Below are 115,343 nucleotides of genomic sequence, written 5' to 3'. Positions count from 1 at the left end.
GCAATAGAACTAAATCAATCAAAAAATCTTTTTGCAAACTCACAAAATGAAAATCTGCAAGTACGGTTACGATTAAAAGTAAATGAAAGCACATTAGATTTTTATAAAGGTTTACCTGTATTTAACATCGAAAGAACACAATAAAATGGATATAAAAATCGAAAAGAAAAAAGGATTACGGCCAAAACATTATGGGTATATTGTTATAGGCTTATTATTACTTTTTATGGGGTGGAAAATGGCATTCGGCAATTCTACTTCTACTTTTAGAACCGATAAAGAAAAATTATCAATTGCCGAAGTTTCCTTTGGGAAATTTGATGATTACATAACCATTAACGGAGTTGTAGCACCGATAAGTACAATCTATATGGATGCTTATGAAGGTGGTCGGGTAACCGAAAAACTGATCGAAGAAGGAGCCATGGTCAAAAAAGGAGATGTCATATTAAAGTTAGAAAACAGAGGACTATATGAGCAGATCCTGGCAAGCGAAAACAATCTTGCTTTAAAACAAAATGATTTACGCTCTACCAAACTTACGTTCGATTCAAGGCAGGTAGAAGGTAGAAAGGATTTAGTGAATTCGAAATATGAATTACAAAAGCTAAAAAGAAACTATGAGCAGAATAAAGAATTGTATGAAGAGGAGTTAATTTCTAAAGAAGAATATTTAACCTCTAAAGAAAACTATGAACTGGCACAAAATCAATACGAAATAATTAAAATACAGACCGATCAGGATAATGTGCTACGCAGTACATCGCTACGTGAATTAGATGCCGATTTAGCTAGAATGAAAAAAACACTGTCTATGGTATATGAGCGCATCGATCATTTAAATGTAAGAGCTCCGGCTGATGGTCAATTAGGGTTTTTAGATGCCGAAATAGGACAAAATTTACAACAAGGTCAACGAATTGGACAAATAAATGTATTGACAGATTATAAAATAGAAGCGGCTATAGATGAACATTATATCGATCGTGTAAAAAGGGATTTAAGTGCCGTTTTGGATCGCAACGGAAAAGAATACCAACTGCGATTGCGCAAAGTATATCCAGAGGTAAGAAATGGTAAGTTTAAAGTAGATTTGGTTTTTATAGACCAAAAACCAGAGACTATACGGTCGGGACAAAGTTATAATATCAAACTTCAGCTTGGGACATCTAATGATGCACTGTTGTTACCTCGTGGTAGCTTCTTTCAGAGTACAGGGGGGCAATGGATTTTTGTAGTAGATAGTTCTAATGAAGTTGCATGGAAAAGACCCATTAGAATCGGAAAACAAAATTCCAGATATTATGAATTATTAGAAGGGTTGCAAGATGGTGAGAAAGTAATTACTTCAAACTACGATAGCTTTGGAGATGCAGAGAAAATAGTATTGAAATAAAACAATCAAAAAATGATACAGATCAAAAACCTAAAAAAGAGTTTCAGAACCGAAGAGGTCGAAACCCTGGCATTAAATAGCGTAAACCTAAACGTCGAAAAAGGTGAGTTCGTTGCCATTATGGGGCCCTCTGGTTGTGGTAAATCTACTTTGCTAAATATCATCGGTATGCTTGATAACCCTAATGAAGGAAGTTATCACTTTAATGGAAAGGAAGTAGGAAGGTTAAAAGAAAATCAACGTACAAAAATCAGGAAAGGAAATCTTGGGTTTGTGTTTCAAAGTTTTAATCTCATCGATGAACTTACTGTTTTTGAAAATGTAGAACTTCCTTTGATTTATCTTAATATGAAAAAAAGTGAACGTGAGCAGAAGGTAAAACTGGTACTGGAGCGAATGAAAATTGCACATCGCGCAAAGCATTTTCCGCAACAGTTATCAGGAGGGCAACAACAAAGAGTGGCTATTGCCAGAGCAGTAGTAACCAATGCTAAGTTAATTCTGGCCGATGAGCCCACTGGGAATTTAGACTCCAAAAATGGCATCGAGGTGATGAATTTACTTACCGAATTAAATCAAGAAGGAACTACCATTGTCATGGTAACACATTCAGACAGAGATTCTCATTACGCACATAGAGTGATCAACCTATTTGATGGACAAATTGTAACCGAAAGTCAGAACAAACCTTTCGAAGTCAATGCATAATTAATTTTAACTCACACAAAACCCGTTAACTCATGATTAAAATAGTTGAATACCTGGTAGCATTTATACTTTTATTTATTTCAATCATAAATAGTTATGTTTAAAAATTATATCAAAATAGCCTGGAGGAGTTTATGGAAGAATAAGGCTTTTACCTTTCTTAACATTATTGGGTTATCTGTAGCTTTCGGAGTAGCAATATTATTAAGTATTGCTGCATTCTTCGAATTATCTTATGATGACTTTCATGAACATGCAGATTCTGTTTATAAGGTTTATCAACGTGAGCAGGGTCCCGACGGACCGCAGAGTACAGAAGTACATGTCATGCCATTTACTCCTGCTTTGAAAGAGGGTGTACCCGGGATTCATCGAATTTCAAGGTATCTGGATGATGAAACACTTTTATTTTATAAAGACAAAGAATTAGGAGTGGATATTAATTGGGTAGATCCCGATTTCTTTTCAATGTTTAGCTTTCCTATACTCAAAGGAAATAGCAAAACACCCCTTAAGGAGGTGAACGCTATTGTCATCACTCAAAAGATGGCCAGCGTGATTTTTGGGGATATTAATGCAATTGGAAAAACAGTGAATTTTTCTTTGAATGGAAAAAAACAACCATTTACGGTATCTGCGGTACTCAAAGATATTCCGGCCAACAGTAGTATTGAGTTTGATATTATAGGCAATTTTAAGGGTAATCCGCGTTATGAAACACTTAAAGATCGATGGGATCATTCAAACCACGAAGTCTATATTCAGCTGCAGGAAGGAATTTCGATAAGCTCATTTGAGAAAAGCACACGTGCTTTTACTAACCTTCGTTTCAAAGATAAAATCGATAGTGCAAAACGTGATGGTGCACTACCAGATAACAATGGACAATATGTTCAATTGCATCTGTTACCTTTTAAGGATGTTTACTTCAGCAGTTATCAAAACGGAAGAGCAATTGTTAGTAAAGGATTGCCTTATATCATATTAGGAATTGCTGCACTTCTCCTTTTTATTGCTTGTGTTAATTTCATTAACATGAGTATAGCCAAAAGTACTACAAGATTGCAAGAAATTGGAATGCGAAAGAGTCTTGGCGCAGCAAAAAAGCATGTGTTTTTACAGTTTTGGGGCGAAAGTATGTTGGTTTTTCTATGCACCTTATCCTGTGGTGTTGCATTAAGCATATTGCTTTTCGACTCCTTTACATCTTTGTTTAGTACAGATGCTTCTTTTAGCAATACCTTATCGACAGGTATCATTGTGGTATTCCTTTTACTATTTATTATTGTTACCCTGGTTGCAGGAGGATACCCGGCATTTTTGCTAAGCAAACTAGGAACATTGCAGGCACTAAAAGGTAAAGTCCAAGTTAACGGACGTAATAAGACAAGGGATATCCTTATGATTATACAATTTGCCATTGTAATCTTATTGGTAAGCGGCACTTTTGTATTACAAGGGCAATTGCAATACATGCAAAACAAAGACCTGGGTTTTAATAAAGAACAAGTGATTTCTTTACCATTGAATGGAAAAAGAGATAGCCGCCAGGTTGTACAATTACTTCGAGAAACACTAAAAAATGAATCCAATGTGATAAGCATTACTGCTTCTGATAACAATTTAGGCATAGGAAAAGATGGAAATCAATCCAGTAGTGGCCTTGGTTTTGATTATAAAGATCGAGAAGTAGGGACACATATGTTGGTAGTTGATTATGATTATTTAGAAACCCTGGACATAGAATTACTTTATGGCAGATCTTTTGGTCGAAATTTTGCCTCAGATAGTTCAGCGGTGGTAATTAATGAAGCTATGACAAGAGAACTTCAAGAAACAAATCCTTTAGGTAAACAAATGGAAATAATGGATGACTTGCCTAAGTATACTATTGTAGGTGTAATGAAGGACTATCATTTTAGAGATTTGGATGAAGAAATCGAGCCAATGACTTTATTTATGATAGATCAGAAGCGGTTCGACTACGCCTACATAAAAATAACACCTATGCATGTTGCTAGTACATTTAGTACTATACAAGAAACATGGCAAAAATTAGAACCAAATTCAGAATTTTTAGGCTCTTTTCTGGATGAAAATGTAGATAGGACATTTAGAAAGGAAAAAATCATGATGACTATCATTACCAGTGGAGCTATTATTGCAATTATACTAAGCTGTATTGGATTGTTAGCCATTTCACTTTTAGTAGTAAATCAACGAACTAAAGAAATCGGAGTTCGCAAAGTTGTTGGCGCAAGTGTAACATCTCTTACCGTATTATTAGCTAAGGATTTTGTAAAACTTGTGTTCATTGCATTTTTGATCATTGTACCTATTTCATGGTGGTTGGCCAGTAACTGGTTAGAGAACTACACCTATCGTATGGATCTTACCATATGGATTTTTGTTGCTGCGGGTGTCATGGCCATTTTTATAGCACTGGCAACGATAAGCATTGGTACCATTAAAGCTGCTACGGCCAATCCTGTAAAAAGCTTACGAACCGAATAGATCATCATTAAAAAACGTAGTTATGTTTAAAAATCATCTAAAAATAGCCTGGAGAAGCCTTAAAAAGCAGCCTTTTTTTATATTTTTAAATACGTTTGGACTTGCCATCGGTATGGCCGGAGGGTTACTCATTTCATTGTTTATTTATGATGAATTGAGTTTTGACACCATGTTCAATGATGCCGATCGTATATATCGCATTAACATAGACAATACTAATGGCGGCGAAACAAATAAGTACGCATCCGTAGCTGCTCCATTGGGCCCAACTTTAAAAAGGGATTATGAGCAAATAGAAATGGTTACCCGATTTAGAAATACTAGTAGTAAACTCATAAGAAAAACTAGTGCTGATCAAAATGTAAAAGAAGAGTATGTTACTGGAGTCGACGCTACTTTTTTTGAGATGTTTGGACTGAAGTTATTATCAGGAGATACCAAAACAGCGTTAAAAGAACCAAATACTTTGATTTTAACCAGAACAGCAGCAGAAAAACATTTTGGAGTACATGAAGCTTTAGGAAAAAGGCTGGTATTAGATAATAAAGAGGTCTATACAGTAACCGGGGTTATAGAGGATATGCCAAAGAATTCTTTTTTAAGAAATTATAGTGTTCTTATATCTATGTCAAGTTATGATGATGCAGATAGTTTAAAGTGGAGCAACTGGAATTTTAATACATTCATTAAGCTAATACCCTCAGCCAATATTCAAAGCCTGGAAGCTCCGTTGGGAACTATTTATGAAACCTATATGATCCCATGGATACAGACTTTTGATCCGAGTATGACATTAGAAAAGTTTAAAAAAGCTCGCAAGGCCTCTGGAGACAGTACGTTATGGAGTGCTATGGCCTTAACAGATATCCATCTACATGACTCTGAAAGGGAAGACGAATTTGGACCAAATGGTGATATTCAGAATATCTATATCTTATCTTTCATAGGTGTTTTCCTAATTCTGTTGGCATGTGTCAATTTCATGAATTTATCTACTGCTCACTCATTAAAAAGAGCCAAAGAAGTAGGAATTCGAAAAACACTGGGCTCTAACAGAGTTGGGCTTATTAAACAATTTCTAACAGAGTCCAGTTTTATTTCCTTTTCATCATTATTGCTAGCTATTGTGACAGCCTTTGTAGCATTACCCTTTTTTAATGAACTTTCGGGTAAAGCCATATCGATACCTTTTAACAATCCTATTTTCTGGCTTGTTTTGATTGTTTCTACTATAATATTGGGATTATTTTCTGGTTTCTATCCTGCTTTTTTCTTATCACGGTTTATACCGATTAAGGTTCTCAAAAGTGGAGCAGAAAGACAAGTCGGCGGCGCAAATATCAGAAATTCTTTGGTAGTGTTTCAGTTTACCATTTCGATATTCCTTATCATCGGTACTTCAGTAATTTTTAAACAATTAAAGTATATTCAAAATAAAGATCTAGGTTTTCAAAAAGATCAGGTTTTAGTGATAGACGATACAGATGCTGCCGGAAATCAAATAGCATCATTTAAACAAGATGTAGCGCAATTAGGACAAGTAAAAAGTACATCTTTGAGCAGCTTTTTACCTACTCCTTCAACTCGAAATACTGTGAACTTTTTTACAGAAGGAGAAATGAAATCACATGCAGGGGCCATATTTGGTAAATGGAGAGTTGACCATGATTATGTGTCTACTTTGGATTTAGAAATAATTGCAGGGAGAGACTTTGATAGACAATTCGCAACAGACTCTACGGGTATCATTTTAAATGAATCTGCTGTTGGAATGTTAGGAATAAAACCCGATGAAGCTATAGGTTTACGATTAAGCAATCACCCTAAACATGTGAATGTAACCAACAGAAAGTACTACACTATTATAGGTGTAGTTAAAAATTTTCATTTCGAATCATTAAGAAATGATATTGATGGGATGAGTCTTCTATTAGGAGATGATTCAAGAAGAATGCTAGTAAAACTTAATGCTGGAGATTTTACAAAAACGATAGCAGATATAGAAGGGATTTGGAAATCGATAGCACCAGGGCAACCTTTCAATTATTATTTTATGGACGATTCTTTTAATACTACGTATCAAGCAGAACAACGACTGAGCCGCATTTTTGTCACATTTACGTTACTCTCTATTTTTATTGCTTGTCTTGGATTGTTTGGTCTGGCAGCTTTTAATGCAGAAAGACGTTCGAAAGAAATAGGTATACGAAAAGTATTGGGTGCAAGTATTCCCGTGATTGCGTATAAGCTTACCATAGATTTCCTGAAATTAGTTGGGATTGCCATTCTTATTTCATTACCGATTGGTTGGTATGCAATGAGCAGATGGCTTGAAGATTTTTCTTATCGAATAGAAATAGGATGGGGAGTATTTGCTCTTGCAGTTATTTTGGCTGTAGCCATATCAATATTGACAGTAAGCTATCAAAGTATCAAAGCCGCCCTTGTAAACCCAGTCAAAAGTTTACGAACCGAATAGATCATCATTAAAAACGAACAGTTATGTTTATAAACCATTTAAAAATAGCTTGGAGAAGCCTCCTAAAAAATAAGGTATCCTCTGTAATAAATATAGGAGGTCTTGCTATAGGCTTGGTAGTAAGCATGTTGATAGGTCTATGGATTGCAGATGAGTTTAATTATAACTACTACTTTAAGAATAAGGATAAAATTGCCCAGGTCTATCAAAGCCAAACATTTAATGGTGCTATAGAAACAAATAAATTTGTACCAGTAGCCCTCGAATCCAAATTAAAGGATCAATATGGGGATAGTTTTGAGCATATAATTATGTCATCTGGGACCAATTCTCGGTACTTAAATTATGGAGATAAAAGTATTTCGCGTCTTGGTAATTTTATGCAGCCAGGAGCTCCTGAATTATTGAATTTAGAGATGATCAAAGGAAAGTATAGCGGATTAGAAGACATAAATTCAATCATGCTTTCTGAGTCAACCGCAAAAGCTCTTTTTGGAAATGAAGAACCATTAGGTAAGATTATAATAACAGATAAGATACATAATATGTTGATCACAGGAATTTACAAAGATATTCCCAAGAATAACACGTTTTATGACACAAAATTTATCATGCCCTTTGCACATTTAATGGCTACCCGATTGAGCTGGCTTAAAAATCCTAATGATAATTGGGCAGATAATTACTTTCAGCTTTTTGTAAAGTTGACCGATAATGTTAATGTGCAAGAGTTGAGTGAAAAGATAAGGAATATAAAAAAAGAGGTTTCGCAAGAAACAGCACAATACAATCCACAGTTAATGCTATTACCAATGAACGATTGGTATTTACATTCCTCTTTTGAAAACGGTGTACAGTCAGGTGGGCGTATCGAGAATATATGGATCTTTGGTAGTATCGGTTTGTTTGTATTATTTCTGGCCTGTATCAATTTTATGAACTTGAGTACAGCACGTTCCGAAAAACGTGCCCTTGAAGTGGGCGTGCGTAAGTCTATTGGGTCCACTAGAGGTCAGTTGATCCATCAATTTTTGATCGAGTCTTTTCTCGTAGTGCTTTTAGCTTTTTTGGTTGCGATTATAATGACATTGCTTTTTCTTGATGGCTTCAATACCCTGGCAGAAAAGGAAATACTCTTTCCCTGGGGTAACTTCCAATTTTGGATGATTACATTACCATTTATTGCTATCACCGCATTGCTTTCAGGTAGTTATCCTGCATTTTACTTATCATCGTTTAAGCCTATTAAAGTAATGAAAGGTACTTTTAAAGCAGGTAAGTTTACAGCGCTTCCGCGGAAGATACTTGTAGTTACCCAATTTACTGTTTCGATTACATTAATTATAGGAACAATGATTGTGATGCAGCAAATAGCTATTGGCAAGGATCGCCCTATTGGTTATGAAAAAGCCGGACTCATACAAATACCTACAGATGGTAACGATTTTTCAGGTAAATATGAGGTTATGCGTAAAGCCTTTCTAAACTCTAGTGCAGTTACTGAAATGTCATGGGCCTCTAGCCCTACCACACAAGTATGGACAAATGACCCGGGGTACACCTGGGAAGGTAAACCAGCCGGACTTAAAGTAAACTTTGCCATGACTGGTATTTCACTTGATTATATCAAATCATTAAAAATGAAAATCATTGCAGGAAGAGATTTTTCTAGAGAGTTTGCTACAGATTCCCATGCCATTATTTTGAATAAAACCGCGATGGCATATATGGGACTTAAAGACCCTATTGGTAAATTAATTGGATATGAAAATAATACATATAACAATCCACCATTAAAAATCATAGGAGTTGTTGACGATATGATAACAGAATCGCCTTATCAGAATGTCAAACCACATATGTATCAATTTGGATATGGGACTGGTGGTTTTTATCACTTGCGACTAAATCCGGATCAAAGTATACGTAAAAATCTTGCTGTCGTTAAACAAACATTTAAAGCACATTTTCCTCATTTACCATTTCAATACGACTTTGTAGATCAGAAATATGCTGAAAAATTTGAAGCAGAAGAACGTATTGCAAGTTTGGCAAGAATATTTGCAATCCTGGCAATCCTTATCAGTTGTCTAGGCCTATTTGGGTTGGTTTCTTTTGTAGCCGAACAACGCACCAAAGAAATCGGTGTTCGAAAGGTTCTTGGGGCAACGGTTACAAACATGTGGCTGTTACTTTCTAAAGATTTTTTAAAGCTCGTGATTATTGCCTTATTAATTGCCTCACCAATAGCTTATTACTTTATGCAAGGTTGGATAGAGAAATTTGCCTTTAGGGCAGAAATCACGATATGGATTTTTGTTACCGCAGGATTTTGTGCCTTGATACTCACATGTATTACTGTAAGTTTTCAAGCTATCAAAGCTGCTACAGTCAATCCGGTAAAAAGTTTACGAACAGAATAAATCATCATGAAAAACGAACAGTTATGTTTATAAATCATTTAAAAATAGCTTGGAGAAGCCTCAGAAAACAACCATTTTTTGCGTTCTTAAATACATTCGGACTTGCTATAGGCATGGCGGGAGTTTTACTTATTTCTTTATATATATATGATGAATTAAGTTTTGATAAGATGTTCGCAAATGCAGATCGTATTTATAGAATTAATGTAGATATAAAGTTTGGGGGTAATGAAGAACAATATGCAGAGGTGTCGGCTCCAATGGCCAAGGCCATGAAAAATGATTATCCGCAGATAGAATTAACTACACGATTTAGAAACCTGGGAAGTGCACTTATTAGAAGAAATGATGCCGAGCTTAATGTAAAACAAGCCGGTATTACCTACGTAGATGCTACTTTTTTTGAGATGTTTGGGTTGGATCTTTTGGCAGGGGATACTAAAACAGCTTTAAAAGAACCCAATACTCTCATTTTAACCAAAACTGCGGCAGAGAAACACTTTGGAATCCATGAAGCGGTAGGGCAACAAGTTTTATTAAACAATTCCGATACGTATACCGTCACAGGTGTTATCCAGGATATGCCAAAGAATTCCTTTATAAGAGATCATAACGTTTTTATTGCTATGGCAGGGCATGAAGATGCGCAATCTACAGAATGGGGCAATCATAATTATCCTACGTTTATCAAACTTCGTCCCAGAGCTAAGATTAATGATTTCAATGTGTTTTTAGAATCGGCCTTGGGAACTTATGTTATTCCGGGAGTACAAAGATATGCACCGGGTATAACAGAAGAGCAATTTCTGGCTTCTGGTAATTACCTTAATTTTAGTACTATCGCTTTAGAAGATATTCATTTACATTCTCATAGGAGCCCAGAGCTGAGTGTTAATGGCGATATTAAAAATGTATATATTCTTTCTTTTATTGCTTTGTTCCTGATCATTTTAGCGAGTGTTAATTTTATGAATTTATCTACGGCTCATTCTTTAAAAAGGGCCAAAGAAGTAGGAATACGTAAAACATTAGGGTCTAATAAATCAGAACTTATTAGGCAGTTTTTAATAGAATCTGGCCTAATTTCATTCCTTTCACTTGTACTTGCTATTGCAATAGCATCTATGGCAATGCCATTTTTTAATGACCTTGCAGGAAAGACTATTTCGATTCCATTTTCCAATCCTGTTTTTTGGATAATACTATTAGCAACAACAACTTTTTTGGGAATTTTCTCAGGGAGTTATCCTGCATTTTTTATGTCCAGATTTATGCCTATTAAAGCACTAAAAGGAATAAGTGAAAAAAGTAGTGGAGGAGGAAAAATCAGAAACTCATTGGTTGTTTTTCAATTTGCAATATCCGTTTTTTTGATCGTAAGCACTTTAGTCGTTTTTCAGCAATTGAAGTTTATTCAAAATAAGGATATTGGCTATACAAAAGATCAAGTCTTAATTATAAATGATGTGTATGCCGCGGCCAATCGAGTGGCATCTTTTAAGGAAGAAGTGCTACAACTAGGACAAGTAAAGAATGCCTCACTAAGTAGTTATTTGCCAACTCCTTCTGCCAGAAGTACCTGTTCCTTTTTTATAGAAGGATCAAAGGGATTACAGGAAAAAGCGATCAACATGAATGATTGGGATGTCGACCACGATTATATTTCAACCTTGGGTTTAGAGATTATAGCAGGACGTGATTTTGACCCTCGGTTCAGTACAGATTCAACTGCAATAATTTTAAATGAATCGGCGGTTGCTGTTTTAGGAATGAAACCTGAGGAAGCTCTAGGAGTACGTATATCATCTGATATTGGTGAAGAAGAAGTTACTTTTTTGAAAATCATAGGTGTGGTTAAGGATTTTCATTTTGAATCACTGAAAGAAAACATTGATGCATTGGGTCTTGCTCTGGCCAATAGCCATGGCACCATGGCCGTAAAATTAAATGCAGGAAACTTTTCAAATACAATAGCAAAGATCGAAGAGGTTTGGAATAAAGTAGCTCCCGCCCAACCTTTCAATTATTATTTTATGGAAGAATCTTTCAATACTACTTATCAGGCAGAGCAGCGACTTGGGCGTATTTTTGTAGCCTTCACTATTCTATCCATTTTAATTGCATGTCTTGGTCTTTTTGGTTTGGCTGCATTTAATGCAGAAAAACGCACTAAGGAAATTGGAGTGCGAAAAGTAATGGGGGCTAGCGTGAGTCAGATAACCTATAGACTTACTGTTGATTTTCTTAAACTAGTCGGAATATCAATTTTGGTTTCGTTACCGCTTGGTTGGTATGCTATGAATAAATGGCTAGAAGATTTTTCTTATCGAATAGAAATAGGATGGGGAGTATTTGCACTAGCAGCTCTATTAGCCATCATAATATCAATACTAACAGTGAGTTACCAAAGTATTAAAGCCGCAATAGTAAATCCAATAAAAAGCCTAAGAACAGAATAAATTAATAAATAGCATTTGACGAATCAAAAAACGAACAGTTATGTTAATATATCATCTTCTCTTATATACAAGAAATATTAAAAAGAATATAGGTGCTTTTTTAATAAATAGTGTCGGGTTAGGTCTTGGAATTGCTTCTTTTTTAGTGCTTGCCCTTTATGTCTATAATGATCTAACGTATAATCATTTTCACGAAAACCTGTCTAACATATATAGGGTAAGAGAAGGAGAAAGTGTACAAACCAAAGGGATTTTATTACCCAAAATGCTAGAAGAAATACCCGAAATTGAAAACGGGACACGTATTTTTAATTGGGAAGGTGCGGGGCTTACGCATAAAGATTTGTCATTTTATGAGAACATTCATTATGTAGATGATGGTTTTTTCTCAATGTTCTCATTTCCGTTTATTGAAGGATCTGCAGAGAATGTAATACAAGATAAATATGGGGTCGTTATCAGTACCGCATTTGCTAATAAATATTTTGGAGATGAAGCCGCATTGGGAAAACGTTTTCAGGTCAACTTTGGAGATATATTTCTTACTGTACATGGGGTAGTTGATATCCCAGAAAATTCGTCTATACAATTTGATATCGTTGCTTCGTATGAAACGGGTAAAGAAATCTTACCCTTTATGAAAGAAGTTCATGATTGGTACAATACCTTTTCAATCACTTATGTGCAATTGAATAAAGACATACAACCTGCAGACATACAAAATAAGCTTCAAAAAATTGTACATGAAAATTTTCTTCCGGTAGGAGAAAACAAAACCCAGTTAAATCTCTTAAGTTTTGCCGCATATCATGGTATCCAAGAATCCAATCAAACCTTGATTATTATTTTGGCAGGCATCGCCTTAGGGATCCTTGGTATAGCCATAGTTAATTTTGTAAACCTTACCATTATAAACTCTATTTCCAGGATCAAAGAGATCGGAATAAAGAAAGTACATGGGGCTAGCAAATACGATTTGTTTTATCAGATTACTACAGAATCACTGGCAATGGGATTAATTGCTTTACTACTGGGCGTTTTATTGACAGTTTTTATGTTACCCACCTTTAATGAGTTATTTGATATCAATCTTGTATTTGATCCGTTTCGAGATAGAATATTCATTAGTATTTTACTATCCATTTGGGGGGTAGTAGGACTATTAGGAGGGTTGATTCCTTTTCTTTTCTGGATACGGGTAAAATTAGTGCATAGTTTAAAAGGTTCTCTGTTTTCTAACACTAGGAATACTTTTTCTCGTTATTCGTTAATCATTTTTCAGTTTGTAATTGCAATCGTACTTATTTCGGGAACAGTTTTAATACGTAAACAAATTGATTATATGATGGCAAAAGATCCTAAATATGATAATGAAAATGTGGTTATTGTTCAGACAGATAGTTGGCAATATCAAAATTTAAAAATGGCATCTCAAAAATTACAAATAATCGCTAATGAATTAAAGTCTAATCCTTACGTAGAATCGGTTAGTTTCTCACAAAATATTCCAGGAACCTATAATGAAAACTATAATACCTTTTTTCCTGGTCAAGAAACAAAAATACCTTCGATTGGTCTTCGGAAGGTATATGTGGGGAGTAATTATTTTAAAACCTTCGGCATTGATATCCTTAGTGGTACCGGATTTAACCAAAATCCGAAAACACTAGATGAGGTTGTAGTACTTAATAAAACCGCTATGGATATGCTAGGTTTTTCTGAAGCCAAAGAACAAGTACTTCATGAGGGAAGCAAAACGGGCACTGCCAAACGATTAATAGGTGCGGTTGATGATTTTAGTTATCAGGGGTTACAACGAGAAATTCAACCCTTAGCACATTTTTTTGTCGAAAGGGAGAACGCTGCAGACTGGGATTATCTATCTATAAAGTCTAAGCCGGGGACAAGTCTGCAAGTGGTAGATTTACTTCAAGAAAAATGGAATGAAAACCTTTCTGGATATGGTCTTACCTATTTTTTTGCCGATGAAAAACTCAATGAACATTATAAAGGATATATTAAAATCAATAGGATCATAGAATGGTTTTCGGTTCTGGCTATTATATTATCATGCATTGGTCTTTTTGCATTATCGGCATACACTATGGCTAGAAAAACGAAAGAAATTGGTATTCGTAAAGTAAATGGAGCTTTAACGCTACAAATAGTGGCTATGCTTAACAAAGATTTTTTAAAATGGGTATTTATTTCATTTATTATAGCATGCCCAATAGCATATTATGCAATGACCAAATGGTTACAAAATTTTGCTTTTAAAACTTCTATAAGCTGGTGGATTTTTGCTTTTGCAGGAATCATTACCCTGGCAGTAGCATTGATTACAGTAAGCTATCAAAGTATCAAAGCCGCCCTTGTAAACCCGGTCAAAAGTTTACGAACCGAGTAAATGATCAACCTGTTCGCCTATGATGAATCAAAAAACAAACAATTATGTTTAAAAATCATTTAAAAATAGCCTGGAGAACCCTTTTAAAGCATAGAGGATTATTCGCAATTAATATTGTGGGGTTGGGTCTTGGTATAGCATCGTGCTTATTAATGATGTTGTATGTTGTAGATGAGCTAAGTTATGATAGATTTAATAAAAAGGCTGATGAAATTGTGAGAGTGGTTTTTAGAGCCAAGATAAACGGAGAAGAAATCAAAGAGGCGGTTGTAATGCCTCCTGTAGGTAAAACCTTAGCATCTGAATTTCCCGAGGTACTTCAAACAACGCGTATCAGAAATATTGGGAACCAAAAAGTGTCGTATCAAAATACCACGTATAGAAATAGCAGACTTGCGCATGTAGATCCCAATTTCTTTGAAATATTCACTTTACCAGTCATCAAGGGAAATGCGGTATCACCTTTAAAAGAACCTAACACTATCGTACTAACGAGAAAAGAGGCCGAGCGTTATTTCGGAAGCGTAGATGCCGCTATTGGTAAGGATATTATTGTTAATGATCAAGATCAATCATATAAAGTAACTGCTGTAATTAATGAAGTACCAAAAAATTCACATTTTCATTTTGACTTATTTGCCACGATGCCAAAAGATGGCATTGCCACCTCTAATTCTTGGACAAATTCTTACTTTCATACGTATTTGGTGTTACAAAAAGGATATGATTATAAACAACTAGAGTCAAAACTACCTCAAGTATTTCAAGAACATATGGGCTCTCAATTACAGGAAGAATTGGGAGTGTCGTATGCAGAGTTTACAAAAGAAAATCAGCTAGGACTTTTTTTACAACCGCTAACCGATATTCATTTAGAGTCAGACTTTGCCGCAGTGTCAGAACTCGAACCAGGAGGAGATATAAAATACATATATATATTTAGTATTGTTGCGATTTTTATGTTGCTCATTGCTTGTATTAATTTCATGAATTTATCTACCGCTGCAGCATCAAAAAGAGCAAAAGAAATAGGAGTTAAGAAGGTAATGGGTTCTGGCAAACGACACCTTATTTATCAGTTTTTGATAGAATCTTTTTTGGCTACAGTACTGGCAATGATATTTGCCTCAATGATTTTATGGGTGTCGCTTCCATTATTCAATGCATTATCAAGTAAAGAGTTGCAATTAGATTACTTATTTAAGCCATATATTTTAGTTGCTCTTATGGCAATAATCATAGTGATTTCTTTATTGGCAGGCAGTTATCCAGCTTTTTACCTCTCTTCATTTAAACCCATTACTGCCTTAAAAAGTAAATTTTCTGGACCGGTCAACACCAAAAATATAAGAAGTGGATTAGTTATTTTTCAGTTTGTAATATCGGCTGGACTTATTATAGCTACACTTGTAGTTGATCAGCAAATGAACTATATACAGAATAAAGATATTGGGTATAATAAGGATCAAATGTTAGTGCTTAGAAATACGTACCTTCTTAATCATAACGAAAATGCTTTTAAAGATCAGATTCTAAAAGATGCAAGAATTGCTAATGTAACACATTCTGCATTTGCGCCCGCTGGTCCTACAGATAATGAAATGTCTGGAATCTTTCTTGGAGATACTTTTCAGCGAAGAATGTTTGTATACAATATCGATGAAAGGTATATCGCTACTATGGGGATGGAGCTGGTATCGGGGCGAAATTTTTCTAAAGAATTCGGAAATGAAGCCAATAACGTAATTATTAATGAACGAGCTGCCAAAGTTTTGGGATTCGATGAAAATGCTATCGAAAAAACCTTTATAAGGGACACAAATCAAGGCAAACAAACATTGACGATAGTTGGAGTAATTAAGGATTTTCATTTTAAATCATTGCACAAGACTATAGAGCCTTTGATTATGCTATACAATCCTTATGGAGGGTTGATTGTTAGAGCCAAAACTTCGGATATGTCTGGTATTATTGCAACGGTAGAACACAACTGGAACCAATTAAGCACATCAGAACCACTTCATTATTCTTTGTTAGATGAAGCATATAATTTAACATATATAAAGGAACAAAAAATGGGAATCATCCTAAGGGTTTTTGCCCTGCTTACCATCTTTGTAGCATGTTTGGGATTGTTTGGCTTGGTTACATTTACTGCAGAACAACGATTTAAAGAAATTGGCATTAGAAAAGTATTAGGATCTAGCGTATCACAAATTATTGCAATGTTATCTACTGATTTTTTGAAACCAATAGGTGTTTCATTTTTGATAGCGTTTCCTTTAGGGTTTTATGTGATGAATAAATGGTTAGAAGATTTTGCATATCGAATTGAGATCTCATGGTGGATATTTATATTGGCTGGTACAATTACCATGATCATTGCATTTCTAACGATTGGTTGGAAAAGTTATAGGGCAGCATCTATGAACCCGGTTAACAGTTTAAGAACAGAATAAGTCATCAATCAGTCCCTTGAATTTGGGATTAATAAATAAGTAATCATGATTAGAAACTATTTCAAAATTATCTGGAGGAATATGATTCAGCAAAAGCAGTTTGCCTTTCTGAATATAGCAGGACTTACTATTGGTATCACAAGCTGTTTGATCATTGGATTGTATGTTTATAATGAAATGACTTACGATACTTTTCATGAACATGGGAGTCAAATTTATAGAATAAATCAAACTGATATCTGGGGGGATTGGAATGATCAATATGCATCTACGGGTCCTAATGTGGCTTTTGCACTGCGATCAGATGCCCCAGAATTTGAAAAAGTTACACGAATATTGAGTTTGGGTCCGCAGAATATACGTAGTAAAAGTAGTGAAGAGAATGCTAATATTTTTAAAGAAGAAGGCTTCTTTTTAGCAGAAGAAAACCTATTTGAGGTATTTACTTTTGAGTTTATAAAAGGCGACCCCAAAACAGCACTTAAGGAACCAATGAGTCTAGCCATAACGCAAGAAACAGCGTATCGTTATTTTGGTAATCTCGACCCCATGGGGAAATTATTAGAGGTTAGAAAATCAGATGGTAGTTGGCAAACTTATACAGTTAGTGCAATACTGGCAAATATTCCTGAAAATTCTCATCTACAATTTGATATGCTGGGATCGTTAAATACTATTCAGAATAAGATGAAGAATGACGGTTGGCTATGGGCATGGACAGGATTTGGAACCTATGGGTTGATAAAAGATGGAACAGATATAGATGTTCTGACACATAAAATCCAAGCCATACCACCAAAATGGGCAGCCCCTACTACAGAGCGATTATTTAGTCAACCATATGATGAATTCACCGATGGTAAAAAATGGAGATTATATCTACAACCGTTAAAAGAAATATATCTATCAGATGCACCAGGAGAGCATGCTTTTGGCCCTAATGGGAACCCACAATTTGTAAAACTGTTTAGTGCAATTGGTGTGCTGATTCTTTTTCTATGTAGCATTAATTTCATGAATCTTTCGACGGCCAGATCTTCTAAAAGATCAAAAGAAGTAGGTATCAGAAAAGTATTGGGTTCTCAAAGAAAAAAACTAGTTGCGCAATTCATTTTTGAATCTACATTATTTGTGGCTACCAGTACACTATTTGCAATAGTTTTGACACAATTATCATTAAGCGGTTTTAATACAATTGCAGACAAGCAATTATCGATTTTACCACTACTGGTAAATCCAATATTTCTATGTGGACTTATCGTATTTGTTTTGTTATTAGGGATTATCTCTGGTAGCTATCCCGCTTTTTATCTTTCAGGATTTATGCCTATAGAAACCCTAAAGGGCAATGCGACATCAGTATTTAAAGGGAAGAATTTAAGAAACGGACTTGTTGTTTTTCAATTTACAATATCTACTGCATTGATTATCTGTGCCTTTTTTGTGCAAAAACAATTACAATATACTTCCTCTTTAGATTTAGGACTTATAAAAGATAACATATTGCAAATTCATAATATAGAACAGCTAGGAGATAAGGCAGAAACGCTAAAAGCGAAATTAGAAGCAAATCCTGTCTTTACAGATGTTGGTGGATCCTATGGTATTCCTCCTAACATTTGGTCTGGAGATAAGTATCGAGCATTTGGGCCCGAAAATCCAGCAATACATTTTACAGATGTGAGAACCGAAGGTGATTTTTTGGAAGTGTTGGGATTAGAGTTTATTTCGGGTAGAAATTTTGACTCAGAACGTATTGCAGATAAGTATGGAGTAATCCTAAATGAAGAGGCAGTTAAAGTATTAGGTTGGGGGAAGAGAGATACCTATGCCACTAATTCTCCTATAGGTAAATATGTTGCTATGACTAATGAGAGTGCCGATAAAATGGAAGTACTCGGAGTTGTAAAGGATTTTAATTATAGCAGTACAAAAGAAAAAATAGGCCCCCTTGTTATACTACATAAAGATAATGATTGGGTATGGAACTTTGGACGCGGACGAACATTTTTGGCAGCTCGTATAGATGCTAAAAGGGTCGAGAATTCAAGAAACTTACAACTATTGATCGAAGAAATAGAAGAAGAAATGTTTCGAATTGACCCCTCTATTTTATTTGAGTACAGTTTTATGGACCAAGAATTCGAAAATACGTTTAGGTCAGAACTAAAAATGGCAAAAGTACTTAATATATTTACTTTATTGGCGCTTATAATAGCTTGTATAGGGCTTTTTGGCCTGGCTGCTTTCTCTGCAGAACGACGAATTAAAGAACTAGGCATCAGAAAAGTACTTGGAGCCAAGGCATCAGAGTTAGCTTTACTATTTTCGTCAGAGTTTACGAAGTTAGTATTGATTTCGATTGTATTGGCTTCACCAATTGCATATTTCTTAGTAGATGAATGGCTCAAAGATTTTGCATATAGGACATCTATAGATATGTGGGTATTTATTGTTGCTGCATTAAGCGCTTTTATAATTACCATGGTTACCGTTAGTTTTCAGGCGCTAAAAGCGGCTTCTGCAAATCCGGTTGATAATTTGAGAACAGAATGAGAATTAAGAACACTTGTTGTATGTTTTGGTATTCCAGACTTAAAAAGCGTCATTTCGAGTGTTTTGTCGTAATGAAATGGAGATAAAATGTATCGAGAATAGCTTTTAATCTAAAATCCTATTCCCGATAGCTCTGCTGAGCCAGTCGAAGTACACTTCTCCTAAAGTCGAACCACTCGAATTGACGAATTTTAGATTAAAAATAGCAAAATCACAACGCTTTTAATAAACAAAAATTAATTATGCTTTTACAATTAAATAACATATCAAAGTGGGTACAATCTGGTGGTCAAAAAATATTCTTATTAAAAGATATTAATTTTTGGGTTCACGAAGGAGATTTTATCTCAATTATGGGGCCATCAGGATCAGGAAAATCGACGTTACTTAATGTCATCGGCATGCTGGATGATTTTAATGAAGGGGAATATACTTTTCTAGATGAATCGGTGCACAAACTAAAAGAAAAATATCGCGCTAACCTGTATAAACAATACATAGGGTTTGTATTTCAGTCGTATCATTTGATCGATGAGCTAACCGTTAAAGAAAATTTAGAAATGCCGTTGTTGTATAAGAAAGTGGGTTCTTCTGAGCGAAAAGCCTTGGTAGCAGATATGTTAGACCGATTTAATATTGTAGGTAAAAAGGATCTTTTCCCGTCTCAATTAAGTGGAGGTCAACAACAATTGGTGGGGATTGCCAGAGCACTTATTGCCAACCCAAAATTGATACTGGCAGACGAACCTACAGGGAATCTAAATTCTAAACAAGGAGAAGAAATCATGGAAATGTTTAATAAACTTAATAAAGAAGGAGTCACCATTATTCAGGTAACACATTCTGAAAAGAACGCTGCCTATGGTTCAAGAATTATTAATCTATTGGATGGGGGTATAGTTTAGTCACTACGAAGTGGTTACGACGAAGTGGTCTTTTCACTTGTACTAGGTTTTTTTAGATAAACAGATTGCTTCATATGCTTTCCTTGGGGCAAGCCTATTCGCAATGACAGATTATTGCATTATTCCTTCGGGAGCGGCGATAAACTGTTTGATAGCAGCATTGGGTTCTATAATGTTATATCCTTTCCAGAATTGAGGATCGTATTTTGATAAATATTCGGGTGTAATTGATTTGTTTTCGGTACTGCTGGTGTAATCGGCTTCGGTTAATTGCTGAGAATCAAAAACCACAATTTCGTATTTACGTTGGTTGGTATTGATAGCATCAATACCAAGAGATAATTCATTTTGTTTACGCTTTCCTTTAACATGTTTGTTTTTTTCAATCACTTTTAAAGGACGGTCAAAACGAAAAAATTCGCCTCTATACATTTCCAAAAATTTAAGATCATATTTTTGGTTTCTTCCTTTAGCAAAGAGCATTTTGGCCCGATATAAATTGTCTTGGTAATGAATACCTAGTAACTTAAAATTCTTAATATTTTTTACATTCTCATAATCTACTCTAATCACAGCAAAATCCTCGGTGTTTACATATAAAGTGCCTTTAAAATCTTCATTTCTTTTAGGCGAAAAATTAATGATATAGATACTTTGGTCATCGATATAGGTATAATCTACTAGTTTAAAATCATATCTTCCAGATTTATTAAGAAAATTAGACATCACACCTTCATTAAAAAAGAGACTGGATAGTAAACTTTTTAAGGCTCTTCTTTGACTTTTCAGAAAATCACCTTTATCCTCCTTATCGATTTTATCTTTTATCTCATCCCCATTTTCGGTCTGCTCAAGTATAGAATCTACTTGCACTTTGGTACCAAACAATCCTGATTTTATCTTAAGATAAGAATCTGGTTTTACATTCTTTTTGAAGATGGTTTCCATACGGTCTGTCATAGCTTCTATAGAAACCTCATTATTTTTGTCATAGAGTTCTGCTGCTTTAATAATATGAATTTTTCTTTTTTCAAAATCACCATAAAGATCGCATAGGGTCTCTGTATAGTATTCTGACTTTCTGGGAATAATGGTAATTACGCTATCTATAAGTTTTTTATTAAGCTCTTTGATGGTGGATTTCTTAAACTCAATATCTAATTTTTTAATAGCGTTAAACTCAGATTCTCTAAAAAATAATCGTCTTTTGGATAGCTCAAAATTATAGTTTTCAGAAACCCGTTCTTTAACATTGTCAATAATCTCATCTACACTTAGGTTTTTGTTAGAAATGAATACACTTTTTAATTCGATTGCTTTGGGTTGAATGTGTATAATACTATCGATACCATTTTCTATAGAAACCCCTACTTTTTCATACCCCATAGAGGAAACATATATCGAATCGATGTTGGCGTGTTTTTGACCTAGAATTAAACTAAATCTACCTTCTTCATTGGTAATGATTCCTTGGTTTTCTGAGACCTGTATGGTGGCATAGGGGATGGGTTGATTTGTTTTTTTGTCTATCACCTTAGAAGTTATGGTTTGTGCATTTGTAACAAGACATACCATAGAAAAAGTAATGGAGAAAAATAATGAAGAAGTATAGGTCATAACCTGATATTTGATTTTATAAAGTTCTTACTATTATAGACGGTATCCAAATCCATAAGGTTGCCTGAAAGGTCTGTAAAAAGAAGACTGAGATGCGAGGTAATTGTTACATTATAAGGTAAAAAAAGAAAATCACGATCAAAACAGCGTTATTCGATCGTGATTTTCAGGATTTAACTAACTACAATTTATTCTTCTTCAACAGGTTTTAGGTTATCACCAGAAGTTCTGTCGATTAATTTATTATAAGGGTCAATACCGGCTTTTACCGGTTGTTGGTCGGTAATAATGGTAAAGGTATTCTCTCCGGGGTGTAACCATTTTCGCTCCAGATAAAACGGATTTTTTAGAGGGACCTCTTGATCATCTATGATGTCCTCACCAAATAAACCAACCTCGATATAATTGGTCTTATTATCGGTTCGCTCCTCTTTTCCTTTATCATCATAATAGATTTTCTTAGAGTCTACCGTAAAGGTAGTTTCGTATGTACCGTTATCCAGTTTTTTGGTTTTAGCCGAAACGACTCTGTTTTCATAGAGCACGATCTTCTTAAAACCATCTTCTACTGCGTATTTTAGCGAATCAGGAGCCACATTGTAAATGGCTTCGAATAAGTTTTCTGAAGTTGGATATACTCCTTTTTCAAAATTCTTATATTCATGTAAGAAACCATGAAGCGCATCATTGATTTTATCTTCTCCAATCAAATCCTGAAGCTCATACATCACCATAGACCCTTTTCGATACCAAATATGTTGCCCTGTTTCGACATTGATTAGAGATCGCTCGGGTTTAAAACTAAATGCCCTGGCTCTTAGATAGGCATCCAGAGAATATTTTAAAAAGTTCTTGATTCCATTTTCACCATATTCATGTTTCATGGTCATTAGCGAGGTATATTCTGCCAAGGTCTCAGAAATGATATTGGCACCCGATGTTTTACTAGGAGTAACAATATGTCCCCACCATTGGTGGGCAACCTCATGTGCCGTTACTCTAAAGGCGTAGTTAAAATCTTCGGCTTTATCAAAATTAGCAGTAAACCCAAAATCTTCAGAGTAGGGTATGGTGGTGGCAAAAGACTGTGCAAAAGTGGTATGTGCCGGAAATTCTACAATACGTATTACAGAATTTGGATATTCATAGAAGTTTTTAGAGCAATAGTCTAATGCTACTTTGGTTCCGGCTATAAAATACTCCAGGTTGCGCTTGTGTTTTGGAGAATGATAGATCTCGATATCTACTTTTTTACCACTCGGAGCCGTCCAACTTGATTTTTTTACATCATACCTAGCCGAGCCTACGTTAAAGAACAAGTCGGTTTGCGATTCTAATTTGTAATGGTAATACGCTCTGTCGTTTTCTTCCCAATTCTTGATCAATTTTCCCGGCATCAATGCGGTTTGGTCTTTTGATGTACTTACGACAGCTTCAAAATTGATATAATTGGCATCTTCATTAAATAGATTCTTCTTTAGTGCAGTAGAATCTGTTCTAGGAGGAAACAAATAGTCCATTTTTTCTAAACCATATTTTACACGTACTCCATTTTCTATAATACTGGGTTCATAATGAAACCTCGGAAAAATGGAACTATTAAAGAACGATCCGTTATAAAGTACCTGGGTTTCTTGCGAATTGGCAAAACCTTTGGTATCGGCAAATACCTCTATGGTGAGATCAGCCTTTTCATTAGGTTGCATGGCTTGAGGTAATTTATAGAAATACATTCTATATACAGAATCTGTGACTACAGGAGATAATTCTTTTCCATTATACACAATCTTTTCTAAGCTGGTATGTCCATTCGGAAACTGAACCTCAAGTAACAATGTATCAATCGGTGTACTGTTATTATTGATGATCTTAAATTCTCCTTTAGCCCTTACATTTCTTTGCTTAGGAAAAAGATCGATATACGCTTTCAGATCGGTTACTTGTGGATGTGCCTGACCAATATATTTTGCATATTTTTTTTCGGCATCAGCACCTACTTTTTCAGATTCGTCACCGCTTACAATTTCATTTAAAACGTTAAGGTTATAATAACTATATCCAGCAACAGATACAAAGGCAATTACTACCACAACTAATGTTATAATTGTTTTGGTGTTGAATCTTTGTTTTGCCAGGTTTAGTCTTTCTTTGGCAGTAGAGAAGAATCCTCTGGTCCAGAATACTTTACCAATCAACATTAATATCCCTGTTAATAAAATCCAGTATAGGTTTAACCAGGTAATTCCGGTAAGATAATGCCCGAAACCGTTAAGATCACTTATAAAAAATGGCGTGGTAGCACCATAAATTAACATGGGGTTACTACTCTTAAAAGCAAAAGTCACTAATAATGGCAATCCTACATAAATCAAGATGACAATAAAATGTCCTAAAAATTTATTGTTAACGAGTACATGAATAAAAAACGCCAGTAAGACTGTGGTTAGGAAACTTGGCAGTATCAACAAAAAATTATAGGTAAAGGCCATATCCAATTCATAGCCAAAATATCCATTAAAAGTTTGAAACAAAATACCAACAATGATATTGACCACAGTGAGCACAATTGAAATGCCTACCAATGAAATGATCTTAGAAAAATATAAGCTAGAATTTTGTATGGGTAAGGCATCATAAAACACAAAAGTTTTATTTTTTCTTGTCCTGTGTACGGCTTCTCCCGAATAAATTACTAAAATGATGATCGACAGTAAGGTAATTCCTCCAGAAATATAAGTAACTATGTATCGAGTTAATGGTAGATTAGGAGTACCATAGGTTTCGTTTGCCTGGAAAACAGTGATCAAGGATATTATAATTCCTATAATTAAAAGAATGATAAAAACAGGATCTTTTATAATAGATAAAAACTCGATTTTACTTAGCGATAGTAAATTTTGTCGCTCGGTTTTCTTCGTAAACACTTGCGTAACAGAAGTGATTAAAGATGGGCGATATTGATCATTGCTTGAGGCATTCTTTTGCTTGGCAGATAGTAAAAACTTCTTGTAATCAAATCTTACATATGTGATTAGAAAAAACAGAAGCCCAAGCCCTAACCAAAGGATACGATTCATCAAAAATTTACCATAAATAGGTAGTTGATTGATGTTTAACTCATTAATCGACCAATATTTCTTCACAAAACTAAAGGCTCTATTTCCAAAAGGGTCTAGATATACTGTTAACCACTGGTTATCTATGCTTCGCATCAAATCCCCGGTAATACTATATAATAAAAACAAGCAGATTCCTCCTAAGTAAATGATAGGCATTTTCTTAAAAAAGGCCATCAAACAAAAGAACAAGGACCCAATTAAAAGTGCATTGATTTGTAAGATAAATAGAAAGGGAAGGAGATATGAGAGGATATTAAAATCCATGTATTCTCCATAATCCGGGCGATCTAAAAATGCACCAATTCCGAATCCAATCATGGCGCCAAGCACAATAAAAATATTGAGTAATGTAGCGATAGAAAAACTACCCAAAAATCGGCCTAGTACATATGATTTTTCCCGTATTGGGAAGGTAAAATAGGTTTGCGCAGTTTTATGTTCTTTATCTCTAAATATCGGAACCCCCATAATGGCCGCATAAAAGAAAATAGAGATGATAGAAATAGGCCCCATCACTCCAACGATATTATTGGGGCTGTTTACAAATTGCGCGGTAACAGATTTTTCGAAAAAAGCCACTAACAAAGCAATCGCTAGTCCTAAAACGGCATATATCCAGGTAGCAGGCCTCTTGAGGCGATATTTTAATTCAAATAAGAATATTTCTATCATATCGTAACCTCCTGCTTTTCCTTTTTGTTAATACAATAGAAGTAGAAATCTTCAAGATCATTGTTTACGAGCTCAAAACCTTCTCCGGGATTAGCATCACTATATACATTTACATAGAATTCACCACCTCTTAGATAATTCGACAGTACCGTAAATTCATTTTCAACAGCTTCTAATTGGGATTTATCAATATGTTTTCTATACACTTTGCCATTTAACCGATCAGACAATTCTTGTGGATTTCCCTGCACTAAGATTTTACCTTCATTAAAAACGGCCATGTTCTGGCATAGATTGGTAACATCATCTACGATATGCGTTGATAAAATCACAACCGCATTTTCTCCTAACTCACTTAATAAATTATGAAAGCGATTACGTTCTAAGGGATCCAGACCTGCTGTAGGCTCATCAACTATAATTAATTTAGGGTTTCCAAGCAAAGCTTGTGCAATACCAAAACGTTGGCGCATTCCTCCAGAATAATCTCCAAGATTACGATTTCTGAATTTATACAGATTTACTTTATTCAATAAATCGGCTACATATCCTTTTCGTTCAACTTTATTTGTAATTCCTTTTACTTTGGCAATATGATCTAACATCATCTCTGCAGAGACCTTTGGATATACTCCAAAATCTTGTGGTAGGTATCCTAATACTTTTCGAAGTTCTTCGGGTTGTTTAAAAACATCAATGCCATCAAATTCAATGGTCCCAGAATCTGCTAATTGTAAAGTAGATATGGTTCTCATCAAAGAAGATTTCCCGGCTCCGTTAGGCCCTAGTAGGCCAAACATTCCTTTTTCTAAAGTTAAGGTTACATCGTTCAATGCCTGGGTGCCATTGGGATACGTCTTATTGAGATTTTTTATAGTTAGCATACGATCAAAATTTGCAATTTATGTATTGTAACCATTAGTAGCACTTGTTAAGGTTTTGTTACAGGATTTGATATATTTTTCAAGTAAACTACCTCGGGGCAAGCCCGCAAGGCATTGGTTGGAAAATAATTTTGATTTCTAGGCAAGCCTCGGAGCATTTAAATCTCGATTATCGAGTACATATATCTTTAAATAAGTATACATACATTATCTCTTGTATTTGAGATATGAGTATCTTTACATCTATCAATTTAAAGTTAGGAATGCAACAACTTCGTAGAAACAGACGATTAAGAACCAATGACGCTATTCGTTCTTTGGTTAGAGAAAATACGATTACTCCCCATGATTTTTTAGTTCCCCTTTTTGTAGTAGAAGGAAAAAATGTAAAAGAAGAGATATCTTCTATGCCCGGCTACTACAGATATAGTCTGGATTTACTGAAGGATGAGGTTAGAGAACTTTGGTCTATGGGTTTAAAATCGGTGTTGTTGTTTGTTAAGGTGCTAGATAGCCTTAAAGACAATAAAGGAACCGAAGCATTAAATCCAGATGGGTTAATGCAAAGAGCTGTTAAAACCGTAAAAAACGCTACTCCGGACATGTTAGTAATGACCGATGTAGCGTTGGATCCATACTCATCATATGGTCATGACGGTATTGTAGAAGATGGATATATCGTTAATGATGAAACCTGTGAGGTTTTGGCAGAAATGTCACTATCTCATGCACAAGCTGGGGCAGATTTTGTAGCTCCAAGTGATATGATGGATGGTCGTATTCTTTCGATAAGAGAGATACTCGAAGAAGAAAATTATCTGAATACAGGCATTATGAGTTATAGTGCCAAATATGCTTCGGCGTTTTATGGGCCTTTTAGAGATGCACTGGATTCTGCCCCCGGATTTGGTGATAAAAAAACATACCAAATGGATTTTGCCAATCGGGAGGAAGCCATCAAAGAAACTCTAATGGATATCGAAGAAGGAGCGGATATTGTGATGGTAAAACCTGGATTGTGCTATTTGGATTTGGTAAGAGAGGTTAGAGACAATGTAGATGTTCCTGTTGCAGTATATCAAGTGAGCGGCGAGTACGCAATGTTAAAAGCTGCCGCAGAAAAAGGATGGTTGGATCATGATGCTGTGATGTTAGAACAAATCATGGCCTTTAAAAGGGCAGGGGCACAAATTATTGCCAGTTATTTTGCCAAAGATGTGGTAAAGTTGTTGAGTTGATTCAAGCTTTATAGAAAGATATAGAGTTCCTTATCCTTAGAGAGGAAAGGAAATAAAAGATATAATTAAGTTTTTATTTTTTTAAATTAGGAAGGTTATGGTAAGTAGGGAGAGATTATATCGAACATTCGGAGAACTATTGTATGTAATCGCAATGAGTGATGGGGTGATACAGAAAGAAGAAGTCGAAACTCTAGAAGAGATTTTAAAAGGCCATCCTATGGGAGCAGATATCAAATGGTCTTTTGAGTATGAAAGTGATAATCAAAATGATATCGAAACTTTATATAAGAAAGTCATAGAAGTATTTTCTGATAATGGGCCCGATATGGAATATGACTTTATGCTCTATGCACTAACCAAAATTGCCGAGGCTACCAAAGGCGTTAACGCCAATGAGGAAAAAGTAATCACTAATTTTTCTAAAGATTTACTAGACCGATTTATCAACGATATAGAGAAAATTAAAGAAAAATATAAAGAATAAGTTCGTACCATTATATGCACAAAATAGTACTACTATTGGCAACAATTGCATTGCTTTCAACGAGTTGTCAATCTGAGAAAAAAGAGAAATCAGAAATTAAGATAGGAACAAAGAAAAAAGAAAATTCACCCTTTGAAGTAGGAAATAAAATTTTTAATGGGAAAGGAAAATGTTATACCTGCCATAAAACAGACAAAAAATCTATTGGCCCAGGCGTGGCAGAAATCATGAAGATCTACAACGAACAAGATGCAGATTTGATTGCGTTTTTAAAGCAGGAAGCTAAACCTATTGTAGATCCTGAAACCTATGCAGTAATGAAAACCAATTTTACCATTATCAAAACATTTTCTGATGAAGAATTAAATGCATTGATCGTATATATGACCGAAATCGGCAAATAACCAAAGTAATATCCTGTTGCATTGAGTCTTGAGCGAAGACGAAAGACTGGCTGAAGCCGAAAAGGATGTTTTAGGTACGCCTTATTTCATAATTACATAGGGAACTGAATTTATTTTCCTTCTTCAATTAAAAAAACACGTTTTAAAAATCCTTACTTTAGCATTACATATATAATAAGATGACCTTACTAATAATTTACGCCGTACTTTCCATTTTCTTTTCGTTTTTATGTTCGATTCTCGAGGCCGTATTACTTAGCGTAACGCCAACATTTGTGAATGTAAAAATGAAAGAAGGAAAATCGTATGCAACCACACTAGAAAACCTAAAAAAAGATGTTGATCAACCCTTGATTGCCATTCTAACCCTTAATACAATAGCCCATACCGTAGGAGCGATTTTGGTTGGAGTACAGGCAGAGCAGTTACCTTATAAATTTGAGGTACTAGGTGTGAATATGGTTGGGATTGTGTCGGCAATTATGACGATGTTAATTTTAGTGGTTTCAGAAATTATACCCAAGACTATTGGGGCGACCTATTGGAAACAACTGGCCAATTTTACCTCAAAAGCACTAATCATATTAATTGCTCCGCTAAAATATACGGGATTACTTTGGTTATTGCGACTAACCACTAAACTTATAGGAGGTAAAGGACATCATGGCTCTGTACTTAGTAGAGAAGATTTTACAGCCATGGCCGATATTGCAGAAGAAGAAGGTGTTTTTGAAGAATCTGAATCCAAAGTGATACGAAATTTACTCAATTTTAAAGCCATACCTGCTAAGAGTATTATGACACCGAGAACCGTTTTAAAAATGGCTTCTGAAGATCAAAGTATTCAGGATTTTTTTGAAGCGAATAAGAAGTTGCGTTTTTCTAGAATACCCGTATTCAAAGATAATCCAGATCATATCACGGGATATGTACTCAAAGATGAGGTGTATAAAGAAATGGCAGAAGACCATCATAATAAGAAACTAGGCGACCTTAAACGACAGTTGTTTGTAGTGAGTCGAAATGTTGCAGTACCTGATTTATTTGAAAAATTAGTAGAGCAGCGTGAGCATGTAGCCTTGGTCGTTGATGAGTATGGTTCGGTAAGTGGTATAGTAACGATGGAAGATGTGATCGAAACATTATTAGGACTAGAAATTGTAGACGAAAGTGATACCGATGCTAATATGCAAGACCTGGCTCGCAAGAACTGGGAAAACCGCGCAAGAAGATTAGGAATTCTTGATGATGATACTGCAGAAGAATGATTCAAAAGGCCTATTTAGAAACACCTTTAGGAATTGCCACTATATCAGGAGATGAAAATGGAATAACCAGTGTCTCGGTTACTCAGGAGTCAACAAACGAGCCTTCTAAAGAAATCCATCCTTATCTACAAGAAACGATTACGCAGCTTAAGGAGTATTTTGATGGACAACGAACAGTTTTTGATTTAAAACTCAATCCTTCGGGAACCGAATTTCAAAAAAAAGTGTGGGAAGAATTACTTAAGATCCCTTTCGGAAAAACAGCGACCTATTTGGATATGGCCAAAAGATTAGGTGATCCAAAATGTATTAGGGCAGCAGCCTCGGCAAATGGTAAAAATCCACTTTGGATTATTGTCCCTTGCCATCGGGTAATTGGAAGCGATGGCTCTCTAACCGGATATGCAGGAGGATTGTGGCGAAAAAAATGGTTGCTGGATCACGAAAACCCGGTAAAACAACAATCTTTGTTTTAACATATAATGTTACTCTGAGCTTGGCTAAGGGTATTTCACCCTATACTTGTTTCAATGATATTTGTCATCCCAGCGCAGGCTGGGATCCACTCTACTATTGATGTTAATGCGTAATGTTGATGTATGCCGGTCTACGCTGGAAGGATGTAGTAAATGAAATATATTCCCTCAGTTTCAAAAAATGAAACTAGGATATCTTAGTATTGCGTTCTTAGTCATTCATTTTTTTTAATTAAATTGGCATGAACTCATTTTTCTTATTAATTAAACTCTAAACATGCAAATCTTCAAAAAATTTCTTAAAGGGCTTCTGGCTATTATCGTTCTGTGTATCGTTTCATTATATGTTTTTGACAGCGAATATATTTTTAAAGGAGTGAGAGTAGTATATATGACGGGTCATAATACAGCCTATTTAGATGATTATACTCATTTTGATAATCGTACGATAGAAAAAGGAACAGCTAAGATCCCATGGGCATTACATGAAGAATATAATACCGCCAAAAGTACAGATCGATTAAATGAAATTAATGAGAAATTAGGGACTGTTGCCTATATGATTATTAAAAATGACAGTATCTGGTATGAGAATTATGCCGATGGATTTGGTACCACTTCTAAAACAAATTCTTTCTCTATGGCCAAAAGTATGGTCACAGCTATGCTGGGAAAAGCCATCATGGATGGACATATTAAAAGCTTAGATCAACCCCTTGGAGATTTTTTTCCAGAATTCTCTGAAGGACTAGCCACAAAAACCACCGTAGGAGACCTTTCTTCGATGTCTTCGGGTCTTAATTGGGAAGAAAGTTATAAAAGCCCATTTTCTATCACAGCCAAGGCTTATTATGATACCGATATTAGAGAAGTATTATTGGGACTAGAAGTAGTAGAAGAACCAGGTAAAGAATTTAAATATTTAAGTGGAAATACGCAATTACTTGGGATGGTTATCGAGAAAGCAACCGGAAAAAGTTTATCAGAATATTTAAGTGAGAGTTTTTGGAAACCGATGGGGATGGAGCAAGAAGCCATTTGGCAATTAGATAGCGAAGATAGCGGTATGGAAAAAGCCTACTGTTGTGTAGCTAGTAATGCCAGAGATTTTGCACGTTTTGGTGTACTGTTTAAGAACAAAGGAGTGTTTGCAGGAAAACAAATTCTACCGGCCGAGTTTACAGCACTGGCAACCAAGAAAAGATTCGAAGAAGATGATATGTATGGCTATGGTTTTTGGTTATCTGATCATTTAAATAAAGAAATTTTTGCCATGCGAGGTATTTTGGGGCAATATGTAATTTGTATCCCAGAGGACGATGTGATTATTGTACGTTTGGGTCATAACAGAGGGCAGTTTGTGCCCGGAGAATCTTTTACCGAAGATTTCTTTGTCTTTATTGAAGAGGCTTATAAAATGCTAGAGAATGCTTCATAAGCTTAATCTTGAGCATATATTATTTCTGGATATAGAAACAGTACCAGAACATGAAGATTTTGATGTCTTAAGTGATGAAATGCAATACCTCTGGGCAGATAAAACCAAATACCAGCGCAAAGAAGATTTCTCTCCCGAAGAGTTTTATGATCGTGCCGGTATCTGGGCAGAGTTTGGTAAGATCGTATGCATTTCGGTTGGATATTTTACTCATAAAGGCGAAACCAGGTCATTTAGAACCACTTCGTTTTATGGGGAAGAAAAACAACTGCTTATAGATTTTAAGAACCTAATCGAAACTCATTTTAGCAAACCGCATCATTTGCTCTGTGCACATAATGGAAAAGAATTCGATTTTCCGTATATCGCCCGTAGGATGATCATCCATAGTATCGAATTACCTTATAAGTTAAATCTTTTTGGTAAAAAACCATGGGAAGTCGCTCATTTAGACACCCTGGATTTATGGAAATTTGGCGATTATAAACACTATACTTCTTTAAAATTGCTTACCAGTATTTTAGGAATCCCGTCCCCTAAAGATGATATTGATGGCAGTATGGTAAGAGACGTGTTTTATAAAGAAAATGATATTGATCGTATTGTCATTTATTGCGAAAAAGATACTGTTGCTGTCGCACAGATATTACTACGTTTACGACAAGAAGAATTATTAAGTGATGATGAGGTGATTTCAGTTTAAAAAATGACCAAGCAGTAAAAAAGCTTAATTCATGCCATTTCTTCGATCTTCTTTGGTCGGAAAATAAAGGTTAGAGCTACTATGTGTTGTTCCGTAGGTTTTTACGGCAGAGTGTATTTGTTGTAATGCATCTTCTACCTGAAACGCAGAAAGTTCTCGAAGCGGGTGCATAAATACCGCCATAAGTACATTACTAGAAACGGCATATCGTACATCTAGGGCCGAATGAAAATTGGCTTCCATACACTTTTCATATTCCTGAAGAGACATTGAGCCTTGTTCTTTTATAGGAGCCATGATTCGCATTCGATTATGAAGCTCATCGGTTATACATATGCATTTCACATCATTTAGTGCAAATTCCCAATACCCTTGATTGCCTTCAATATGATCTGCGAGTGTAAGAAAAATTTGATATAGTTGCTTATTATCCATAAGCTACAAGATAATCATCTTTTTGGATGATCTTCAAAAAAAAATTTCCCCCTTCATAAAGAAGAGGGAATTTTATAGTAATTATATACCCGGTTTGTGTCCCCCAACACACCCAAATCGTAATTCCTTAACAAAGGATCCCTAGATCTGAGCAATTTCTCTTCGATATAATTACAAGCAAGCAATAGTTTAGAAAACGTTTCCGCACTATCAAATATTGTTAATACCTGTTAATGATTTAATCTATGAAGTAAAGCCTAAATGAATGAAATGTGTGTAATGATTGGGGGTGTGAAGCAATTCTTACGCTACAAATATAGATTTTTTTTTGACACAACGGCCTTTTTGTTAACGTTTTTTTAAGATTTATGGGTACAAAATTGCTGTCTAATTTGAAATTCTGAAACTCCCGCTCCCGCTAGTCTGTGACTAGTGGCGGGTAAGAGTAAGAAAGGAGATAACAAATAAAGCAGCTATAGGTTTTGTAACTTATGGCTGTTTTTTTAGTATGTTGGCATAGTTTTGTGTGGCACACTAGTTGCAAACTAGCGGGAGCGGGGGATTTTAATTTTATAAAATATGAGAATTGTTATAATACTAATCACAGCAAGTTTTCTTATTTATTCTTGTAAAGAGGTAAAAAGTAAAAATGAAGTAATAGAGAAGGTAAATGCAGAAGTAATTGATCTAAAAGACCCTTCATATTGCAATGACATTGAGAACACTATTGGGATAGTTATTGTCAATAAAGAGAACTTTAAAGATGGTGATAAACTCAATATATTGAATGAGGACTTATCAGTGTTTAAAACTTCAGAGATGAATGAAGAATACGAAATATCATCTTATAAATGTCTTAGTGTTAATGATAGTATCTATTCTATCACAACAGAAGGAGGGACTAAGTATATCAGGAAAAATGATCATTTGGTAAGTCTCCAAAAGTGGGATGAACATTTATTGAACAGTATTTTTTCTATTGGTGTAGATGTGGAAGATAATCCTATTAGAGAAACTATAAAAGGAAAGCCAATATTGTCTAAAAAGTCAAATAACCACAGGATATCTCCTATTGAAATAAAAGGAGATTGGATGAAAGTAAAGCATCAAGACTTTAATACAGAGAAAACAACAGAAGGTTGGATAAAATGGAGAAATGAGAAATGCCTCGTTGTGGAAATCTTTTACTTTGCTTAAAAAGACTTAAAACATAAATTTACACAATTAAACCACTCTTAACAGAGTGGTTTTTTTATGCTCTAAAGTGAAGTAACACTACTAGTGCTGTCGTTTACCCCAAGGATACTACAATCTATAACAGTAGCTTAGAGAGCTACATAAACTTAATGTATAACCCCGCTCCCGCATTCAATATGTAATAAATAGTATTGCAATATCTTCAACAACTGATGTAACGACAATCATATGATCTAAAATTGGCTCTGCATCATTTGTGGAACCCATCTAAGGCATTACAATTGGCTCTACATCACTTGCGGAAGGTTTCGTCACTACTACAAAACCTTCCTGCAGCCTGCAGGGTATTTTCTCAACACGACGAAACCTTCCTGCGTGATGCAGGAGGCTTTCGTTACTGCCACAAAACCTTCCTGCGTGATGCAGGAGACTTTCGTTGCTGCAACGAGACCATGCTGCAGCGTGCAGGGCGTTTTCGTTACCATATAATCATAAACAGTAGCGTTATAAGATGCTGTAATTGGTGATATCAATAACAATTAAAATAATACCTTCGTGTACTAATCTTAAAACCTAATTGTATATCAACAATGAAAACACACAAACTCACTTTTAGAAATGTACTACTATTGTTATTAATCACAATAAGTAGTCAACTTATGGGGCAAGAATCTGCGATATATGCAGGAGGCCCTATCTATTATGGCAGAGACTATGCTATTGACGAATTGCGCAACTCTGGTTTTTCAACCGTAATCGTTTGGACTATTCATATCGAAGCCAATGGAGACCTGGGATTTAACGGAGAATTTCCATTGGTAAAAAACGGAGAGTATGTAGGGGATCAATCCTACCCTAATTTTCCTAATGATGTGGCCAGACTTAAAGCGGCACCTACCTCTATTAATCGAGTAGAATTTGGACTTAGCGCAGCTGGGTCGGGTACTTTTGAAGCCGTAAGAAACTTTTATAACTCAGAAGGTTTTGGACCCGGTACAACGCTGTACAGAAATTTTGCAGCCCTAAAAGCGGCTATCCCCACTATTGATGCTTTTAATAATGATGACGAAAGCACGTATCATGTTGCTTCGGCAGTGGCTTTTACAAAAATGTTGGCCGAACTTGGATTTAAAAACGCCATTGTACCCTATACAAGAAGTAGTTTTTGGAGTGCCTTAGTAAGCCAGGTTAATGCATCCTATCCTGGTAATATCGATAGAAATTATTTGCAATGCTACGCTGGTGGCGGGGGTAATAACCCGTGCTCATCATCTTGGGACTTTGGGATCCCGGTATATCCCGGTTTATGGGGAGGTTCTGGGCAATCATCTACAGCAACGGTAGAAAACAGAATGAATAATTGGCAAAACAACTGTGGTATCACAGGAGGCTTTATGTGGATCTATGATGATTTTGATAATAGCTCTGCAGTAGCGGGTTATGCCGCTGCCATTAATAATGCACTTTCTCCTGGTAATGCTCCGGGAAGAGCTGGTTCACCCAACCCTTCTAATCAATCGACCAATATAAGTACGAATACCACACTAAGTTGGTCTGCAGGATCTGGCGCCAACGCTCATGATGTATATTTCGGAACCAATCCTACTCTTGGGACTTCTGATTTTAAGGGGAATCAATCCAATACATCATTTGCACCGGGAACATTAAATCGTAATACTACCTATTATTGGCGAATAGACGAAGTGAATACCGTAGGCACTACTACAGGCGCTACATGGAGTTTTACCACAACAACCGAAACATCGACTACCGTTGATCATACAGATCCGGTGGGTACAGGTGTCATCACGGCAAGAGCGCAGATCAATTCGGCAGAAAGTGCAGATAGAGCTTTTGATAATCTGTCTACAAACGGAACACAAAATTCTAGCTGGAGTAAATGGTTAGATAATGGGGGAGCGCCAAGTAATGCTAATCCGAGCTGGATTCAGATACAATTGCCAGCTGCAGTAACTGTAAACAAGCTTGCCATCACTAGTGCTAATGATGTGCCAGGTAGAGATCCCGAAAATTTTAATATCCAGGGGTCAAATAATGGTACAAACTGGACAACACTAAGCAGTTGGACAGCACAAAGTTGGGCAAACCGCTTTCAGAGAAAAGAATTCAGTTTTACGAATGCTACAAACTATACCTATTATCGTATGAATACCACTAAAAACAGAGATGGTGGTAGTATGACGCAAGTATGCGAGATAGAGCTTATTGGCCCTTCGGGGACTAGTAATCCTCCTACAGGGTGTACAGACTGTGTTGATTTTAATACGGTGAGCCTAACCTCATATTCTAATCAGGATGTTGAGGGTACATATACAATAGAGGATAATGGAGATACTGCTCGTTTAGTCAATAACACTTGGAAACGTTCTGCCACTACCTACAGGATTACTGCAAATACAGTCGTAGCATTCGATTTTAAAAGTGATCGAGAAGGCGAGATTCATGGTATCGGGTTTGATGAGGATAACAATTTAAGTAGTAATAGGATTTTTAAAGTACACGGCACCCAAAACTGGGGCATCAGAAGTTATGATAACTACAATGCTTCAGGTAATTATAAAACCTATGTGATCCCGGTTGGGAATTCATACACAGGTAATGCTATGAACTTAGTCCTTGTAAATGATAATGATGCAGGTAGCGGTAACCATAGTTCGTTTAGAAATATAAGAATTTATGAAAGTGCTGGGTTTGCAAGTACCGTGTCTTTAGATAAAAAAACAGTGATTAGTAATGAACTTGATGATGAACCGATAGCAGCATTTGGGAAAAATGGTATTATGGCGTATCCAAATCCATTTACGACCAATGTAAATTTGAAATTACCTAAGGGACATCAGTTTACTAAAGCAAGAATATATACCATTTTGGGTCAGTTAATTGCTGAACAAAATATTGATTTAGAAATGAAAGTAGTACAGTTCAACGCTATGGAAAATACTAAAGAAGGAATAGTGTTAGTAAAGCTTGAAGGGAAACAAAAAACAGTTACCTATACGTTGCTTAAAAACTAAATAGCAATACATAAACCTAATGGCGAGGATATACGATACTCTCTTGCCATTAGGTTTTACCTTTATAAAAAGGGCCGTTTAAACCGCTTTTAATTTATCTAATTTAGACTGTCTTAAATACAAAAAGAACGGAAATGTAAATGCTATCGCGACCAAAAAGGTTAATGGGATCAATACCCACCAGTATTTTATCTTTAGCTTAATGGCTTCAGGGATATACCATACAAAAAACGTAATGACCACAACCAATAAGTCTGCACTAAAGGACCTTGCCGGAAATGTGGTTTTGGTTTGCGCAATATAATTTAAAATAGAGGTGTCTTCGGCAGTCATATAAAACTGAATATTAAAATACCAGGTATAACATACACCTAGAATTGCCAATAGTAAGAATACGTATTTAAGTTTCATTATTGATGAGTTTTAGACTTAAATGTACTCATTTATTCTATGATTTAATAAACAACTTTATTTAGACCATTCCTTAATCGATTCCTCATTTAAACGAACAAAATCATCATTACCGGCTTTTTTTGCTAATGCTAAAGACCTTTTGGCCACGGTAATTGCTTCAGTTTTTCTACCCAAATCGGCAAGAATCAGAGCTTCGCGATGCACCTGAAAAAACCTTGGATTGTTACCCTTGGTCGCTTTCTGAATATACTCTAGAGCGGTATCGAGATCTTTACCACTTTCATGTAAATATAAAGCTGCTCTAAAATAGTCAAAAGTGGTTGGGCCGGCTAAAGTTTTCTCTATACTGGCCATGGTTTTTTTATGCACTTCTACTTTTATAGGTAGTGTTACTTTAGTATTTTCCCAGGCAAATATAAGATCAGCAGTTTCCATAGTGATGTTATTAATACTGATAGTGAAGGTCTCTACTAGATCCGAGACTTTTTTGCTATTGCCAGTAACAGTTGCAATGGGTTCTTTCTCTACATAACTAGTCCAGTTACCAGAGTTATATGGGTAAAAATATATGTTCCATGCAGATGCTCCTGGTTTTGTAAGAATCGCATATGCTCCAGCTTTAAGTTCTTTGCCTGCAACCGTAACATTATCATCAAATGTGATCTTGGTGGCAGCATTGGCTCCTGTTCTCCAGAGTTTATCAAATAGAACTACGCCATCTGTTCCAAAAATTTTGCGCCCTTTGGCACTCGGACGCGAGTAGTGTATTTCGATATTGGTAAGACCAACAGTCTGTATAATTTTGGCTGATGTGCTGGCAGCAGGTGTTTTTAATTGTGAAAAGGATGTTGCCGTAACAATAAGGGCAAGGGTCAATGTGATATATAGATTTTTATACATGATGTTATACGTTCTGATTGTTAAAGTATTCTGATGGCGATGCTCCCATCAGTTTTTTAAATGATTTATTAAATGTTGTTTTAGAGTTAAAACCGGCTTCTTGGGCAAGCCCGAAAAAAGTAAGGTTTTTTGCTTTTTCCGATTTAGCTAGGTCAACAAATTCTTTGATTCGATAATAATTTACATACTCAAAGAAATTCATGCCTATATTTTCGTTAAGCAAACGAGCCATTTCGGGATTGCTAACCCCAAGCATTTCGGCAAGCTCAGCTTTTAAAAGTTTGTTATTTAGGTATGGCTTCTTTTCTTGCATCAGAGCTTCTAATTGTGATTTTAGCCGATCTAGATCTGTTGTGGACAACTTAGACTGTGTATACTTTTTAGAGGTGATCAAAGGGGTAATTTTGAAAAGCTGAGGTTCTTTCATACTATAAAAAGCAATAAAAAGTATAATAGAAGCTATGCTTAACCATATCACCTGCCAGTTGGGTCTATTAAGAATCTGAACTCCAAAAATGCTTAAAAGATACATGGTAAACCAACAGGCTAAACAAATACCGATAGCGATTATAAAATTTAGGAAAAATTGAGTCTTTACTGTATAGCTTACTTCATTTTGTATGTCTTTTCTGAATTTCAAAAAAACATGCAGACTCATAAGCCAGTAGCTGATATTAAAGATCAGTCCAATACCTACTAACAATAGTATAATTCGATACTGTTCTCCGCTTTGTGTTCTTGCTCGTAATACTTCGTCTGATGGTAATATGATAAGAATAGTAACAGCAATGTTATAAAAAATAGCGGGTACATAATGGAATATATCCTTGTATGAAAAGTACCTGTTAAGCAATGAAGATCTTGTAAATAGATAAATAGTGGGGCCAAATAATAGAGTGGCAAACTCTGAAAAGGTTACTAACCGATAATCCTGGCCAAAAATGCCTGAGATATACAAAACACGCCCTGATAAACCAATCATTAAGACGAGTACAAAAAATGCGATGTACCCGTTTATGTTTTTTCTGTTCTTAGCCGAAAAGAGGTAAATGAACAGTAAAAATACACTTTGGAAATATCCAAAATAGACCAGTTGATTCAAAAATGATTGCATACGATACTTTTAAGCAAGCGGTTAGTAAGGCTCTAAAATAGTTAACTTAAGTTACTAGTTACTTTTTAATAAGTATTTTAAGTTCCTTCTCCTTGGGGAGAAGGTTAGAGCCTGTGCTGAACTTGTTTCAGTAATGAGGGGGTTTTTACATCGAAAACTCTCGTCTTAGTCCTCTCCCAAAGGGAGAGGAGACCATAATTTTGATACTAAAGTATAACTAGCCACTTACGTTAGTTGATCACAAACTGATTAACATGTTCTACTCCTTTGTGACTCATGGTAAGGTTTTCTTGGTAAAAAGCTTCAAAAGCTGCTTTGTTTTCCCATTGGGTAAGCACCAGGTAATCGGGATTGTAGTAATATCCTACCGGGGATTTGCCTTGGGTAAGCTCAAGAACACTTTTTCCGCCTTTGGCTTTAGCTTTTTGCAACCATTCTTTTTTAAATTTCGAGAATGCTCCGGCATCCTTTTGCCAATAGGCAGTGGCTACAATAAATTTGTCTTTGTTAATTTCGAATGCAAGATCATTTGGCATTTCATAATAGACCAGGTTGAAAATAGACCAAATATCTCTACGTTGTTTGTGAAAATCGGGGACAAAAGTTTCGATTTCGGCAATAAACGCCTCACGATTTTCGAGATCATTCCATTTCCCAAATAAAAAGCTTGTTGGCTGTATGTTTCCTTGCGTAGTTTCGGTTATTTTAAATCCAGGTTGTGGCTTATAGCTTCTTTTGACAGCTACAGGAAATGCAGTTTCTCTATATTTTTTGAATAAGGCATTTCCTTCTGGTTTTGTAGTGAGTAAAAGAATATCCAGGATTTCACCTTTTTTAAAATGGTAAGATTTGATATTAGACTGCGCATGTAGCGTTAGGCTAGAGAGTAATACAATACATCCAAGGATTGTGGTTTTTAAAAATGTCATATGTTCGATTTTAAATTGATTTATAATGGCGAAAGTAGGGGGTGAGTTTGTAAATATGAAGAAAAATAAGGCTGTATAGGTACACATACGGTAAGCGTACGTGTATTGAGATATAGAGTTGGAACTTCTGTGAGTTATACTGATAACATCAAACAGGTACTCGGATATAATATTTGGTTTGACTCTATTGGCAAGAAGTATTATCAGGATTCAGAACATTACTCGGCATTTCGAATCGACTCATCATGATACCCAGATTCGTAGAGCCCAATAATTTTGGTAGGATTACCATGCTCATCCAGCACAAATTGTAATCTAAAATCTATTAGATCCTTCATGATAAAGATCTCTCGGGATAAGGGAGTGAGTTTTCGGTATTGTATTCCGTTTGCATTATCACGGCCATAATAGAGCACATTGTCTCTAAACTCAATATTTCGAGGGCCGTATTTTCCCGCAAGTGTTTTTAAGTGATCGAGAGTCACAACGGCGGGAGTTTGCACCGCTTTGATATATGTCATCCCCCAATCGAGACGCTGGGGATCTGCATTTTCTAGCGTTTTGGCCTGTGTGTAGTATTGTGAAGCCTTCTCATGTTCTTGTTTGTTAAGATATAATCTGGCCATTTGCATATAGGCGTTTGCATCTTTTGAGTTGGTCTCGATATTAGATTTTAAAAGTGCAATACTTTCTTCAAATTTTCCGACCCTAGAGAACTCTTCACCAAGCCAACCTATATTTTCTGTATTAAATTCTTCGGGATGTTGAAGCTTTAATTCAGGTAGTTGGGTGTTGATCACTTCTACACCTCGATCAAGGATTGCCCAACAAAACTTAGCCACAGGAGAGGTGTATTGACTATATTCAAGAAATGTAATACCACTGGATTGACCCCCAATAGTATGTGCTATAATATCTTTATTGATTCCTAAACCATTAAAGCTATTGGTAAGGTAGACCACGGCCAACTTGTGCTCGGGATATGCCAAAATATAATTGCGAAAGATTCCATAATCACCCCATTGCCATAGTCCCAGGCCATTATTATCTTTCTGAACACCAAAACCAAGACTCCATGTCAATCCTAAGTCTTTATCAACTTCAATTTGTGGGGTGAGCATTTCTGTAAAGGTATCGGCGTGTAACCCTTTTTGTTGTATTATGGCACCTATAAATTTGGCATAGTCTGCCGCTGTGGTATAGAGGCTGGCCCCTGCATGAGACTCTGTATAAGTACGTACTGGCTGAGGTAAGCTAAACATATCGTGTCCATTAGCGGCTGAGGATTGATAGTCGTCTTGCCATACCATCGAACTATGGATCATCTTAAGAGGGTCTAGCACATACATTTTGATAAGTACATCTAATGGCTTGTCCTTTAATTTTTCGATGACCCGTTGCAACAATTCGTAACCAGCTGCCGAATATTTATATTTTGTTCCGGGTTCGAATAGGATAGGGTAGACATCGCCTGATTCGCCATGAGGCATTCCTGCAGAATGGCTAAGAATATGTCTGGTAGTCATTTTTTCGGCCCAGGCTTTGTGAAAACCTTCTTTGTTCAGTGAATGACCAAAAAAAGCCTCGATTTCCTGCTGAGTAAAATATTGTATTACGGGTGTATCCAGATCCAAGGTTTTTTCTTCAATCATCTTCATCGCAAAATATGCAAACAAGGGCTTTGTTAGAGAAGCAGCTTCAAAAACGGTGGTATCGCTTACTTTTTCAGAACTTTCTGTATTTTTCACCCCAAAACCATGTGTCCAGATTGTTTTTCCATCCCGTATTAAGGCAATTTGCAGTCCTGGTACTTTTCCTTTTTGCATAAGCTGGGGAATAGTAATTTTTAATTCTGAGAGTAAAACCTCTGTGTCACCTGTAAGCTTAAGAGAAGAGAGATGGTCTTGAGCATATCCCTTACCAAAGGAAATATAGAACAGAAAAGACAGGAGTATACCAATCGTTTTCATAAGTTATGATCTAAGAGTTATTGTACTGAACAAGATAATGATTATAAAAGTATGTTGTATTACTCTGAAGCTTATTAACACATTGCTTCATTATCGTATGGTAAGCAAATCGTCTTTCCGCTTAATACCTGGTTTTGAAAATAAGGCATCAAAAATAGCTACTGTACTTACTGCCGCCTGATCAGGTTTGAGAGCGGTATCAGAAATACCGGATACCACTCTTGAGATGTTATGATCTACCGTTCCTTTTTTGCTCCATATATCCACAGGAGTTGCGGTTAAATACGCAGAAAAATTATGATGCCCAGAACCGGGTCGTTCTCCAATGATATGGATAATACCTTTATTTTTATCTATGTTTTCTTGTTGTCCAAAAAGAACTTCGCCACAAGCATAACCGGCACGAACTCTTCCATGGGTGATGACTATTTTTTCTTTACTCACGATATAGCCTTTTGCATGTAGTTCTTTTTCTAAGGTTTCGAGAAAAGGAGCCAAATGGTTGATGTCTGTTAATGCTCTAACATTAAGTCCATCAGAAATGATGATTTGTACATCGGGAATTTGATCACCCCAATTTTTGCGTATATTTTTTAGAATATTGATGGAATCATCATTTAATTCTTCACCCGACTGCGGATGATACACATAATCTTTCCTGTTTTCTGATTTTGTGTTTATCGCAATAGCAGCAGGTAGAGTTGAAATAAAAGCAGAAGTGATTTCTGTCCATAAACTTACTTTTGCATCTTCGTACAGTCGATGTACTTCTTGATCCAAGTCTGGTTCCAAATCCCAAATATGTTCTCCGTAACCTTCGGCTATTGCAACGCCTCTTCCTCGTATTTCTGAAATATACTTCTTGCCTTCAGCATATATTTTGGCCTTGCTTCTTGTATCTTTTTTAGCCATACAATATCTATAATACACCCAAATCGGATCTCCAAAATGCTCGGTCGGCTTATTATTTTGGTCAATGATATTTAGTTTTTTAAAAAAGTCCCACATGGCATCATTCACCTTATATCCAAACTGCTCTCTAATTTTTACATGGTTATTAAATGCTGTGGTAAGGTAACTTAGCATAGGGTCATTTTTGGTAGGCAATGCCATTAGATAGGCGGGATTTGCTGGCATTATTTGTTCGATACACCAATTCAAATCTTCTAAGGTAATATCCATATGTAACGTCGAACAAACATCTAACCCAATGGTTAAACCGTGCAATTTGCCCATCACTGTATCTTCTAAACAACATCGAACTAGCTGCTCTTTGGTTTTGAATACTTCGGGGCCAATAAAGCCTGCTACATCATTTACAAAAACCCAGGGTGCATTGCTACTGGTTTTTGATGCTTCCATTTCTAATTTTAGAGCACGTAAAAACCCATATTTTCGGGATTCATGAAGTACCATATCAAAACCTTCATCATGACCATTGGTAAAATCGGCTCCTTGTCCGGTTTCAGCATAAAGACCATATTGCCCCTGGCGTTTTAAAACGTGGTCAAACATTTTATCAATAGTGATATCAAAAGTTTTATTTGCACCTACCGTTCCAGCAATACTTTGAAACCAAATTCCAGTGGTTCCGGGATGACGTTTTTCTACTTCAGACTGAATATCAATATGAGAAAGTACGCAGTTGGGTATAATATCCTGTAGGTTGAATGTTGTAATAATATCATAGAGTGCTTTCTCGATGTTGGCAACAGAATCTGGTTCGCTTGATACTGGGTTAGTTCCTAACACTAAATCCCCAACACCATAGGACCACGCATTAAATACTTGCCACATGATGTCATCGATATTATCGGTAGGGGAATTGGGTTGCACTCTGGCACTCAAATATCCTTTGCTTCCGATCTTACTATTGGGTAAGGGGTTGAAAACCTTTTGACCCACTTTTATAAGCTCTTTGTTGCTCATAAGTTTTACCAGACAGCCAATAACATCACTGGTAAGGCCGGGCATTATTTTTTTTATGGCTTCTTCTGGTTGAGTCAATACAAAATTCTTCAAATCACGGATGGTCCAGTTAAGAAAAGAATCATCTGGAGGTAGTATTGTTGTTTTTTGAATTAATTCGAAGATATCATCCTTGAATAGAGGATTTAGAGTTAAGGCTCTAATTTTGGTGTTATTGAGCAAAGCTCTGGCATTCTGACGTGAATTCTCGGTATCTGCCGCCAAACCTATTGCTTGATCTCCTTCTTTGAATTCATTAGCGAACCCAATGATCTGTCTGTATAGGTCCATATTCATTTCTCCTTTTATTCTTTTGATATATGAGAAAATATCTTCATTGCCCAAAAGGTCAACAATATCTTCTCCTTCAGGTTTTGGAAAGGTATTTGACTTTGTCCAAAAGTCACATCCGCTCAAAAAAATGACAGAAGTACCAAGGAATCCTATCTGCGCTAAAAACTCTTTACGACCAATGCTGCTCATATTAAACTGATTTTAAGTTAAATAGAACACTTTATCCTAAGGTAGGGAATTATTTTATTATTTACTAGTGCTAAATATATGTGTTGTAGCAGGGCATAAACACATAGGTTGTTAAGTATAGCGTGCTTTAAATTATGGGGTATATATTAAGTAGATAGTTTGCAAACAAAAACCCCTGAAACATTAAAGTTTCAGGGGTTTTTAAATTTTGATTATTGATGGTTGTTTATTGTACCACAAATGGTTTTTTGTTTCCGTCTAGATTAAGGAAATATAAACCAGCTCTTAATCCGTCAGTGTCAATAGCACCATTAAATGCTCCTTCATCTACTTTTTGACCCATAGCATTGATAATCGTATACTTTTGAGGTGTAGTTGATTTCTTTATAGAAACACTTAATCTTTGACCTTGAACAAGTGGATTGGGCCATAAAGAAAATACTTCGTTTATAGTTTCTGTTGGAGTAGTTCCTGCAAATGCAGCCGCCGCTCCAGAGGTTATAGCCACATTATCGATTGCGATATCGGCTTGCCATGTTGATCCGGTGATTCTGTTAAATCTAAGTTTTACACCACCACCTGCATACGCAGAAAGGTCGATATTAGCACTTAACCAAGAGTTTCCTTTATTTCCTGTTTGGCTCCATAATGATGTCCATGTAGCACCTTCATCGGTACTTGCATCTACAGCAAGGCTACCCATATCTGTTGCACCATACATATGGTAGCTAAAAGAGAAACTTGCGCTGCTAAGTCCCGAAAGATCAAAACAAGGTGACTCTAACACGGCTTGCTTGTCAGGATATCCTGTACCGCTTCCTGATGCTTCTACAAAAAGGTAGTAAGAACCTTGAGTAGCACTAGATGGTCCTGTATTTCTAGATGGAGTTCCACTAGCATCGATCGTCCAATCGATATCATCTGTAGTAGACTGCGACCATGCACCTAATGTGTTTTCAAACCCTTCATTATATGGGAAAGATGTAATACCTGATGTACATGCTGATGCACCACCACCGGCTGTAGTTACATTGACTACACTACTTGAAGCAGATGTGTTACCTGCTGCATCTTTAGCTCTTACGCTAAATTGGTATGCAGTGTTTGCTGTTAATCCTGTAATGTTAGCAGAAGTACCTGTTACGTTACCTAAGTTAGCAGATCCTTGATATACATCGTATCCGGTTACTCCTACATTATCTGTAGCCGCATTCCATGATAGTGTTAGTGTAGTTTCAGCAACACTAGATGCTGCTAATCCTGTTGGTATAGAAGGCGCTTGTGTATCAGCTGCTCCTGCACCGATTACTACTTCGTAGTCTTCTACTTCTCCGTATTGGAAAGACTCACATGCTGTTGGTATCCCATTATATTTCATAGAAACACGCATTCTTGTAGCACCATCTGTAGCTCCAGAAGGAACTGTGAAAGAACCACTTACTGGTGTTGTTTGTGTAGCGGCTTGTGTAAATACTTGTTCTCCTGCATCAGCAAAATCACCATCTTGGTTATAATCAATCCATACACTGTATCCTTCGTTATATTGAGTACCTGTCCAGGTTGGTGTAATTGAAATTGTATTAGAACTACCTTTTTCAAGGTTAGTCGAAATTGAAGTAAAGTCGTTATATCCGCCAGTTCCTGCACCTGTTGCATTGTTTATAGTTCCTAATTGAACTCTACCAATATATTCATCAGCTACGCTGTTCCCGTTAGAACCACAGTATGAAGTACTTCCTCCACCACCAAAAGGTTGTCCGACCCCAACAGCATGCCATGCATTAGTCACAGCAATTTCTTCAGCTCCACCTGCAGTATATAGATCTTTTGCAGCTTGTATAGAACCATTTCTGGCATCTAAAAATGTAGAGTTAGCCGATAAATAAACGTTTAAGGTTCTGTATGCAATTTTTGCTGCTTTATCCATTCCGATTCCTGCTACAGTAAATGCATCTCCATTATCGTTTACACCATCGGTTCCTGCACTACCAGCTACAGCTAAGTAGAACCAGTAGTTTAATACTCCACTATTGGTATGTACACCACATTGGTCATTATAATTAGGATCATTAGGATTTCCGATTGGCGTGATACAGCCTTCGGCAACTGTTGCAGGTCTCCAATTTGTTCCTCTATACGTATCAGGTTGTCCTAGTGATTTGGGATCGCTCATAGAACGCAATGCAGCAGATCCGTTACGTCTGTCGATTTCATCACCAATTAGCCATGTATCAGCAGAAGGAGCGGCATCATTTCCGTTTCCTTTAGCAAAATGCTCTACTGCAGCTCCCCAGATATCAGAAAACCCTTCGTTTAGACCTCCTGATTCTCTTCTGTAAGCAAGATCGGCAGTAAAAGTCGTTACAGCGTGCCCGATTTCATGAGCTGCTACATCAAGACTAGTAAGTGCATCAAAGAATCCGTTTCCTTCAGTTCCGTTAGAAGAACCATCTCCATAGGTCATTACACTACCATTCCAGAATGCATTGTCATATCCAGCACCTCCTGGTTGGTTGTCATAATGTACCCAACTGTTGATGGCAGCACCGCTACCGTTAAAACTATTTCTAGAATGTACTGTAGACCAATAGTCATACGTTACCTCGGCTCCCCAATGCGCATCTAATGCAGCATTGTCTTTTGCAGCATTGTCAAATTCTGCAGCAGTCCAGTTATTATCACCGTCTGTAAAGTTTGTTGATGGGTAGCTATTGTTACCACCACTGTTGTAGGTGTTTACACCACTACCTCTGGTATTATCTCTTAGTGCAAAACTTCCGCTTATGGTACGAGTAGTAATCGTTTTGTTACCACTGTATCGTGTTGCAGCATTACCTGTGGCCAAAGGTGCAGCTTCAAAAACTTTAATTCCTGTATTTTTATCAACAGATATCGTTTTTAAGTTTTTAGCAGAGTTACTATGTTCTCCGACATGTTTGATTATTGAATTATAGAATAACACTCCTCCCGTGCTTGCATCTACATAAACATATCCTCTGCTTACTTTTGGGGCAGTCGCATAGATATCAAATTTATACGCTAAGTTAAATTTAGTGACTACACCATCCTTACCTTTAGAATCAATATTTGGAAGAATCACCAGTTCACCTTCTGGCTTTTTATAATCTATAGCTTTGGAAGCCTCGGAATTGTCCCACATGTATTGGGTAGCACCAATATTGGTTATCGCTCTTTGTAATGCTTGCGTAGCTGATAATTTAGGGGTTGTACTTATACCATTAACATCGAAATATTCTCCTCCGCTAAGAGAAGAAGCTCTTCCATTTTTACTATTAAGACGAGTAGTACCAAATTCTACTTTTACACCTTTATACATTTGCTGAAATTTTTCATGGGTAATTCCTAGCTTGTCTGTCTTTTGTTCAACTTTGGTGTATGAGTTACCTTCACTTAAACCAATATACTTTTGAAAGATATTTTGTGAACTCTTTTGTTGTACATCAATTTGTATTAAACTTTCAGGTTGTTTGAAAGAATTCTCCTGCTTGCCCTCTTGTGCAGTTACACACAATGAAGCAAAACTGAATGCAGATAAAAGAATAGCATTCTTGTAGTGTTTTTTCATGTTCGTTGAGTTTGAGTTAGCATTTATTCGATTTCATTGAAAATAATTCAATGAAAGTGACAAATGTGTTGAATTATTTTCATTTTTTAAAATAAATTCGATGAACGACTATGAAAAATAGATTAACATATGTTAAGAGGTTGTTAACACTACATTAACAGACTATTGTTAAATTCCTGGCATTTTCAAACTGTAGTCTTTTACCTACAATTATAAGTGTAGAATATGTAAAATTTTAACTAAAATACACAGGATTTGGTAATCTAATTTTGTATTTGATCGATAAAATCTATGTATTTTTCGAATATATGTGCTTAAACCGTAGTTTTAGATGTAGTGTAAATTGAGCACACGTGTATTGGGTAGCGTAACGGTATAAAAAAACCCTGAAACGTATAGGTTTCAGGGTTTTTAAAATTTGATTATGTATTGGTTTTATTACTGAACAATAATATGTTGAGTTTCTGAACCTATTATAAGTACATAAGATCCTTTTTGTAGACCTTGAACATTAATCGTATTGTTTTTAACTGTTCCTTCGTCTACTGTTTGCCCTATTAAATTAACTAATCTATAGTCGTTAGTTTCAAGATTGCTCATTGAAACATGTAGTACTGGGCTATTGTTTAAAGGATTTGGATAAACATCTAAGCGTTTTGCAGAACCAGTAACTGGTGGTCCTTTAGCAATTGCCGTTGTAGCAAAAGCTGTAGTCGTACCACAAGTTCCAAGATTTGTCCATCCAGTTGCAGTTCTTTCGAATAAGCTTCCCTGGTAGGTTACACGATCTCCGGTTTGGTATGATATAGCGCTACTCCATTCAGCAACACCTGCACATATATCTACAGGACCTCCGCCAGTAGTATTGGTAAGAGATACATTATCAATAGCTATATCCGCTTGCCAAGTAGATCCGGTAACTCTGTTAAATCGTAGTTGAACACCACCACCAACATAGGCAGCAAGATCTATACTAGCATTTAACCAAGAGTTTCCTTTGTTACCGGTTTCACTCCAGATAGTGGTCCATGTAGCGCCTTCATCAGTACTAGCGTCTACAGCAATACTTCCCATATCGGTAGCACCATTCATATGATAACTAAATGAGAAACTTGCCTCAGCAAGACCACTAAGATCAAAACAAGGTGAATTTAAAATAGCTTGCTTGTTAGGGAATCCAGTTCCGCTTCCTGAAGCTTCCACAAAAATGTAGTATGATCCTTGAGTTGCACTAGATGGTCCTGTTCCGTTTGAAGGTGTTCCACTAGCATCTACTGTCCAGTTAATATCATCAGCCGTAGATTGTGTCCAGGCTCCTAATGTATTTTCAAATCCTTCGTTATATGGGAAAGCGGTAATACCTGATGTACATCCTGCACCTGTTGTTCCCGCAGTAGTAACATTTAATACTGTGCTCGCAGCAGATTCATTTCCTGCAGCATCTTTTGCAGTTACGCTAAATTGATATGCAGTGCTAGCCGTTAATCCAGTTACATTTGCAGTTGTAGTCGTTGCCGTCCCTAGTAAAGTACTTCCTTGATATACATCATAACCAGTTACACCTACATTATCTGTAGAAGCATTCCAGTTTAGTGTTAAGGTAGTTTCGGTAACGTTAGTCGCTGCTAAACCAGCTGGCACAGTTGGTGCTTGTGTATCTGCCGTTGCACCACCTATAGTAACGGTATAATCTTCAACCTCTCCATATTGGAAAGACTCACAAGATGTTGGTGCTCCATTATATTTCATAGAAACACGCATTCTTGTATTTCCGTCTTTTGCTCCTGTAGGAATGGTAAATGTTCCGCTTACTGGTGTGGTTTGCGTAGGTGCTTGCGTAACTACTTGTTCACCAGCATCGGTAAAGTCTCCATCCTGGTTATAATCAATCCAAACGCCGTATCCTTCGTTGTATTGAGTACCTGTCCAGGTTGGTGTAACAGAGATAGTATAGTCACTTCCTTTAGCTAAACTTGTAGCGATTGATGTAAAATCATTATATCCTCCAGCTCCAGCTCCTGTAGCATTATCAATAGTTTCTAATTGAACACGCCCGATATATTCATCGGCAACACTCTGCCCGTTAGAAGCACAGTATACCAATTGGAATTCTGGAGTGGCAAATGTAGTTGTACTACTGTATGCAGAAGTCGTACCATCAGCACACTTACTTCTTACCTGAACTTCATAAGAAGTTAATTCGGTTAATCCCGTTATGTCTGCTATGTTTTCAGTAACAGCGGTTGTTGTCCAAGTAGAAGTTCCTGCAACTCTATATCTTAGATCATATGTTGCACTAGGAACTTTTGTCCAGTTAATGGTAGCTTTATCATAACTAATATTAGAAGCAGTAACTCCTGTTGGTACAGTAGCATTACAGGTTCCTCTTAATCCAGTAAGGATAAGGGAGAAGTTTTGACTTCCTCCTGTTAGAGAACCTTTATGAGTTACTGTAATAGTGTATGAACCTGTTGCATTTGCAACATCAATTCTTTCATATGGATCTACATTGTTATCACCAGTTCCATTAGTTGTAATTCCTGTTAATCTGTATGGGCTATATGTAGTTGATCCATTAGTTACTCTGATATCTAAATCATTAACTAATACAGGAGTATTAGAGTTGGTAGCAGTTACTACAGTACCTGCTCTATCAGTCCAAGAAATAGAAGCCATTAATGGGTTATTGCCATCAGAATCAACAGTAATGGTATATGTCTGACCACTGGTTAGTGTTAATTCTTCAACTTTAGATTCGCCTCCGTTATCAGAGATTGCTTCGGCAGCAGCTTTAGTATTCATTAATCCCCATCCATAAACAGCATCAGGTCCAGAAGGTCCTGCATCATCTGCAGTATGTAAAGCCACACCTTTTAGTGTTGCAGCTTTCATAAAGTTTCCGTTTATGTTGTTATAATGTTGTTGTAATAACAAAAGAGATCCGGCAACATTTGGTGAAGCCATAGAGGTACCCGTGATACTATTATATGCAGTGTCGCTACTTTCGTATGTTGAGTATACACCCGTACCGTTACCTGTAATATCTGGCTTGATTCTGTAATCATCGGTTGGCCCTTCACTACTAGAACTGTTGATTGATACACTAACAAGAGTACCATCACTATTTACATTGGCATCCTGCGCATTGGCAACAACCAAGTTGTTTTTTGAAGTAGAATGTCCTGTTAATTTATCATATGAAGAGTTACCATCTAGTGGTTGAGCATTATAACTATTCTGGTTACCATCGTTACCAGCGGCAACAACCATTAAGTAAAAGGGAGCATTAAACATTACATTATCCCAGTTACGAGAATCTTCAATATAAGCTCCAAACCATTGGTCTGGCACTTGATCACCTCTAAACCCATAGGAGTGGTTAGAAACTAACATTCCGTCAGCTGCTGCGGTAGTCGCTTCAGCTACGTCATCATTCCATTTGTATCCGTTTACTTTTGCTTGAGGCGCCATTCCTTTGGCATTTGCTTGTACTCCAGAAGCCATAATGGTTCCTGTTACGTGTGCCGCATGGAAATTAAGATCCAATCCGTTTTCGGCAGCAGCATCTTGTATGGTAACACGATTGTTTCCTCCTGGACCATCGTACTCCTGATGCGATGCACGTGCATGACCACCGTCCCATACGTGAGCCGTCATGTTCTGCCCATCTAGGTTTAATCCTAAAGATCCACCTGCATTAAGGTGATTTGCTCTGGTTGATCTGGCAGCAGAGACGTTATATGTAGTAAAGTGGATAGGTTTACCATTAACTACTTTTTGTAGTTCAGATATACTTCCATCTTCATGGATCGTTCTTACTTCCCATCCATTTCTTTTAGCAGCAGCTAATGCAGCTTGCTTTTGAGATACCGATTTTTTAGTAAAATCAGCTTGAAGTTGATTTAGTTGTGAAAGATTACTTTTTTGTTGAATTTTTAACTTGTCCTCGACTTTCTGTGCCGAAAGTCCAGCGGATAAGAGTAGCATTGTTATAAAAACAAAGGTACTCATTTCCTTGGCTGTTTTCCCCGTGAAGCCAATCGTCGAAATAAGGCTTCTGTAGCTTTTTTTCATTTTTGTTGAGTTTGAGTTAGTATTAGTTTAATTTCCTTGAAAGAATATCAAGAAACGGCCAAAACTCTTAAAATATTGTTAGTAAAAAAAACATTTTCGATCAAGTGAAGGAAAAACTCTTTATAAAACCTTAACAGTGGCGTAATGCTTGTTCGGATATTTTTACACGTAAGAAAAAACCTTCTTTGTCGGATTATTAGCGATTGATTTTTCGAAAAAATCGAGGGTTCTCGCCTCATTGTAGTAGGTTTTACCCGGAAGAAAAAAGCCAACATGACCTCCATAATTCGGGATTTCTAAAAAAAGATTCGAATTTTCTTTGGTTTCATCAATTGGATAACACAGATCTCCAAGAAAGGAATCGTTTTTTGCATTAATAATTAAGGTAGGAGTATTTATAGTCTTTAAAAACTGTTTACTGCTACATTGAGTATAATAATCGATCGCATCGATATATCCATGCGCTTTGCTGGTATATAAATCATCGATATCCATAAGAGATGTACAGGCTTTGATATCTGAGATACTTATCTTATCCGGAAAAACGACTTGTCGCTCTAGTAATTTTGCTTTGAGATGTCGTATAAATCGCTTTTCGTAAATAACGTTGTTGGGTTTATTGATGGCTAACAACGAATCATAAAGGTCGCACGGAGCAGAAATGGCAACACCTGCTTTTACATTAGCAGGGATTGATCTTCCTTCTCCTAAATATTTCAGCATAATATTACCTCCCAAACTAAATCCACATATCGAGATCGAGGGATAGTCGTAGGTAGATACAATATGTTTAACAATTTGATCCAGATCATCACTTACTCCGGCATTGTAGGATCGAAATAATCGGTTGACCTCTCCACTACAATTTCTAAGATTAACTGCCGCAGCATCCCAACCCTTTTGATTTAGGTGCCTGGCAAGACCCGTTATGTATTGCCGTTGTGCATTACCCTCGAGACCATGAATGATGATTGCCAGTGTATTGGATTTCTTTTCAGCATAACTCCAATCGATATCAATAAAGTCACCATCTTCTAGCTCAACCCGTTCTCGTTTTTGGTGTATATCTTTAATTTTCCTAAAAATACTAGGATAAATGGTAGAAATGTGACCATTTCTAAATACTCGAGGTGGGGTATATGGGGACGTTATGATTGGCATTACTACAGGATATTATCTTTTGGTGCTATTTTTCCTGTACCAAAATACAATCAAAAATAGACATGCTAAAATCCCTAGTCCTAAAATCCAATATAATCGAGAGTTATCATTAAAGTGCATGGGCGAAGTATCTCCTACCAGATAAAATCCTCCCCAATAAAAAGGATGGGTTCTATTAATATTGGCAGTTTTTAAATACTGTAATTTGGCTTGCTGTAAAGCTTTGCCTTTATTCATACCTGCTTTGAGATTGGTATAAAAATATTTCATCAACTCAGGAGTAGTTCGATCCGATACTTCCCAACTAGTTAATAACAAGCTTTTGGTTCCTGCGTATTGAAAAGCATTTCCTAGGCTCATAACCCCTTCTCCTTTAGCAATTTTACCAGTTCCCGTATTGCAGGCGCTGAGTACCGTAAGCTCTGCAGGGATATCAAGTGCAAATAATTCATAACTATAGAGCAGATTATCTTCAATGGTATCCTTACTTTTGGTGAAGTATAGTTTTGAATTTTCAGGACGTTCATTATCTACCTCTCCATGTAATGCTAAATGCAAAATATTATACTTACTCGCGTTGTTTTTAAAATTAGCTTCTACAGCTTGTGATCCATAATAATATTGTCCATCGATAATATCGGCAATCGCTTTAATTTCTTTACGAGTTCCTGGCAGGTCATCACCTGCATTTCTTAGTGTCGCTAAACGCATGGTATTACTCTCTGTAGTATGAGTACTATCAGAAAAAGAAAAAGCAAGACATTCTTGTAATATTTTAGACTGATCATTTGTTTTGAAAGGCGCAAACAAAAGATTTGCCGAATTAGCATAGGTGATTGCATAATCTTTTAACAAATATGATAAATCTGTTGGATTATTAGAATCATCTTTTTGTGTTAATAATAACTCAAAATTAAGATGCCATAAAGGACCGTCGGGAACAATGATAAGTTCATCACCTATAAACTTGTTTGCAACAGATGCTAAAAGTGTATTATATAGTTGATTCGCTAGTTGTTTATATTCTTGCAAATTTTTGGATGTAATGCTATTGCGAAATTCTTGTACCTTATCTCTGAGTTTGGGAGTAGCCAATTCTTTTACTGAGATATCGTTTTTTGAAATGGTAAATGCATAGAATATACTATCTGCAACGAAAAACTCAAGTAGGGTCTGATTATCTTTTAACTTTTTCTGAATCTCTGGTACGGAGATAATACTGTTTTGATACTTGAGTTGATAATATTTTGGATAATTTTTCTCTAAGAGTTCAGTTAAAGAATCTTGTTTTCTATCAATATCAAATAATTCGTTTTCATATTCTTTGATTTTTGTAGAATCAGTAGAAATACTTGACAACTCATCAGTGATTTGTGACTGGTAGAACGCTCGATTTGTCTTTAGTTTTTTTCCTAGTTCAATTAGTTCTATAGGTAATCCTGCAAATTCTTTGGCATAAGATTCGTTTAATAGTCCTTTTAAGGTATTTGCTTTACTTTTTTCGGCATGGTAAAAGGCTTGTTCTAGATTTCTTATATCCTTTTGGGTTGTATACCATAAAAATTGAGTTAATAGAGCTCCTTCATTAATTTCTTTTATGTTTTTAGAAAATTCTAATTTGTCGTTATGGTCATTAATTTTTTTCACTAATATATCCAAGAACTTTTCTGCCTTCTGATAACAGGAATTACTGGATTTAATATGACTTATACCACCTTCATTTTTATAGATGTTTCTATACACTTTTCCTTTTTTTTCTAAAATAGACACTTCATGTATTAAACTAGAGTATTTGTTTTGTTTATTGGAAGTTATTTCAACAGACTTTATTAGATTTTCTCTTGAAGCCTCATTGTAGTACTCTAGAGCTTTTTTAAATTTTTCTTGTTGAAAAAACAAATTACCTGAAGCTATAAGAGATTCAATTATTGTTGGATTATTTATTCTTCTATATTTTTTTTCGTTTTCGATGGCTTTTTGAAAATAAATCAATGCCTTGTCATATTCCTTTGCATCCTTATATACGAGTCCAATATTGAACATAGCACCAGAAGTATTTCGAATATTTTTTTGAGAGGATGTTTTTAATATATTAATTGCTTTTTGATAGTAGAACAAGGCTTGATCTGTTTTTTGCAAGTTTCGATATGCTGATCCAATATTTATATAAGCAGAAGCAATACTTGGATGATTTGCTCCAAATAATTTTGTTGTAATATCTATGGCTTTTTGATAGTAGAACAAGGCTTGTTCTGTTTTTTGCAAGTTTAGATATACTAATCCTAAATTTATATAGACATCTGATATTTCTGGATGATTTTCACCATAATTTTTAAGTTTGATATCTAATGATTTCTTGTAGTAGGAGGATGCCTTTTCATATTCATATTTATAGTTATGAATATTTCCGATGCTCATAAGAACAATAGAAATGTAAGGTGAGTTCTCATCGACTTGTAATGAAATAATTTTCAAAGCTTTATTATAATATTCTAATGCTTTATCGTTTTCCCCCTTGTTCATTAAAATAGAACCGATGTTATTATAAATAAGACCAATGTGCATATGATTCTCGTCATATATCTTTTTCAGGTACTTTAGAGTTTTTTCGTTATATTCCAAAGCTTTATCTAATTCTCCTTTGCGTCTATATACACTTCCTAGAGAGCTATAACAACGTAATGTGAAATAATTTTCTGATCCAAACTCTTTCAAGCTTGTTTTTAAGGCATTATCAAAATAGTATAAAGATGAATCGAGCTCTATTTTTGTAAGGTATACATTACCTAACTCTATTTTTGTTGTTATATATCTACCAGGATTTTTATCTTTTGTTTTTTCATAAATTTTCAAAGCTTTTTTAAAACTTGTGATAGCATTATCATATTTATTCTCTTTTAATAAAGCCTCTGCTTTATTAAAATATTGCGAAGCAAGTATGGTATCAGTTTCTACTTGCGCAGTAGCAGTATGAAATGAAACTAAAAAAATAAAGATCGATATAAATGGTGCTAAAAAAATGAATTGCAATTGTTTCATAAATCTATTAATGGTGCATGGCAAAGAAACTAAAAATGTTACCATAATAACCAAAGTATTATGTTTTTAGAATTTCTTTGAGTAGAATATGTTGATGAGTAGTGCTAACGTATTAATACAGTATATTATCTTTTGGTATTACTTTTTCAGGCAGGTTTTCTTCATCAAGCATATCGCGCAGATCGATTTCTATGGTTCTGCATAAAGCGGTCATAGGTACATCGTTTACGCGACCTTCAAACGGATCTTCGCTATTGCTTCCAATCTTTTCCATAGTGGTAAATATCCAGGATACTAATACCGATAATGGAATCATTAAAAAGATAAACCAGGGTTGTATATCCTGGTGCATATCCTGAAGTTCAGACTCAAAAACATTCAACATCCCAAAAGGCAGGAGTAATACAAAAATCCAGGTAAAAACGGTGCTAAAATAAGCATATTGCCTGGGGAATGGGGTGTTTTTGATACGTTCACATTTTCCCTGAAGATTATACAATTCTTCAAGAACACCATGAAACAGCTGTTTGTCGAATTCTGTTATTTTTCCTTCATCGCACAGTTTTTTGATATGTAACCCCTGATTTTTTACAATATGCGTAGCGGTATTTTTTCTTTGCAATAATTCAATATATTCTTCATCAGAAACAAAATCTCTGGTTGCATCACAAGCAGGTTTTTGTTCTCCGTGTTTTTTGAATAAACGCTCTACTGCAGCATTTTCTTTGAGACTAAACGAAGTAGGTTGTCTTAATTGAATACGTAACGCATTGATCCATGCGACATGTCTATGAATTAAAATACTTTTGGTTTGTTGATCGTCCTTAACCAGGCTTAGCACCTGGTTAGCCCAAGTACGCGAATAATTGACAATACCTCCCCATATTTTGCGAGCTTCCCAAAAACGATCATAACTCTGGCTATTTTTAAAGCCAATATAAAAAGCGACAGCGATACCAATTACCGTTAGAGGTTGAAAAGGAATATCAATAAAAGTCCATTCTAAGAAGTAGTAGAGCGAGAAAATCCCTGCCGTATAAATAAGAAAGAAAAAAACATTTTTCCAGGCATACCGAAGAATAAGTCCCCAGCCAATATTTCGTTTGATGTACATGCGTAATTTTTGTTCTAAAATAAGAAGACTATAGAGGTTTTCAAAACCTTATGAATTTTATTCGAAAATTTTTCGCGACCAACTCAAGTTGTTGATTATGTGAAAAATAAAGTAGATAAGAGTATTCGTTAACGTATTATTCATAAATATTTATTATGCTAATCATTATAAATATAAATAAAAATATATGAATAAGTATCCGCACATTTGTACGCGGTTTACATAAAATTTTACGTAAAAAAATATAAGCCAATAGTTCAACTCAAAAAAATGTTATCAATGAGAAGTATTAATAATTTCTTGCTAATAGTATTAACTGCATTCCCTTTCTTTTTGTCTTCACTACATGACTACTTGTTTATGGATAAGCTAGTACTATGTGCCGTTATCGTGCTTTGTACTTCCATTTTCAAAAATTTGGATACAAACGATAAGCATAAAAGGGTATATGTAAAAAAGAAAATTCAATAATCAATTATTAAAATTCAAAAATTATGACACTTACAGATCAAAAAATCAAATTACTCGACGGAACCTTTAGTCCATCTGAAGCTTCAGACATTTTAAACACATTTATCGACAAGAAAATTAATTTCCATAAGCTGCAAAGACTAAGCATTATTGAGCAAAATTGCAATGATGAGACGCCAGATTTATATAAAAGGATGAATGAACTGATCAAGGCAAAAGAATCTTTTAAAGAAATAATTTTGGAAGCCAAAAAAGAAGGGTTAGAACTACAGATTGAAAGTGATATCCACATTACGTTAATTAAAAATTAGCACAAATTACGTGTTCATTAACTTCAAAATCTGAGATACTATTTTATGGATTTACATTTATTAGTAGATAATCTTACAAACCCGGCACTATTATTTTTTTTCCTTGGAATCATAGCTGTGCGATTAAAAAGTGATTTAGAAATCCCTGAAAGTTCTTCAAAATTTATTTCTTTCTATTTACTATTGTCTATCGGTTTTAAAGGTGGGCAAGAGTTATCGCATAGCGAGTTTAGTGCAGAGATCTTTTGGTCACTTGGATTTGGAGTCTTTCTAGCATTGATTGTACCGGTATATACATTCTTTATATTAAGGCAAAAATATAACATCTCTGATTCGGGTGCGATTGCTGCATCCTATGGCTCAGTAAGTGCGGTGACTTTTGTTACCGCACTTTCATTTTTAGAGATAGAGCAAATCCCATTTGGCGGTCACATGGTGGCTGTAATGGCTATTATGGAAGCTCCTTCGATCATGGTAGGTGTTCTTTTAATGTCTATACTAAATAAGAATACCAACGATGCCATCCCTATAGGAAAAGTTTTGAAACATGCCTTAACTAATGGGAGTGTACTATTAATTATAGGTAGTCTTGTTGTTGGGTTTCTCGCCAGTGAACAACAAGCAGAGGGTATTAAACCATTTACAACCGATATTTTTAAAGGTTTTCTAGCAGTCTTTCTTCTTGATATGGGAATAACCAGTGGAAAGAAAATATCCTCATTCTTAAAAAAAGGGTGGTTTGCAACGGTGTTTTCTATCGTAATTCCGCTTGTTAATGGTATAGCGGTTGCCATTATTAGTACCATGTTTATCGAAAGTGTCGGAAATAGGTTCTTATTGTCAATTCTTGCGGCTAGTGCTTCTTATATAGCGGTTCCTGCGGCAATGAGATTGGCAGCTCCAAAAGCTAACCCAGGGCTGTATGTTCCTATGGCACTGGCTGTTACTTTTCCCTTTAATATTACGGTAGGACTGCCTCTTTATCTGTGTATAGTACAAATTGTTTAAATAGCATCGTAAGAAATGGTTATGGATCACTCTGCATATTGAAAATTGCAGAAAATTTAGTTGTGGTTTAGAATTTGAAACTTGTGCCTAATGATCTGTTCTTTATTTTCTTCGACATAGTTTAGAAAGGCTTCGGCCACAGGAGAGAACTTTTTGTTCTTTAACCATATTAAATTCCAAATTGATTTTATAGGAAAACCTTGTACTGGTATTATTTGTAAGCGACCGGCTTCAAGATCATTACGAATACCAATAAGTGGCATTATCGAGTATCCCAATCCGGCGATTACGGCTTGTTTTACGGCTTCATTAGAGGTAAGTTCCATATTTTTTCTAACCGGAATATTGTTTTGTTCTATGTATTTTTCCATCGTATGTCTTGTTCCGGATCCCTGCTCTCTATAAATCAATGGAAGTTTTGCGAATATGGATTTATTATATTTCTTCTTTGTGAAATTTTCTGATTTATTCCCGACCAAAAACAGTTGGTTTTCCATGAGTTTTGTTTTTTCTACCTGTAGTTGTTTGGGCAATACAGAAACTAATGAAAAATCTACATTATTTTTTTCTAAACTATGTATAACACGTGCTTTGTTGGTTACATCAAGAACTAAATCAACACCTTCATGTTGTTTAATAAAATCAGATAAGAAATAGGGGATGATGTATTTTCCGGTAGAGACTACAGAGATCTTTAGTACCCCGGATAGTTGGCCTTGATAGGCGGTTGTTTTATAGGTTATTTGATTTACTTCATCAATTATTTTTTGAGCGGCAAGGGCAATTTCTTTACCAAAGTCTGTAATGTATAGTTTTCTTCCAATAACTTCTGTTAGTGGAATAGGAAATTGATCCTGAAAATTTTTAAGCTGAATCGAAACGGCGGGTTGTGTTAAATGCAATTCTTCAGAAGCTTTTGTTATGCTCTCTTTCTCGGCGATTTTGAGGAAAATCTGTAATTGATGCAATGTGTAATTCATAAATTTATTTTATGTAAATGATTACAAATATAAATAAAAATATATGAAAATTTTTCTATAATATTGTGTATCAATAAATAAAAACATAAAAAATAAAGATGATTGTATAACCGTAAGTAAAGAAGATATGAAAAAGATCCTAAGTAGTATAATAGTAATAATGTTTGTGTATGGAAGTAGTAGTGCAAATGTGCTAGAAACTTTGGATCCTCTATTTTTACATACAACCGAGAAACCATTAAGATATTGTGCCTCATTATCTTTTGAGAATCTAAATAATTCTAAAGATTTATGCGAAGTAGATCTTAATAGAAACACAACCTTTGTCGTTTTCGACGATTACACCTATCACGAATGTAATTCGTATAGAATTATCTCTTATTTATCTCATAACCTAGAATATCTACATAAGGATATCGAAAATGAAGACATTATTAGACTCAATAAAGCATTAGATAAGATTAATGAAATGATTTGTAATGAGTTTTCTGTAAGAGAATTGGTACAGTCAAAAACATCGGATACCTCCAACATTTCATATCATGATCATTGGGATATGAATATCAAAAACCTTCAAAAAGTAAAGATGGAGAAAAACTTTTTCCCAATAGATGCGAATGATTTTGAAGGCTTTGGGATACGGTTAAAAATATAAAGAGGCCTTAGATTAATTAGGTCTAAGAAAAGTTATATAAAAGGATTAAGTAGAGGGCTGCAGTTTTCTCCACTGCAGTATACTTAATGTGATGCTTTCATAGTTGATTGATTGATAAGAGGTTGTCTTATTCGACAACCTCTTTTTTTAGAACATATTAGATATTGTGTTATGTTGTTCTATGAATTATATCTGTAAAGGTTTTTATAGAAACATTCCGCCAGAAGCTTCTATGCGTTGTCCATTAACCCATCGAGCGTCTTCACTGGCCAGAAATGCAACTACACCACCTATATCTTCTGCTACTCCAACTCTTCCTAGCGCAGTAACTGATGATAATATTTTCTCTAATTCTGGGTTGTTTTCTAATGCATCTTTATTCAAATCCGTATTAATCGCACCAGGAGCTACAACATTGGCTGTGATTTGTCGAGGACCTAATTCTTTTGCTAAATATCTTGTAAAAGCTTCGATACCGGCTTTCATAGAAGCATAGGCACCATACCCTGGAAGACTAAATCGTGCTAATCCTGTAGAAACGTTAATAATTCTTCCGCCATCATTTAGTAATTCGAGTGCTTTTTGTGTAAGAAAGAAAGGTCCTTTTAATTGAATATTCATCAGATTGTCAAAAGTAGTTTCTGAAGTTTCAGCCACCATCTCATGTGCAATAATACCAGCATTATTTACCAAAATGTCAAATTTTGATACATTCCAATGCTGTTCTAAAGTGGTTTTTACTTCGGTAAAAAATGAATCAAAAATTGAAGCATTACCTACATTTAATTGAAAAGCTACTGCTTTTTGTCCCAAGGCTTCGATTTGTTTCACGGTTTCATCGGCTTGTGTTTTGTTTGAATTATAGGTAACCAAAATATCGGCTCCCTGTTGGGCTAATCTAATTGCCATTTCTTTTCCTAGTCCGCGGCTACTTCCTGTAACCAATGCGATTTTGTTTTCTAAAGTTTTCATGTTTTATTTTTTTATTGTCAGGTCGAGTGCCGATTGAAATGAGGTGTATCGAGACCTTATTTTTATCAGACAACTTCTCGATACTATTTCTCCCAAGGTCGAAATCACTCGAAGTGACGGGTTGAACAATTATTACACTGCAAATATCATCCAGAAATCAAGGCGCATAAAGGCACATTTTTTAGGAAGAAGGGTATATTTTTAAGATTACGCTATATTTATAAGAAAATTGCAAAGATGATTGGGTTAAAAATTGTTTATCTGGTCAATATTCTTGTCGCTGGCTGGATTAGTATCACAAGTTTGTTCTTTCCAAGAAAAGCAGCATTGACGGTTTTCTCGAATGCGTATCAATATTCTGAAGTAATTCGGCTTGTTGGAAGTTTGTGGGGCGCCATTTTTATACTATCGATCTTGGGATTGTTCTATCCTAAGAAGATGGCTTTAGTATTGGTTTTTCAATTAATTTATAAAGGGTCTTGGTTGCTGTTTGTAGCTCTTCCTGCGTTAGTGCATAAAAAATCATATCCCGATGGAATGGCTATGTTTTTTGTCATTTGGTGTGTTGCATTACCTTTCGTGATTCCTTGGAAAGAGATTTTTGGTTAAAAATCACTGATTTCGATACTGATTAGGGGTCAATCCCGTCTGTTTTTTAAAGAATTTCGAGAAATGAGTGGGCTCATTAAACCCTAATTGATAGGCAATTTCTTTGACGGCAGTAGAAGATTTTGATAGTAGAGCCTGTGCTTCAATAATAATCTTATCCTGAATCCATCTATTGGCAGATTTGTCAGTTTTAGTTTTAATCACAGTAGAGAAGTAGGCTGGGTGTAACTGTTGTGCTTCTGCGAAAGCGGCAACCTGAAGATCACCATTTTTAAGAGCATCAGATCGAAAAACACTTTCTAGATCTTTTTTGAATTGATTGACAATTTGGCTATCTCTATCATAAGCTATTTTGAAAGAATTATCTTGTAACAAGAACTCCTTTACTTTAAGTAAGAATACCATAAAAAGAGAACTTACTATTTTATGGCGCAGTGCCGATTTTTTGTTTTGCTCAAACAAAATTTGCTCGGCAAGATGATGCAACTCTATGAAACGTTCTTCATCAAGAAAACATGGCGGTACCATTTCGGTTAATAAAAAGGAAAATTCTTCAAAGACTGCATTGTGAATATGCTCTTTCAAATATTCCTCTGATGAAGTAATAATAAAACCATGCACCACCTCTTCAATCCCAAAGGATTTTAAATGACCAGGATTAGTAAAATATAAAGTATTTGGTTTTGTATAGAATTTATGATCGTCTATTGTATAGTAACTTTTGCCTTGCTGTACTAATATAAAAGAAAAGTAATTGGCTCTAAATACTGGAGATTGTACAGGTTTATGATGGATCATTTCCATACGATGAATTGTAAAATCAGCATCTTGCTTAATAGTATTCCCGACCTTTTCATCTTTGTAGAGGTCAGCGAGTTTATCGTAAGCCTTTATGTTTGTACTACTTTTCATTGGTATAGCTAAAGATACAGTATTTTTAATACTATTTTTATTATGCGTGCATAATAAATTATTTCGTATTTTTGTACTCTAAAATATGGGGATATGTACATAAAAGATTTTGAAATTAGATGGAATGATATAGATGCCAATCGTCATTTGGCTAATAAGGCATATATAGAGCTGGCAGCACATACTCGAATGTCTTTTTTAAATGAACATGGTTTTGATAATAGTATACTGGGAAAATTTAATATTGGTCCGGTAGTATTTTATGAACATATCTATTATTTTAAAGAAGTTTTTTTAGGAAGGCCCATCAAAGTTTCTCTAGAACTTTCTGGTTTAAGTGAAGACGGCATGTTTTTTCAGTTCAGACATAATTTTTATGATTATAAAGGACGTAATTTTGCACATTGCGAAATGATGGGTGCATGGATAGATTTAAAGACCAGAAAATTAATTCCGCTTCCAAGTGAAATTATGAAGGATCTTGACAAGGTAGGTCGTCCCGAAGACTTCAAGGTGTTGACCAAAGAAGATACCAGAAAGTTTGCCAAGGTTCCTGTAGATTTAACTTAATTTTTTAGGTGTCTTTGTCACCAAATATACTCCTAGAAATACCAATAGGGCAGACACAACTTTTACTATACTTAAAGAATCTGCTCCCATAGCCATTGCAAAACTAATGGCTAGTAAAGGTTGTAAGTAAATAAATGCACCAATAGTCGAAGCTTTTAGTGTTTTTAATGCAAATACGTTTAATAAATAGGTAAAGAACGTAGTACCGATTACTACAAAAGCCATTACCCAGATAACATCTATTGGCAATGATGTCCATTGCACTTCATTAAATTCTGAAATCGTAAGCGGGAAATTAATAATCACACCAATAAGAAAAAACCATTTCATTAAGGTGATCGAATGATATTTTGCGGTTAAAGGTTTTACCAACACAAGATATAAAGCATACGAGGCTGCATTAATAATAAATAAAGTATTTCCCAAAGGGATATTAGGCGCATCCTGACGTAATTCTGCTCCAAAAAGAATAAGGCCCAAAGCTCCCGCGAACCCTAATAAAATACCTAAAGTTCTTAAAAAAGTGATTTTTTCCTTTATAAGAATGGCCGATAGTATAAATACCAGAATAGGAGAGACGGTAATCATTACCGAACTGTTAATAGGTGTCGATAATTGCAAACCTTTAAAAAACATGAGCATATTGATGACCATTCCAAAAATTGCACAAGCAATTATTCTTGGCCAATCCCTCTTTTCAATTTTTTGTTTGGGAGCCCAAATAGATGCTGCCCAAAATAAAATTGCCGCACCTACAACTCTCAACAAAATAAACCCGAAAGGTTTAATATAGGTTGGCATAACCCCTTTGGCAACAGTATGATTGATCGCATAGATCAAACTAGCTCCAAATGCGGCAAGTAATGCGGCAGTTCTTTTATCCATTGATAGCAGTATTTGCTGCTTCAACGACTTTTTTACTGTTACCTACAAAGATTAGATGGTCAACAATAATAACAGGACGTTTTAGAAATGTATAATGTTCCAGGATTAGATTTTTATACTCTTCTTCAGATAATTGTTTATTTTTTAGATCACGTTCTTTGTACAATCGGGCTCTTTTGCTAAATAATGCTTCGTAACTCCCGGCAAATTTTTGCATTTCTTCGATTTGTTCTGTGGTAATTGATTCGTTTTTAATGTCTTGCATTACAAATTCTGAAGAAGGATTCAATTCCTTGATAATTCGTTTACATGTATCGCAAGTGGATAGGTGATATATTTTTTTCATTAATTTCAATAGTTTTTATGTTCTAAAATTAATTTCGAGTTCCTTCTCCTTGGGGAGAAGGTTAGGATGAGGGGTGTCGATACGGAAGCCCTCACCTTAATCCTCTCCCAGAGGGAGAGGAAACACTATTGTGATTTTAAGTGTAAAAATCATCACAAAGGAAATTCATTTCAGAATTAAAACTCATATTTTTGGCTAAAAATTAAGAACCTCATGCAACATCCATTAGAAATCACTCGAACCAATCGCCGTTTACTCGAAAAAATCCTGAATAATTATTCATTAGAACAATTAAATACAGTACCAGATGGATTTAAGAATAATCTGATATGGAATATTGCTCATGTGATAGTTACGCAGCAACTATTGGTGTATAAATTAAGTGGATTACCTATGATAGTTGATGCAGAAATGGTAGAAAAATATAAAAAAGGCACAAAAACTGAAGGAGCAGTAACTCAAGAAGAGGTAGACAAGGTAAGATCGCTGCTTTTTTCTACTGTAGATCAAACCGAAAAGGATATTGAAGCAGATATTTTTAAAGGGTTTCAGGAATATCTAACCAGCACCGGTTTCGTATTAAAATCTGTTCAGGATGCTATGAATTTTAATAATTTTCATGAAGGAATTCATTTGGGCTATGTTTTGGCGCTTAAAAAGTCTATATAGACTAGTATATTAGAGAGTATTACTTTGCTAATTCCCCCTTTGAAGGGGGTAAGGGGGATGTAATCTTTAGGAAACACCCCTCTTTAATCTCCCCTCAAGGGGAGAATATAATTATGTTACAAAATTTCAAAAGCAAAAAACGAAGCCACTTCATCTTTATTCATCTTTATTTCAATTGCCCCTTCGGCGTAGGAGCTGATTTCATATGGATTGTAAAATAGAATGACTTCTTTTTCTGTAAAACCGATATTTTCGGGTAAACTAAATGTTTCATTTTCAAAAAAGAAACCCGTACTATTGATGGATTCGCTTTCTAAGATTTCATGTTTTGATCTGAACACTTTTTCTGCATGATGCACAAAACCCTTATAGTTTTTAAACAAATCTGTGTTTACTATTCGTTTGCCGGTTTTGGTATCAATATTAATATATGAAATGCCTCCATAGCCATGAGCTCCTCCAGTAAAAACATAAGAATCCATAACCACAGATATTAGACTTTCAGACTGAAAACCTAACTCACAATCAATTGTAGCTTCATAAGGAACGATTTCATCCGGAAACTCAGTACTAATTTTTTGATACGAATTATTAAATTCCTGCATGGCTTGTTTCATCGATCCTTCTGGTTGGTTTTCGCCTATATTTAAAACCGCACAAGCAACTTTTTCGATTTCCTTATTAATAGTTGAAGAGATTTGAGAATCATCAGTAACCTTCAATAAATTAATTTCTAAAGAAGCACAATCTATAGTGCTACAATCGAGCATTTGATCTACTGCAAAATTTTGCTTTTCAAAAGTGAAAGATTCCCTCTTTGTACAGCTCGATAAACCCATTAAAATTACTAGTACAACAACAATTTTTGAATAGGTGTTAGGTTTTGTGTTAATCATCTACTAAAGATATTCATTGAAATATGATTAAAACGAATTAAATCATACATTTGTTCAGTTTTTTAACATAAAAACGGGCAAGTTAATTTTTTCTTATTAAAGAAATTCCATTTGGTCATTAAAACAACAAAAAACAAATGAAATTTAATACCAAAACAATACATGGGGGACAAGAACATGATCCGGCTTATGGTGCAGTAATGCCCCCAATTTATCAAACATCAACTTATGCCCAAACAACACCCGGAGGTCACAAGGGGTTTGAATATAGCAGAACACACAATCCAACAAGAAAAGCATTAGAAAATTCATTGGCGAGTATCGAAAACGGAAGATTTGGATTAGCGTTTGGATCTGGATTAGCAGCAATCGATGCAGTCATCAAATTACTAAAGCCTGGTGATGAGGTAATTTCTACCAATGACCTATACGGGGGAACATATCGTTTGTTTACCAAGATTTTTGAAGATTTTGGGATCAAGTTTCACTTTATCGGGATGCAAAATGCAGATAAAGTAGCCGACTACGTAAATGAAAATACAAAATTGATCTGGGTTGAGACACCTACCAATCCCATGATGAATATTATTGATATTAAAGCTATCGCCGAGGTATCCAAAAAGCATAATGTACTTCTCGCTGTAGATAATACATTTGCTACTCCTTATTTACAGAGGCCATTGGATCTTGGAGCAGATATCGTAATGCACAGCGCTACAAAATATATCGGCGGGCATAGTGATCTCGTTATGGGAGCTTTAATTGTAAAAGATGAAGAAATTGCAGAGAAGCTATACTTCATTCAGAACGCAAGTGGTGCTGTTTGTGGGCCGCAAGATAGTTTCTTAGCCTTAAGAGGAATTAAAACCTTACACATTCGTATGCAACGTCACTGCGAAAATGGAGAAGCCATTGCAAAATACCTTAAAAACCACTCTAAAATCGAAAAGGTATACTGGCCAGGTTTTGAGGACCACCCTAATCACGATATTGCCAAAGCGCAAATGGATGGTTTTGGAGGAATGATCTCTTTCGTTACTAAAGGTAGTGACTATAATAGTGCCATTAAAATAGTAGAGAATTTAAAGATTTTTACCTTGGCAGAATCTCTTGGGGGTGTAGAAAGTCTTGCTGGCCATCCGGCAAGTATGACACATGCTTCTATCCCAAAAGAAGAACGAGAAAAAACAGGGGTTGTAGATTCTTTAATTAGATTAAGTGTGGGAATAGAAGATGTAGATGACTTAATTGCAGATTTAGAACAGGCAATAGGGTAATGTTATTAAATTAAAAAAAAGAGCACGGTTTTTTTAGGAATATCATATATTTGACACAATAAATCAACGTTTAGATAAGAATCTATTAATCCAATTAACATATGCAAGCAAAGATAGATGCATTTATGGAAGAAGTAAGAGCTCGTAACGCCCATGAGCCAGAGTTCTTACAAGCAGTACAAGAAGTTGCAGAAACTGTAATCCCGTACATTGCGACAAAAGAAATTTATAATGGGAAGAACATTCTGTTAAGAATGGTAGAACCAGAAAGAGCCATAATGTTTCGTGTACCTTGGGTAGATGATAAAGGAGAAATACATGTAAATAGAGGGTACAGAATCCAAATGAATTCTGCAATTGGGCCTTATAAAGGTGGACTACGTTTTCATCCTTCGGTTAACCTTAGTATACTAAAGTTCCTTGCTTTCGAACAAGTATTTAAAAATAGTTTAACCACACTTCCTATGGGAGGAGGTAAAGGAGGTTCTGATTTTGATCCAAAAGGAAAGTCTGATGATGAGATTATGCGTTTTTGCCATAGTTTTATGAGCGAATTGTATAGACATATAGGACCTAATACTGATATTCCTGCAGGAGATATAGGAGTAGGAGGTCGCGAGATCGGATTCTTATTCGGGATGTATCGCAAAATGCGAAATGAATTTACAGGAGTGTTAACCGGAAAAGGTATTACTTGGGGGGGATCACTTATTCGACCTGAAGCAACTGGATATGGTACTGTATATTTTGCAGAAAATATGCTAGAAACGAAAGGTGATTCTTTTGATGGTAAAGTGGTTGTGATCTCTGGTTCAGGAAACGTAGCACAATACGCTGCAGAAAAATCAATGCAAGAAGGAGCTAAAGTAGTTACATTGTCTGATTCATCTGGTTATGTGTATGACAAAGATGGGATCGATGCAGACAAACTAGCCTTTGTGATGGAGCTTAAAAATGAAAGAAGAGGCCGTATAAGTGAATATGTAAATAAATATCCATCGGCAGAGTTTCATAAAGGAAAAACGCCGTGGGAAGTAAAATGTGATATAGCTCTACCATGTGCAACTCAAAATGAATTGAATGGAGATGATGCTAAAATGTTGGTAGCCAATGGATGTATTTGTGTTAGTGAAGGGGCAAATATGCCTAGTACACATGAAGCTATTGCAGTATTTCATGAAGCAAAAATTTTCTTTGCACCAGGTAAAGCTTCTAATGCGGGTGGGGTTGCTACCTCTGGATTAGAAATGACACAAAACTCTTTGCGTTATAAATGGACCCGTGCTGAAGTTGATGAAAAGCTTAGACAAATCATGAAAGAAATACATTCTGCCTGCCTTGAGTATGGTACAGATAAGGATGGCTATGTTGATTATGTAAGAGGAGCAAATATTGCAGGTTTTGTAAAAGTTGCAGATGCAATGATTGCACAAGGAGTGATATAAAATACAATCGAATCGTAATAAATCAAAAGCCGTTTGAGTTTATCTCAAATGGCTTTAATTTTTCTTATGTATTTTTATAGTATAAATCTGTTGTGCATTTTGATTTTTTTAGATTAAAATTCGTCAATTCGAGTGCTTCGACCATTGGGAGAAGTGTATCGAGAATAGAATTTTATCTCAAAGCTATTTTCGATACAATTTTTCTTCGTTTCACTGTGAAAAACCACTCGAATTAATGCTTTTTTGATTTACAACTTCCAAAATACACAATAGGTAGCATAATTAATTTTTTATGAAGCAGATAGTTTATACACTTTTTTTAGTAATCCTAAGCTCATGTGGGAGTACTTATGTAGCCCATGATTACGATGAGCAACAAGATTTTTTGGTTTACAAAACCTATGCTTTTTTCTCCGAGATGGATTCTGGGCTTAGTGATTTTGATCAAAAACGACTATTAGCAGCAACCGAAACAGCACTGCAAGCCCAGGGATATACCAAATCCGAAACCCCGGATATCTATATAGATTTTAAAACCATTGTCAAAGAAGGATCTTCGCGTAATAGTATAGGTGTGGGAGTAGGCAGTGGTGGTGGAGGTGTTAATATTGGTATTGGAGGTGCTATTCCTATAGGAGGACCGCAAACCTTTTTAGAACTTACCACCGATTTTGTTGATGCAAAAAAAGGCCAATTGATATGGCAGGCGATTGCCGAAAAACGTTTTTATGTTAATGCTTCTCCAGATGGGCGTTCCAATTTCTTTCAAAAGATTATTGAAAAATCCTTAGCTAAATTTCCGCCTAAGAAAAAAGAATGATTATTAAATCTCCCGCAATAGTAATACACTCTTTACGATATGGTGAAGCAGACTTAATAATCACATTGTTTACTAAAACTAGTGGGTTAAGAACATATTTACAAAAAGGAATATTAAAATCTAAAAAAGGAAAAATACGTTCCTCGCTCTTTCAACCATTAATGCTTATAGAAATAGAAGCATATCATAAAAATAAAGGAGCATTAGAACGACTTAAAGAAGCTAGAGTATTAACGCATTATTCTTCGCTGCATACCGATGTGGTAAAAAATGCTTTGGTCTTTTTTATTTCAGATATTCTAAAAAATTCAATTCACGAGGAAGAAACCAATACAGACTTATTCGAGTATCTCGAAACTGCATTACTTTGGTTAGACTCACATGCTACTATTGGCAATTTTCATATTACATTTTTAATAAAACTAACGCAATACCTTGGTTTTTTCCCCGATATATCACAAATAGAACAGGATTATTTTAATATGCAGGATGGAGTTTTTCAGGCGTCCAGTAGCAATGTGCATTGTGTAAAGGGAGAGCATATATCTCGATTCAAAGAATTTTTGGGCACAACATTTGAGGGCAGTATGAGCATTAGGTTGTCCAAGAGTACACGAAGTGATGTTCTTGCTATGCTATTAGTATATTTTGAACTACATTTGCACGGTTTTAAGAAACCAAAATCACTTTCGGTTTTAAGCGAAATTTTTAATTAAGATAATGCGTTTATTTATTACATTTTTGTTGATTTTATGTTGTTTTGAATGTTCAAATGCGCAAGAAATTACCATTTTAAGTGGGACTTCTAACACTCCGATTCCTGAGGTAGTCATAGAAAATAAAGAAAAATCAAGAAAAGTAATAACCGATTTTGATGGCAAGGCCAATATTTCTGAATTCTCTGATAATGAAATATTATACTTCACTCATTCATTACATACACCTCTTACGCTTTCAAAATCTGATATACGTAATGCAAAAGATATAGTATTTCTCGAAGAAGATGAAAATTTACTTTCTGAAGTAGTTATTTCAGTTTCTAAATGGGAGCAGGATAAAAAAGATATTTCGCAAAAAATAGTGAGCATATCTTCAGAAGATATTGCAATGGCTACCCCACAAACATCTGCAGATTTATTACAAAGTAGCGGTCAGGTATTTATACAAAAAAGCCAGTTAGGAGGGGGGAGTCCTATAATTAGGGGGTTTTCTACCAACAGATTGTTACTTGCTGTAGATGGAGTACGTATGAATACTGCAATTTTTAGAGGAGGGAATGTGCAAAATGTATTATCTGTAGATCCTTTTACCATTGAAAGAACAGAAGTGATTCTAGGACCGGGATCGGTAGTTTATGGTAGTGATGCTGTCGGTGGTGTGATGAATTTTTATACCGCTCAGCCCAAGGTTGCAATAAGGGGTGAGAATAAATTTAGTGGTAATGCACTGGCGCGATATGCAAGTGCCAGTAATGAAATGACTGGTCATGTTGATTTTAATATTGGATTAGAAAAATGGGCATTTTTAACCAGTGTGAGCTACACCGATTTTGATGATCTAAAGATGGGGAGTCATGGTCCTGATGATTATTTACGTAATGAATATGTACAAACTGTAAACGGAGTAGATGTAGTAGTTCAAAATGAGGACCCCGAAGAGCAGGTTTTTACAGGATATGATCAAATAAATGTGTTGCAAAAGGTTCATTTTATGCCCAACGAAACTTGGGATTTTAATCTTGGTCTTATTTACACAACAACTTCAGATTATCCAAGATATGATCGTTTGATCAGGCGCAGAAATGGTAATCTAAGGTCTGCCGAGTGGTATTATGGCCCACAACAATGGTTTATGGGGAACTTGCAAGTTTCTCAGAAATCAAACAACAATCTTTATGATGAAATGAAGATTACTGCGGCCTATCAATTTTTTGAAGAAAGTAGAAATGATCGCAATTTTGAAAGTACTAGCTTAGAAAGAACGCAGGAACAAGTAGATGCCTATTCTTTGAACTTAGATTTTGAAAAGAAATTTACTAAGAAAACATCGCTCTACTATGGGTTAGAATACATTTTGAACAATGTATTTTCTGATGGTTCAGAACTTAATATCGAAACAGGAGAGCAAGTAAATGCACCCTCAAGATATCCAGATGGATCTACTTGGCAATCTATAGCGGCCTACGCAAGTGTTAAAAATAAGTTTAGCGAAGATCTTAGATTTCAGGGAGGACTGCGATATAATAGGATCATACTGTACTCAGAATTTGACAACGAGTTTTTTGACTTCCCTTTCGATGAAGCAAATATAGATACCGATGCCCTTACAGGAACAGCAGGACTAAGTTGGTTACCCAATGATATCCTGCAATGGAAATTAAACTTCTCTACGGCTTTTAGAGCCCCTAATATTGATGATGTTGGGAAGATTTTTGACTCAGAACCGGGTTCGGTAGTGGTACCAAATCCAGATTTAAAGCCAGAATATGCGTATAATGGAGAATTAGGACTTAGTGCAACCATCGGAAGCAATTTTTCTATTGATTTGGCAACATATTTTACCTATCTGGATAATGCATTAGTACGTAGAGACTTTGACCTTAATGGCGAAACTCAAATCGATTTTGGAGGAGAATTAAGTAACGTACAAGCTATACAAAATGCAGCAAGGGCCAGGATTTATGGTTTTGAAGCTGGAATTAAATATGAGTTTGCTAAGAATTTTAAATTTGTGTCCCAGTATACTTTTGTGGGAGGAGAAGAAGAATTAGATGATGGAGACACCACCCCATCAAGACATGTTTCTCCGCAATTTGGGAATACGCATCTTACATTTACATCAGACAAATGGGTTATTGATACCTTTGCGGTTTATAATGGTCAGTTTGATTTTGAAGACTTAGCGCCATCACAACTAAACAATGCATTTTTATATGCCCAAGATGAGAACGGAAATCCATATTCTCCATCATGGTATACGCTTAACTTAAGAACACAATATCAAATCACAACGAATCTGAAAGGGATATTTTCGGTTGAAAATATTACCGATCAGCGATATAGAGCCTATTCTTCTGGTGTAGCTGCAGCAGGAAGAAATTTTATTGCTTCGTTAAAGTATTCTTTTTAATTAGAATATAATACTTCAATATATAGTGGTTGAAGTTTTTTATTAATTGTTATTCTGGTAAAGATCAGAATTTATAAAATTCGTATTTCTGAAAAATAAATTGTTCATATTCGACATCGACGGTACACTTACAGATAGTGTACCCATGTATTTAATTTCGGTTACCAAGTCTTTACAAACTCTAGGGATTATTGATATTGATACCGATTATAATAACTATAAACATCATACCGATAGCTATGCGTTACGCTATAATTTTGAGCGTAATTTTAAGAAAGAGTTTCCGAGTAATTTGATAGATGATTTTGAAACCGATCTTGTACATCAAATGGGTAAATTTGAGCCCGTAAAAGAAATTAGAGGCGCTAAATCTTTGCTGGATATTTTTAGAGACCATCAAATTTCGTTTTGCTTTGCAACCGGTGCATTGCCAAAACCTGCGATGATAAAACTAGAGCAGTGTGATTTATGGTATGACGAAAGTATATTGGCGACCTCAAAAACACACGAATCCAGAGAAGGTTTTGTATTAGATGCTATAGAAAGAGCTAAAGCTTTTTATAATAAAGATCAATTTGATCAAATTATATCGGTTGGAGACGGGGTTTGGGATTTAAAAACCGCTCAGAATTTATCACTAGATTTTGTAGGAATTGGAACCAAGAATAAACAGAGACTTATTAATAACGGAGCAAAATCTTGTTTTGATGATTTGAACGAATTTAAACAAAGTTTGTTCTCATTCTAATTCACTCTTAACTTTTCTATCAAGGTTGTATCGAACTTCTTTTTAAGTTCGGTAATTTCTTTTACATTTTCGTTAGGTATTGCTATGGATAATACATAATGCTTAATTCTCCAACCTTTTGCTGTTTTTTGTAACACACCACTTCCGCGGCATATACCCATTTGGGTATCTAAAAGCTCATCAAACCAAGCAGTTTTAGCATCGTTTTCTGCAAAAATATTTCTTTCTAACGTAGAAAAACTCCAGGCTTTTCCTTTGTCAAAATAAGGTTTAGCGAATGCCTTAAAATCGGTATAATTCCAGTTTTCTGTAGGATCGGTACCAATAAAAATAGCATCATTTGTCATGAGACCAAAATAGGCTTCAAAATTAGCTTCAGCTGCAGCTTTATGCCATTTTTCAATCGTAGTATCGATGTCATTATTTTGTTGTGCAAAACAATAACTACAAAATAAAAGTAAAAAGGATAGAATTAGTCGTTGCATATGTTTAGTTATTTTTCCTCATCTTCTTGGTCCCTTAGTAGTTCTTTTTCAATATTTTCGGGGATTGCCAAAGACAATTCATTTAATTGAATAATCAAGCTGTTATAGGCTTTAATCAAGCGGCTATTGGCATTTAGAATATCTTCTGATTTGGTTTTTTTCTTCTCAGATAATTGAACGAGTAAGCCTGATTCTGTAGAAAGAACTGTAATACGGGAGTTGATGGTGTTTACATTTAAATCTTCTGAAAGATTTTCTTCAAAAGTACCAATAAGGACATCTACACTATCTGCATATTGGTTTGCATAAAAAGCATTCGCACTATGAAGAGAGTGCATAATATTTCTAAGATTCTGAAAATCTTCAAAACTTTCAAGGTCCTTTTCGGCTTGAGGTGATAGTTTTAAAAGCTCTAATTTAATTTTTTCTTTAGATAAGCTATCTAACTTTTCTTCCTTAATTTCTGGTTTCATCTCAGACGTATTTTCATTTTTACATCCAAAACAAATTGTTATAATTCCTAAAAGAAGAAGTAATCTCATCGTCGTTTTTTTACTAATAAAGACTCAAAAATAGGATAATTATGCCAATTAGATTTTTAAATTATTGATTTCACTCAAAAAATAAAAACCTCAGGTAGATTTCTACCTGAGGTTCAACAAATGCATAAGTATAGATTAAGCTACTTGGGTGGTAGTTTTTTTATGCAGCAATTAGGTTGTTTTTCTCAAAAAACAACCCTGTTTAGGCACAAATAATTCTGGCATTTGATAGTGAGCATAGTGGTTGAGTTTGTGGTTATACTATGTATGCATGGTAAACGTTAAGCGCTTGAAATAGTATTTTTTTTAATTAATCTTAACACTTTTTAAGGATATCTTATGCCTATGAAGAGCGTGATAAAGATCAAGTTTAAACCAAATGTGTTTTGAAATCACCACACCTGAACTGGTGTAAGGGTCTATTCGTAAGGAGTTCTGTAATTTTATTGAAATAATTCCTATATATTTAGAATTCAAAAACACAAATCATGGGCATACTTTCCTTTTTAGGCTTCACCTTACTTGTTGGTGTAATTTCTTATTTCGCTACCCGAAAAACAGATGAAAACACGTCAGATGGTTATTTTCTTGGAGGTAGAAGTCTTACCGGGGTTGTAATTGCAGGGTCATTATTACTAACAAACCTTTCAACAGAGCAAATAGTTGGGCTTAACGGTGCCGCATTTACCGAGGGTATTCTGGTTATGGCATGGGAAACTCTTGCAGCGATTGCTATGGTAATTACTGCTGTTTTTTTATTACCCCGATATCTAAAAGGTGGGATTACGACGGTTCCCCAGTTTTTAGAACGGCGATACGATACAACGACCAAAGCAATTACTTCTGGTTTGTTTCTTTCGGGTTATGTGGTGGTGTTCTTACCCATAGTTTTATATTCAGGATCATTAGCGATAAGTACGATGTTTGATGTTCCAGAATTGTTGGGAGTTTCTAAAACCATGTCTATCTGGATTTGTGTTTTCGGAATAGGAATAACCGGATCTATTTATGCCATTTTTGGAGGACTTAAAGCCGTTGCAGTTTCAGATACAATTAATGCAGTTGGATTACTTATAGGTGGGATTATGATTCCCATCTTTGGATTATTAGAAATAGGAGATGGAAATTTAGGTGAAGGACTAACCACCTTATTTAAAGATAACCCAGAGAAATTTAATTCTATAGGTTCAAGCGAAGCTTCTGTTCCGTTTACAACTATTTTTACAGGAATGATGTTGGTGCAATTATTTTATTGGGGGACCAATCAAGCGATTATACAAAGAGCATTGGGAGCTAAGAACTTAAAAGAAGGTCAGAAAGGATTGATTTTGGCGTCATTTATTAAGATTTTGGGGCCACTAATTGTTGTACTTCCGGGAGTTATCGCATTTCATATGTTTGGGGATACGTTGACTAATGCAGACGAAGCCTATCCAACTTTAGTGAGTAAAGTATTACCGTTATCATTGGTTGGTTTTTTTGCAGCCGTTCTTTTTGGGGCAATATTAAGTTCATTTAATAGTGCTTTAAATAGTTCTGTTACTTTATTCGGGATAGATATTTATAAAGAGTACATCAATAAAGAAGCTTCAGAACGTCAAACAGTAAAGGCAGGTAAACTATTCGGAATCGTACTGGCACTTTTGGCAATGGTTATTGCTCCTTTTATCGCTAACGCTCCCGATGGGCTATTTGGATATCTACAACAAGTAAATGGTTGTTATAGCATACCTATTCTAACGATTATTGTGGTAGGATATTTGACTAAAAATGTACCAGCAATAGCCGCAAAAGTTGCCATTATTTCAGGAGCACTTTTGTACTTGTTTTATGTGGTATTAGATAATGTTGTGATGCAAGATGGCTTTCCGCTTCATTTTTTACACGTAATGGCTATTCTCTTTATATTAAACATTATAATAATGCTTGTCATAGGAAAACTTTACCCAAGAGAACAAGCATACGAACAACAATATACCAAAGAAGTAGACATCACTCCTTGGAAGAGCGTAAAACTGGTCGGAGGCTTGATTTGTATTATTGTTGTGGGAATCTATATCTACTTTTCGTAAATAAAAGCACCTGAAGTAAAGCATTAACATTTTATAACATTTTTTAACTATTTCTGTGAACACCTGTTTTTATAGGTTAATGAGTTGATTTGTTGAAGTTTATTCGAAGTGTAGTATTTAAAGTTTAGCTAAAATCAAACTTTTTTACGATTTTAGTTCGATAAACACAAACTCATCAACTATGAAAAAAAATGTATTCCCCACGGTACTATGTGGTTTTCTTTTTGTGCTCACAACTTTAGCACAAGAGCAGCGACATGTTTTTAAAGGAGAAGGTTCAGGTACCTTCAAAGTTCAATTAACAGATCAAAATGTTTTATCCGAAAGTAAAGCGTTCACTCAAAAATCTGACGGGCTGGTATTACAAAAAAAGGCACAGGAAATACCTGAATTCGTTCTCAAACCCATAAAAATTAATCTAAAAAAGCCTAAACCCTTTATTTCGGCCTATACGGTTTGGCAAGGAAAGCAGCTTGATTACACAACAAGTAATCTTAGTTATCGCACCTCTAGAAATAGTAAATCCTGGTCGGATTGGAAACCAGCTGTTTTCGACGGTCATCAAGAACAAAGCAGTGAGCGAATTACTTCCAAAATGGAATTTCTAGATAAAAAAGTAAAGTATATTCAGTACAAAATTTCATTTGCCAATGAAACACGTTCTATCTCGATTTCGAATGTTCAACTGTTTCATTACAGTCCTGGAGAAACTCCTAAACATATCAAGAAACAGATAGAGGAAAATGCAAAACAAAAAGTAGCAAAGGCAGCATGTTCTAGACCATCGGTGGTGAGCAGAAGCCAATGGGGAGCTATTTCTAGAAATCCGGCTGCTACTTCTACGGTATCACATCTTATTGTACATCATGAATTTGGATCTAATACAAGTAGCGATTGGGCAGCCAGAGTGCGCTCAATTCAAAATTTTCATATTAATGGAAATGGATGGTCGGATATCGGATATAATTTTCTAGTAGATCCGAACGGAGTTATTTACGAAGGAAGAGCAGGAGGAGACAACGCTATAGGGGCACATTTTTGTGGCAGAAACCGAAATACCATGGGCGTATGTATGCTGGGAGATTATTCTTCGGTTACCCCAACGACAGCTACACAAACTGCATTAAAAAATTTATTGGCCTGGAAAGCAGATAAAGAAAGTATAAACCCCTTGGGATCTTCTTTTCATTATTCGGTAAACAGATCATTAACTCATATTGCCGGGCATCGTGATGCAGGCTGTTCTGCTTGTCCTGGTAATGGTGGATATGCTACTCTTGGTGGGATAAGAAGCGGTGTAGGCAGTTTGGTTGCTAATGGTTGTTCTGGTGGCACACCACCGCCTTCAGATACCACTCCGCCAACTACGTCTATAAGTGCTGTAGGAGGGAGTACTCAAACCGGAGATTTTACAGTGAATTTTTCTGATAGTGATAATATAGGAGTGACTAGAAAATATTATCAGGTGTTAGAAAGGCATAGTTCTAGTTATTTGGCGAACAGAAGAAACGGGTTTTTCAATGAAAACTTTGGTCAGGATTTTGGAGTATATGATCTAGGATCAGGAAATTGGAGTGTAACTAATGGAAGATTAAATCAATCCAATACCACCTCGGATAATACGTTATGGAGTTCATATTTAATTCAGGATTCGGGTTTACCATATTTATACGAATTTGCTGCAAAATTGACCTCTACTACTGGCCCTCGTAAGTTTGGGATTCATATCATGTCTTCTGAAGGTACGTTGAGCCAACGTGGTAATTCGTACCTCATATGGTTTAGTGGCGAAGATAATAAAGTGCGTATCTATGAAACCGTAAATAATGTACTTTACTTTAGAGCCATTGCCGATGTATCTTTAGATAATAACTGGGCAAAATATAGAGTGACCTATAGCCCTGCTTATGGGGTCATACAGATCTGGAAGAATAATGAATATCTGTTAAGTTGGACAGATAGTAGTCCAATATCCCAAGGAGTCGCGATTTCACTTCGAACGAATAAAACGGCTATAGAATTTGATGACTTCAAAGTATACAAGTTTAGAGGAACAAACAGTACATTGATAACTGCCGGAAATCTTAACAATAACAAAGATCTTAGAACATCTAACGGAAAGATTAAAAGTATGGTAAGAGATGATGCAGGAAACTGGTCTACACCAGGTAATCTTGACATCACCATGAATTTTTCAAGATCTTTTGCAAAAACCTTAAATAATAAATTAACACTGTATCCAAACGAGGTAAAAGACAGGGCGGTAGTTAAATGGCAGCAACCAGAATATGGAATTGTAAATATATCTGTTTTTGACATGCGGGGGAAACCGGTTGCCAAAATGCCAAAAGATTATATGGATAAGGGACAGAGTGAACTTGATATCACACCATTAATCGAGAAACTCTCTCAAGGCTTGTATCTCTTTAGGCTTTCTTCGGGATCCTATAGTGAAACCGTAAAAATGATGAAAAAGTAAGTTTTATGGTTTCAAAACGAATGTGTAGTATTCTAATATACCGCACATTTGTTTTTTTTAGATTTCTTAAAGATGATCGGGATAGTAAGTCTTAGTATAAAAAGAACTTTTTATCTCTCGATAATGATATCCAATCCATATCCCTATGATTAATCCGCTTCCTGCCAATATATCAAACCATACAGGATCTTGTGTTATACCCGAAAAAATGAGGTAGGTTATTTCTGCCAGGATAAAAAAACTAATTACCGATGGAATGGTTATCGTATAATTACGTCCAATGATTCTTGAAACCCATCCTGCAACTACAGCGGCCAAAAAAGTAAAGAATCCTCCAAAAACTATTGTGGATATAGAGGAGTGAGAATTAATACCATTAAATAGCACTTCTTGCGCAATTGTAGTACATAAAATCAATGCAATTTCACCTAAAATAATCGCCAGGATAGCAAACAGTATTTGTTTTATAATCATCATATTTATAGTGTTTAGTATAAAGCAATTTTTGTTTCTTTTGCACCTAGTGAAGCTAGGTATTTGGTTACTTCATTAGCATTAGTACCTCCTTTTTTTGCATGATGCAATAAGGTAAAACCATGTGGTCCTTTTGCATGAAGCGCACTAGGAAAAAGATCCAACATAGGTTTTATAATATCAATTCTGCCAAAAAGAGCTGCGGTGAATATATTGGCTTGTGCCCCTTTATCGATAAGATATTGGGCTAATTCTAAATGTCCTACATGACTTGCAGCTCCTAAGGCAGTTTCGAAATCTCCATGTTTCCAGTCGTGTGCGGCATTAAGAAGCGTTGGGTGTTCTTCTAAAAGTTCTTTTACTTTTTCGAATTTACCATGTCCCGCGCTTACAAATTCTGCAACCACTTTTTTATCCAATTGTGGACCATCTTGTGTTCGATTAGCAAATACCGAGTATGGCGATAAGGCAAAAAAACCAGTAGTTGCCATACTCGTTGTTAAAAATTGCTTTCTATTCATGATGTTCGTTTTTTGATTGATGATTTGATTGATTGACTTTTACTTTTTTAACGACAATTTGAGAATGCATACCTCATATAATTTTTCTTCCGGAAATAAGGAGCCATCATCATTAAAGCTTCCAAATTGTGCATTTGCTACATAATAGAGCATATCGTTTACTAATTCTCCGGTAGTAGGATTATTCATCATGGGATGATTTATTTCTAATGGTTTGGCTTCCGTAATTTTTGAACCCGATTCATCCAACATAAAACGCTGCACTGTATTAATATCAGGTTGAATTCCTATAAGAGAATTTTTATAAAAATAAAGACCATCTATACTTTCTTTGCGGGCAATCTTTACATGTTCAGGAACAGGTATCATTTTAGTATTTTTATTTGATAAATTCATCACAGATATCCCTTCAGAATGAGCGATATAAAGCTTGGATTCATCATCTGATAATGTTAGTCCATTCGGGTACTTAATAGTATCTGGCAGCTCAACTTTTTCTAACTGATCTTTATCAGGAGTAATTTTGTATAGCGAATGTCCTGAAAACATATGGGTGGCGTACACATTTCCGTCATTAAGGATAACCAGATCATTAAAAAAATGTACCTCACCCAGAGTGTCTAAAACATATTTTTTGATGAGAGCACCAGTATCTAAATTGAACTTGAATATACCGGCTGGCCGACCTTCTTTATCATCTTTGCGAGTGTACCCCTCTAAATTATCACCGCCAGAGCTACATACCCATAAAATACGCCGTTTAGCGTCGATCTTAATCCCTATGATCATCCACAATCCTTCTTGTTTCGAAGAAATAAAATCGTTGTGTGAACCGTCTTTTGAAATCTTGATGACCTTGCCTTTTCGTGTACTCCCTATATAGAATTCGTTTTTGATTGAATCGTATGCAATACTTTCCGGAAGCAGATCTTTTTCGGGAATTGTAAATGCGATATGACTAGTATTTAAATTTTGGGCATGTACATTAAAAATGAAGCCAATAGTAAATAAAACAATGATTACAAAAGACGGGTTTGATTGCATTTTGATACATTTAGGATCATTTAAATGTAGTTAACAATACCATGAACAGAGCAATTTTTACATCAACCCGAAGAAGTATTCTGTATATGGATACATTATTTATGTTAACTTCTAAATAGTGATTTAGCATAAGTTATATAGGATTAGACATAAAAAAATAGAAATTTGCATACAAGGTGACCACAACCGATAAAAGGAGCATAATTACTTATCTTTAACCGCCTTGAAATCTCCATTATTTTGACCTTGTTTTATCCATTTGCCATTTGCTAATGTTTCGGTTAACCAATGTATAGTGGTGTCTGAAGTTGGGGTAAAAGTTTCTCTATACTTTCGTGTCCATCCCTTTAGTTGAGGATTGGGTATATCTGGATAGTCTTTAGCATAATAAACGGTGTACACACGTTGCACTTTATCCTTTCCCAGGGAGTTATACTCCCCTTCAAAAAGTAATTCATTTTTAATTTGGTATTCTAACCAAACTATCTTTTGTGTATTTGGATTATAAGTGATCATTCCTTCAGAAAAAACAGTGTTTTCTTGATCAGAAAATATACCGGTTTTGGACCAAATTACTTTTCGATCTGCTCCCCATTCAAAAGATATTACCTTAAAGTCAATCATCTTGGGATTTTTTTGCACCATAATATCGTTAGCGGTGGGGCCCCAATTTCCGATATAATAAGATAATAATTCGAGTGGATTCTCTTGTGCTTGCGCTTGTATATCAGATACCGAAGCAATGGTGAATGCAACGACCTGAAGAAAAAATACAATGGGTTTCATATTATTTTTTTAAGTTCCAAAAATGTACTTAAGTTTCTAATACAAAGAATCATTTTTACACTAATCGAAATATATATGTTGTATACTCATATTTTTTTTATGCTATCGAAGTTTATCCATTTAGCATAAGTTCTTGTTCAGTAGACATAAAAAGAAACGAAAAAGAAAATATATACCTTAGCTTTGTTGGTTAATTAGTTTGAGCATTGAATATAAAACACATTACATATCACATTTTATTTTGGATCGTTGTGATGACTTCATTTGTAATGTCTGAATGGGGTTATATGCAGTCTTTTAAAGATGCACTTATTTATGAATTACTTTTCTTGCCATCCAGGCTTATTGTGGTATATATAAATTGGTTTGTGTTAATTCCTAAGTTTTTGTATAAAAACAGACTTTTGCATTATTTTATAGTATTAATTATAGTTTTGTTAGTTTTTGCTATGGGGCATCGTTATTTTGTATTGTACTGGGGGTTTCCAAAATATTTCCCGCAATGGATGGAAGGTCAAAAAGTCAATCCCTGGATTTTTTCACGAGTGGTACAGGCAGTACTTATTATTGTATCTCCTGTAGCATTTACTACCGGATTTAAACTGTTTATGGATTGGTACAAACAGCGTAGAGAAACGGAAGTCTTAAAGCAAGAAAAAACCAATGCTGAATTAAAATTTTTAAGATCACAAACCAATCCTCATTTCCTTTTTAATACACTGAACAGTATCTACGGACTTGCCCTAGAAAAATCTGAAAAAACCCCCGGACTTATTCTAAAACTTTCTGATATACTGAGTTATACTTTATACGAATCTAATGTCAAGAAAGTATTGTTGAGTAAAGAATTAATGCTGATAGAAAACATCATTGCATTAGAAAAAGAACGTTTTGAGAAACGAGTAGTTATTGATTATAAAGTAGAGGGAGATGTCGAAGGGATTAAAATTCCTCCATTGATTTTGGTGCCATTTATAGAAAATGCTTTTAAACATGGATTAAAAAATGAAGTCAAAAAAGGTTGGATCAATATTCATATTAAAACCGCTAAAAATACACTATCTTTTGTCATAGAAAACAGCATTTCTAAACTAGAAGATGCGCATAATAATGGAGGAGGATTAGGTCTTCAAAATGTATCTAGAAGACTAGATCTATTATATGGCGATAACAAAGAGCTTACGATTAACAAAACCGATGAAGCTTTTATAGTTAAATTGAAGATTAAATTGTTTGAGGATGAATCTTAAGTGTCTCATAGTTGATGATGAACCCATTGCACAAAACATTGTTAAGGGATTTATTAATGATACGCCTAATTTAGAAATTATTGGTATTTGCGATAATGCCATGGAAGCTTTAAAAATACTTCAAGAACATGCCATTGATATTCTTTTTTTAGATATCGAGATGCCAAAAATTTCAGGGCTAAGCTTTTTAAAAACCTTATCGCATCCACCAGCTACTATTATTACCACCGCCTATCGAGAATTTGCTCTTGAAGGGTATGAGTTAGATGTGGTTGATTATTTGCTAAAACCATTTTCTTTCGAACGGTTTTTAAAAGCGGTTAATAAAGTGAGTTGTAAGAGTGAAGTTGATCATGCCACTACAAAAATTACCCCTAAGGCATATGCGTATTTTAAAGTTGACCGAAAAAATGTGAGAGTTAATTATGATGAAATCATCTATATTGAAGGCTTAAGCAATTATATAAAAATTCACCTTAAAAATGAACACTTGGTGGTGTATCATAAGCTTATTGATTTAGAAAGAATACTACCAGATGGTCAATTTGTTCGTATTCATAAATCCTATATCATTTCTATGGATAAGATAAAGGCCTACGGCAATGATTATGTTGAGGTTTTGGATCAGCAGTTGTCTATAGGTAACACATATAAAGACACTTTTTTTAAAGTGTTATCGCTAAGAGATAACCAACATTAATTTTTAGTATTACTTACTAAAGTGAATGTTTTCGTTGGATCCATTCACTAAAATTAATATAATCCAAAACGTATGCAGGAATAGGCTCTTTTTGTAATTGTTGTTTTAGGCTTTTAAAAGCATCTCTTTTTTCATGAACTGGGTATTCTACTGTTTTTGACAAAAACTTCAGCAAGATTTTCTCATAAGAATCTATGTTTTTGTGTTTTTTTATCCTTTTTTTGGTGGTGTCAATTAAGTATCGTAATGTAAATCCATTACCTAATTCATAATGTACTAATAAGTTTAGCCAATACGTATAGGTGATCAAGTCCTTTCTGTCTTTTTTGGTTTGGTGATTCAAAATATCATTAATCCATTGCAATGCTTTTTTATAATCTTTTTTTAGAAAATAAATAGTAGCAAATTGAAAAGAAAAAGAGAGTTTATAAGTATCAGGAACCAGAGTTTTATGATGCTCTGTAAAACTTAAAATTTCATCAATAATTTCATGTGTGGTATGCAATCCTTTTAGGTTTCTATGGATCTCGAGTTCAATGTTATATAGTCTAAGTTTCTCTTTGATAAAAGTAGCAGAAATGGTTTCTACTTCGAGTGACTTTTGTTTGATAAGTAAGATTCTTACAAACGCTTCTTTGTATTGCTTTTTAAATACCAAAAACCCAAGAAGATTATTAGTGACCGAAAAATACATCGGAAAAAATTCTCTCATTAACTCGGGATATTGCTCCCATTCTTTGATGAGTTCTTCTATAGTGCGTTTAGCTTTGTCATGATCCTTAGAGATAAGTTGTTTCCTGTATTTATGTAGTGTTTTTAATGTTCTATTTTGTAATGAAACGCTTTTTTTGTGAGACAACGAAAATTGAGTTGGATCTATATTGGCAAGTAAGAGGTCGATGTATTCATTTGTTGATTTTAAGGTGCTTTTTTGTTTTTGAGCAATAGTTTTTATGGTTTCAAAGTCTTGAGGGTGCATCACTTGATGTACTTTTCTTTTCCAATCTTGTATGTGAAACAATAACAAATCATGTTGAAAATTTTTAGCTTTTTTCTCTGCCCGGTTTAATTCACTTTCGCAAATTTTATACTGGCCCTTATGAAATAGTATTTCAACATTGCGAATGATATCTGTGAGTTCGGCGTTTTTCGAAATTTTTGAATGATAATTTCTTAGGGATTGTAAAATACGATGTTTCAGGTAATTTTTTATAGTAGTTAATTGTGTTACAAATGCTTTATCTTTAAAAAGCGCTTTAATTTTGGATTCATCATACTCTTTTTGGGCTTCAATAGCATCAAATAAATTGAGGTATTCTAAAGATTCACTTCCTTGCGCACTTAATTTAAAATGCCGTTTTTCACTTTTGGATAATGACTTGATAAGATAAAACAATTCTTCGCTTTTTTTCATGTAAAACTTGATGTTAGAAACCTATGTTTGTTCAAAAATATAATTTTTTTGATTCTTATGATCATTTACCTTTGAATAGTTAGTAATCAAAAAACAACATAGTATGTCTAATGCAATTAATTGGTTCGAAATACCAAGTACAAATTTTGAAAGAGCTGTAAAGTTTTATAACGAACTTTTAGAAGCCGAGTTACAACCTATGGAAATGGATTTTAAAATGGCTTTTTTTCCATACAAGGACGGGGGTGTAGGAGGTTGTGTTACCCATGGTAATGGCAATAAACCTTCTCAAGAAGGTACTTTTGCATACCTTAACGGAGGAGATGATCTCTCGGTACCTCTGGCCCGCGTAGAGAAGGCGGGAGGGAAAATACTAATGCCAAAAACCTCATTGGGTGAGAACGGTTTTATGGCTATTTTTCTGGATACCGAAGGAAATAGAGTAGCTTTCCATTCTATGAAGTAAGATTGATTATAAATATAAACTGATGGTTACTTTAAAAAGAATGATTTGAGTTACTTTACCTTGGGGAGAAGGTTAGGATTAGGGAATTTTATATCAAAACCCTCACCTTAATCCTCTCCCAGAGGGAGAGGAAACTTGGTTGGAAATAACCATCAGTTTATATTTATTGTCAAAATGTGCAGAGAGGATCAGGTGGTAACTTTTCACCTTTGCTCAATGTGGCATAAAAAGAAAAACTTAGTAACTTCAACATCACAATACTTTAATCTCATGCAATACTTTACTAAAGATTTTAATGCTTTTTTCAAAGAATTAGCAAGTAATAATCATAAAGAATGGTTTCATGCTAATAAAAAACGATACGAAGTAAGTGTAAAGAATCCATTTGTGGCTTTTGTTGGTGATATGATCCAAGAAATTCAAAAGCTAGATACAGATCTTAAGATAGAACCCAAAGACTGTATTCTTAGAATCAATAAAGATATTCGATTTTCTAAGGATAAGTCTCCATATAATCTTCACTATACTGCATTTATCTCAAGTAGAGGGCGCAAAGACAAAAGTATTCCAGGGATTTTTTTACGATTTTCGCCAGAAATGGTCGGTATTATGGGAGGATGTTTTGGTCCGTCAAAAGAGCAATTAGAAAAAATAAGAAAGACGATTGCTAAAAACCCTTCGGCATTTAAGCGACTACTAGAAAACAAGGATTTTGTTCAAAAATTTGGTGAAATTAAAGGAGAAACCATGAAACGAATCCCCAAAGAATGGAAAGAAGCATGTGAAAAGGAACTTTTAATAGCCGACAAGCAGTTTTATTTTGTTGGTGAAGAAGCTCCTGGTTTAATTACAAGTGAAATTTTGGTAGACGAACTAATGAATTACTGGAAAATCATGCGCCCCGTAAATGAGTATTTAACCAAAGCAATCCTATAATCATGGCTTACAACGAATTTATTGCAGATCGTATACGTCAACTCTTTAGAGAAAAAAAGGCGAATTTTTATGAAAAGAAAATGATGGGTGGTCTGTGTTTTATGGTCGATGATAAAATGTGCTGCGGAATTCATTTTGACAAGAAAAAAGAAATGGATTTGTTGATGGCCAGAATAGGGCCAGAAGCTATTGACGAGGCTATGAAAAAAGAAGGATGTTTGCCTATGGATTTTACGGGCCGACCTATGAAAGGCTTCGTTTTTATTACCGAAGATGGTTTTGATTTAGATGTAGACCTGGAGTACTGGATTCAATTATGTTTAGACTTTAATCCTTTGGCCAAAATGAGCAAGAAAAGAAAGTCGTAGTCGATTTCTGTAATCCTTCATAGACTTTCTCGACCTATGACATATGTCTAAACAGATCATTAATACCATTAATGTATTTATTGCTTTTCAATACCTTCTGGCAAGAAAGAAGCAGAGTTTTTTAGCTACCATAGGGGTAATGCTTGGTGTGACCACATTTATTGTCATGATTAATTTTATGACGGGGGTTAATGATTTTTTAGATGATGCCGTTTTTAATGGTAGCCCAGATATCATTATTAGTGCAAAACAAAAGAAATTACCCTCTAATCAACTTTTTGGAGTTAGTATCAATTCACTTGATAAAGTTGAAAAAATTGATCACTTGTTGTCAAAAGAAGAAAATATTCAATCTTTTGCACGGCAAATTATATCCCCTGCTATTTTAGTAAGTGAAAACAAACAATTACCCGGAAGCATTAATGGAGTTTTCCCATCTTCAGAAAAGGAAATGGTTGATTTAGAACGTAGGTTGATCGAAGGAAAAGGATTTGATAGCCTTACAGAAGAGAATGCTATTTTATTGGGGATAAGTCTTGCTAAAAAATTACAGGTATCTGTAGGAGATCAACTAAAAATGATACTTCCTAATGGGAAAAGTATGCGCCTTAAAGTAGCAGGGATTTTTAGCTTCGGAATCACGACCATAGATAATGTGCGAACCTATTTTCCGGCTAAAACATTACAAAATTTGTTAGGGCAGAATAATGCAGTCACCCATGTACATATTAAATTGAAAGATCGCGATGATGTAGGCTTAAAAACCGAATTATCTCAACATCTTGATACGATTACTATCGAAGATTGGAAAGACGCTAATAAAACTATTGTGATTGGCAATAAGGTTCGTGATATACTCACCTGGTCGGTTTCTTTTGCTTTATTACTTGTTGCCGGATTTGGGATGTATAATATTTTGAATATAACCGTTATCCATAAACGGAAAGATATAGCCGTACTAAAAACAATAGGGTACTCTGCTGCAGATGTTGTGTTCATTTTCCTGGTACAATCCATTATTATTGGCTTGTTAGGAGCTTTGCTAGGCGCTGGCTTTGGATATTTGATTAGCTATTTGATTTCTACGACCCCGCTGGATACTTCAGATTTTATAATTGTAGACACCTATCCGATCAACTTCAAATGGGTGTATTATGTTATGGGAATAGCCTTTGGAATCTTAACAACGATTCTCGCAGGATATTTTCCATCAAAAAAGGCAAGTAGAGTAGACCCTGTAACCATAATAAGAGGAATATGATCCTTGAAACAAAACATATAAACAAGTATTTTTATGAACCAGAAAAACATCAGGTTTTAGATGAAATTTCATTGCAACTGGTTTCCGGAGAATTAACGGCTGTGTATGGTGAATCTGGTAGTGGTAAATCTACATTACTATATATTTTATCTACCTTGGATAGAGACTTCGAAGGAGGATTGCAAATACTTGATCGTGATATTAAAAAATTATCTGCAACAGAGCTTACTAATTTTAGAAACAGGCAAATAGGTTTTGTGTATCAGTTTCATTATTTATTGCCAGAGTTTAATGTACTTCAAAACATTATGCTTCCTGCCATGAAATTGGGTAAAAAAACCAAAGAAGAGATTAAGCACGATGCTATACTATTATTAAAAGAATTGGGGATGCAAGATTTTGCGAACCGGGCATCATATAAATTATCAGGAGGTCAACAACAACGAGTTGCAATTGCCAGAGCATTAATTAACGATCCTTCTCTAATTATAGCAGATGAACCTACCGGAAACCTGGATCAAAAAAACAGTGATGTGATATTCGATCTACTAAAAGAGATTACATCAAAAAGGGGGAAAGCGGTGGTTATCGCAACACATAATCTCAAAATTTATCAAAATTCTGACAAGGCAATTGAAATGATTGATGGTTCTATTCGACTATAGATACATAACGTTTTAAAAACCAATACAATGAAAAATCAATCAGGAAAAAATAGGATTATATTTGATGGCGAATGTAATTTGTGTAACGGAGTAATAGGATGGTTGATGAAATTTGCGCCCAAAGAGGTTTTTGAATTTATACCTTTTCAATCTCCAAGAGGGCAGGAGATACTTATACATTTTGGTTTTCCAACAGAACGGTTAGAGACTGTAATTCTTATTGATGAAAACGGACCCCATACGCACTCAGATGGGTTTTTGAGAATAGTCTCGAAGATTCCCAGATGGAAACTGGTAGCTGCGTTACTTGCATTTATTCCCAGAATGATACGGGATTCTATATACAATTTGGCATCACGAAATCGTGTAAAATGGTTTGGGCAATCTAAAAGCTGTACAATTAATTTCAGGTAGTTATAATCACGTTAATGTTTTAGGGGATTTCTATGTTTTAGTGTAAATTCAGTATTATATCTAAAGATATGGAATCTACAAGAAGAAAATTTATAAAAGATTCTTCTCTCGGGATGATGCTCATTGCATTACATCCCGAATTTTGTTTTGCTGTCGACGATGATACATCTTCAACGACGAATCCACCTCAATTTGATTTGATTAAGAATATTCGATTGCTTACCAGTACCTCATTACATCTAATGAAAGAGTTTTATGCAGGTACTCTAGGATTAAGGATTGAAAGCGAAAAGAAGTCAGAAATTACATTTATTGCCGGCGTATCTACCCTTACTTTTGTAAAGATAGATGCAAGCATGGGAGACCCCTGGTATCATTTTGCGTTTAATATTCCAGAAAACAAACTACTAAAAGCAAGAGCTTGGCAATTAGAGCGAACAGCATTAATTCTTACTCCAAAACGGTTAAGGGATTCTAGATTTCCTGATGATGTTAGGTATTTTAGAAACTGGAATGCACACTCAGTCTTTTTTTGGGATCCAGCTGGCAATCTGTTAGAATATATTGCCCGACATGATTTAAAAAATGGAGTAGAGGGTAAATTTACATCCACCGATATTTTGAATGTTAGCGAAATAGGATTTGTTGTAGATGATCAAGAAAAAGAAGCATATGATCTACATAATAACCTGGGAATAGAAGTTTATCCAAGAAAAAGTAACTTTTGGTGGGCAATGGGTAATGAAAATGGACTCTTGCTTTGCTTACCAAAAAGACTATGGGGAGAAAACACAGATAACCCGAGAAGATTTGATGTTTATAAGACCGAAGCAACAATTGTTGGAAAAGAGAATAAAGAATATCACTTTTCTGGCTTCCCTTATCAAGTAAGGATGGTTCGTAATACGATATAGCAAAACCAGAAACATGAAACAAAAGATTGGCTTAACACTGTGTAGTGGATTTCTATTGATGCTATTTGCATGTAATACCAAAGATCAGGCTACCCAAATTATTCTGGATTCTTTAGAAGCTCATGGTGGAATTGAAAAATGGAAAAACACTAAAGAGCTTTCTTATTTAAAAACAACTATTCTTTTTGATAGTTTGGGAAATATTGAAAAAAAGATAACCCAGAAACACAAAAATACTTTTAGACCTAATTTTACTGCCGAAATGTACTGGGAAGAAGATTCTATACATAAAAAAGTGACTTTTGAAGGTGATAGAACTACTGTGTTTTATAATGACTCCCTTCAGAATAGTACAAATCTGGAAGAAAAATATTATAACAATATCATCGCAGCCAATTATGTAATGTGGCAACCGTATAAATTATTAGATGCCGATGTTTCCTTACGTTATATGGGAGAAGAAAATATAGATGGAAAACAAGCGCATGTAATCAAAGCATCCTATGTTAATGATGATGGATCAGCTGCAAATACCTGGTGGTATTATTTTGATGTAACGACTAATAAATTAGTAGGTAATATGGTACATCACGGTACAACATATAGTTATATTGAGAATATAAAATATGAAAATAAAACAGGACTCTTTTTAAATGCAGAGCGAAAAAGCTATATGACTGATAGTGTAAGGAATATAAAATTTCTTAGAGCTCAATATTTTTATGAGATTGTTTCATTTCAATAGAATTAAAGCCATTTTTTGCCTTTCATTTTATCTAATAAATAATCGATATCATTTTCAGACCCCATGGTTACCCTTGCCCAGTTAGATTTTGTCGGCCATCCTCCTGCAAGTAAAATTTTATTTTTCCACATCAGGGCCTTGTATTCTTTAAAATTTGTAACATCAAAATAAACAAAGTTGGCTTCACTTGGGATATACTTTAGATGTAGCTCATCAAGTTCTTTATAAAATCTAGAGCGTGTTTCTTGATTATTATATCTTGACATTTCTAGAAACGAATAATCTTTTAAAGAAGTAATTGCAGAGGCTACGCTAAGCGAGTTTGGCATATTTCCAGGAAATCCAAGTGTAAATTTCATTTCCATTTCATTAATAAGTTCTGCTGGACCCAGCATAAAACCAATACGCAAACCAGCCAATCCAAATATTTTAGAAAACGTACGTGTAACTAGTACATTTTTACCTTCCTTAATTAACGACACCATCGAATGCTCTTTCCAAGATTTAAGAAAATGAATATAAGCCTCATCAACAAGCACTGTAGTTTTGTCAGAAGCTAATCGGCAAAATGATTTTAATTTTTCGGTTTCTATTACTGTACCTGTGGGGTTGTTGGGGTTGCAAATGGTAAGGAGACTAGTTTGCGAACTAATTTTGGATTCCATTTCAGGCAGATTCATCTTAAATTCTGAATCAACTTCAACAGGAATAATATTTGCTCCTATTTTTCTTCCAAATAAGCCTACCACATCAAATGTAGGGCTTGGCACTATTATTTCTTCGCCTTTGCTTCCAAAATGGGTTGCAGCCCATATTAAAAGCTCAAATGAACCGTGCCCGATTAATACATTCTCGGGATTGAGCCCTTCCTGTTCGGCGATTATTTGTTTTAAGGCTTTTAGATCATATTTAAAGAAGGTAGCGTATCGGTTACTCCTGTGTATAACCTTTTCAATAACCTTTTTTACATTTTTACTTGGGCCAAGATGGTTTTCATTATATAATAACCTTTTTACATCGTCATCGTTTTCATTTGGGAAGCTATGAACTTGTGTATTAATCTCTGAAAATCCGGTAATTGGGAGTAACCCCAATGCTGCAGATGTAGCAGCCAAATTTTTTAACCATTGCCTTCTGTCTAATGTCTTCATGTCTATTGAGTTTTGATCTCAAGTAAGTAAAAGTTGAAAGCAATGTCTATTGAATTCATGAATTCAATATCGATTTATCTAAAAAGAATGAGAAGTATATTTCGATCTATATTCTGATGGAGTTAATTTGGTACTCGCTTTAAAAGCTACGTTAAAAGATGATAAACTATAAAAACCAGAATCCAGAGCAATAGATACAATTTTAATATTTTCATCGGTAGAAAGAAGCAATCTTTTTGCCTCTTCAATTCTATATGCATTTATAAAACTTGAAAAATTTTGATTTGTGTGTCTGTTTATGATTAATGAAATATCTCGTGTAGACAAATCTAGTTTAGATGATAATGACTCTAATGTTAGCTTAGCGTCCAAATACAGGTGTTCTTCTTGAATAATGTTTTCAATTTTTTTCAGATAATAGGATCCTTGTTCTAATGTTATTTTTGAGTTGGCGTATTTTTTTTGAGGATATTCTTCAAATAGTTTTCTTTTATTAAATGCTAAAAATGAAAGAAGAAAAATCAAAATTGTAAATGCTATCGAACCAGCAGAATAAACAGGAAGTATCTTGATAAAAATTAATGTATATACTAACCAAATAACAGAAAGCGCTGTTACAAGCATTATAAACCATTCTCGCACTTCTTTTGTTGAATTACCTGATTTCTTAACGTACAACCTAATACTTAAAAATACATAGCAAAATGATTGAAGTAAAACAAAACTATAACTAAAACGCCAAAGATCACTTTGAGAATCATTGACAATATGGTTGCACAAAATGATATAGGATATAGTTGGGATGAAATGAAGAAGGTCTGATTTTTTAAAAGTTTTAGATATATTAAAAAGGGAACGGCCATAGAAGTATAATAATGGACCAAGGGCTAGGTTTGCCGCAAGCCCTAAATTTTTTATAGATATAGGTAAATCTATAAAATTGTAAAAAACGGATTTAGATATTCTTAAAGAAAGTGTGATCAAAAGAACACCCAGAATAACATTATTGACATTTTTACTTTTTAATAGATAAATGCCAAAAAACAAACTTATACCAAGTCCAATACTACTGATAATGGATATTAAAATTGTTGATGCCATGTTTTCGGATAAACAATTCTAAAGATAATTAATTAAAAGCTTTTAGCGTAAATGAGCCATTGTATATTACATTATAATAGCTACATTAAGAAAAAATCAAGTAGGACTTTTTTAAATGCAGAACGAAAAATCTTTGTGACAAATGCTTTAAGAATCATAGAATAGGGTTTCTATGAAGCTATTTCATTATGGTAAATCTTATACTCTTTTATGATTAAATAAAATAAGAAAAGCCAACTATATCAGTTGGCTTTTTTATAATAGTACAAGCTATATTCTATTGTTTTAGAATTCGCTTAGTCAGTCGTTTTTGATTAGTTTCTATTTTTACAAAATAAGAACCATTGGCCAGACTGCTAATATCTAATTTTATTTCATCAGAATACACCTGGTTAACATGTACGATGTTACTTATCTCTCTTCCTTGTATATCAAATATTAATATTGTTGTATTTTCAAAGTCATCATTACTGTTGATAGTGATGATATCGCTTGCAGGATTAGGGGACATTACTATATCTTCTGGATTGTTAGCCTTTACTTTAACATTAAACGCAATGGTTTGTGTTTTAGGCCCACAATCTGATGCGAAATCTGCAGTAACAGACCAATTCCCTTCTTCAGAATCATTGTTTTTAATATTCTCAAAGCTGATGGTATTACCAGTAATTACTTCATTTGTAGGAGAGGTCCATGTTAATGTGCCATCAAAGGTAGATCCAATAAGGTTAAGGGCCAAGTTGGATCCTTCGGTAATAATGATGGTGTCTTCATTGTTTAGAGGTATCCCTTCATTATCATCTATGACATACATGGTCGTTTCGCTAATGTCATTTTTATTTACATCAATGTTTACAGCTGTTCTTACAGATTCACATCGCCCACCCTTTGAGGTAAATGTCCAATCATAGAAGAAATAATAAAAATCAGGGTTGTTTACCGTATTACCAATAATAGAAACTATGTTCGAAGCAGAAGTGTATGGATAGCTTACACCATTTCCAGAAGGAGTTCTTCGCATTTCAATTAAGTTTCCTGCGATGAAGATAGTATAATTTTTACCTCGAGGAATATCAAAGTTAACCGTAACTCTGGATTCTCCTTCGGGAATATCAATTGATGTTGATACAACAATGTTTCCTAATTCATCTTGTACGGCAATGGTTCTATTTCCTGCAGATACTGCAGATACGGTAAAGGATTCTAAAACAATGTCATCATTGGTATTAAAAACCAAACCTTGCGAGAAATTAAAGTCTGTTGCAGTGTTAACACCCGGCGATGAAATGTCTTCTGTTACTATAGGAGAAGAAGCACCTGCTACATAATATGTAGCGTCTTCTAAAAGTGGTGGTGTTGTAAATGAAGAGCCTGTGGCCAACAATGTACCACCAGTATCAGTATCGTACCATCTATAACCAAGACTGCTACCAGTAGCTGTTAAGATTACAGATTCTTCAGAACAAATATCTGTTAGATCATTACTTTTGGGTTGAACCCCTTCTTGTTCTACATCTATAGAAAAAGTATATTCGGCAGATCCACATGTACTTGGGGCTTCAAGTATAACAGTATATGTTCCTGCTTGATTTAATGTCAAATTATCAAAAGAAATTGAAGCATTAGTGCTTGAAAAACCATTAGGGCCAGTCCAATTATAAGTCGGATTACTACCGCTTGTAACATTAAGGTTTAACTTGGCAGATTGTCCTGTACAAAGTTCGAGAATAGAGGATACGTTTTGAGATGAGCTACCATCAATCGAGGCCTCTTGTTTTGCAGTTAGAGTTGTACACGTAGGGAGTGATGATCTCCAAATACCTCTTCCGTAAGTCGCTGCGGTGATGGAATTATCTAAGATGTTAATTTCTAAATCATTTACAATTGTCGTTGGTAAATTATTAAAAAACGGAGTCCAGCTTCCGTCATCTACATTTCTGTATACACCAATACTGGTTGCAACATAAATTGGATTTTGCTCATTTTCAGCTTGGTGAACAATATCATTTAAGAAGAAATAATTGTCGTTTACAGGTAAGTTAGAAGTGATATCATTAAAATTACTTCCTCCATCGTTGGATCTAAATACTTTGTTATTTGTAGTAACCCATACAATATCTGGGTTAGTACTATGCACTGCGATTCCTTTGATCGTTCCAAAAGTATAGATATCAGATACCGTTTTACCAGCATCATTACTTCTTTTAAGAACGCCTGCTGCAGCTATATATATTCTATTATCATCAGAAGGAGCAATTTCGATTTGATCTGCAGAAGATTCTAAGTAAGCCAATGATATCCACCCGTCCTCTGTATCATTAACACGATAAAGTCGGTCATAAGCTGCATATATTTGCCCTGTGGAGTTTGTGGTTAATGGGGTTACCCAGTTTCCATTAGAATTTGTAGGTTGGTCTATCCAATTGGTTAAATTGCTTCCCGCGTTATTCGATATAAATAGTGCCCCTCCAAATTGAATAAAACCATAATATTGATCATCGTTTACAGGATCTATAGCAGTATCCATACCATCTGCTCCATAGTAATTTAGCCAGTTTCCGTTTCCGGCATTATAAGCATGGCCACCATTATCTTGTAGTCCACCCATCATTTTGTTTGCATTTTTTGGTGAAACTGCAATTTTGTAGAATTGACTAGCCTGGATGCCTGCAGTATAATCTGTAAAGTTAACACCGCTGTCTGTTGAATAATAGATTCCTCCATCAGAGCATACAAAAATAGCACCATTAAATGATCGTATCATATGAATATCTGCATGAGTATATGATGCTCCGGTGGGGTTGTTCCATTCATTAACTTTTGTAAAATTAGTTCCTCCGTCACTAGACTTCCATACATTTAAACAACCCACATAAATTTCATCGGCATTTGTGGTTGATACCCCTAAGGCTAAGTCGTAATATGCTTGGGTGCTTTCTAAGATATTTGGATCAAGAGTTGGATCTACGTTGGCATCTCTGATTAAAAATGAAGCTCCACTATCTGTTGATTGGTATACTCCTTGAAAAGACTGGTCTGCATTTGCACTTAGAATATAAACATAGTTTGCATTGGCTGGGGTAACATCAATAACCATTCTACCTCCATTAGTAGGTACTCCATTAGTAACTTGTGTAAATGAATTCCCTCCATTTTCGGATTTAAAAAATTGATTAGGTGTAACGGCATAGATCGTATTGGGGTCTCCCGGTTTAAGCTTAAGATCTTTTATGTTTCCCGAAAGGGTAATATCCCATGTAACTCCGGCATCAGTAGTTTTTAAAACTCCAGCATTGGTGGCAACCCATAATATATTAGAATTTGTAGGGTGCATATAAATTTCATTCATAGAAGAAGGGGTGAAGTCTGGGTTTAATCCAGTTGGATTCCAGGTTAATCCTCCATCGGTCGATTTAAATACTCCTGCACTTTGCGTATCACCTGCATCATCATCTCCTGTAGCTATATATATGATATTTGAGTTTGAATAATCTACAGCGATTCCTGAAACCCCTATTTGAGGTAAGTTGTCTGTTAATGGAACCCAGTTTGTACCAGAATCAATTGATTTCCAAAGTCCACCTGCCGGGGTACCCACGTACCAAGTTGACGAAGTATTAGGATCTATATAAATTACATTAATTCTTGCTTGTCCCGAAGACCAAGAACCGGTATTAGTATGCGAATAGGGTCCTAAAGCTTCCCAATCACTTAAATCTACTACATCAAGTGCCTTTTGTGCGCTTGTTTTATTCTCCCAGGCGGTCCATTTATCTTTTGTGGTTGGTAAATGTCCTTCTGCATCTGCAACGCTTTCCCAAATATATTCCCAACGTTTAAAGGGTTTATATCCACTTCCTTTTTTATTAGGATCTCTAGTTTCCCAATATTGGTTAAAGGCATTTTGAATTTCCTTAAAAGTAGGTTGATAATTTTTACTTTTCTTTGCTTGGATAGTGTTCATCCATGGAGCATCAGTATTAAATTGTGCGTTGATACTACTAATAAAGAATACGAAAACAAGAAGTAATAGTCTTTTCATAAAGGGTGTATAAAACAATTAGGTTAAAAAAATAAAATGCCGGCTTAGTAATAAGCCGGCATTTCTAATTTTAAGCTCCTCCTCTTGGGCTCGAACCAAGGACCCTCTGATTAACAGTCAGATGCTCTAACCAACTGAGCTAAGGAGGAATTTGTGTTTTGCAAATATAGAGTGTTTTTCTCTTTTTGCGAGTGCAAATATATACTATTTTTTATATCTCAAAAAGATTTTTTTGTTTTTTCTTACTTTCCGGTAATTGCTCTATAGATATCATTACCGTTAGCAAACAATAATAATGCTATAAGAATAATAAAACCAACAAGTTGAGCATACTCCATAAACTTGTCATTTGGCTTTTTGCCAGCTATAATTTCATATAATAAAAACATAACATGACCACCATCTAATGCTGGGATGGGTAGAATATTCATAAACGCTAAGATTATTGATATAAAAGCCGTAGTTCCCCAAAAAGCTCTCCAATCCCAGGCATCTGGAAAAAGATTACCGATTGCTCCAAATCCACCCACCTGGCTTGCTCCTTTTTTGGTAAAGACATATTTAAATTGTGCTATATAATCATATAATGTCCAATATCCAAAATCAAAACCTTTGGTAATACTTTCACCTAATGAATACTCCTTTTTTTGGAACTTATAATCTATTTTTGGGTATACTCCAACGATGCCATCTTCATCTGGAGTAACGGTTACACTATTTTCTATACCATCACGTAGATAGACTACTTTTAAAGCTTTCTTTGTGGTGTCTGCAACCTTTAGTCTGTTAAAATCACTCCAGTATGTTACTTTTTGATCATTAAGCGATAGAATTTTATCTCCTTTACGAAGTCCTGACTGGTCTGCTGCAGATCCTTTTTGAATACTATCAAGTATAGGATCAACTATGGGTGAAAAAGGACGTAGCACTCCAGATTCAAACATAATGGTTCCGATATCTTCAGGAATCTGTATTGTTTCTTTTTGTCCATTTTGATGCAAAACACTAATCGCATTAATATCACGCATAAACAAATGCTGATTAATCCTTGTTACATCTTCAAATTCTTTACCATTAACTTGCATGATTCTATCTCCATCTTCAAAACCATACTTTTTGAAAGAATCTTCTATGGCAAAACCTTTAGGTAAATCTTCGAAACCAACATAGCTGGTTCCCCAGGTAAATATAATGGCCATATAGATTAAAAACCCAAGAATAATGTTTACCGTAACACCGCCAAGCATAATAATTAAACGTTGCCAGGCTGGTTTAGATCTAAACTCCCATGGTTGTGGTGGTCCCGCCATTTGTTCTTTATCCATACTCTCATCGATCATACCGGCAATTTTTACATACCCTCCAAGAGGAAGCCAGCCGATACCGTATACGGTTTCACCTATTTTTTTCTTAAACAGAGAGAATTTTATATCAAAAAACAAATAAAATTTTTCTACTCTTGTTTTAAATAGTTTGGCAGGAATGAAATGCCCTAGTTCGTGTAAAACGATTAGGATAGATAAACTTAATAACAGCTGTGCAGCTTTTACAAAAAATGGACTCATGGGTCGTTCTTCAAAATTAAATCACGCAAAAGTAACCTTTTACAGGAGTATATAAAAATATACCTATGTTATATCAAAAGATTTAGGATATTTTTAATGCTAACATGGTGTTTTATACATTAGAATCCTTGTAATTTTGTCGGAATAAAAAAAATAGATGCTTCAGTTTTTTTCAAAATATAAATTTTTAGCGGTGATACTTTTTGTGTTGTCGGCAATTATAGTTTCTATCATATATTCAATTCTGAAACCAAATAGAACATTGCCGATATATGAACCCGAAATGGTGAATTCAGAATTGGTAGATAGTACAGTTCAATATATACGCAAATACCATAAGATTGCAGATTTCAAGCTGATCAATCAAAATGGAGAAACGGTAACCCAGGAAAACTATAAGAATAAAATCTATGTAGCCGATTTTTTCTTTACGACATGTCAAACCATTTGTCCCATTATGACCGATCATATGAAAGAGATTCAGGATAGATTGAAAGAGGATAACGATGTTTTGCTTCTTTCGCATAGTGTAACACCTAAAATTGATAGTGTAGCCCGATTAAAAAAATATGCGATCACTAAAGGAGTCGATGATGCTAAGTGGAATTTAGTAACCGGAGACAAAAAGCAAATCTACGACTTGGCAAGAAAATCGTATCTGGCAGCAAAATCTGATGGTGATGGAGGACCTTATGATATGGTGCATACCGAGAATTTTGTTTTGATAGACAAAAAGAAACGAATCCGAGGTTTTTATGATGGAACCAATCCTGAGGATATTGACCGATTACTCGAAGATATAGAGGTTTTAAAAAGAATAAGTAAGTGATGTAAGTCTAGTTCTGTTCTAATATTGTTTTATTTTAAAAATTTAGCTTTTTGGTCACGAATTTTTATACTATTTTTGCCTTGTTTAAAATTAATCTAAATAAAAACTTGAAGACTACAATTGCTTCTCTAAAACGAGGTCAACGGGCCTTAATTAAAGAGATCACATCAGATATCATTCCGCTTAAATTACTAGAAATGGGATGCTTGCCAGGTAATGAAGTAGAATTACTTCAAACAGCTCCTTTCCAATGTCCGATGTATCTTAATGTAAATGGTAGTCATCTAGCAATCCGTAAAGAAATTGCAGCTCAGATCGAAGTTCAAATTATTTACTAGCAATTTTTTTATGGCCAAGCAAATTAAAGTTTCACTTATAGGAAACCCCAACACCGGAAAAACGTCTGTTTTTAATTTGCTCACCGGACTTAATCAACAAGTCGGTAATTACCCAGGAATTACGGTAGAAAAAAAAGAAGGGATTTGTAAACTATCTCGAGGAGTCAAAGCACATATTCTTGATTTGCCAGGCACCTACAGTCTCAATGCTTCTTCATTAGATGAAAATGTAGTGATCGAATTGCTTCTCAATAAAAAGGATAAAGATTTCCCCGATGTAGCTGTTGTAGTAAGTGATGTTGAAAACCTAAAAAGAAATCTGCTTCTTTTTACACAGATCAAAGATTTAGAAATCCCTACTATTTTGGTGATCAACATGGCAGATCGTATGAATAGAAAAGGGATTTCATTAGATATTCCATTATTAGAAAAAGAGCTTAATACCAAAATTGCTTTGGTGAGTGCCCGCAAGAAAGAAGGAATCGATGAGCTTAAAAAATTGATAGAATCATATGCATTATTACCTAAATCGCCTTGTGTAAATGCATTGTCATTTGCGCCTGACTATTTTGAGAGATTGCAAAAAGCTTTTCCAAATCAATCATTATATAAACTTTGGTTGGTCATTACGCAGGATGTCAACTTCAGGAAATTTGATAAGCAAAGTAATACTATTGCTCCTGATTTTAAGATTAAATCTGAAAGTGAACTAAAACGACTTCAACAAAAAGAAACAATTAAAAGGTACCAGTTTATTAATAACGTACTTAAAAAAGGGCTAGTTGTTGATGAAAAAGCAGCCACAGGAATGCGGGCAAAGTTGGATAGGGTGCTTACGCATAAATTCTGGGGATACTTTATTTTCTTCGGAATTCTTTTATTAATATTTCAAGCGATTTATGATTGGTCATCGTACCCGATGGATTTGATCGATGAAGGATTTGCATGGTTAAGTGAAGCTACAAGAATGGCGCTTCCGGCTGGTCCTTTTGTAGATCTTATTACCGAAGGTATTATTCCTGGATTAGGGGGGATTGTAATTTTTATTCCGCAGATCGCTTTCTTGTTTCTATTTATTTCTATTCTCGAAGAAAGTGGTTATATGAGTCGTGTAGTTTTTCTAATGGATAGAGTCATGCGACGTTTTGGGTTGAGCGGTAAAAGTGTAGTCCCACTGGTATCGGGAACTGCATGTGCAATCCCTGCTGTAATGGCGACAAGAAATATAGAAAACTGGAAAGAAAGATTGATCACGATTCTTGTGGTTCCGTTTACAACCTGCTCAGCTAGATTACCAGTATATCTAATTATTATCGCTCTCGTTATTCCTGATGAAAAAGTAGGGTGGATATTTAGCTACCAAAGCCTTACGTTAATGTTTTTATATTTTCTTGGTTTTGGAACCGCTGTTGGATCGGCATGGTTGCTTAATAAAATGCTGAAAATCAAAAGCAAATCCTATTTTGTAATCGAAATGCCCGGATACAAAGTGCCATTGTTTAAAAATGTGGCTATTAATGTGGTAGAAAAAACAAAAGCATTTGTATTTGGCGCCGGAAAAATCATTTTAGCAATATCAATCGTTTTATGGGTTTTAGCAAGTTTTGGACCTAACGAAAATTTTAATAATGCAGAGCATATAGTGGCTAGTGCAAATACCAATCTTCCTCAGGAAGAAATAGATCAGAAAATAGCATCTCATAAGTTAGAGTACTCATTTATAGGATATGCAGGAAAGGCGATAGAACCAATCGTTGCGCCTTTGGGGTATGATTGGAAAATAGGAATTGGGATTATTAGTTCTTTTGCAGCCAGAGAAGTTTTTGTAGGAACTTTAGCAACGATCTATAGTGTTGGGAGTGATGAAGAAGAAACAATTAAGAATAGAATGGCTGCCGAGGTAAATCCGATTACTGGTGCCCCGTTATTTAATCTGGCAAGTGGTATTTCTTTGTTATTATTCTACGCATTCGCTATGCAATGTATGAGTACCCTAGCTATCGTAAAACGTGAAACTAACAGTTGGAAATGGCCAATGGCCCAACTGGTGTTTATGAGCGCATTGGCATATAGTGTAGCACTTATTGTATATCAAATTTTAAAGTAATAAACTTAAGTTTTTGTACTTTTGTAAGACTTAATAGCTATGAACATTATAATTCAAAACATATTAGTTCTTCTGGTATTTGCAGTAGCAATAGGATTTTTAATTAGAAAATTCTTTCTAAAGCCCTCTGTCGTGGCATCAAAGAAAAAAACATTAGATTCTTCTTGTGGTACATCTAATTGTGGATGCCACTAGGGATTTGATTTTTTTAACCATAGTATTGGCTTGCTGCTAATCAAAAATACACCCACAAAAATCAAGATACAGCATAGAAGTTTAACCAGTGTAATATCACCTTTGTACTGACTATCTACAACAATATATGACACTAGAGCGACCAGTAGCATGGCCACCGCAGGTTGTACATAAATATAACTACTAGAAACAGTAGGTTTTACATATTGCAGGGCAAACATGTTTAATAAATACGCTAAAAAAGTGGGGCCAATCACTACATAGAATAAAGAAACCCAGTTGATGGTGGCAAAAGATGAAAAGTCTGTATGTATCAGTTTTTCTATACAAAATGGAAACATGAAAATAAACCCAAATAAGAACGTCCACACAATTACGGTAATGGGCTTATACTTTGACATTAATGGTTTTATAATTACTAAATAGAACGCAAATGCCAGGGCATTAATAAACACGAAAATATTTCCTTTTAAAGACCCAGTGCCAAGGCCAGAATTACCCAAATAAATTAGTAGAGCAGCACCAGTACCCCCAATAGAAATTCCTAAAATGCGCTGTACCGTAAATGGTTCTTTAAGTAAAAATCGACTTATGATTACTGTAAAAATAGGCATGGCAGTAATAATAATTGCAGCATCAACGGGAGAGGTTAGACTTAATCCATTCATAGAAAAGAACTGGTTGGTTGCTACTCCCAACAAACCGCATAAAGCTAGGCGAGCAAGATCTTTTCGTTCTACCTTTTCTTTGATAAAAATTTTAAGAATCAGAAATAAGAGGCCCGCTCCACTAATACGAAGAAATACCAAAGCCGAAGCTTCTATTTTATGAGGCATCAAACCTTTGGCAACTAAATAATTTGCACCATAAATCATATTCACGCTCAATAAAGCCAGGTGCGCTTTTGTCTTGTTAGAGATCATAAAATAAAGTAAGAATAGAAGATCTGATTCATGAGATAAAGAATGATTTATTTAATGAGTAACTCTAAACAATATTCTTCTTGGATAATAGGTTTTTCTGATAAGGGATAAGGACTTATAGTGTATGCATAAATTGTTTTTTCTTTGGTGACTAATACCTCTTTTGTGTTATTAGGGTTAATAGCTTTTGCTCCAAAAACAAGCTCTTTTTCTTCTTTTAGAATTCCATCTTCATAAAGTTCAATACTTGCGGTGGCTTGTCCGGCCCAAATACAAGTAACATCAGAGGGGCATCTAGAATCTTCTATTACTTTTATAAATTTTATACGCTTAGAATTAAAATCGGCAGAATCTCCAACGTTGAGTTTTACGATTGTTTTTTGAGAATCAACTTTGATTGATTCTTGCGCGGTTAGCTCAATAAAGGGTGCAATAAGTAAAAGTAAAAGGAGTGCGTGTTTCATTTTTTGAATAACAGAAGTTAAAGATATATAAAAAAGAATTCTAAATAGTTCTTAATATATTCAAATTACTGAATTTTCGTTCTATATTTAGTCCTTGAATATGCAAAAATACGACTACATAATTACCGGCATGGGTGCTTCAGGCTTGATGCTGGTTTATCATATGATTTTAGACCCTTTTTTTAATCAAAAACAACTATTGCTGGTCGACAAAGAAATTAAAAATCAAAATGATCGCACTTGGTCCTTTTGGGAGATTGGTAATGGAACTTGGGATGAGATATTGAGCAAACAATGGACTAACATTTACTTTGGGAGTACTGATTTTTCAAAAAAAATAGAAATTTCTCCCTATACCTATAAAACCATTAGGAGTAAGGATTTTTATAGCTTTGTTTTAGATGCGATAAAAGGAAAATCAAATATTACTATTGTTCATGAGGAACTAATTTCGGTAACAGATGATAAAGGGAGTGTAAAAATTGAAACCGATCAACAGGTGTATCTTGGACACAAAGTCTTTAATAGCATTTTGCTTTCTGCTGCACATAAAAATCAGAAACAATACCCCGTTCTTAATCAACATTTTGTTGGATGGTTTGTAAAAACTAAAACCTCTTCATTTGATGCCGAAACTGCTACTTTTATGGATTTTAAGGTGGCTCAAAATGGGAATACCAGATTTATGTATGTATTGCCTACTTCAGAGACAGAGGCGCTTTTTGAATATACTCTATTTTCTGAAGATCTTCTGGAGGAACAAGAGTATGAAGATGAGATTGTGAAGTATTTAAAGGAAAAAGGAATTGAAGAGTATCAAATCGTAGAAAAAGAACGAGGATGCATCCCAATGACAAGTTATGAGTTTAGAAAGAAGAACACCAAAAACATATTGAATATAGGGACTGCTGGTGGTTGGACAAAGCCCAGTACAGGATTTACATTTAATATTTCACTTAAAAATACCCAAAAACTTATTGAGTTTTTGAAGACCAAAAATGACCTTTCGAAGTTTGGAAAAAGAACCAAGTTTTGGTACTATGATTTATTGTTCTTGGATGTTTTGCATAAAGATAATGGAATAGGCGCTACCTTATTTTCTAAATTATTTAGAAAGAATAAAACCACAAAAATTTTAAAATTTTTGGATGAAGAAACGACATTTCTTGAAGATATAAAAATTACCACTAGTTTACCCTGGGGGAGGTTCCTGAAAGCTCTTTGGAATAGAATTTTTTAATGTTTATTTTCAACTAACAACTAACAACTAACAACTAACAACTAACAACTAACAACTAACTTATTCCTCTTTCGTTTTTAATTTGGTCATAGGCTTTTTGCACTTCTCTAAATTTGGCTTCGGCACCTTTGATATGTATTTCATCCATATGCTGAATTTTATCAGGATGATATTTTTTTGCCATGGTTCTAAACGCTTTTTTTACCTCAGCATCAGTTGCAGTTTTTTCAATCTCAAGAATCTTATAAGCATGATCGCCAGTTTTAAAAAACATCGCTTTAATACTCTCAAAGTCTTTAAAATTGATGCGTAAAAATCCGGCAATTTTACCAATTTCTTCAGCTTCGGCATTGCTAACGCTTCCATCGGCATTGGCTATTCCAAACAAAAAATGAAGAATTTGTAATCTAGAAGGATAGCGCGTATGTTGATTAATATACATGCATATATGAGGTGCAGAAACATGCCTGTTTTTGATAATTTCGTTAAATGTCCTAAAGGTTGCATTAGCGCGTTCCTTGCCGTAAGCACTCACAAAATATCGTCTCACATAATCCAATTCAGTCTGATTCACTCTTCCGTCTGCCTTAATCACTATAGACGATAGCGATAGTAAATTGAGCTCAAAATCTGCAGGAGTCACTTTTTCTTCTTGCGAAAACACATTCTTAAAACCACCACTAGTTTTAATTGTGGTCGAATCAAGGAGACTTCCTAATATAAAACCCAGTATAGCACCGGGAAATCTAAAAAACACATATCCTAATATGGCAGCAAACCATTTAATCATTCAAAACAATTTTTTTGGGTTGTAAAGATAACCGAAAAATATCATGAGATACATTTTGGCTATGTTTTAATTAGACAACAAACTAATGTGTTTGTTACGATAAAAAAATGATAAAGTTAGTTAAATGATGATTTTACGACTACTTGTCAGTTGCTGTGATGTGGTACATAATTTGTACCTTTGCACAAAATTGTAATAAAAAAATAAAAGAAATATGTATCCAGCAGATTTAGTTAAACCAATGCGTGAAGATCTTACCAATGTAGGTTTTGATGAATTGCAAACAGCCGAAGCTGTAGAAACGGCTATTGCCAAAGAAGGGACTACTCTGGTAGTTGTTAACTCGGTATGTGGTTGTGCTGCAGCCAATGCACGTCCGGGAGCAAAAGCTTCATTAAATAATAATAAAAAGCCAGACCATATCGTAACTGTTTTTGCGGGAGTTGATAAAGAAGCAACCGATAAAGCTAGAGGGTTTATGGTTCCGTTTCCTCCATCGTCACCGTCTATGGCACTATTCAAAAACGGAGAATTAGTGCATATGCTAGAACGTCACCATATTGAAGGAAGGCCTGCAGAAATGATAGCAGAAAATCTTATGGATGCTTATAACGAGCATTGCTAAAAAGTAGGTAGTTTTTATGCTAAAAAGAAATCTAAACCGTTTGTCTGTACAAGCGGTTTATTATTTTCATAAAATATTGGTTTACTTGAAATAATGTAAGACCTTGCGGTACTGTAACACAAGTCAAATTTAATAATTGTTAAAAGATATAATGGGGGCCATAAAAAGGATATTTTCATATCCGCTTTCAGTAATTTTCTATTTGTTGTTCGTATTAACACTATTGATTTTTCAACCGTTGCAGTGGTTAGGAGTACATCTAGGAGGAGCAAAAGCACATCGAGGAGTAATAAATCTTATGAACCTCTGTTTATTAAGATGTTTACATGCTTTAGGAGTAACATTTAGTTTTAAAAACGAACATGAGTTGCCAAAGGAACGATCTTTAATTATTGTTTCTAATCATCAAAGTATGTTTGATATTCCTTTAATATCTTGGTATTTACGCAGGCATAAGCCAAAATTTATATCTAAGATCGAATTGGGTAAAGGAATGCCGAGTGTTTCATATAACTTAAGGCATGGAGGACATGTTTTAATTGATAGAAAGAACCCAAAGCAATCGATTCCTGCGCTATCCAAATTTGGAAAATTTATTGCCGAGAATAATTTTTCAGCTGTTATTTTTCCCGAAGGAACTAGAAGTAGAGATGGGAAACCAAAAGAGTTTGCTCCTACGGGATTAAAGATTTTGTTTAAAAATGCTCCTGATGCCCTTGTCGTTCCGGTTACTATTAATAATAGCTGGAAATTGGTGAAATATGGTAATTTTCCTATGGGAATAGGAATACATTTAACTCTTGAGGTGAAAGAACCTATAGAAATGAAAGAATTTGAACCACAAGAACTATTAGACATAATTAAAAGAAAAGTAGTCTCAACTATAATAACATAAATACACAAGTCATGGCTTTAGATAACATTAGATTAGAGGTAATGCAATTGCTGGAAAAGAAAATTGAATCGTTTATCGATAAATTTTTGATTCCGATTGATAAAGTATGGCAGCCAACCGATTTCTTGCCCAATTCTCAAAATGAAGATACCTTCTTTGATGAGGTAAAAGAATTAAGAGAGTTAGCAAAAGAACTTCCGTACGATTTTTGGGTAGTTTTAGTTGGTGATACTATAACCGAGGAAGCATTACCAACATACGAATCCTGGTTGATGGATGTAGAAGGAGTAAATCAACATGAAGATGGTAAAGATAATGGTTGGGCCAGATGGGTTCGCTATTGGACTAGCGAAGAAAATCGTCATGGGGATACCCTAAACAAATATTTGTATCTGTCGGGAAGAGTAAATATGATCGAAGTAGAAAGAACTACACAACATCTTATTAACGATGGTTTTGATATAGGTACCGATAGAGATCCGTACAAGAATTTTGTATACACTAGTTTTCAGGAATTGGCAACTAACATTTCGCATAGCAGAGTAGCAAAAATGGCTAAAGACTACTCTAACAAGTCATTAGCCAAAATGTGTAAGATTATTGCGGGTGATGAGATGCGCCATTATAATGCATATAGCGAATTTGTAAAAAATATCTTTGAAGTAGATCCTAGTCAAATGATGGTTGCTTTTAGCGATATGATGAAGCATAAGATTGTTATGCCTGCTCATTTTCTTAGAGAATCTGGTGACGCAATTGGGACTGCTTTTGAAGAGTTTTCTAATGCCGCTCAGCGATTAGGAGTATATACTTCTCAGGATTATATTGATATCATGCAACGTTTGATCGACAAATGGGAAATAGACAAATTAAGTGACCTTACCGATGAAGCAGAGAAAGCACGTGATTTTGTCATGAAATTACCAGCTAGAATGCAAAGAATTAGTGAACGACTAGTAATTCCTGAAGACGTTTTCGAATTTAAATGGGTACAACCAGCTTTGATAAAATAAATTGAGTTGGATATGACTGAAGAACAGATTATATCTCAAACAATCGATTTTGTTAAAGAAAAGTTAGCTGGAGCTGAAGGGGGACATGATTGGTTTCACACTCAGAGAGTGTTTAAAAATGCTCACTCAATTGCAAAAGAGGAAGAAGTCGATCTTTTTGTAGTTTCTCTAGGGGCATTACTACATGATATTGCCGATTCTAAATTTCATAATGGTGACGAAACGGTAGGTCCTAAAGTCGCCAAAGAATTTTTAGAAGGGATGCAAGTTGAAGGAAGTATTATCGAGCATGTAATCAATATCATCGAGAATATATCTTTCAAAGGCGGAAATGTAAAACAAAAATTCAAATCTCCAGAACTAGACGTTATACAGGACGCAGATCGATTAGATGCAATTGGTGCGGTAGGGATTGCAAGATGTTTTAATTATGGTGGCTTTAAAAACAGGGCATTGTATGATCCAGAGGTAGCTCCTAATCTTACCATGAGCAAAGAAGAATATAAAACCTCTACAGCACCAACAATTAATCATTTTTACGAAAAGCTATTACTGCTTAAAGATCGAATGAATACCAAAACAGGGAAGAAAATTGCTCTGCAAAGACATGACTATATGGAAGCGTTTTTAGAGCAATTTTATAAAGAGTGGGAAGGGGAGTTGTAAAATGTATTAGGATCTATTTTTAGTTCCTTCCCCTAATTAAGGGGAAGGTGTCTTGCTTTTTGGCGAGACGGAAGGGGTGTTATATACTGTTGAAATTATTTTTGATCTCTTCTAACACAGATGTAAGATAATCAAAAACCATGTGATTCTCGAACCTAATTACTTTAAAACCTAAATTTTCCAACTTTTGGTCTCTTTTATTATCTTTTTTCTTGACCATTTAGACTCATGTGAGGTTCTCCATCTAATTCAATAATCAATTTTTCTTTTGCACAGTAAAAATCAACAATATAGTTTTTGATACTATGCTGCCTTCTGAACTTTCTTCCTTCTAATTTTCTATTTTGAAGATATTTCCATAAAAATGCCTCGGCTGGGGTTAGATTTTTTCTTAATTCTTTTCTGTGATTTTTTAATTCTGGTTTGTTATGTGTTTTTTCGCTCATCTTTCTTGCGTTGTCTACCCTTTCCGGCCCCTAATCCGGGGCCACCTTTCCCTAGCGAGGGAAAGGAACTTTTAAAGTAGGATTTTTAACTAAAATAACCTCATTTGCCCATCTTTATACTGCTCATGCATATCGCAGTTTAGTACTATTTTTTCAGGATTTGGAAGGTATTTTTTCCTGGCCAATTCAAAAAGTTGATGAATTTGTTTGGCAATAGTACCCGTGCCACTCATTCTTCTTCCAAATTCGCTATCATTAAGATTACCGTTATGACATTCCATGATTTGATGAAGGATTTTGTCCTTGCGATCGGGTAGAGTGTTCTCTAACCATTTCGTGAAGATACTTCCAATGGCTCCATTTAATCGTACGATTGTATATCCTACACTTTTTGCACCACGTTTGGCTATTTCTTCAACCAAAGGTAATATTTCGTGACTATTTATAGACGGAATAATAGGTGCCATCATCACATTTGTTGGAATTCCTGCTGTGTTTAATTTTTCAAGTGTTTCTAAACGCTTTTTTATACTTGCTGTTCTGGGTTCAAGAATTCTTCGGGTTTCTTCTTTTAAAGAAGTGATAGATAGAAAAACAGAGACCAGATTATCCTTAGATAATTCAGAAAGAATATCAATATCTCTTTGGATTAAAGCATTTTTGGTGATTATTCCAACGGGATGTTTGTACTTTAGAAAAAGCTGCAATAATTGCCGTGTGATTTTGAGCTTTTTTTCAATAGGTTGGTAACAATCGGTATTTCCCGAAAGCGAAATTGGGTAGGCTTTCCAGTGTTTACTACGAAGCTTTTTTTCTAACAATTCAGCAGCATTTTTTTTCACTAAAATCTTACTTTCAAAATCCAAGCCTGCACCATACCCCCAATACTCATGAGTATTGCGAGCATAACAATACACGCAACCGTGTTCACACCCTTGATACGGATTTAGAGAATACATCATTCCGACATCGGGACTCGTAACTTTATTAACGATGGTCTTTGGAAATGTTTCAATAAAAGTGGTTTGATGCCTGTCGATTTGCTCTCCTTCTTTTTGGCAATAATTTAAGAAATCATCACGCATTTCATAATGATTTTCAGAGAATCTATTATGCACTTTTTCCTGTGCACCCCTGCCTTTAATGTGGTTTTGTGGTTTCATGAGTACGGTTTTTTTACGGTTTAAAAGTAAAACTTTTGTTGGAATATTTCCTATTAAAAATGGAATATTTCCAAATAAAGAAAGTAATTTTGTATAAGTAGTTCTTGAGAAAGAGAATTAAGTCAGTTTTAGGTTAAAAAAAATAAGTCAGTGATGAGAAATAATAGCTATGAGTATGATGTTGCGCTCTCTTTTGCGGGAGAGAATAGGGCATATGTAGAGGAAGTTGCAAATAGCCTTAAAACGAAAGGAATTAAAGTGTTCTATGATTTGTTTGAAGAAACAAATCTATGGGGTAAAAACCTGTATGAATACTTATCAGAGATTTATCAGAATAAAGCAAGGTACACCGTCCTGTTTATATCTGGTTTTTATAATCAGAAATTATGGACTAATCATGAGAGAGTTTCGATGCAAGCGCGTGCGTTTCAAGAAAGTCGGGAGTATATCTTACCAGCAAGGTTTGATGATACAGAAATCCCAGGTATTCTTAAAACGATCGGGTATATCAATCTTCAGCAAAAAACGCCAGAAGAATTAGCCACTTTGATCGAAAAAAAATTAACAAAAGATCAAACGTTTTTTAGAAGACGATGGTCGAAACTCTCTACTATGATTAGTACCAAACCATTTATCTTTTCAATTAAGATTGTGGGTCAGAATGAAAAATTAATTAAAAATGCCAAAGTGGTGTTAGTCGCCAATAATTCTACGTATCTCGAAGGGCATTCTGACGAGAAGGGACTAGCTCATTTTATCATACGCACTCGTAAATTGTATACGGTGCTTATTGCGCATCCCGAATATCCCGCTGTGATGTTCAAGAACATAAATCCAAAAGAAGATATTGAAGTTACTATAGAAAAAACAAAGGGATCAGGATCCACAATTATTAATAAATCGGGGCAGATTGCCGGAATTAAAGGTAAGTTAGAACCTATCATAAAACCGGGTAAAGGATTAGCCTTGTATGCTGATAATATTGCAATTGAAGGCGGTAAGAATCAACCCTGTGATTTTGAGTTAAATAAATCTATATGCTTAGAAGATAATGGTGGAAATATTTTACATTTAACCTTCAGATTCTTTCAAGGAAGGATTGCTTTAGTAGATTATAGTAAACACAAATCATCTTAACATATGAAAAAGGTACTTATCTTTTTAAGCTTTGCTTTGTTTTTTGCATGTAAAGAACAACCAAAAGAAACAGCAGAAACAACAACTCAGGATGTTGCAAAAGAAGAACATCAAAAACCGGCTAATACCTTTGGTATTGTTATTCATGGTGGTGCGGGAACCATTCTAAAAGAAAATATGACTCCAGAAAAAGAAACGACCTACAAAGCCAAGCTTGAAGAAGCCATAAAAACAGGTCATGCAATTCTTAAAAATGGAGGTACTAGTCTTGAAGCAGTAGAAAAAACTATCAATATTCTAGAAGATTCGCCATTATTTAATGCTGGAAAAGGAGCCGTTTTCACCTATAATGAAACCAATGAATTAGATGCTTCTATTATGGACGGAAGTACTTTAAACGCAGGTGCAGTAGCAGGGGTCTCAACCGTAAAAAATCCAATTAACTTGGCAAAAGAAGTAATGCTTAATTCTCCTCATGTTTTACTTTCTGGTAGAGGGGCAGAGCAATTTGCCAAAGAAAGAAATCTTGAGATAGTAGATCCTGGGTATTTTTATACCGAAGATCGAATGAAAGTTTTGAAAAGAATTAAAGATAAACCCAATCATGCAGATTCAAAAAGTGCAACATCTTTTTATGATCCAATAATCAAAGATTCAAAATTCGGGACGGTGGGTTGTGCTGCATTAGATAAACATGGTAATCTGGCCGCAGGAACATCGACAGGTGGGATGACCGCAAAAAAATGGAATCGTATAGGTGATTCTCCTATCATTGGGGCAGGAACTTATGCTAATAATGCTACCTGTGCAGTATCAAGTACAGGCTGGGGTGAGTACTTTATACGAGGTATGGTAGCCTACGATATTTCTGCAATGATGGAGTATAAAGGGATTTCACTAGAAGAAGCATCAAAAGAAGTGATTCAAAACAAACTTACTAATCTTGGAGGTACTGGCGGGATAGTAGCTATAGACCATAAAGGTAACGTCTCGATGGAGTTTAATACCGCCGGAATGTATCGGGCAACCATGAATGAAGCAGGTGAATTGACTATTGGTATTTATAAGGAGTAATTGTACACCCCTATCCTTTCCTCAGCTCGCCCACAACGATGTTATGTCGTCCTCGAGGGGATAGTTTACTACGAAATTGATATAATTGTCCCCTTTAGGGGACCAAAAGGGTGTTTATAGTTTTTTAATACAAAATTTATACGTTGACCAAAGAAAGAAATCAAATCATCCCATACAATACAGGACTAAAAGAGAAAGCTAGATTTCTAAGAAAAAATAGTACCCTTCCAGAGGTTATATTATGGCAAAGTATTAAAGGCAGAGCCTTGGGAGTTCAATTTCATAGACAAGTACCCATGTTACAGTATATTGTAGATTTTTATTGTCATGAAATTGGTTTAGCTATAGAAATTGATGGTAATAGTCATGATCATCAATTTCTATATGATGCAAAAAGACAAGATAAGATTGAGAAGTATGGGGTTACTTTTTTAAGGCTTACAAATCAAGAAGTGAAATCTAATATTCAAGATGTATTAATAGTGATTGAAGCCAAAGTCAAAGAATTACTTGAATAATTCTAAAGTTTCTTGAAGATCTTTATTAATTGAATCTAATGTCCCCTTGAGGGGACCACAGGGGTGTTATTATAGATCGATTTAAAGAGGGGCTAAAGGAATGTGCATTTGCTTTATGTAAAAACGCGGTTTTCGAGGGGTTACTAATTCCAAAAATATCTTACATTTATAAAGTCAACTAAATCCAATCCTTTTTATGCGATTATCACGAATTCTCTATGTGTTACTTTTTGTAACCCTTATATCCTCATGTAAGAAAAAAGATGCCCGAGCTCTCGCCGAAGCCAATGCCTCAGAACTTAATAAATACCAAGATTATATCTCAGATGTTTCGACAGGTGTGATTTCGGTCCTTGATAATGTGTACGTGGTTTTACAAACCCCTGTAGAAGGCTGGGATGATAACCAAGAGTTATCAAAAAAACTACTTACCGTATCTCCTAGGGTAAAAGGGAAAGTGATTGCGGTAAACAATCGTACCATTTCTTTTCAACCCGAAGAAGGATTCGAAGAAGATACGCAATACACATTTACGCTTGATCTCGAAGATTTAGTAAAAGATCTAAAAGACGATCTGGATGAAGAATTTGTGTTTGGTGTTCAAACACTTAAGCAACAATTCTCGGTACTTACCGAGAATCTTCAATCCTACAGCAAAGATTGGCAATATATAGATGGAACATTAACATCTAGTGATCAATTACAATTTGAGATTGCTAAACAATTAGTAACCGCTTCACAAAAAGGAAAAAATCTATCGGTTACCTTTGGTGAATCTATTGATAAAAGTC

The 115,343-nt window shown here is 35.1% G+C and carries 94 protein-coding genes and 1 tRNA gene (2 of these 95 only partly in view); 56 read left to right on the top strand and 39 right to left on the bottom strand.

Annotated features, from left to right (window positions below; genetic code table 11):
- From ABW637_RS02240 to ABW637_RS02190, 11 genes are all read left to right on the top strand, one after another.
- On the top strand, nt 1-144 hold the end of the coding sequence (locus tag ABW637_RS02240) for a TolC family protein (RefSeq protein ID WP_367583001.1). Its footprint begins 1,167 nt before the window's first position; 144 of the gene's 1,311 nt are visible here — the last part of the coding sequence; the start codon falls outside the window, past its left edge; the stop codon is at nt 142-144.
- A 1-nt stretch (nt 145) separates the two neighbouring features.
- Nucleotides 146-1,396: an efflux RND transporter periplasmic adaptor subunit gene (locus tag ABW637_RS02235; protein ID WP_367583000.1), complete on the top strand. Its 1,251-nt coding sequence runs from the start codon at nt 146-148 to the stop codon at nt 1,394-1,396.
- 12 nt (nt 1,397-1,408) lie between these two features.
- The gene (locus tag ABW637_RS02230; RefSeq protein ID WP_367582999.1) at nt 1,409-2,104 is read left to right on the top strand and encodes an ABC transporter ATP-binding protein; all 696 of its coding nucleotides are present in this window, start codon (nt 1,409-1,411) and stop codon (nt 2,102-2,104) included.
- 96 nt (nt 2,105-2,200) lie between these two features.
- The gene (locus ABW637_RS02225; protein ID WP_367582998.1) at nt 2,201-4,618 is read left to right on the top strand and encodes an ABC transporter permease; all 2,418 of its coding nucleotides are present in this window, start codon (nt 2,201-2,203) and stop codon (nt 4,616-4,618) included.
- 22 nt (nt 4,619-4,640) lie between these two features.
- Nucleotides 4,641-7,097: an ABC transporter permease gene (locus tag ABW637_RS02220; protein ID WP_367582997.1), complete on the top strand. Its 2,457-nt coding sequence runs from the start codon at nt 4,641-4,643 to the stop codon at nt 7,095-7,097.
- A 23-nt stretch (nt 7,098-7,120) separates the two neighbouring features.
- The gene (locus tag ABW637_RS02215; protein WP_367582996.1) at nt 7,121-9,520 is read left to right on the top strand and encodes an ABC transporter permease; all 2,400 of its coding nucleotides are present in this window, start codon (nt 7,121-7,123) and stop codon (nt 9,518-9,520) included.
- Nucleotides 9,521-9,543: 23 nt separating this feature from the next.
- On the top strand, nt 9,544-11,979 hold the full coding sequence (locus ABW637_RS02210) for an ABC transporter permease (RefSeq protein ID WP_367582995.1): 2,436 nt from the start codon (nt 9,544-9,546) through the stop codon (nt 11,977-11,979).
- Nucleotides 11,980-12,019: 40 nt separating this feature from the next.
- Nucleotides 12,020-14,386 (top strand): ABC transporter permease, encoded by a 2,367-nt coding sequence (locus ABW637_RS02205; protein ID WP_367582994.1) that lies wholly within the window; start codon nt 12,020-12,022, stop codon nt 14,384-14,386.
- Between the two features lie 44 nt (nt 14,387-14,430).
- Nucleotides 14,431-16,845, top strand: coding sequence for an ABC transporter permease (locus ABW637_RS02200; RefSeq protein WP_367582993.1), 2,415 nt, complete (start codon nt 14,431-14,433; stop codon nt 16,843-16,845).
- 45 nt (nt 16,846-16,890) lie between these two features.
- The gene (locus ABW637_RS02195) at nt 16,891-19,401 is read left to right on the top strand and encodes an ABC transporter permease (protein WP_367582992.1); all 2,511 of its coding nucleotides are present in this window, start codon (nt 16,891-16,893) and stop codon (nt 19,399-19,401) included.
- Between the two features lie 242 nt (nt 19,402-19,643).
- Entirely contained in the window at nt 19,644-20,306 is a 663-nt protein-coding gene (locus tag ABW637_RS02190; RefSeq protein WP_367582991.1) for an ABC transporter ATP-binding protein, read from the top strand.
- 111 nt (nt 20,307-20,417) lie between these two features.
- Here the strand turns inward: ABW637_RS02190 and ABW637_RS02185 are convergent, their stop codons facing one another.
- The 3 genes from ABW637_RS02185 to ABW637_RS02175 all read right to left on the bottom strand — a co-directional run bounded on the left by ABW637_RS02185 (nt 20,418) and on the right by ABW637_RS02175 (nt 26,598).
- Nucleotides 20,418-21,923, bottom strand: coding sequence for a carboxypeptidase-like regulatory domain-containing protein (locus ABW637_RS02185; RefSeq protein ID WP_367582990.1), 1,506 nt, complete (start codon nt 21,921-21,923; stop codon nt 20,418-20,420).
- Between the two features lie 188 nt (nt 21,924-22,111).
- Nucleotides 22,112-25,714 carry an ABC transporter permease/M1 family aminopeptidase gene (locus tag ABW637_RS02180; RefSeq protein WP_367582989.1) on the bottom strand — a complete coding sequence of 1,201 codons (3,603 nt, stop codon included), beginning with the start codon at nt 25,712-25,714 and terminating at the stop codon, nt 22,112-22,114.
- Nucleotides 25,711-26,598, bottom strand: a complete 888-nt coding sequence (locus ABW637_RS02175; protein ID WP_367582988.1) for an ABC transporter ATP-binding protein — start codon at nt 26,596-26,598, stop codon at nt 25,711-25,713. Before ABW637_RS02175 ends, ABW637_RS02180 begins: the two co-directional genes overlap by 4 nt.
- Before the next feature lie 263 nt (nt 26,599-26,861).
- On the opposite strand from ABW637_RS02175, the gene hemB reads away from it, so the two are divergent.
- The 7 genes from hemB to ABW637_RS02140 all read left to right on the top strand — a co-directional run bounded on the left by hemB (nt 26,862) and on the right by ABW637_RS02140 (nt 32,612).
- Entirely contained in the window at nt 26,862-27,836 is a 975-nt protein-coding gene (gene hemB, locus ABW637_RS02170) for a porphobilinogen synthase (protein ID WP_367584444.1), read from the top strand.
- A 97-nt stretch (nt 27,837-27,933) separates the two neighbouring features.
- Nucleotides 27,934-28,323 (top strand): TerB family tellurite resistance protein, encoded by a 390-nt coding sequence (locus ABW637_RS02165; RefSeq protein ID WP_367582987.1) that lies wholly within the window; start codon nt 27,934-27,936, stop codon nt 28,321-28,323.
- Nucleotides 28,324-28,337: 14 nt separating this feature from the next.
- The gene (locus ABW637_RS02160) at nt 28,338-28,727 is read left to right on the top strand and encodes a c-type cytochrome (protein ID WP_367582986.1); all 390 of its coding nucleotides are present in this window, start codon (nt 28,338-28,340) and stop codon (nt 28,725-28,727) included.
- 179 nt (nt 28,728-28,906) lie between these two features.
- Complete coding sequence (locus ABW637_RS02155) at nt 28,907-29,995, top strand: CNNM domain-containing protein (RefSeq protein WP_367582985.1); 1,089 nt, start codon at nt 28,907-28,909, stop codon at nt 29,993-29,995.
- On the top strand, nt 29,992-30,471 hold the full coding sequence (locus tag ABW637_RS02150) for a methylated-DNA--[protein]-cysteine S-methyltransferase (protein WP_445012710.1): 480 nt from the start codon (nt 29,992-29,994) through the stop codon (nt 30,469-30,471). The genes ABW637_RS02155 and ABW637_RS02150 overlap by 4 nt, the downstream gene beginning before the upstream one ends.
- Before the next feature lie 277 nt (nt 30,472-30,748).
- Nucleotides 30,749-31,909 carry a serine hydrolase domain-containing protein gene (locus tag ABW637_RS02145; RefSeq protein ID WP_367582984.1) on the top strand — a complete coding sequence of 387 codons (1,161 nt, stop codon included), beginning with the start codon at nt 30,749-30,751 and terminating at the stop codon, nt 31,907-31,909.
- Nucleotides 31,899-32,612 carry a 3'-5' exonuclease gene (locus ABW637_RS02140; protein ID WP_367582983.1) on the top strand — a complete coding sequence of 238 codons (714 nt, stop codon included), beginning with the start codon at nt 31,899-31,901 and terminating at the stop codon, nt 32,610-32,612. The genes ABW637_RS02145 and ABW637_RS02140 overlap by 11 nt, the downstream gene beginning before the upstream one ends.
- Nucleotides 32,613-32,636: 24 nt before the next feature.
- Here ABW637_RS02140 and ABW637_RS02135 read toward each other — a convergent pair whose 3' ends face one another.
- Nucleotides 32,637-33,047, bottom strand: coding sequence for a hypothetical protein (locus ABW637_RS02135; RefSeq protein WP_367582982.1), 411 nt, complete (start codon nt 33,045-33,047; stop codon nt 32,637-32,639).
- Between the two features lie 579 nt (nt 33,048-33,626).
- On the opposite strand from ABW637_RS02135, the gene ABW637_RS02130 reads away from it, so the two are divergent.
- Both ABW637_RS02130 and ABW637_RS02125 read left to right on the top strand, forming a co-directional pair.
- Nucleotides 33,627-34,244 carry a hypothetical protein gene (locus tag ABW637_RS02130; protein WP_367582981.1) on the top strand — a complete coding sequence of 206 codons (618 nt, stop codon included), beginning with the start codon at nt 33,627-33,629 and terminating at the stop codon, nt 34,242-34,244.
- A gap of 590 nt (nt 34,245-34,834) precedes the next feature.
- Nucleotides 34,835-37,279: a discoidin domain-containing protein gene (locus ABW637_RS02125; protein WP_367582980.1), complete on the top strand. Its 2,445-nt coding sequence runs from the start codon at nt 34,835-34,837 to the stop codon at nt 37,277-37,279.
- Between the two features lie 78 nt (nt 37,280-37,357).
- Here the strand turns inward: ABW637_RS02125 and ABW637_RS02120 are convergent, their stop codons facing one another.
- The 11 genes from ABW637_RS02120 to ABW637_RS02070 all read right to left on the bottom strand — a co-directional run bounded on the left by ABW637_RS02120 (nt 37,358) and on the right by ABW637_RS02070 (nt 58,031).
- Nucleotides 37,358-37,690 (bottom strand): DUF2834 domain-containing protein, encoded by a 333-nt coding sequence (locus ABW637_RS02120; RefSeq protein WP_367582979.1) that lies wholly within the window; start codon nt 37,688-37,690, stop codon nt 37,358-37,360.
- Between the two features lie 57 nt (nt 37,691-37,747).
- Complete coding sequence (locus tag ABW637_RS02115; RefSeq protein ID WP_367582978.1) at nt 37,748-38,593, bottom strand: DUF2911 domain-containing protein; 846 nt, start codon at nt 38,591-38,593, stop codon at nt 37,748-37,750.
- A gap of 4 nt (nt 38,594-38,597) precedes the next feature.
- The gene (locus ABW637_RS02110; RefSeq protein WP_367582977.1) at nt 38,598-39,707 is read right to left on the bottom strand and encodes an AraC family transcriptional regulator; all 1,110 of its coding nucleotides are present in this window, start codon (nt 39,705-39,707) and stop codon (nt 38,598-38,600) included.
- Between the two features lie 230 nt (nt 39,708-39,937).
- Nucleotides 39,938-40,636, bottom strand: a complete 699-nt coding sequence (locus tag ABW637_RS02105) for a hypothetical protein (protein ID WP_367582976.1) — start codon at nt 40,634-40,636, stop codon at nt 39,938-39,940.
- Between the two features lie 218 nt (nt 40,637-40,854).
- Nucleotides 40,855-42,606, bottom strand: a complete 1,752-nt coding sequence (locus ABW637_RS02100; protein WP_367582975.1) for a serine hydrolase domain-containing protein — start codon at nt 42,604-42,606, stop codon at nt 40,855-40,857.
- Nucleotides 42,607-42,696: 90 nt separating this feature from the next.
- Nucleotides 42,697-45,057, bottom strand: coding sequence for an ethanolamine ammonia-lyase subunit EutB (gene eutB / locus ABW637_RS02095; protein ID WP_367582974.1), 2,361 nt, complete (start codon nt 45,055-45,057; stop codon nt 42,697-42,699).
- Nucleotides 45,058-45,283: 226 nt separating this feature from the next.
- Complete coding sequence (locus ABW637_RS02090) at nt 45,284-48,643, bottom strand: M4 family metallopeptidase (RefSeq protein ID WP_367582973.1); 3,360 nt, start codon at nt 48,641-48,643, stop codon at nt 45,284-45,286.
- 438 nt (nt 48,644-49,081) lie between these two features.
- Nucleotides 49,082-52,717, bottom strand: a complete 3,636-nt coding sequence (locus tag ABW637_RS02085) for a S8 family serine peptidase (RefSeq protein WP_367582972.1) — start codon at nt 52,715-52,717, stop codon at nt 49,082-49,084.
- A 162-nt stretch (nt 52,718-52,879) separates the two neighbouring features.
- Nucleotides 52,880-53,878: a YheT family hydrolase gene (locus ABW637_RS02080; protein ID WP_367582971.1), complete on the bottom strand. Its 999-nt coding sequence runs from the start codon at nt 53,876-53,878 to the stop codon at nt 52,880-52,882.
- Nucleotides 53,879-53,890: 12 nt separating this feature from the next.
- Nucleotides 53,891-56,917, bottom strand: a complete 3,027-nt coding sequence (locus ABW637_RS02075; RefSeq protein WP_367582970.1) for a CHAT domain-containing protein — start codon at nt 56,915-56,917, stop codon at nt 53,891-53,893.
- A 112-nt stretch (nt 56,918-57,029) separates the two neighbouring features.
- Nucleotides 57,030-58,031, bottom strand: coding sequence for a bestrophin family protein (locus ABW637_RS02070; RefSeq protein WP_367582969.1), 1,002 nt, complete (start codon nt 58,029-58,031; stop codon nt 57,030-57,032).
- Nucleotides 58,032-58,525: 494 nt separating this feature from the next.
- Here ABW637_RS02070 and ABW637_RS02065 point away from each other — a divergent pair, with 494 nt between their 5' ends.
- Nucleotides 58,526-58,813, top strand: coding sequence for a hypothetical protein (locus ABW637_RS02065; protein WP_367582968.1), 288 nt, complete (start codon nt 58,526-58,528; stop codon nt 58,811-58,813).
- Between the two features lie 45 nt (nt 58,814-58,858).
- The gene (locus ABW637_RS02060; RefSeq protein WP_367582967.1) at nt 58,859-59,821 is read left to right on the top strand and encodes a sodium-dependent bicarbonate transport family permease; all 963 of its coding nucleotides are present in this window, start codon (nt 58,859-58,861) and stop codon (nt 59,819-59,821) included.
- A 56-nt stretch (nt 59,822-59,877) separates the two neighbouring features.
- On the opposite strand, the gene ABW637_RS02055 is transcribed toward ABW637_RS02060, so the two are convergent.
- Nucleotides 59,878-60,801 (bottom strand): LysR family transcriptional regulator, encoded by a 924-nt coding sequence (locus tag ABW637_RS02055; RefSeq protein ID WP_367582966.1) that lies wholly within the window; start codon nt 60,799-60,801, stop codon nt 59,878-59,880.
- Nucleotides 60,802-60,928: 127 nt separating this feature from the next.
- Between ABW637_RS02055 and ABW637_RS02050 the strand changes: the two genes are divergently transcribed.
- Nucleotides 60,929-61,456: a hypothetical protein gene (locus tag ABW637_RS02050; RefSeq protein ID WP_367582965.1), complete on the top strand. Its 528-nt coding sequence runs from the start codon at nt 60,929-60,931 to the stop codon at nt 61,454-61,456.
- Between the two features lie 204 nt (nt 61,457-61,660).
- Here the strand turns inward: ABW637_RS02050 and ABW637_RS02045 are convergent, their stop codons facing one another.
- The gene (locus ABW637_RS02045; RefSeq protein ID WP_367582964.1) at nt 61,661-62,428 is read right to left on the bottom strand and encodes an SDR family oxidoreductase; all 768 of its coding nucleotides are present in this window, start codon (nt 62,426-62,428) and stop codon (nt 61,661-61,663) included.
- Between the two features lie 237 nt (nt 62,429-62,665).
- Between ABW637_RS02045 and ABW637_RS02040 the strand changes: the two genes are divergently transcribed.
- Entirely contained in the window at nt 62,666-63,037 is a 372-nt protein-coding gene (locus tag ABW637_RS02040; protein ID WP_367582963.1) for a hypothetical protein, read from the top strand.
- A 3-nt stretch (nt 63,038-63,040) separates the two neighbouring features.
- Here the strand turns inward: ABW637_RS02040 and ABW637_RS02035 are convergent, their stop codons facing one another.
- A complete protein-coding gene (locus ABW637_RS02035) occupies nt 63,041-63,949 on the bottom strand; it encodes a helix-turn-helix domain-containing protein (protein ID WP_367582962.1) in 909 nt (302 codons plus the stop codon).
- Between the two features lie 93 nt (nt 63,950-64,042).
- Here ABW637_RS02035 and ABW637_RS02030 point away from each other — a divergent pair, with 93 nt between their 5' ends.
- Entirely contained in the window at nt 64,043-64,519 is a 477-nt protein-coding gene (locus tag ABW637_RS02030; protein WP_367582961.1) for an acyl-CoA thioesterase, read from the top strand.
- Here the strand turns inward: ABW637_RS02030 and ABW637_RS02025 are convergent.
- Nucleotides 64,511-65,404, bottom strand: a complete 894-nt coding sequence (locus tag ABW637_RS02025; RefSeq protein ID WP_367582960.1) for a DMT family transporter — start codon at nt 65,402-65,404, stop codon at nt 64,511-64,513. The two genes, ABW637_RS02030 and ABW637_RS02025, sit on opposite strands and share 9 nt — an antisense overlap.
- Nucleotides 65,397-65,750: an arsenate reductase family protein gene (locus ABW637_RS02020; protein WP_367582959.1), complete on the bottom strand. Its 354-nt coding sequence runs from the start codon at nt 65,748-65,750 to the stop codon at nt 65,397-65,399. Before ABW637_RS02020 ends, ABW637_RS02025 begins: the two co-directional genes overlap by 8 nt.
- A 213-nt stretch (nt 65,751-65,963) precedes the next feature.
- Between ABW637_RS02020 and ABW637_RS02015 the strand changes: the two genes are divergently transcribed.
- Nucleotides 65,964-66,419, top strand: a complete 456-nt coding sequence (locus ABW637_RS02015; RefSeq protein ID WP_367582958.1) for a DinB family protein — start codon at nt 65,964-65,966, stop codon at nt 66,417-66,419.
- A 116-nt stretch (nt 66,420-66,535) separates the two neighbouring features.
- Here the strand turns inward: ABW637_RS02015 and ABW637_RS02010 are convergent, their stop codons facing one another.
- Entirely contained in the window at nt 66,536-67,315 is a 780-nt protein-coding gene (locus tag ABW637_RS02010) for a DUF3298 and DUF4163 domain-containing protein (RefSeq protein WP_367582957.1), read from the bottom strand.
- Nucleotides 67,316-67,452: 137 nt separating this feature from the next.
- Here ABW637_RS02010 and ABW637_RS02005 point away from each other — a divergent pair, with 137 nt between their 5' ends.
- From ABW637_RS02005 to ABW637_RS01980, 6 genes are all read left to right on the top strand, one after another.
- Entirely contained in the window at nt 67,453-68,592 is a 1,140-nt protein-coding gene (locus ABW637_RS02005; protein WP_367582956.1) for a cystathionine gamma-synthase, read from the top strand.
- Nucleotides 68,593-68,693: 101 nt separating this feature from the next.
- Nucleotides 68,694-70,037: an NADP-specific glutamate dehydrogenase gene (gene gdhA / locus ABW637_RS02000; RefSeq protein ID WP_367582955.1), complete on the top strand. Its 1,344-nt coding sequence runs from the start codon at nt 68,694-68,696 to the stop codon at nt 70,035-70,037.
- Between the two features lie 292 nt (nt 70,038-70,329).
- Nucleotides 70,330-70,857: a DUF4136 domain-containing protein gene (locus ABW637_RS01995; protein WP_367582954.1), complete on the top strand. Its 528-nt coding sequence runs from the start codon at nt 70,330-70,332 to the stop codon at nt 70,855-70,857.
- Nucleotides 70,854-71,573 carry a DNA repair protein RecO gene (recO, locus tag ABW637_RS01990; RefSeq protein WP_367582953.1) on the top strand — a complete coding sequence of 240 codons (720 nt, stop codon included), beginning with the start codon at nt 70,854-70,856 and terminating at the stop codon, nt 71,571-71,573. The genes ABW637_RS01995 and recO overlap by 4 nt, the downstream gene beginning before the upstream one ends.
- A gap of 4 nt (nt 71,574-71,577) precedes the next feature.
- Nucleotides 71,578-73,986 (top strand): TonB-dependent receptor plug domain-containing protein, encoded by a 2,409-nt coding sequence (locus tag ABW637_RS01985; protein ID WP_367582952.1) that lies wholly within the window; start codon nt 71,578-71,580, stop codon nt 73,984-73,986.
- Nucleotides 73,987-74,086: 100 nt separating this feature from the next.
- The gene (locus ABW637_RS01980) at nt 74,087-74,734 is read left to right on the top strand and encodes an HAD family hydrolase (RefSeq protein ID WP_367582951.1); all 648 of its coding nucleotides are present in this window, start codon (nt 74,087-74,089) and stop codon (nt 74,732-74,734) included.
- On the opposite strand, the gene ABW637_RS01975 is transcribed toward ABW637_RS01980, so the two are convergent.
- Both ABW637_RS01975 and ABW637_RS01970 read right to left on the bottom strand, forming a co-directional pair.
- The gene (locus tag ABW637_RS01975; RefSeq protein ID WP_367582950.1) at nt 74,731-75,219 is read right to left on the bottom strand and encodes a nuclear transport factor 2 family protein; all 489 of its coding nucleotides are present in this window, start codon (nt 75,217-75,219) and stop codon (nt 74,731-74,733) included. The genes ABW637_RS01980 and ABW637_RS01975 overlap by 4 nt on opposite strands.
- 8 nt (nt 75,220-75,227) lie before the next feature.
- The gene (locus tag ABW637_RS01970; protein WP_367582949.1) at nt 75,228-75,761 is read right to left on the bottom strand and encodes a hypothetical protein; all 534 of its coding nucleotides are present in this window, start codon (nt 75,759-75,761) and stop codon (nt 75,228-75,230) included.
- Between the two features lie 488 nt (nt 75,762-76,249).
- Here ABW637_RS01970 and ABW637_RS01965 point away from each other — a divergent pair, with 488 nt between their 5' ends.
- Nucleotides 76,250-77,833 carry a solute:sodium symporter family transporter gene (locus ABW637_RS01965; RefSeq protein ID WP_367582948.1) on the top strand — a complete coding sequence of 528 codons (1,584 nt, stop codon included), beginning with the start codon at nt 76,250-76,252 and terminating at the stop codon, nt 77,831-77,833.
- A 181-nt stretch (nt 77,834-78,014) separates the two neighbouring features.
- Entirely contained in the window at nt 78,015-80,312 is a 2,298-nt protein-coding gene (locus ABW637_RS01960; protein ID WP_367582947.1) for an N-acetylmuramoyl-L-alanine amidase, read from the top strand.
- Nucleotides 80,313-80,378: 66 nt separating this feature from the next.
- Here the strand turns inward: ABW637_RS01960 and ABW637_RS01955 are convergent, their stop codons facing one another.
- The 4 genes from ABW637_RS01955 to ABW637_RS01940 form a co-directional block, all read right to left on the bottom strand.
- Entirely contained in the window at nt 80,379-80,789 is a 411-nt protein-coding gene (locus ABW637_RS01955) for a hypothetical protein (protein WP_367582946.1), read from the bottom strand.
- A gap of 11 nt (nt 80,790-80,800) precedes the next feature.
- Entirely contained in the window at nt 80,801-81,307 is a 507-nt protein-coding gene (locus tag ABW637_RS01950; RefSeq protein ID WP_367582945.1) for an ankyrin repeat domain-containing protein, read from the bottom strand.
- A 39-nt stretch (nt 81,308-81,346) separates the two neighbouring features.
- Entirely contained in the window at nt 81,347-82,351 is a 1,005-nt protein-coding gene (locus ABW637_RS01945; RefSeq protein WP_367582944.1) for an SMP-30/gluconolactonase/LRE family protein, read from the bottom strand.
- 204 nt (nt 82,352-82,555) lie between these two features.
- Nucleotides 82,556-83,137 (bottom strand): hypothetical protein, encoded by a 582-nt coding sequence (locus ABW637_RS01940; protein WP_367582943.1) that lies wholly within the window; start codon nt 83,135-83,137, stop codon nt 82,556-82,558.
- 254 nt (nt 83,138-83,391) lie between these two features.
- On the opposite strand from ABW637_RS01940, the gene ABW637_RS01935 reads away from it, so the two are divergent.
- The gene (locus tag ABW637_RS01935; RefSeq protein ID WP_367582942.1) at nt 83,392-84,387 is read left to right on the top strand and encodes a sensor histidine kinase; all 996 of its coding nucleotides are present in this window, start codon (nt 83,392-83,394) and stop codon (nt 84,385-84,387) included.
- Nucleotides 84,377-85,087, top strand: a complete 711-nt coding sequence (locus ABW637_RS01930; protein WP_367582941.1) for a LytR/AlgR family response regulator transcription factor — start codon at nt 84,377-84,379, stop codon at nt 85,085-85,087. Before ABW637_RS01935 ends, ABW637_RS01930 begins: the two co-directional genes overlap by 11 nt.
- A gap of 16 nt (nt 85,088-85,103) precedes the next feature.
- Here ABW637_RS01930 and ABW637_RS01925 read toward each other — a convergent pair whose 3' ends face one another.
- Nucleotides 85,104-86,501, bottom strand: a complete 1,398-nt coding sequence (locus tag ABW637_RS01925) for a hypothetical protein (RefSeq protein WP_367582940.1) — start codon at nt 86,499-86,501, stop codon at nt 85,104-85,106.
- Nucleotides 86,502-86,604: 103 nt separating this feature from the next.
- Here ABW637_RS01925 and ABW637_RS01920 point away from each other — a divergent pair, with 103 nt between their 5' ends.
- The 8 genes from ABW637_RS01920 (at nt 86,605) to ABW637_RS01885 (ending at nt 92,270) form a co-directional block, all read left to right on the top strand.
- Nucleotides 86,605-86,967: a VOC family protein gene (locus tag ABW637_RS01920; protein WP_367582939.1), complete on the top strand. Its 363-nt coding sequence runs from the start codon at nt 86,605-86,607 to the stop codon at nt 86,965-86,967.
- Between the two features lie 270 nt (nt 86,968-87,237).
- Nucleotides 87,238-87,903 carry a DUF2461 domain-containing protein gene (locus ABW637_RS01915; protein ID WP_367582938.1) on the top strand — a complete coding sequence of 222 codons (666 nt, stop codon included), beginning with the start codon at nt 87,238-87,240 and terminating at the stop codon, nt 87,901-87,903.
- A gap of 2 nt (nt 87,904-87,905) precedes the next feature.
- Nucleotides 87,906-88,271 carry a TfoX/Sxy family protein gene (locus ABW637_RS01910; RefSeq protein ID WP_367582937.1) on the top strand — a complete coding sequence of 122 codons (366 nt, stop codon included), beginning with the start codon at nt 87,906-87,908 and terminating at the stop codon, nt 88,269-88,271.
- A 43-nt stretch (nt 88,272-88,314) separates the two neighbouring features.
- Complete coding sequence (locus ABW637_RS01905; protein ID WP_367582936.1) at nt 88,315-89,532, top strand: ABC transporter permease; 1,218 nt, start codon at nt 88,315-88,317, stop codon at nt 89,530-89,532.
- Nucleotides 89,529-90,197 (top strand): ABC transporter ATP-binding protein, encoded by a 669-nt coding sequence (locus tag ABW637_RS01900; RefSeq protein WP_367582935.1) that lies wholly within the window; start codon nt 89,529-89,531, stop codon nt 90,195-90,197. Before ABW637_RS01905 ends, ABW637_RS01900 begins: the two co-directional genes overlap by 4 nt.
- Nucleotides 90,198-90,224: 27 nt before the next feature.
- On the top strand, nt 90,225-90,611 hold the full coding sequence (locus ABW637_RS01895; RefSeq protein WP_367582934.1) for a thiol-disulfide oxidoreductase DCC family protein: 387 nt from the start codon (nt 90,225-90,227) through the stop codon (nt 90,609-90,611).
- A gap of 68 nt (nt 90,612-90,679) precedes the next feature.
- A complete protein-coding gene (locus ABW637_RS01890; RefSeq protein WP_367582933.1) occupies nt 90,680-91,525 on the top strand; it encodes a VOC family protein in 846 nt (281 codons plus the stop codon).
- Nucleotides 91,526-91,538: 13 nt separating this feature from the next.
- Entirely contained in the window at nt 91,539-92,270 is a 732-nt protein-coding gene (locus tag ABW637_RS01885) for a hypothetical protein (RefSeq protein WP_367582932.1), read from the top strand.
- A 2-nt stretch (nt 92,271-92,272) separates the two neighbouring features.
- Here ABW637_RS01885 and ABW637_RS01880 read toward each other — a convergent pair whose 3' ends face one another.
- From ABW637_RS01880 to rseP, 5 genes are all read right to left on the bottom strand, one after another.
- Complete coding sequence (locus ABW637_RS01880; protein WP_367582931.1) at nt 92,273-93,421, bottom strand: pyridoxal phosphate-dependent aminotransferase; 1,149 nt, start codon at nt 93,419-93,421, stop codon at nt 92,273-92,275.
- Between the two features lie 78 nt (nt 93,422-93,499).
- Nucleotides 93,500-94,522: a helix-turn-helix domain-containing protein gene (locus ABW637_RS01875; RefSeq protein ID WP_367582930.1), complete on the bottom strand. Its 1,023-nt coding sequence runs from the start codon at nt 94,520-94,522 to the stop codon at nt 93,500-93,502.
- Between the two features lie 277 nt (nt 94,523-94,799).
- Complete coding sequence (locus tag ABW637_RS01870) at nt 94,800-98,564, bottom strand: Ig-like domain-containing protein (RefSeq protein ID WP_367582929.1); 3,765 nt, start codon at nt 98,562-98,564, stop codon at nt 94,800-94,802.
- A 75-nt stretch (nt 98,565-98,639) separates the two neighbouring features.
- Nucleotides 98,640-98,713 (bottom strand) — tRNA-Asn (locus ABW637_RS01865).
- 93 nt (nt 98,714-98,806) lie between these two features.
- Nucleotides 98,807-100,129 (bottom strand): RIP metalloprotease RseP, encoded by a 1,323-nt coding sequence (rseP, locus tag ABW637_RS01860; protein WP_367582928.1) that lies wholly within the window; start codon nt 100,127-100,129, stop codon nt 98,807-98,809.
- Nucleotides 100,130-100,286: 157 nt separating this feature from the next.
- Between rseP and ABW637_RS01855 the strand changes: the two genes are divergently transcribed.
- From ABW637_RS01855 to feoB, 3 genes are all read left to right on the top strand, one after another.
- Nucleotides 100,287-100,958, top strand: coding sequence for an SCO family protein (locus ABW637_RS01855; RefSeq protein ID WP_367582927.1), 672 nt, complete (start codon nt 100,287-100,289; stop codon nt 100,956-100,958).
- A 107-nt stretch (nt 100,959-101,065) separates the two neighbouring features.
- The gene (locus ABW637_RS01850; protein ID WP_367582926.1) at nt 101,066-101,296 is read left to right on the top strand and encodes a FeoA family protein; all 231 of its coding nucleotides are present in this window, start codon (nt 101,066-101,068) and stop codon (nt 101,294-101,296) included.
- A gap of 10 nt (nt 101,297-101,306) precedes the next feature.
- Nucleotides 101,307-103,403 (top strand): ferrous iron transport protein B, encoded by a 2,097-nt coding sequence (feoB, locus tag ABW637_RS01845; protein ID WP_367582925.1) that lies wholly within the window; start codon nt 101,307-101,309, stop codon nt 103,401-103,403.
- Nucleotides 103,404-103,594: 191 nt separating this feature from the next.
- On the opposite strand, the gene ABW637_RS01840 is transcribed toward feoB, so the two are convergent.
- Both ABW637_RS01840 and ABW637_RS01835 read right to left on the bottom strand, forming a co-directional pair.
- A complete protein-coding gene (locus ABW637_RS01840; protein ID WP_367582924.1) occupies nt 103,595-104,521 on the bottom strand; it encodes a DMT family transporter in 927 nt (308 codons plus the stop codon).
- 47 nt (nt 104,522-104,568) lie between these two features.
- The gene (locus ABW637_RS01835) at nt 104,569-104,985 is read right to left on the bottom strand and encodes a hypothetical protein (protein WP_367582923.1); all 417 of its coding nucleotides are present in this window, start codon (nt 104,983-104,985) and stop codon (nt 104,569-104,571) included.
- Between the two features lie 100 nt (nt 104,986-105,085).
- Here ABW637_RS01835 and ABW637_RS01830 point away from each other — a divergent pair, with 100 nt between their 5' ends.
- On the top strand, nt 105,086-106,225 hold the full coding sequence (locus ABW637_RS01830) for a lycopene cyclase family protein (RefSeq protein WP_367582922.1): 1,140 nt from the start codon (nt 105,086-105,088) through the stop codon (nt 106,223-106,225).
- 55 nt (nt 106,226-106,280) lie between these two features.
- Here ABW637_RS01830 and ABW637_RS01825 read toward each other — a convergent pair whose 3' ends face one another.
- Nucleotides 106,281-107,015 (bottom strand): TerB family tellurite resistance protein, encoded by a 735-nt coding sequence (locus ABW637_RS01825; protein ID WP_367582921.1) that lies wholly within the window; start codon nt 107,013-107,015, stop codon nt 106,281-106,283.
- A gap of 214 nt (nt 107,016-107,229) precedes the next feature.
- Between ABW637_RS01825 and ABW637_RS01820 the strand changes: the two genes are divergently transcribed.
- From ABW637_RS01820 to ABW637_RS01805, 4 genes are all read left to right on the top strand, one after another.
- Nucleotides 107,230-107,640: a BrxA/BrxB family bacilliredoxin gene (locus ABW637_RS01820; RefSeq protein ID WP_367582920.1), complete on the top strand. Its 411-nt coding sequence runs from the start codon at nt 107,230-107,232 to the stop codon at nt 107,638-107,640.
- 151 nt (nt 107,641-107,791) lie between these two features.
- Nucleotides 107,792-108,535, top strand: a complete 744-nt coding sequence (locus tag ABW637_RS01815; RefSeq protein WP_367582919.1) for a lysophospholipid acyltransferase family protein — start codon at nt 107,792-107,794, stop codon at nt 108,533-108,535.
- A gap of 11 nt (nt 108,536-108,546) precedes the next feature.
- On the top strand, nt 108,547-109,548 hold the full coding sequence (locus ABW637_RS01810) for an acyl-ACP desaturase (RefSeq protein WP_367582918.1): 1,002 nt from the start codon (nt 108,547-108,549) through the stop codon (nt 109,546-109,548).
- Between the two features lie 12 nt (nt 109,549-109,560).
- Nucleotides 109,561-110,214: an HD domain-containing protein gene (locus tag ABW637_RS01805; RefSeq protein WP_367582917.1), complete on the top strand. Its 654-nt coding sequence runs from the start codon at nt 109,561-109,563 to the stop codon at nt 110,212-110,214.
- Between the two features lie 79 nt (nt 110,215-110,293).
- Here ABW637_RS01805 and ABW637_RS01800 read toward each other — a convergent pair whose 3' ends face one another.
- From ABW637_RS01800 to ABW637_RS01790, 3 genes are all read right to left on the bottom strand, one after another.
- Nucleotides 110,294-110,434, bottom strand: a complete 141-nt coding sequence (locus ABW637_RS01800; protein ID WP_367582916.1) for a DUF559 domain-containing protein — start codon at nt 110,432-110,434, stop codon at nt 110,294-110,296.
- On the bottom strand, nt 110,415-110,660 hold the full coding sequence (locus tag ABW637_RS01795) for an endonuclease domain-containing protein (RefSeq protein ID WP_367582915.1): 246 nt from the start codon (nt 110,658-110,660) through the stop codon (nt 110,415-110,417). The genes ABW637_RS01800 and ABW637_RS01795 overlap by 20 nt, the downstream gene beginning before the upstream one ends.
- An 89-nt stretch (nt 110,661-110,749) precedes the next feature.
- The gene (locus tag ABW637_RS01790) at nt 110,750-111,823 is read right to left on the bottom strand and encodes a PA0069 family radical SAM protein (RefSeq protein ID WP_367582914.1); all 1,074 of its coding nucleotides are present in this window, start codon (nt 111,821-111,823) and stop codon (nt 110,750-110,752) included.
- Nucleotides 111,824-111,976: 153 nt separating this feature from the next.
- On the opposite strand from ABW637_RS01790, the gene ABW637_RS01785 reads away from it, so the two are divergent.
- From ABW637_RS01785 to ABW637_RS01770, 4 genes are all read left to right on the top strand, one after another.
- Complete coding sequence (locus tag ABW637_RS01785) at nt 111,977-112,960, top strand: toll/interleukin-1 receptor domain-containing protein (protein ID WP_367582913.1); 984 nt, start codon at nt 111,977-111,979, stop codon at nt 112,958-112,960.
- 3 nt (nt 112,961-112,963) lie between these two features.
- Entirely contained in the window at nt 112,964-114,034 is a 1,071-nt protein-coding gene (locus ABW637_RS01780) for an isoaspartyl peptidase/L-asparaginase family protein (RefSeq protein WP_367582912.1), read from the top strand.
- A gap of 143 nt (nt 114,035-114,177) precedes the next feature.
- Entirely contained in the window at nt 114,178-114,552 is a 375-nt protein-coding gene (locus ABW637_RS01775; protein ID WP_367582911.1) for an endonuclease domain-containing protein, read from the top strand.
- Nucleotides 114,553-114,748: 196 nt separating this feature from the next.
- A protein-coding gene (locus ABW637_RS01770) for an alpha-2-macroglobulin family protein (RefSeq protein WP_367582910.1) crosses the window boundary here: on the top strand, nt 114,749-115,343 show its beginning. 4,931 nt of this gene lie beyond the right edge of the window; only the first 595 of its 5,526 coding nucleotides appear in the window; the start codon lies at nt 114,749-114,751; its stop codon lies off the right edge, out of view.

Origin of the sequence: Aquimarina penaris, assembly GCF_040786285.1 — a bacterium.
Taxonomy (GTDB): Bacteria; Bacteroidota; Bacteroidia; order Flavobacteriales; family Flavobacteriaceae; genus Aquimarina.
This window is presented reverse-complemented; position numbering and strand designations above follow the sequence as displayed.

What these genes read in the sequence shown, in the direction of transcription:
- ABW637_RS02125 (WP_367582980.1), top strand. Translation starts at nt 34,835, where the DNA reads ATGAAAACACACAAACTCACTTTTAGAAATGTACTACTATTGTTATTA.
- ABW637_RS01830 (WP_367582922.1), top strand. Translation starts at nt 105,086, where the DNA reads ATGCAAAAATACGACTACATAATTACCGGCATGGGTGCTTCAGGCTTG.
- ABW637_RS01910 (WP_367582937.1), top strand. Translation starts at nt 87,906, where the DNA reads ATGGCTTACAACGAATTTATTGCAGATCGTATACGTCAACTCTTTAGA.
- ABW637_RS01935 (WP_367582942.1), top strand. Translation starts at nt 83,392, where the DNA reads ATGACTTCATTTGTAATGTCTGAATGGGGTTATATGCAGTCTTTTAAA.
- ABW637_RS02195 (WP_367582992.1), top strand. Translation starts at nt 16,891, where the DNA reads ATGATTAGAAACTATTTCAAAATTATCTGGAGGAATATGATTCAGCAA.
- ABW637_RS02085 (WP_367582972.1), bottom strand. Translation starts at nt 52,717, where the DNA reads ATGAAAAAAAGCTACAGAAGCCTTATTTCGACGATTGGCTTCACGGGG.
- ABW637_RS01900 (WP_367582935.1), top strand. Translation starts at nt 89,529, where the DNA reads ATGATCCTTGAAACAAAACATATAAACAAGTATTTTTATGAACCAGAA.
- ABW637_RS02070 (WP_367582969.1), bottom strand. Translation starts at nt 58,031, where the DNA reads ATGTACATCAAACGAAATATTGGCTGGGGACTTATTCTTCGGTATGCC.
- ABW637_RS01940 (WP_367582943.1), bottom strand. Translation starts at nt 83,137, where the DNA reads ATGAAACCCATTGTATTTTTTCTTCAGGTCGTTGCATTCACCATTGCT.
- ABW637_RS02160 (WP_367582986.1), top strand. Translation starts at nt 28,338, where the DNA reads ATGCACAAAATAGTACTACTATTGGCAACAATTGCATTGCTTTCAACG.
- ABW637_RS01960 (WP_367582947.1), top strand. Translation starts at nt 78,015, where the DNA reads ATGAAAAAAAATGTATTCCCCACGGTACTATGTGGTTTTCTTTTTGTG.
- ABW637_RS02050 (WP_367582965.1), top strand. Translation starts at nt 60,929, where the DNA reads ATGAAAAAGATCCTAAGTAGTATAATAGTAATAATGTTTGTGTATGGA.
- ABW637_RS01785 (WP_367582913.1), top strand. Translation starts at nt 111,977, where the DNA reads ATGAGAAATAATAGCTATGAGTATGATGTTGCGCTCTCTTTTGCGGGA.
- feoB (WP_367582925.1), top strand. Translation starts at nt 101,307, where the DNA reads ATGGCCAAGCAAATTAAAGTTTCACTTATAGGAAACCCCAACACCGGA.
- ABW637_RS02225 (WP_367582998.1), top strand. Translation starts at nt 2,201, where the DNA reads ATGTTTAAAAATTATATCAAAATAGCCTGGAGGAGTTTATGGAAGAAT.
- ABW637_RS02015 (WP_367582958.1), top strand. Translation starts at nt 65,964, where the DNA reads ATGCAACATCCATTAGAAATCACTCGAACCAATCGCCGTTTACTCGAA.
- ABW637_RS01895 (WP_367582934.1), top strand. Translation starts at nt 90,225, where the DNA reads ATGAAAAATCAATCAGGAAAAAATAGGATTATATTTGATGGCGAATGT.
- ABW637_RS02230 (WP_367582999.1), top strand. Translation starts at nt 1,409, where the DNA reads ATGATACAGATCAAAAACCTAAAAAAGAGTTTCAGAACCGAAGAGGTC.
- ABW637_RS02185 (WP_367582990.1), bottom strand. Translation starts at nt 21,923, where the DNA reads ATGACCTATACTTCTTCATTATTTTTCTCCATTACTTTTTCTATGGTA.
- ABW637_RS01790 (WP_367582914.1), bottom strand. Translation starts at nt 111,823, where the DNA reads ATGAAACCACAAAACCACATTAAAGGCAGGGGTGCACAGGAAAAAGTG.
- ABW637_RS02040 (WP_367582963.1), top strand. Translation starts at nt 62,666, where the DNA reads ATGATTGGGTTAAAAATTGTTTATCTGGTCAATATTCTTGTCGCTGGC.
- ABW637_RS01905 (WP_367582936.1), top strand. Translation starts at nt 88,315, where the DNA reads ATGTCTAAACAGATCATTAATACCATTAATGTATTTATTGCTTTTCAA.
- ABW637_RS02115 (WP_367582978.1), bottom strand. Translation starts at nt 38,593, where the DNA reads ATGTATAAAAATCTATATATCACATTGACCCTTGCCCTTATTGTTACG.
- ABW637_RS02150 (WP_445012710.1), top strand. Translation starts at nt 29,992, where the DNA reads ATGATTCAAAAGGCCTATTTAGAAACACCTTTAGGAATTGCCACTATA.
- ABW637_RS02200 (WP_367582993.1), top strand. Translation starts at nt 14,431, where the DNA reads ATGTTTAAAAATCATTTAAAAATAGCCTGGAGAACCCTTTTAAAGCAT.
- ABW637_RS01870 (WP_367582929.1), bottom strand. Translation starts at nt 98,564, where the DNA reads ATGAAAAGACTATTACTTCTTGTTTTCGTATTCTTTATTAGTAGTATC.
- ABW637_RS01825 (WP_367582921.1), bottom strand. Translation starts at nt 107,015, where the DNA reads ATGATTAAATGGTTTGCTGCCATATTAGGATATGTGTTTTTTAGATTT.
- ABW637_RS02105 (WP_367582976.1), bottom strand. Translation starts at nt 40,636, where the DNA reads ATGACATTTTTAAAAACCACAATCCTTGGATGTATTGTATTACTCTCT.
- ABW637_RS02035 (WP_367582962.1), bottom strand. Translation starts at nt 63,949, where the DNA reads ATGAAAAGTAGTACAAACATAAAGGCTTACGATAAACTCGCTGACCTC.
- ABW637_RS02060 (WP_367582967.1), top strand. Translation starts at nt 58,859, where the DNA reads ATGGATTTACATTTATTAGTAGATAATCTTACAAACCCGGCACTATTA.
- ABW637_RS02100 (WP_367582975.1), bottom strand. Translation starts at nt 42,606, where the DNA reads ATGAAAACGATTGGTATACTCCTGTCTTTTCTGTTCTATATTTCCTTT.
- ABW637_RS01930 (WP_367582941.1), top strand. Translation starts at nt 84,377, where the DNA reads ATGAATCTTAAGTGTCTCATAGTTGATGATGAACCCATTGCACAAAAC.
- ABW637_RS01920 (WP_367582939.1), top strand. Translation starts at nt 86,605, where the DNA reads ATGTCTAATGCAATTAATTGGTTCGAAATACCAAGTACAAATTTTGAA.
- ABW637_RS02025 (WP_367582960.1), bottom strand. Translation starts at nt 65,404, where the DNA reads ATGGATAAAAGAACTGCCGCATTACTTGCCGCATTTGGAGCTAGTTTG.
- ABW637_RS02080 (WP_367582971.1), bottom strand. Translation starts at nt 53,878, where the DNA reads ATGCCAATCATAACGTCCCCATATACCCCACCTCGAGTATTTAGAAAT.
- ABW637_RS02075 (WP_367582970.1), bottom strand. Translation starts at nt 56,917, where the DNA reads ATGAAACAATTGCAATTCATTTTTTTAGCACCATTTATATCGATCTTT.
- ABW637_RS01890 (WP_367582933.1), top strand. Translation starts at nt 90,680, where the DNA reads ATGGAATCTACAAGAAGAAAATTTATAAAAGATTCTTCTCTCGGGATG.
- ABW637_RS02210 (WP_367582995.1), top strand. Translation starts at nt 9,544, where the DNA reads ATGTTTATAAATCATTTAAAAATAGCTTGGAGAAGCCTCAGAAAACAA.
- ABW637_RS02030 (WP_367582961.1), top strand. Translation starts at nt 64,043, where the DNA reads ATGTACATAAAAGATTTTGAAATTAGATGGAATGATATAGATGCCAAT.
- ABW637_RS02065 (WP_367582968.1), top strand. Translation starts at nt 58,526, where the DNA reads ATGACACTTACAGATCAAAAAATCAAATTACTCGACGGAACCTTTAGT.
- ABW637_RS01985 (WP_367582952.1), top strand. Translation starts at nt 71,578, where the DNA reads ATGCGTTTATTTATTACATTTTTGTTGATTTTATGTTGTTTTGAATGT.
- ABW637_RS02045 (WP_367582964.1), bottom strand. Translation starts at nt 62,428, where the DNA reads ATGAAAACTTTAGAAAACAAAATCGCATTGGTTACAGGAAGTAGCCGC.
- ABW637_RS01975 (WP_367582950.1), bottom strand. Translation starts at nt 75,219, where the DNA reads ATGCAACGACTAATTCTATCCTTTTTACTTTTATTTTGTAGTTATTGT.
- ABW637_RS01955 (WP_367582946.1), bottom strand. Translation starts at nt 80,789, where the DNA reads ATGATGATTATAAAACAAATACTGTTTGCTATCCTGGCGATTATTTTA.
- ABW637_RS01780 (WP_367582912.1), top strand. Translation starts at nt 112,964, where the DNA reads ATGAAAAAGGTACTTATCTTTTTAAGCTTTGCTTTGTTTTTTGCATGT.
- ABW637_RS02090 (WP_367582973.1), bottom strand. Translation starts at nt 48,643, where the DNA reads ATGAAAAAACACTACAAGAATGCTATTCTTTTATCTGCATTCAGTTTT.
- eutB (WP_367582974.1), bottom strand. Translation starts at nt 45,057, where the DNA reads ATGAGCAGCATTGGTCGTAAAGAGTTTTTAGCGCAGATAGGATTCCTT.
- ABW637_RS01855 (WP_367582927.1), top strand. Translation starts at nt 100,287, where the DNA reads ATGCTTCAGTTTTTTTCAAAATATAAATTTTTAGCGGTGATACTTTTT.
- ABW637_RS02190 (WP_367582991.1), top strand. Translation starts at nt 19,644, where the DNA reads ATGCTTTTACAATTAAATAACATATCAAAGTGGGTACAATCTGGTGGT.
- ABW637_RS02155 (WP_367582985.1), top strand. Translation starts at nt 28,907, where the DNA reads ATGACCTTACTAATAATTTACGCCGTACTTTCCATTTTCTTTTCGTTT.
- ABW637_RS02180 (WP_367582989.1), bottom strand. Translation starts at nt 25,714, where the DNA reads ATGATAGAAATATTCTTATTTGAATTAAAATATCGCCTCAAGAGGCCT.
- ABW637_RS01840 (WP_367582924.1), bottom strand. Translation starts at nt 104,521, where the DNA reads ATGATCTCTAACAAGACAAAAGCGCACCTGGCTTTATTGAGCGTGAAT.
- ABW637_RS01965 (WP_367582948.1), top strand. Translation starts at nt 76,250, where the DNA reads ATGGGCATACTTTCCTTTTTAGGCTTCACCTTACTTGTTGGTGTAATT.
- ABW637_RS02135 (WP_367582982.1), bottom strand. Translation starts at nt 33,047, where the DNA reads ATGGATAATAAGCAACTATATCAAATTTTTCTTACACTCGCAGATCAT.
- ABW637_RS02145 (WP_367582984.1), top strand. Translation starts at nt 30,749, where the DNA reads ATGCAAATCTTCAAAAAATTTCTTAAAGGGCTTCTGGCTATTATCGTT.
- ABW637_RS01915 (WP_367582938.1), top strand. Translation starts at nt 87,238, where the DNA reads ATGCAATACTTTACTAAAGATTTTAATGCTTTTTTCAAAGAATTAGCA.
- ABW637_RS02175 (WP_367582988.1), bottom strand. Translation starts at nt 26,598, where the DNA reads ATGCTAACTATAAAAAATCTCAATAAGACGTATCCCAATGGCACCCAG.
- ABW637_RS01875 (WP_367582930.1), bottom strand. Translation starts at nt 94,522, where the DNA reads ATGGCATCAACAATTTTAATATCCATTATCAGTAGTATTGGACTTGGT.
- ABW637_RS01945 (WP_367582944.1), bottom strand. Translation starts at nt 82,351, where the DNA reads ATGCAATCAAACCCGTCTTTTGTAATCATTGTTTTATTTACTATTGGC.
- ABW637_RS01810 (WP_367582918.1), top strand. Translation starts at nt 108,547, where the DNA reads ATGGCTTTAGATAACATTAGATTAGAGGTAATGCAATTGCTGGAAAAG.
- ABW637_RS01835 (WP_367582923.1), bottom strand. Translation starts at nt 104,985, where the DNA reads ATGAAACACGCACTCCTTTTACTTTTACTTATTGCACCCTTTATTGAG.
- hemB (WP_367584444.1), top strand. Translation starts at nt 26,862, where the DNA reads ATGCAACAACTTCGTAGAAACAGACGATTAAGAACCAATGACGCTATT.
- ABW637_RS01800 (WP_367582916.1), bottom strand. Translation starts at nt 110,434, where the DNA reads ATGGTCAAGAAAAAAGATAATAAAAGAGACCAAAAGTTGGAAAATTTA.
- ABW637_RS01880 (WP_367582931.1), bottom strand. Translation starts at nt 93,421, where the DNA reads ATGAAGACATTAGACAGAAGGCAATGGTTAAAAAATTTGGCTGCTACA.
- ABW637_RS02005 (WP_367582956.1), top strand. Translation starts at nt 67,453, where the DNA reads ATGAAATTTAATACCAAAACAATACATGGGGGACAAGAACATGATCCG.
- ABW637_RS02205 (WP_367582994.1), top strand. Translation starts at nt 12,020, where the DNA reads ATGTTAATATATCATCTTCTCTTATATACAAGAAATATTAAAAAGAAT.
- ABW637_RS02020 (WP_367582959.1), bottom strand. Translation starts at nt 65,750, where the DNA reads ATGAAAAAAATATATCACCTATCCACTTGCGATACATGTAAACGAATT.
- ABW637_RS02165 (WP_367582987.1), top strand. Translation starts at nt 27,934, where the DNA reads ATGGTAAGTAGGGAGAGATTATATCGAACATTCGGAGAACTATTGTAT.
- rseP (WP_367582928.1), bottom strand. Translation starts at nt 100,129, where the DNA reads ATGAGTCCATTTTTTGTAAAAGCTGCACAGCTGTTATTAAGTTTATCT.
- ABW637_RS01815 (WP_367582919.1), top strand. Translation starts at nt 107,792, where the DNA reads ATGGGGGCCATAAAAAGGATATTTTCATATCCGCTTTCAGTAATTTTC.
- ABW637_RS01950 (WP_367582945.1), bottom strand. Translation starts at nt 81,307, where the DNA reads ATGAATAGAAAGCAATTTTTAACAACGAGTATGGCAACTACTGGTTTT.
- ABW637_RS02110 (WP_367582977.1), bottom strand. Translation starts at nt 39,707, where the DNA reads ATGCAATCATTTTTGAATCAACTGGTCTATTTTGGATATTTCCAAAGT.
- ABW637_RS01820 (WP_367582920.1), top strand. Translation starts at nt 107,230, where the DNA reads ATGTATCCAGCAGATTTAGTTAAACCAATGCGTGAAGATCTTACCAAT.
- gdhA (WP_367582955.1), top strand. Translation starts at nt 68,694, where the DNA reads ATGCAAGCAAAGATAGATGCATTTATGGAAGAAGTAAGAGCTCGTAAC.
- ABW637_RS02220 (WP_367582997.1), top strand. Translation starts at nt 4,641, where the DNA reads ATGTTTAAAAATCATCTAAAAATAGCCTGGAGAAGCCTTAAAAAGCAG.
- ABW637_RS01805 (WP_367582917.1), top strand. Translation starts at nt 109,561, where the DNA reads ATGACTGAAGAACAGATTATATCTCAAACAATCGATTTTGTTAAAGAA.
- ABW637_RS01925 (WP_367582940.1), bottom strand. Translation starts at nt 86,501, where the DNA reads ATGAAAAAAAGCGAAGAATTGTTTTATCTTATCAAGTCATTATCCAAA.
- ABW637_RS01795 (WP_367582915.1), bottom strand. Translation starts at nt 110,660, where the DNA reads ATGAGCGAAAAAACACATAACAAACCAGAATTAAAAAATCACAGAAAA.
- ABW637_RS02010 (WP_367582957.1), bottom strand. Translation starts at nt 67,315, where the DNA reads ATGATTAACACAAAACCTAACACCTATTCAAAAATTGTTGTTGTACTA.
- ABW637_RS01885 (WP_367582932.1), top strand. Translation starts at nt 91,539, where the DNA reads ATGAAACAAAAGATTGGCTTAACACTGTGTAGTGGATTTCTATTGATG.
- ABW637_RS01995 (WP_367582954.1), top strand. Translation starts at nt 70,330, where the DNA reads ATGAAGCAGATAGTTTATACACTTTTTTTAGTAATCCTAAGCTCATGT.
- ABW637_RS02235 (WP_367583000.1), top strand. Translation starts at nt 146, where the DNA reads ATGGATATAAAAATCGAAAAGAAAAAAGGATTACGGCCAAAACATTAT.
- ABW637_RS02055 (WP_367582966.1), bottom strand. Translation starts at nt 60,801, where the DNA reads ATGAATTACACATTGCATCAATTACAGATTTTCCTCAAAATCGCCGAG.
- ABW637_RS02215 (WP_367582996.1), top strand. Translation starts at nt 7,121, where the DNA reads ATGTTTATAAACCATTTAAAAATAGCTTGGAGAAGCCTCCTAAAAAAT.
- ABW637_RS02120 (WP_367582979.1), bottom strand. Translation starts at nt 37,690, where the DNA reads ATGAAACTTAAATACGTATTCTTACTATTGGCAATTCTAGGTGTATGT.
- ABW637_RS02130 (WP_367582981.1), top strand. Translation starts at nt 33,627, where the DNA reads ATGAGAATTGTTATAATACTAATCACAGCAAGTTTTCTTATTTATTCT.
- ABW637_RS01970 (WP_367582949.1), bottom strand. Translation starts at nt 75,761, where the DNA reads ATGAGATTACTTCTTCTTTTAGGAATTATAACAATTTGTTTTGGATGT.
- ABW637_RS02140 (WP_367582983.1), top strand. Translation starts at nt 31,899, where the DNA reads ATGCTTCATAAGCTTAATCTTGAGCATATATTATTTCTGGATATAGAA.
- recO (WP_367582953.1), top strand. Translation starts at nt 70,854, where the DNA reads ATGATTATTAAATCTCCCGCAATAGTAATACACTCTTTACGATATGGT.